Origin of the sequence: Chryseobacterium gambrini, from assembly GCF_027920505.1 — a bacterium.
GTDB lineage: Bacteria > Bacteroidota > Bacteroidia > Flavobacteriales > Weeksellaceae > Chryseobacterium > Chryseobacterium gambrini.
The window spans coordinates 1,211,099-1,326,441 of record NZ_CP115857.1; the positions used below are offsets into that span (position 1 = coordinate 1,211,099).

Annotated in this window: 106 protein-coding genes and 1 pseudogene (2 of these 107 running past the window's edge); 28 read left to right on the forward strand and 79 right to left on the reverse strand. The window is 35.4% G+C overall.

Annotated features, from left to right (window positions below):
• From PFY09_RS05315 to PFY09_RS05335, 5 genes are all read right to left on the reverse strand, one after another.
• A protein-coding gene (locus tag PFY09_RS05315; RefSeq protein ID WP_271161693.1) for a TonB-dependent receptor plug domain-containing protein crosses the window boundary here: on the reverse strand, nt 1-1,329 show its start. 3,018 nt of this gene lie to the left of the window's left edge; the window shows 1,329 of its 4,347 coding nt (coding positions 1-1,329); it begins with the start codon at nt 1,327-1,329; the stop codon falls past the left edge of the window.
• 50 nt (nt 1,330-1,379) lie between these two features.
• On the reverse strand, nt 1,380-1,550 hold the full coding sequence (locus PFY09_RS05320) for a hypothetical protein (protein WP_271161694.1): 171 nt from the start codon (nt 1,548-1,550) through the stop codon (nt 1,380-1,382).
• A 3-nt stretch (nt 1,551-1,553) separates the two neighbouring features.
• Entirely contained in the window at nt 1,554-4,325 is a 2,772-nt protein-coding gene (locus tag PFY09_RS05325) for a hypothetical protein (protein WP_271161695.1), read from the reverse strand.
• A 99-nt stretch (nt 4,326-4,424) separates the two neighbouring features.
• Entirely contained in the window at nt 4,425-5,549 is a 1,125-nt protein-coding gene (locus PFY09_RS05330; protein ID WP_271161696.1) for a TonB-dependent receptor plug domain-containing protein, read from the reverse strand.
• Between the two features lie 12 nt (nt 5,550-5,561).
• Nucleotides 5,562-6,080 (reverse strand): RNA polymerase sigma factor, encoded by a 519-nt coding sequence (locus tag PFY09_RS05335; protein WP_271161697.1) that lies wholly within the window; start codon nt 6,078-6,080, stop codon nt 5,562-5,564.
• Between the two features lie 516 nt (nt 6,081-6,596).
• Here PFY09_RS05335 and PFY09_RS05340 point away from each other — a divergent pair.
• Nucleotides 6,597-7,799 (forward strand): C1 family peptidase, encoded by a 1,203-nt coding sequence (locus tag PFY09_RS05340; RefSeq protein WP_271161698.1) that lies wholly within the window; start codon nt 6,597-6,599, stop codon nt 7,797-7,799.
• A 773-nt stretch (nt 7,800-8,572) separates the two neighbouring features.
• Here the strand turns inward: PFY09_RS05340 and PFY09_RS05345 are convergent.
• Nucleotides 8,573-9,634: an NADH:flavin oxidoreductase gene (locus PFY09_RS05345; RefSeq protein WP_271161699.1), complete on the reverse strand. Its 1,062-nt coding sequence runs from the start codon at nt 9,632-9,634 to the stop codon at nt 8,573-8,575.
• Nucleotides 9,635-10,015: 381 nt separating this feature from the next.
• On the opposite strand from PFY09_RS05345, the gene PFY09_RS05350 reads away from it, so the two are divergent.
• Nucleotides 10,016-10,405, forward strand: a complete 390-nt coding sequence (locus PFY09_RS05350) for a winged helix-turn-helix transcriptional regulator (RefSeq protein WP_116099935.1) — start codon at nt 10,016-10,018, stop codon at nt 10,403-10,405.
• A 9-nt stretch (nt 10,406-10,414) separates the two neighbouring features.
• Here the strand turns inward: PFY09_RS05350 and PFY09_RS05355 are convergent, their stop codons facing one another.
• The 3 genes from PFY09_RS05355 to PFY09_RS05365 all read right to left on the reverse strand — a co-directional run bounded on the left by PFY09_RS05355 (nt 10,415) and on the right by PFY09_RS05365 (nt 14,118).
• Nucleotides 10,415-10,693 (reverse strand): hypothetical protein, encoded by a 279-nt coding sequence (locus tag PFY09_RS05355; protein ID WP_271161700.1) that lies wholly within the window; start codon nt 10,691-10,693, stop codon nt 10,415-10,417.
• Between the two features lie 170 nt (nt 10,694-10,863).
• Entirely contained in the window at nt 10,864-11,598 is a 735-nt protein-coding gene (locus PFY09_RS05360; protein WP_271161701.1) for a class I SAM-dependent methyltransferase, read from the reverse strand.
• 87 nt (nt 11,599-11,685) lie between these two features.
• The gene (locus tag PFY09_RS05365) at nt 11,686-14,118 is read right to left on the reverse strand and encodes an alpha-ketoacid dehydrogenase subunit alpha/beta (RefSeq protein WP_271161702.1); all 2,433 of its coding nucleotides are present in this window, start codon (nt 14,116-14,118) and stop codon (nt 11,686-11,688) included.
• A gap of 134 nt (nt 14,119-14,252) precedes the next feature.
• On the opposite strand from PFY09_RS05365, the gene PFY09_RS05370 reads away from it, so the two are divergent.
• Nucleotides 14,253-14,549 carry a hypothetical protein gene (locus PFY09_RS05370; RefSeq protein ID WP_228427557.1) on the forward strand — a complete coding sequence of 99 codons (297 nt, stop codon included), beginning with the start codon at nt 14,253-14,255 and terminating at the stop codon, nt 14,547-14,549.
• 185 nt (nt 14,550-14,734) lie between these two features.
• Entirely contained in the window at nt 14,735-15,550 is an 816-nt protein-coding gene (locus PFY09_RS05375) for a hypothetical protein (RefSeq protein WP_271161703.1), read from the forward strand.
• A gap of 64 nt (nt 15,551-15,614) precedes the next feature.
• Here the strand turns inward: PFY09_RS05375 and PFY09_RS05380 are convergent, their stop codons facing one another.
• Entirely contained in the window at nt 15,615-16,592 is a 978-nt protein-coding gene (locus PFY09_RS05380) for a polyprenyl synthetase family protein (RefSeq protein WP_271161704.1), read from the reverse strand.
• Between the two features lie 69 nt (nt 16,593-16,661).
• On the reverse strand, nt 16,662-17,540 hold the full coding sequence (locus PFY09_RS05385) for a hypothetical protein (RefSeq protein ID WP_271161705.1): 879 nt from the start codon (nt 17,538-17,540) through the stop codon (nt 16,662-16,664).
• Between the two features lie 630 nt (nt 17,541-18,170).
• Here PFY09_RS05385 and PFY09_RS05390 point away from each other — a divergent pair.
• Complete coding sequence (locus PFY09_RS05390; RefSeq protein WP_271161706.1) at nt 18,171-19,112, forward strand: transposase; 942 nt, start codon at nt 18,171-18,173, stop codon at nt 19,110-19,112.
• A 71-nt stretch (nt 19,113-19,183) separates the two neighbouring features.
• Here the strand turns inward: PFY09_RS05390 and PFY09_RS05395 are convergent, their stop codons facing one another.
• The 4 genes from PFY09_RS05395 to queA form a co-directional block, all read right to left on the reverse strand.
• Entirely contained in the window at nt 19,184-20,122 is a 939-nt protein-coding gene (locus PFY09_RS05395; RefSeq protein WP_076394962.1) for a sterol desaturase family protein, read from the reverse strand.
• Nucleotides 20,123-20,199: 77 nt separating this feature from the next.
• Nucleotides 20,200-21,234, reverse strand: a complete 1,035-nt coding sequence (rlmN, locus tag PFY09_RS05400) for a 23S rRNA (adenine(2503)-C(2))-methyltransferase RlmN (RefSeq protein WP_076394960.1) — start codon at nt 21,232-21,234, stop codon at nt 20,200-20,202.
• Between the two features lie 42 nt (nt 21,235-21,276).
• Nucleotides 21,277-21,624, reverse strand: coding sequence for a four helix bundle protein (locus PFY09_RS05405; protein WP_271161707.1), 348 nt, complete (start codon nt 21,622-21,624; stop codon nt 21,277-21,279).
• Nucleotides 21,625-21,671: 47 nt separating this feature from the next.
• Nucleotides 21,672-22,721 (reverse strand): tRNA preQ1(34) S-adenosylmethionine ribosyltransferase-isomerase QueA, encoded by a 1,050-nt coding sequence (gene queA, locus PFY09_RS05410; RefSeq protein WP_214590255.1) that lies wholly within the window; start codon nt 22,719-22,721, stop codon nt 21,672-21,674.
• A gap of 407 nt (nt 22,722-23,128) precedes the next feature.
• Between queA and PFY09_RS05415 the strand changes: the two genes are divergently transcribed.
• Complete coding sequence (locus PFY09_RS05415) at nt 23,129-23,821, forward strand: AIM24 family protein (RefSeq protein WP_271161708.1); 693 nt, start codon at nt 23,129-23,131, stop codon at nt 23,819-23,821.
• Nucleotides 23,822-23,870: 49 nt separating this feature from the next.
• Here the strand turns inward: PFY09_RS05415 and PFY09_RS05420 are convergent, their stop codons facing one another.
• Nucleotides 23,871-24,362 carry a DNA-deoxyinosine glycosylase gene (locus tag PFY09_RS05420; protein ID WP_271161709.1) on the reverse strand — a complete coding sequence of 164 codons (492 nt, stop codon included), beginning with the start codon at nt 24,360-24,362 and terminating at the stop codon, nt 23,871-23,873.
• A gap of 465 nt (nt 24,363-24,827) precedes the next feature.
• Between PFY09_RS05420 and PFY09_RS05425 the strand changes: the two genes are divergently transcribed.
• Nucleotides 24,828-25,742, forward strand: coding sequence for an IS256 family transposase, variant Zn-binding type (locus PFY09_RS05425; RefSeq protein ID WP_271160071.1), 915 nt, complete (start codon nt 24,828-24,830; stop codon nt 25,740-25,742).
• A 344-nt stretch (nt 25,743-26,086) separates the two neighbouring features.
• Here PFY09_RS05425 and PFY09_RS05430 read toward each other — a convergent pair whose 3' ends face one another.
• From PFY09_RS05430 to PFY09_RS05445, 4 genes are all read right to left on the reverse strand, one after another.
• Nucleotides 26,087-28,081: a S9 family peptidase gene (locus tag PFY09_RS05430; protein WP_271161710.1), complete on the reverse strand. Its 1,995-nt coding sequence runs from the start codon at nt 28,079-28,081 to the stop codon at nt 26,087-26,089.
• 157 nt (nt 28,082-28,238) lie between these two features.
• A complete protein-coding gene (locus tag PFY09_RS05435) occupies nt 28,239-28,583 on the reverse strand; it encodes a phage holin family protein (RefSeq protein ID WP_076394950.1) in 345 nt (114 codons plus the stop codon).
• 65 nt (nt 28,584-28,648) lie between these two features.
• Nucleotides 28,649-29,071: a PaaI family thioesterase gene (locus PFY09_RS05440; RefSeq protein ID WP_271161711.1), complete on the reverse strand. Its 423-nt coding sequence runs from the start codon at nt 29,069-29,071 to the stop codon at nt 28,649-28,651.
• A 313-nt stretch (nt 29,072-29,384) separates the two neighbouring features.
• Nucleotides 29,385-31,511, reverse strand: a complete 2,127-nt coding sequence (locus PFY09_RS05445) for a type IA DNA topoisomerase (protein WP_271161712.1) — start codon at nt 31,509-31,511, stop codon at nt 29,385-29,387.
• Between the two features lie 143 nt (nt 31,512-31,654).
• Here PFY09_RS05445 and PFY09_RS05450 point away from each other — a divergent pair, with 143 nt between their 5' ends.
• A complete protein-coding gene (locus PFY09_RS05450) occupies nt 31,655-31,870 on the forward strand; it encodes a hypothetical protein (RefSeq protein ID WP_271161713.1) in 216 nt (71 codons plus the stop codon).
• Between the two features lie 470 nt (nt 31,871-32,340).
• Nucleotides 32,341-32,475: a hypothetical protein gene (locus tag PFY09_RS05455; protein ID WP_271161714.1), complete on the forward strand. Its 135-nt coding sequence runs from the start codon at nt 32,341-32,343 to the stop codon at nt 32,473-32,475.
• A 48-nt stretch (nt 32,476-32,523) separates the two neighbouring features.
• Here PFY09_RS05455 and PFY09_RS05460 read toward each other — a convergent pair whose 3' ends face one another.
• Nucleotides 32,524-33,552 carry a pirin family protein gene (locus PFY09_RS05460; RefSeq protein ID WP_333781138.1) on the reverse strand — a complete coding sequence of 343 codons (1,029 nt, stop codon included), beginning with the start codon at nt 33,550-33,552 and terminating at the stop codon, nt 32,524-32,526.
• Nucleotides 33,553-33,593: 41 nt separating this feature from the next.
• Nucleotides 33,594-33,890, reverse strand: coding sequence for a GNAT family N-acetyltransferase (locus PFY09_RS05465; protein WP_271161715.1), 297 nt, complete (start codon nt 33,888-33,890; stop codon nt 33,594-33,596).
• A gap of 591 nt (nt 33,891-34,481) precedes the next feature.
• Here PFY09_RS05465 and PFY09_RS05470 point away from each other — a divergent pair.
• The 5 genes from PFY09_RS05470 to PFY09_RS05490 all read left to right on the forward strand — a co-directional run bounded on the left by PFY09_RS05470 (nt 34,482) and on the right by PFY09_RS05490 (nt 40,783).
• A complete protein-coding gene (locus PFY09_RS05470) occupies nt 34,482-35,483 on the forward strand; it encodes an EamA family transporter (protein WP_271161716.1) in 1,002 nt (333 codons plus the stop codon).
• 14 nt (nt 35,484-35,497) lie between these two features.
• Entirely contained in the window at nt 35,498-36,526 is a 1,029-nt protein-coding gene (locus tag PFY09_RS05475; RefSeq protein WP_271161717.1) for a methionine ABC transporter ATP-binding protein, read from the forward strand.
• Nucleotides 36,519-37,175: a methionine ABC transporter permease MetI gene (metI, locus tag PFY09_RS05480; protein ID WP_271161718.1), complete on the forward strand. Its 657-nt coding sequence runs from the start codon at nt 36,519-36,521 to the stop codon at nt 37,173-37,175. Before PFY09_RS05475 ends, metI begins: the two co-directional genes overlap by 8 nt.
• Nucleotides 37,176-37,445: 270 nt before the next feature.
• On the forward strand, nt 37,446-38,258 hold the full coding sequence (gene metQ, locus PFY09_RS05485) for a methionine ABC transporter substrate-binding lipoprotein MetQ (protein WP_271161719.1): 813 nt from the start codon (nt 37,446-37,448) through the stop codon (nt 38,256-38,258).
• Between the two features lie 263 nt (nt 38,259-38,521).
• On the forward strand, nt 38,522-40,783 hold the full coding sequence (locus PFY09_RS05490; protein WP_271161720.1) for a glycoside hydrolase family 3 C-terminal domain-containing protein: 2,262 nt from the start codon (nt 38,522-38,524) through the stop codon (nt 40,781-40,783).
• A 60-nt stretch (nt 40,784-40,843) separates the two neighbouring features.
• On the opposite strand, the gene PFY09_RS05495 is transcribed toward PFY09_RS05490, so the two are convergent.
• The 5 genes from PFY09_RS05495 to PFY09_RS05515 form a co-directional block, all read right to left on the reverse strand.
• The gene (locus tag PFY09_RS05495; RefSeq protein WP_271161721.1) at nt 40,844-41,203 is read right to left on the reverse strand and encodes a hypothetical protein; all 360 of its coding nucleotides are present in this window, start codon (nt 41,201-41,203) and stop codon (nt 40,844-40,846) included.
• A gap of 1 nt (nt 41,204) precedes the next feature.
• Nucleotides 41,205-42,173 (reverse strand): Fic family protein, encoded by a 969-nt coding sequence (locus tag PFY09_RS05500; protein ID WP_271161722.1) that lies wholly within the window; start codon nt 42,171-42,173, stop codon nt 41,205-41,207.
• Nucleotides 42,174-42,227: 54 nt separating this feature from the next.
• Entirely contained in the window at nt 42,228-42,974 is a 747-nt protein-coding gene (locus PFY09_RS05505; protein ID WP_271161723.1) for a metallophosphoesterase, read from the reverse strand.
• Nucleotides 42,975-43,053: 79 nt separating this feature from the next.
• Nucleotides 43,054-43,494: a hypothetical protein gene (locus PFY09_RS05510; RefSeq protein WP_087708097.1), complete on the reverse strand. Its 441-nt coding sequence runs from the start codon at nt 43,492-43,494 to the stop codon at nt 43,054-43,056.
• Between the two features lie 118 nt (nt 43,495-43,612).
• Nucleotides 43,613-44,995: an MFS transporter gene (locus tag PFY09_RS05515; RefSeq protein WP_271161724.1), complete on the reverse strand. Its 1,383-nt coding sequence runs from the start codon at nt 44,993-44,995 to the stop codon at nt 43,613-43,615.
• Between the two features lie 143 nt (nt 44,996-45,138).
• On the opposite strand from PFY09_RS05515, the gene PFY09_RS05520 reads away from it, so the two are divergent.
• Both PFY09_RS05520 and PFY09_RS05525 read left to right on the forward strand, forming a co-directional pair.
• Nucleotides 45,139-45,609 (forward strand): Lrp/AsnC family transcriptional regulator, encoded by a 471-nt coding sequence (locus tag PFY09_RS05520; RefSeq protein WP_271161725.1) that lies wholly within the window; start codon nt 45,139-45,141, stop codon nt 45,607-45,609.
• Nucleotides 45,610-46,068: 459 nt separating this feature from the next.
• The gene (locus PFY09_RS05525; RefSeq protein ID WP_271161726.1) at nt 46,069-46,836 is read left to right on the forward strand and encodes a methyltransferase domain-containing protein; all 768 of its coding nucleotides are present in this window, start codon (nt 46,069-46,071) and stop codon (nt 46,834-46,836) included.
• A 373-nt stretch (nt 46,837-47,209) separates the two neighbouring features.
• Here the strand turns inward: PFY09_RS05525 and PFY09_RS05530 are convergent, their stop codons facing one another.
• From PFY09_RS05530 to PFY09_RS05620, 19 genes and pseudogenes are all read right to left on the reverse strand, one after another.
• Nucleotides 47,210-47,905: a VIT1/CCC1 transporter family protein gene (locus PFY09_RS05530; RefSeq protein WP_108409206.1), complete on the reverse strand. Its 696-nt coding sequence runs from the start codon at nt 47,903-47,905 to the stop codon at nt 47,210-47,212.
• A 70-nt stretch (nt 47,906-47,975) separates the two neighbouring features.
• Complete coding sequence (locus PFY09_RS05535) at nt 47,976-49,166, reverse strand: DUF3570 domain-containing protein (protein WP_271161727.1); 1,191 nt, start codon at nt 49,164-49,166, stop codon at nt 47,976-47,978.
• Between the two features lie 35 nt (nt 49,167-49,201).
• Nucleotides 49,202-49,558 carry a DUF4266 domain-containing protein gene (locus PFY09_RS20885; protein WP_456298857.1) on the reverse strand — a complete coding sequence of 119 codons (357 nt, stop codon included), beginning with the start codon at nt 49,556-49,558 and terminating at the stop codon, nt 49,202-49,204.
• Between the two features lie 84 nt (nt 49,559-49,642).
• Complete coding sequence (locus PFY09_RS05545) at nt 49,643-50,569, reverse strand: FAD:protein FMN transferase (RefSeq protein ID WP_271161728.1); 927 nt, start codon at nt 50,567-50,569, stop codon at nt 49,643-49,645.
• A gap of 11 nt (nt 50,570-50,580) precedes the next feature.
• Entirely contained in the window at nt 50,581-51,024 is a 444-nt protein-coding gene (locus PFY09_RS05550; RefSeq protein WP_271161729.1) for a thioredoxin family protein, read from the reverse strand.
• Nucleotides 51,025-51,099: 75 nt separating this feature from the next.
• The gene (locus PFY09_RS05555; protein WP_271161730.1) at nt 51,100-51,486 is read right to left on the reverse strand and encodes a hypothetical protein; all 387 of its coding nucleotides are present in this window, start codon (nt 51,484-51,486) and stop codon (nt 51,100-51,102) included.
• Between the two features lie 645 nt (nt 51,487-52,131).
• Nucleotides 52,132-53,271: an efflux RND transporter periplasmic adaptor subunit gene (locus PFY09_RS05560; RefSeq protein WP_271161731.1), complete on the reverse strand. Its 1,140-nt coding sequence runs from the start codon at nt 53,269-53,271 to the stop codon at nt 52,132-52,134.
• Between the two features lie 4 nt (nt 53,272-53,275).
• Nucleotides 53,276-57,702, reverse strand: a pseudogene (locus PFY09_RS05565) (CusA/CzcA family heavy metal efflux RND transporter).
• A 268-nt stretch (nt 57,703-57,970) separates the two neighbouring features.
• Nucleotides 57,971-58,354 carry a hypothetical protein gene (locus tag PFY09_RS05570; protein ID WP_235130177.1) on the reverse strand — a complete coding sequence of 128 codons (384 nt, stop codon included), beginning with the start codon at nt 58,352-58,354 and terminating at the stop codon, nt 57,971-57,973.
• Nucleotides 58,355-58,755: 401 nt separating this feature from the next.
• On the reverse strand, nt 58,756-59,340 hold the full coding sequence (locus PFY09_RS05575; protein ID WP_271161732.1) for a TlpA family protein disulfide reductase: 585 nt from the start codon (nt 59,338-59,340) through the stop codon (nt 58,756-58,758).
• A gap of 3 nt (nt 59,341-59,343) precedes the next feature.
• Nucleotides 59,344-60,045, reverse strand: coding sequence for a thioredoxin domain-containing protein (locus PFY09_RS05580; RefSeq protein ID WP_271161733.1), 702 nt, complete (start codon nt 60,043-60,045; stop codon nt 59,344-59,346).
• A 1-nt stretch (nt 60,046) separates the two neighbouring features.
• Entirely contained in the window at nt 60,047-60,343 is a 297-nt protein-coding gene (trxA, locus tag PFY09_RS05585; RefSeq protein WP_076394905.1) for a thioredoxin, read from the reverse strand.
• Nucleotides 60,344-60,418: 75 nt separating this feature from the next.
• Nucleotides 60,419-60,661, reverse strand: coding sequence for a hypothetical protein (locus PFY09_RS05590; protein WP_271161734.1), 243 nt, complete (start codon nt 60,659-60,661; stop codon nt 60,419-60,421).
• Between the two features lie 357 nt (nt 60,662-61,018).
• Complete coding sequence (locus PFY09_RS05595; protein ID WP_271161735.1) at nt 61,019-61,336, reverse strand: helix-turn-helix domain-containing protein; 318 nt, start codon at nt 61,334-61,336, stop codon at nt 61,019-61,021.
• 7 nt (nt 61,337-61,343) lie between these two features.
• Nucleotides 61,344-61,775 carry a transposase gene (locus tag PFY09_RS05600; protein WP_271161736.1) on the reverse strand — a complete coding sequence of 144 codons (432 nt, stop codon included), beginning with the start codon at nt 61,773-61,775 and terminating at the stop codon, nt 61,344-61,346.
• Nucleotides 61,763-61,978 carry a hypothetical protein gene (locus PFY09_RS05605; RefSeq protein WP_271161737.1) on the reverse strand — a complete coding sequence of 72 codons (216 nt, stop codon included), beginning with the start codon at nt 61,976-61,978 and terminating at the stop codon, nt 61,763-61,765. The genes PFY09_RS05600 and PFY09_RS05605 overlap by 13 nt, the downstream gene beginning before the upstream one ends.
• 19 nt (nt 61,979-61,997) lie before the next feature.
• On the reverse strand, nt 61,998-62,252 hold the full coding sequence (locus tag PFY09_RS05610) for a hypothetical protein (RefSeq protein WP_271161738.1): 255 nt from the start codon (nt 62,250-62,252) through the stop codon (nt 61,998-62,000).
• A 181-nt stretch (nt 62,253-62,433) separates the two neighbouring features.
• On the reverse strand, nt 62,434-63,213 hold the full coding sequence (locus tag PFY09_RS05615) for a GLPGLI family protein (protein ID WP_271161739.1): 780 nt from the start codon (nt 63,211-63,213) through the stop codon (nt 62,434-62,436).
• A 64-nt stretch (nt 63,214-63,277) separates the two neighbouring features.
• Entirely contained in the window at nt 63,278-63,472 is a 195-nt protein-coding gene (locus PFY09_RS05620) for a hypothetical protein (RefSeq protein ID WP_256040775.1), read from the reverse strand.
• A gap of 158 nt (nt 63,473-63,630) precedes the next feature.
• On the opposite strand from PFY09_RS05620, the gene PFY09_RS05625 reads away from it, so the two are divergent.
• Nucleotides 63,631-64,035 carry a helix-turn-helix domain-containing protein gene (locus PFY09_RS05625; RefSeq protein WP_271161740.1) on the forward strand — a complete coding sequence of 135 codons (405 nt, stop codon included), beginning with the start codon at nt 63,631-63,633 and terminating at the stop codon, nt 64,033-64,035.
• 110 nt (nt 64,036-64,145) lie between these two features.
• On the opposite strand, the gene PFY09_RS05630 is transcribed toward PFY09_RS05625, so the two are convergent.
• Nucleotides 64,146-64,901 carry a DUF6261 family protein gene (locus PFY09_RS05630; RefSeq protein WP_271161741.1) on the reverse strand — a complete coding sequence of 252 codons (756 nt, stop codon included), beginning with the start codon at nt 64,899-64,901 and terminating at the stop codon, nt 64,146-64,148.
• Nucleotides 64,902-65,151: 250 nt separating this feature from the next.
• On the opposite strand from PFY09_RS05630, the gene PFY09_RS05635 reads away from it, so the two are divergent.
• On the forward strand, nt 65,152-65,661 hold the full coding sequence (locus tag PFY09_RS05635) for a LytR/AlgR family response regulator transcription factor (protein ID WP_271161742.1): 510 nt from the start codon (nt 65,152-65,154) through the stop codon (nt 65,659-65,661).
• 20 nt (nt 65,662-65,681) lie between these two features.
• On the opposite strand, the gene PFY09_RS05640 is transcribed toward PFY09_RS05635, so the two are convergent.
• From PFY09_RS05640 to PFY09_RS05665, 6 genes are read right to left on the reverse strand one after another with little or no spacing between them, the layout of a single operon-like run.
• The gene (locus tag PFY09_RS05640) at nt 65,682-66,380 is read right to left on the reverse strand and encodes a lycopene cyclase domain-containing protein (RefSeq protein ID WP_271161743.1); all 699 of its coding nucleotides are present in this window, start codon (nt 66,378-66,380) and stop codon (nt 65,682-65,684) included.
• Between the two features lie 2 nt (nt 66,381-66,382).
• Nucleotides 66,383-66,841: a sterol desaturase family protein gene (locus tag PFY09_RS05645; protein WP_076394897.1), complete on the reverse strand. Its 459-nt coding sequence runs from the start codon at nt 66,839-66,841 to the stop codon at nt 66,383-66,385.
• On the reverse strand, nt 66,841-67,311 hold the full coding sequence (locus PFY09_RS05650) for an SRPBCC family protein (protein ID WP_271161744.1): 471 nt from the start codon (nt 67,309-67,311) through the stop codon (nt 66,841-66,843). Before PFY09_RS05650 ends, PFY09_RS05645 begins: the two co-directional genes overlap by 1 nt.
• Nucleotides 67,312-67,336: 25 nt before the next feature.
• Nucleotides 67,337-68,173 (reverse strand): phytoene/squalene synthase family protein, encoded by an 837-nt coding sequence (locus PFY09_RS05655; protein ID WP_271161745.1) that lies wholly within the window; start codon nt 68,171-68,173, stop codon nt 67,337-67,339.
• A 2-nt stretch (nt 68,174-68,175) separates the two neighbouring features.
• A complete protein-coding gene (locus PFY09_RS05660; protein ID WP_271161746.1) occupies nt 68,176-69,645 on the reverse strand; it encodes a phytoene desaturase family protein in 1,470 nt (489 codons plus the stop codon).
• A 4-nt stretch (nt 69,646-69,649) separates the two neighbouring features.
• Entirely contained in the window at nt 69,650-70,321 is a 672-nt protein-coding gene (locus tag PFY09_RS05665) for a MarR family winged helix-turn-helix transcriptional regulator (protein ID WP_271161747.1), read from the reverse strand.
• 101 nt (nt 70,322-70,422) lie between these two features.
• Here PFY09_RS05665 and PFY09_RS05670 point away from each other — a divergent pair, with 101 nt between their 5' ends.
• The 9 genes from PFY09_RS05670 (at nt 70,423) to PFY09_RS05710 (ending at nt 80,725) form a co-directional block, all read left to right on the forward strand.
• Nucleotides 70,423-70,692 (forward strand): hypothetical protein, encoded by a 270-nt coding sequence (locus tag PFY09_RS05670; protein ID WP_076394886.1) that lies wholly within the window; start codon nt 70,423-70,425, stop codon nt 70,690-70,692.
• Between the two features lie 364 nt (nt 70,693-71,056).
• Entirely contained in the window at nt 71,057-71,584 is a 528-nt protein-coding gene (locus tag PFY09_RS05675; protein WP_271161748.1) for a hypothetical protein, read from the forward strand.
• Nucleotides 71,585-71,647: 63 nt separating this feature from the next.
• Nucleotides 71,648-75,403, forward strand: coding sequence for a DUF11 domain-containing protein (locus tag PFY09_RS05680; RefSeq protein ID WP_271161749.1), 3,756 nt, complete (start codon nt 71,648-71,650; stop codon nt 75,401-75,403).
• 82 nt (nt 75,404-75,485) lie between these two features.
• The gene (locus PFY09_RS05685; RefSeq protein WP_271161750.1) at nt 75,486-76,058 is read left to right on the forward strand and encodes a hypothetical protein; all 573 of its coding nucleotides are present in this window, start codon (nt 75,486-75,488) and stop codon (nt 76,056-76,058) included.
• A 207-nt stretch (nt 76,059-76,265) separates the two neighbouring features.
• Nucleotides 76,266-76,724: a transposase gene (locus PFY09_RS05690; protein WP_271161751.1), complete on the forward strand. Its 459-nt coding sequence runs from the start codon at nt 76,266-76,268 to the stop codon at nt 76,722-76,724.
• Between the two features lie 101 nt (nt 76,725-76,825).
• The gene (locus PFY09_RS05695) at nt 76,826-77,197 is read left to right on the forward strand and encodes a hypothetical protein (protein WP_076394878.1); all 372 of its coding nucleotides are present in this window, start codon (nt 76,826-76,828) and stop codon (nt 77,195-77,197) included.
• A gap of 228 nt (nt 77,198-77,425) precedes the next feature.
• Nucleotides 77,426-78,295 carry a hypothetical protein gene (locus PFY09_RS05700; protein ID WP_271161752.1) on the forward strand — a complete coding sequence of 290 codons (870 nt, stop codon included), beginning with the start codon at nt 77,426-77,428 and terminating at the stop codon, nt 78,293-78,295.
• Nucleotides 78,296-78,309: 14 nt separating this feature from the next.
• Complete coding sequence (locus PFY09_RS05705; RefSeq protein ID WP_271161753.1) at nt 78,310-79,176, forward strand: hypothetical protein; 867 nt, start codon at nt 78,310-78,312, stop codon at nt 79,174-79,176.
• Nucleotides 79,177-79,297: 121 nt separating this feature from the next.
• Entirely contained in the window at nt 79,298-80,725 is a 1,428-nt protein-coding gene (locus PFY09_RS05710; protein ID WP_271161754.1) for a tetratricopeptide repeat protein, read from the forward strand.
• A gap of 100 nt (nt 80,726-80,825) precedes the next feature.
• On the opposite strand, the gene PFY09_RS05715 is transcribed toward PFY09_RS05710, so the two are convergent.
• The 22 genes from PFY09_RS05715 to PFY09_RS05820 all read right to left on the reverse strand — a co-directional run bounded on the left by PFY09_RS05715 (nt 80,826) and on the right by PFY09_RS05820 (nt 105,832).
• Nucleotides 80,826-81,431 carry a hypothetical protein gene (locus PFY09_RS05715; protein ID WP_271161755.1) on the reverse strand — a complete coding sequence of 202 codons (606 nt, stop codon included), beginning with the start codon at nt 81,429-81,431 and terminating at the stop codon, nt 80,826-80,828.
• Nucleotides 81,432-81,776: 345 nt separating this feature from the next.
• Nucleotides 81,777-82,394 carry a DUF4142 domain-containing protein gene (locus PFY09_RS05720; RefSeq protein ID WP_076394869.1) on the reverse strand — a complete coding sequence of 206 codons (618 nt, stop codon included), beginning with the start codon at nt 82,392-82,394 and terminating at the stop codon, nt 81,777-81,779.
• 310 nt (nt 82,395-82,704) lie between these two features.
• A complete protein-coding gene (locus tag PFY09_RS05725; RefSeq protein ID WP_076394867.1) occupies nt 82,705-83,094 on the reverse strand; it encodes an RNA polymerase sigma factor in 390 nt (129 codons plus the stop codon).
• Between the two features lie 403 nt (nt 83,095-83,497).
• Complete coding sequence (locus PFY09_RS05730; RefSeq protein WP_076394865.1) at nt 83,498-83,938, reverse strand: lysozyme; 441 nt, start codon at nt 83,936-83,938, stop codon at nt 83,498-83,500.
• Nucleotides 83,935-84,504 carry a hypothetical protein gene (locus tag PFY09_RS05735; protein WP_271161756.1) on the reverse strand — a complete coding sequence of 190 codons (570 nt, stop codon included), beginning with the start codon at nt 84,502-84,504 and terminating at the stop codon, nt 83,935-83,937. Before PFY09_RS05735 ends, PFY09_RS05730 begins: the two co-directional genes overlap by 4 nt.
• 26 nt (nt 84,505-84,530) lie before the next feature.
• On the reverse strand, nt 84,531-85,838 hold the full coding sequence (locus PFY09_RS05740) for an ATP-binding protein (protein ID WP_271161757.1): 1,308 nt from the start codon (nt 85,836-85,838) through the stop codon (nt 84,531-84,533).
• A 53-nt stretch (nt 85,839-85,891) separates the two neighbouring features.
• Entirely contained in the window at nt 85,892-88,147 is a 2,256-nt protein-coding gene (locus tag PFY09_RS05745) for a hypothetical protein (protein WP_271161758.1), read from the reverse strand.
• Nucleotides 88,148-88,542: 395 nt separating this feature from the next.
• The gene (locus tag PFY09_RS05750; protein WP_271161759.1) at nt 88,543-89,139 is read right to left on the reverse strand and encodes a hypothetical protein; all 597 of its coding nucleotides are present in this window, start codon (nt 89,137-89,139) and stop codon (nt 88,543-88,545) included.
• 10 nt (nt 89,140-89,149) lie between these two features.
• Complete coding sequence (locus PFY09_RS05755) at nt 89,150-90,031, reverse strand: hypothetical protein (protein ID WP_271161760.1); 882 nt, start codon at nt 90,029-90,031, stop codon at nt 89,150-89,152.
• A 71-nt stretch (nt 90,032-90,102) separates the two neighbouring features.
• The gene (locus PFY09_RS05760; RefSeq protein ID WP_271161761.1) at nt 90,103-91,974 is read right to left on the reverse strand and encodes a hypothetical protein; all 1,872 of its coding nucleotides are present in this window, start codon (nt 91,972-91,974) and stop codon (nt 90,103-90,105) included.
• 367 nt (nt 91,975-92,341) lie between these two features.
• Nucleotides 92,342-93,391 carry a leucine-rich repeat domain-containing protein gene (locus tag PFY09_RS05765; RefSeq protein ID WP_271161762.1) on the reverse strand — a complete coding sequence of 350 codons (1,050 nt, stop codon included), beginning with the start codon at nt 93,389-93,391 and terminating at the stop codon, nt 92,342-92,344.
• Between the two features lie 122 nt (nt 93,392-93,513).
• Nucleotides 93,514-94,593 (reverse strand): leucine-rich repeat domain-containing protein, encoded by a 1,080-nt coding sequence (locus PFY09_RS05770; protein ID WP_271161763.1) that lies wholly within the window; start codon nt 94,591-94,593, stop codon nt 93,514-93,516.
• 78 nt (nt 94,594-94,671) lie between these two features.
• On the reverse strand, nt 94,672-95,394 hold the full coding sequence (locus PFY09_RS05775) for a leucine-rich repeat domain-containing protein (protein WP_271161764.1): 723 nt from the start codon (nt 95,392-95,394) through the stop codon (nt 94,672-94,674).
• Between the two features lie 63 nt (nt 95,395-95,457).
• Entirely contained in the window at nt 95,458-95,721 is a 264-nt protein-coding gene (locus PFY09_RS05780) for a hypothetical protein (protein ID WP_271161765.1), read from the reverse strand.
• Nucleotides 95,722-95,853: 132 nt separating this feature from the next.
• Nucleotides 95,854-96,912 carry a leucine-rich repeat domain-containing protein gene (locus PFY09_RS05785; RefSeq protein ID WP_271161766.1) on the reverse strand — a complete coding sequence of 353 codons (1,059 nt, stop codon included), beginning with the start codon at nt 96,910-96,912 and terminating at the stop codon, nt 95,854-95,856.
• 108 nt (nt 96,913-97,020) lie between these two features.
• The gene (locus PFY09_RS05790) at nt 97,021-97,575 is read right to left on the reverse strand and encodes a hypothetical protein (protein ID WP_271161767.1); all 555 of its coding nucleotides are present in this window, start codon (nt 97,573-97,575) and stop codon (nt 97,021-97,023) included.
• 75 nt (nt 97,576-97,650) lie between these two features.
• Nucleotides 97,651-98,700: a leucine-rich repeat domain-containing protein gene (locus PFY09_RS05795; RefSeq protein ID WP_271161768.1), complete on the reverse strand. Its 1,050-nt coding sequence runs from the start codon at nt 98,698-98,700 to the stop codon at nt 97,651-97,653.
• 125 nt (nt 98,701-98,825) lie between these two features.
• A complete protein-coding gene (locus PFY09_RS05800; RefSeq protein WP_271161769.1) occupies nt 98,826-99,884 on the reverse strand; it encodes a leucine-rich repeat domain-containing protein in 1,059 nt (352 codons plus the stop codon).
• 4 nt (nt 99,885-99,888) lie between these two features.
• On the reverse strand, nt 99,889-103,599 hold the full coding sequence (locus tag PFY09_RS05805) for a phage tail protein (RefSeq protein WP_271161770.1): 3,711 nt from the start codon (nt 103,597-103,599) through the stop codon (nt 99,889-99,891).
• Between the two features lie 1,139 nt (nt 103,600-104,738).
• On the reverse strand, nt 104,739-105,104 hold the full coding sequence (locus PFY09_RS05810) for a hypothetical protein (RefSeq protein ID WP_076394835.1): 366 nt from the start codon (nt 105,102-105,104) through the stop codon (nt 104,739-104,741).
• A gap of 48 nt (nt 105,105-105,152) precedes the next feature.
• Nucleotides 105,153-105,323, reverse strand: coding sequence for a hypothetical protein (locus tag PFY09_RS05815; RefSeq protein ID WP_157967283.1), 171 nt, complete (start codon nt 105,321-105,323; stop codon nt 105,153-105,155).
• Nucleotides 105,324-105,676: 353 nt separating this feature from the next.
• Complete coding sequence (locus PFY09_RS05820; RefSeq protein ID WP_157967284.1) at nt 105,677-105,832, reverse strand: hypothetical protein; 156 nt, start codon at nt 105,830-105,832, stop codon at nt 105,677-105,679.
• A gap of 934 nt (nt 105,833-106,766) precedes the next feature.
• On the opposite strand from PFY09_RS05820, the gene PFY09_RS05825 reads away from it, so the two are divergent.
• Entirely contained in the window at nt 106,767-107,429 is a 663-nt protein-coding gene (locus tag PFY09_RS05825; protein ID WP_271161771.1) for a S24 family peptidase, read from the forward strand.
• A gap of 88 nt (nt 107,430-107,517) precedes the next feature.
• On the opposite strand, the gene PFY09_RS05830 is transcribed toward PFY09_RS05825, so the two are convergent.
• From PFY09_RS05830 to PFY09_RS05845, 4 genes are all read right to left on the reverse strand, one after another.
• Complete coding sequence (locus PFY09_RS05830) at nt 107,518-108,669, reverse strand: hypothetical protein (protein ID WP_271161772.1); 1,152 nt, start codon at nt 108,667-108,669, stop codon at nt 107,518-107,520.
• Between the two features lie 92 nt (nt 108,670-108,761).
• Nucleotides 108,762-111,137 (reverse strand): hypothetical protein, encoded by a 2,376-nt coding sequence (locus PFY09_RS05835; RefSeq protein WP_271161773.1) that lies wholly within the window; start codon nt 111,135-111,137, stop codon nt 108,762-108,764.
• 83 nt (nt 111,138-111,220) lie between these two features.
• Complete coding sequence (locus PFY09_RS05840; RefSeq protein WP_271161774.1) at nt 111,221-114,208, reverse strand: PKD domain-containing protein; 2,988 nt, start codon at nt 114,206-114,208, stop codon at nt 111,221-111,223.
• 12 nt (nt 114,209-114,220) lie between these two features.
• Nucleotides 114,221-115,343, reverse strand: partial view of a hypothetical protein gene (locus PFY09_RS05845; RefSeq protein ID WP_271161775.1) — the end only. Its footprint extends 1,727 nt past the window's final position; only the last 1,123 of its 2,850 coding nucleotides appear in the window; the start codon falls outside the window, past its right edge — the gene reads right to left on this strand; it ends in the stop codon at nt 114,221-114,223.

The window sequence follows — 115,343 nt, forward strand, 5'->3', positions numbered from 1 at the left end:
ATATCGGTAACCGTTGGTAAGCATTACCAAATCGAGGCTTTCGGTTCTTTTTTCTTCTTTTTTATCGAAATAAAACTGAGGCCTTTCAATTTTTCCTTTCAGCTCAGAATCCATCAGCAGCCACGAAAGAATATGATTCTGCTTATCGTCTGCATACGTCCAGAGTTTATCATCCACAACGCTCAGAGCCATATTTGCGGGAATTGGTTTGTTATTTTCATCGGTGGTTTCGATATTCACAATCACTTTTTCTCTCGGAAGATAATTTTGTTTTACCGGTTTTACTTTCACATTCATCTGTTTGTTTTCATTCGTAAAAACAATGCGTTCTGCCAAAGGAATATTTCCTTCAAACACCGTGAATCTGCAAATACCGATCGGAAGTTCATTTTCCGGAAGTTCTAATTCATTCAATCCTTTTTTTAATGAAATAGTTTTGCTGTAAACTTCTTTCTCACGGAAATTTCCTTTAAGAATAACATCTTTTTCATCTGTTGAACGGATTTTAAAAACAATCTTCAGATTTTCTTTATTGATATTGAAAACAATTCCTTCATCTTTTGCCATCGGAAGCGGATAAACGGCTGAAATATTTTCAGGTTTCAATACTTTTGCATAATAATTTTCGCCTTTTTTTGGGGTTAAAATAAAATTTCCCATCCCGAAATTATACGCTGAAGTCTCCGTAATTTTCTGATGATTTTGATTAAAAATTTCCAAAGTTGCATCGACTGGCTTTTCAAATTCATCTACAATTTTATAAGCAATATTCTGTTCAATTCCATTAATGAAAGTTCCTCCTTCCGGCATGAATTTCACGTCAAGCTTATTCAGTACAATCGGAATATTTCTTGAAATGGATTCTGTAAAACCATCGAAATTGATTTTAATGGTTAACAGCGCATCGGAAGATTTTAAAACAACCGGAAGTCTGAATTTCAGTTGATTTTTCCCTTCTTTGTCTGTTATCAGCTTTCCCTCTGAAATCTTTTCACCGTTATGCATTACCGTGTAATCTCCTTCGTAAAAAGGAATCGGAAGATTGCTGAGACTTCTCATCGAAAAATCGGCAAGAACCTCATCTCCAGCTCCGTATCCTTTTTTAGGGAATTCCAGTTTCATCAGAATTCTTGGCGAGACAATTTTCTGGAGGGTAATTTCCTTCTCAAAAGCATTTTTTCCGTCTTCATTCTGCATCCAGTTGGTGAAAGCGCGCAATTTGTATATTCCGCCCTTCATGTCGCTGTTAAAATAAAAATAGCCTTCCGAATAACCATTTGTAATTTCGTATTTGGCTTTTTTTACGACCGTTCCGCTTGGATCAATCAATTCGAAATTGACGGCTTTGCTCTGATCGGCGGGAAGATTATTTTCTGCCTTTACGTGTAAATTTTAAAGTACATTTCCTCACCGGGTTTATAAAAAACATGGTTGGTCTGGATGTACGTTTTTTCTTTTTCGAAATTTTTAAACGGTTCCTGAGCTTTTGATAGAGAAGCAAAAACCAGAAAAAATAACCCTAAAATAGATGTTGTAACCTTGAAATTCATACCTTAAAATTGAAATGAAACCATACAGCCAAAAGTTTTATACGACGGAAGATTGAAAAAATCCAGTCCTCTTCCGTTTTCCGAATCATAGAAATTCTGATTGGAATCTACGCCACGATTCGCCTGCCAAAGAAGAATATTATTCACATAGAATGTAATTCCCAAACCTTTTTTAAACTGTCCGACATCGAATTTTGCCGTTAGAGAAACCGCATTAATTCTCACATAATCTGCTTTCTGAACATAGTCTTCCGCAACGCCCAAATATCCGTATCTCGTCCATCGGTTTTTCGAAACGTACTGATTGGGATCGTAAAAATCAACAGGAATCTGATTTGGATTTCCGCCGGAATTTACTCCCTGAAAAACATAATTTTTAATATTTCTGTCATCTCCGGAAGTCTGGGAACGTCCGTGATAATCGAGAACAGCCTGAGTTCCGTTCCAGACCTGTCCGCCTTTTTTCCATTCCCAGTTGATGTCTAAAGTGAGCATTTTATACGTGAAATTATGATTGAATTTAACGACAAAATCCGGTGTGGGATCTGCAATTATTTTGGAACCATTCGCTTTTTTAGGATAACCGAATTCATCGATAATCAACTCTCCGTTGTTATTTCTTTCGAAATAACTTCCGACAACCGCTCCCAGAACGTCACCTTCCGACAATGTTTTATAAATGTCTTTAAAACCTGAAACCGCTGTATTATTATACCCCAAATTTACCCGATCCACAATATCTCTGTACTTAAAGAATGAAGCCTTCTGACTCATCCTGAAATCTGAACCCAGATAAACATTATCAAAAAAGAAATTCACTTCCAGTCCGCGGTACGTGTGATCTGCAAGGTTTTTCAGTTTTAAATTGCCATTTTCAAAAACCGGAAAAATATCATGGTTGATTTTCCGCTGAAAATATTCTGCTTCAATGCCTAAATTGTATCTTGAAGTCAGCCTGAAACCCGTTTTCCATTCTTTGGAATCAATATTCGACAGATTTTTAAAGGTTTCTACTTCCTGAATCGGAAAATACTGATTTGAATTCTGCGCATTCAGCAAAGTGGTTGCGTAAGAAGCATAGGATTTTGTGATTTCCGGCTCCGAGCTTAGCTGAGTGTAGGCTCCTAAAACTTTAAAATTGATGTTTCTCCAGTTGAATATTTCTTTAAAAGTAAAATATGCACCCACTTTAGGAAGGAAATAATTATTTTTAAGTGAAGTATTTGAAATGTAGAAAGAATTTCCTGCATTAAACCCCATTTCGAAATCACGATAGCCATCATAATTTAGCCTGTATTCGAAGATATAATCCTGCGAAGTTCTCTGGTAAATATAATTTTTACTGTTTAAAGTATTATCAATCTCCGATCTGTTGTTATTGACAATAAAATTGAGATTAAAACGATGTTTCCAATAATATTCATTTACCGAATAATCTCCTGAAATACTGGAATTATACAATTTATTGTTTTGCGTTCGCTCATTCTGCACACCATTGGGAAAACCGTAAACCGAAGGTTTATAACGATCCAGATTCAGGAAGAAATCGTTTTCGTAAAATTGTGTGATATTCAGCTTAAAACGATTCCAGTCCCGCGAAATTCCGAAATTAAACTGTCTTCTTTTATCTCTGGAATTGTATTGATTATCCTGATAAAATAAAAATTGCGGATTGTCTGCAAACTTGCTGTAGCTTCTCTGGGAACCGTCTGAAAGAAAAATATTCTGAGCATTCGAAAAAGAAACCGGCGTCAGTAAAGAATTTTGATAAACCCTGTTGAACAAGCCAATTCTGTTGGAGTTCGTTGCTTTGTTTTCATCGTAAACAAAAGCTGCATCCACCGCAAATTTTAAAATTTTCGAGCTTAGTTTTGTTTTAAAAGAATTAAGAATACTGTACTGATCCATGAAATACATCTGATCTTTCTGTTGTCCGAGATCCAGTGAAATCCGAAACTTTTCATCGTAGTAGTATTCATTATTTTTGAAAAACAGATTCAGCCTCAATTGATTATTGTACCCAACTGTCGTTTTAAAAATATTGTTATCATAAGCTTTCGCGGGAGAATTTCCGTTCATAAGAGGAATCAGCTTTCCATTTTGATCATATTCATAAGATTGATTATCAAACTGTAAAGTTGAAATATCCGATCCGAAACTGAACATTTCATTGGTTTCGGGACCTTTCCAAACCAATTCTCCGTTTTCAGACCTTCCCTGAACATATTGATTCTGGGTTTTAGGAACAGAATTTCTGCTTTTCACCTCCGCTGAAGTGGTAAAACTTCCGTTTAAAAACAAAAATTTCTGGGTTCGTCCTTTTAAACTGATATAATTTTTACCAATCTCTTTTATTTTTCTAACGGAATAATAATCAAACAAATTGGTTCTCAGACTTTGTCCGGAATTTTCTACGCTAAATTCATCTTTCCGCTCTTTTGAAATCAAACTGTCATACGTATTATTTTGAATATTTTGAACACTTCTTTTTTCTATCTGGCTTTCCAAAATAGTTTTCAGTTCACGGGTTCCGTATACAACCGCTTTGTTTTTACCGTTGTTCCAAACCAAAGTATCGTAATCTTTTGCTGCGATGATGGCAAAACCTTTTTCATCGGTAAGTTCATAAACTCCGCTGTTTTTGTTCAGAACCTTTAAAAAATTCTGTGGTTTTTCTTTTTCGTTTAAAAATATTCCGGAATAATACCGTTGAGAATTCTGCGCGAAGAGGCAGTTAACCGCAAGCAGCGGAAGCAGACAATACAAGTTCTTCATGGTATTTTTATTGATTAAAAGGCGAAAAAAGAAACCTCCGAAGAAATTTCTTTTTTCAGATTTATATTGAATGAATATTAGTTTTGGAGGTTTAGAAAACTACTTTTTCAGCAGTTTTTCTTTTTTCAGAAGTCTTTTCAGCATTCTTTTTTCTTTTCTGGAAATGTCTTTTGTTTCCACCAGAACAGCTCCATTCGCGGCTTGGGTTCCGAAAAGTGCGGTTGCTGTGTCTGCTTTAAAAACACGGATGGATTCTATTTTATTAGGATCAATTCTCTTGAAAAGTTCGGAGTCTGTTGCCTTTCCGTTGATAACGAACAGCGGACTGTTATTGGTTTTGGATGAACCTTCACAACTGATCGAGATATCCACTTTTCCGGAACCCTGTCTTCCCGAAATTGAATTGATATTCACGCCTGAAGCTGCTCCACGAATTGAATTTATGGCTTCTTTGTTCCCTATTCTGTTTGCCAAACCCAGATAATTTCCTGCAATTGGCTGTTTTGCTTTAAGATATCCTTTATTGTACGCCAGAATTTCGGGTTCCTGAAAAGATTCTTTCAGATCATACGGATTGGTAGAATAAACTGCTTCTGCCGTATCTGCAACTGCATTAAGATCGGTAAGTTTCTTTTTTACCGATGAAGATGAAGCCAGAGAATTCACCATCGAAGCTTTTTCTTTTTTAATCCCCATCGCGATTACCTCTTCAATATTTTGATTTTTTGGAGCGTCTTCAATTATTTTATTTTCTCTTTCAAGAACTACCGGTTCTTCATAACGTGCAGGAGAAGCTAACGGAGTAGATGAAACAACAGGAAACGGAGCCTGGATTGCAACTGGCGGAGCTTCAGCAGCTATCGTTACAGGAGGTAAAGTTTCTTTTTGGATATTCACTTTTATAATACTGTCAGCTTTCTGAACGTGTTCCGAAATAGCAGCAGAAGGTTTATTTTCAGAGATGATATTTTTTGCAATAACCTGTTGGGTAACTTCCGCGTTGTCTTTTTTACCGGAAAAGTAAAAGATTCCGGATCCGATTAATAAACTTGCTGCAATTCCGTAAGGAAGCCAGATCGGAACTATTTTACTCTTTTTTTGTTCTTTTTTGTCTAATTTTTCTTCCACTTTTGCCCAAACTCTATCAAACCCAGGAAAAGTCGCAGGTTCTTCCAGTGTTTTAGAAGCCTCGTTGAATGTTTTATCTATTGAATTGTTTTCCATTGTTGTAAAAGTTTAAATGTTTTGATTAACCAAAAGTTCCTGAAGTCTTTTTCTGGCAAAATTGAGTTGAGATTTTGAGGTTCCTTCACTAATGGAAAGCATGGTTGCAATTTCTTTGTGAGGATATCCTTCGATGGCAAAAAGGTTGAAAATGGCTCTGCAACCTTCGGGAAGAAAGTTCAGAAGGCTTAAAATATCTTTTTCAAAAGATACATTTTCCATCACAGAATCTGTAGAAACGGCATGATTGTCTTCTAAAGAAATATGCAGTTCTTTAGTGGATCTTAATTTCTGCAGACATTCATTCACTGCAATTTTTTTTGCCCACGCTTCGAAAATATCGGGATTCTGAAGCTGGCTCATTTTCGTAAAAATCTTATAGAAGCTGTCCGCCAGAACTTCTTCGATATCTTCATCGTTTTTCAGATACCGCTTGCAAACGGTGTACAGTTTTCCCGCCATCATTTCGTAGACTTTCCGCTGCGCATTGCGGTCGTTCCGTTGACATTCTAATAGTAACTCTCGTTCCATAATCAGGCTTTATATCTACATAGATGCATAAAATTTCAAAAAGGTTGGAAACATCATCAACTTTTTTGAAAAAATAATGAATTTCAGTGAAGTCGGCAAATGAATTTAAGAACGAAAACATCTGTAAATGAATTCCATACTTCATATTTTTGAAATATTTTCTTTTTTATTTTTTTAAAAAATTATTTTCACCAAGTTTATAATGCCGCAATTATCTGAATGTAGTGGAAAAACTATGGTCAGATGTTTTCAGGATGACAAATTTTAATGGTGTTTACAATTGTTGAAATGAAGGACTTCTGCCTTAGCCGCGATTGAGCGGTCTGTCTGAGCTCTTTTTGAGGTTTCGGCGGCGGCTTTGCCGCCGCCGAAACCTCAAAAAAGCGAGTAGCGAAAGCGCGAAACAGCTCCTGATAAAAAACTTTTTCATCGGAAAACCGAAGATTCGATTTAACCTTTGTCTTTGTAACAAATCTGTAATATGAACGACTATTCGTATAAATAATCTTTTTAGTAATGAAAAATTCAAAATTTGTGTCATTACTTTTTGTTTTGTCTGCAGGAAGTATGATGTTTGCACAGGATGACTTAATCAACAAGTTAAAAAACAACCAGTCCCAGAATGCCAATTTCCAGTTTACCACGCTGAAAGATATAGGTGCGACTTCGGTAAAAAACCAGGGTTCTTCGGGAACTTGCTGGAGCTATTCCGGAAATTCTTTCCTTGAGTCTGAAATGCAGAGAATGGGCAAAAAACCGGTTGATCTGGCGGAAATCTACACTGCAAGAAATTCTTACCACGATAAAGCCAAATTATATGTTCTGAATAACGGTGCCATTAGTTGGGGAGACGGCGGAGAACTGCACGACGTGATTAATATGTATAAAAAATACGGAGCGGTTCCACAGGATGTTTACACAGGGCTGAAACAGGGACAGAGTTTAAATAATTTCTCTGAAATGCAGGGAAAATTGAAGCCCGTTCTGGACAGTTTGGTTCAGGCTGGTTCCAAAGGAAAACTGACGGACAACTGGATGTCTTCCGTTGATGCTATTTTGGATGAATATCTTGGAAAAGTTCCTGCCAACTTTACGTATGAAGGGAAATCTTACACGCCACAAACTTTTGCGAAAGAGGTTGTAGGAATCAATCCGGAAGATTATGTAGAACTTTCTTCTTACAAGGATTATCCGTATTATCAGAAATTTGTAGTTCCGATTCCTGATAACTGGAGCCATGATTCTGACTGGAACATACCGATGAAAGATTTAACTTCAATTATTGATAATGCTGTAAATAAAGGATATTCTGTAGGTTGGGCAACGGATGTTTCTGAGCCTTATTTCTCTTACAAAAACGGAGTTGCTTATGTTCCGGACATGGATCTGGATCAAATCACAAAAGAAAACAAAGGAACTCTGTTCACAGAACCGAAAAAAGACAAAACGATTACTGAAGATATGCGTCAGAAGGCTCTGAATAATCTTTCTACGACGGACGACCACGGAATGCACATCGTAGGACTGGCAAAAGATCAGTCGGGGAAAGAATATTATATGGTGAAAAATTCATGGGGTGTTACCAATGATTTTGAAGGGTATATTTATGTAACAAGACCTTATGTAGAATACAAATCAACAGCAATTCTGGTTCATAAGGATGCGCTTCCGAAATCAATTAAAAAGCAACTGAAGCCAACAAAAAATATTGGGCTGTAAATCTGATCACTTTTGTCATTATTGATGACAATTTTAGATATTTAAATCTGTTAAAAAACCGTTCTCATTTTTTGGGAACGGTTTTATTTTGTTTATTCTTTACAATCTACAGTAGCATGAATGGCTCTGAAGCATTTGCGCTTAGATCTTTACAGGATGACAAACTGTATGATTATCATCTCCTGCAGATTTTGCAAATTTAGCAGACGATTAAATGGGAAAAATCTGCATAATCTGAACAATCTGCGAGAAACCAAAAAATAAAATAACTTTCTGAACAATTAAAGAGGTCATTTATTTACAGTATGTTTTGTCATGCTGAAAGCATCTAAACAAAGTTTTCAATATATTGTTGAGATCCTTTCAGGATGACAAACTGTATGATTATCATCTCCTGCAGATTTTGCAAATTTAGCAGACCATTAAATGGGAAAAATCTGCATAATCTGAACAATCTGCGAGAAACCAAAAAATAAAATAACTTTCTGAACAATTAAAGAGGTCATTTATTTACAGTATGTTTTGTCATGCTGTAAGCATCTAAACAAAGTTTTCAATGTATCGTTGAGATCCTTTCAGGATGACAATTTTTATGGAATTATTGATGATCTAAATTCATTAGAAAACCGCTTCAGGATCTCTCCTGAAGCGGTTTTGTTTAAAATAATTGATAGGTAAAATTATGTAGAAAGTGAATAGTTAATTCGCTTTGCTGGTTAATGAATGGTTCAATAAGAATTGACAGCAAAGCAATTCACCATTGACTTTTGACTTTAATAAAGTGTTGCCATGCTTTCGGCTTTGAAATCCTGAAGTTCGTCCATATTTCCTTCTTTCACTTTCTTCACCCATTCAGGATCCTGTAAAAGCGCACGACCAACCGCAACCAGATCAAAATCTCCTCTTTCCAGTCTTTTGGTGAGTTCAGTTAAATCTGCTTTTTCAGTTCCCTGTCCTCCGAAAGCCGCCATAAAATCTCCTTCAAGCCCTACAGAACCTACGGTAATGGTTGGCTGTCCCGTGATTTTTTTTGCCCATCCTGCAAAATTAAGATCAGAACCTTCGAATTCAGCCTCCCAGAAGCGTCTTTGCGAACAGTGGAAAATATCAACTCCTGCTTCTTTTAAAGGCAATAACCATTCTTCCATTTCTTCCGGTGTATTGGCTAATTTTACAGAATAATCCTGCTGTTTCCACTGAGAAAGACGAATAATAATCGTGAAATCTTCACCAACCGCCGCTCTGATTGCTTTCACCACATCTACCGCAAATCTGCTTCTTTCTTTCAGGGTTTTACCTCCGTACTCATCAGTTCTTGTATTGGTTACATCCCAGAAAAACTGGTCGATAAGATAACCGTGAGCTCCGTGAATTTCCACTACATCAAATCCTAAGTCTTTTGCAGATTTTGCAGAAGCAGCAAACTGAGCAATGGTATCCTGAATGTCTTCCAACGTCATGGTAGAAGCTTTTTCCATCTCAATAGAAGGATAATCCGCAGAACTTCTTGTGTCTCCAACGTGCCAGATTTGAGGTCCCATTTTCCCTCCGTTTTCATGAACTGCATCGATTACGTTTTTCCAGCCGTTCAGTGCTTCAGTTCCATAAAAATCAGGGATATTCTGCATATTTTTGGATGCAGGTCTGTTGATTACGGTTCCTTCCGAAAGAATCAATCCCACATCTGAAGCCGCTCTTCTTGCATAATAATCTGTGATTTGCTGCGTAGGAACTCCGTTATCGGATTGTGCTCTCGTCATCGGAGCCATTACGATTCTATTTTTAAGTTCTAAATTCTTGTATTTAAAAGGTTGAAATAATGATTCTGTGCTCATTTTTAACTTACTATTTTATAATTGTTACACAAAGTAACTAATAATAGTTCATATTTGTATCTTTTGAATTGAAAAAAGTAGTAACTTTGCAGTAACATACATTAGTAACTTTAAAGTAACAGATGAGCTCTTTACATACGGGTTGGGTTTTAATTTTTATTTAACCGCAAACCGAAGGTTCGACAGAGTAAAAAGGAACACAATATAAGCGTATGCTTTATTGTAAAGTTTATTCATAAAAATGCATAAGGTATATAAACTTAAATCCTTTGTAAACTCTTATAAGCAAAGCGCCTTTGTGAAGCTTAAGACAGTTAGAAGATAGAAATTCTTGTGAACTTCGTGTTCAACAATACGAGTAAAAATTAGAAATACACCTTTATGAAAAAGAACGAATTAATGCAATACAGTTGTCCTTTGGGAAAAGCAATGTCTGCTTTGGGAAGCAAATGGAAACCCATTATTGTATTGGTGATCAAAGACCGGAAATTGCGTTTCGGAGAATTGGCGGCGAGGATTAATGTGATCTCCAGAAAAGTTCTGACCGACCAGTTGAGAGAAATGGAATCGGACGGATTGGTAATTCGTGAAGAGTTTAAAGAAATTCCTCCAAGAGTTGAGTATTCACTCACAGAAAAAGGATTGGCTCTCCTTCCGATTTTGTATCAATTGGAAGAATGGGAAACGAAATATCATGTGTATGATCCGGAGAAAGAGAAGGACTGTAAAATGATTTTGGAAGGGAAGAAAGTGCAGAAGACGGTTGTTTGATGGTCTTTTTTATTTCTTTAGCTTAAATTTATTACGTTTTACTTTCAAACTTTCAGGATAACTTCCATTAATATAACTCACAAAATCATTATCAATTACTGCTTTTGAACCAGCTTTTGGAACTGAATCATTATATTTAAAGTAAAGAGTATCATTCTTAAACTCATAATTTCCTGTGTAGACATCTTTATCTCTCATCATTCCTTGAGAAATAAATTCAAAACTTTCATCATCATACATTTTCAGATAAACCCAACCTAAGGGATCTTCCCTGTCTGCTAAAAGCAATTCTTTCCTTTAATTTTTACAACTTGTAACTATTAATAAAAGATATATAAATGAAAATTTTAATTTCATAACTTTTAGTTTAATGGTTAAACAAATATAAATTAAAAACCACCCCCAAAAGAAAGCGGTTTCAAAATTTATTTAAAATATCGCAGGATATTTCTAAAGATTTACTTTTTTACAATCAACATATTAGCAAAAGGCGTAATTTTCTTATTTTCAATAATCTTCAAACCAGCTTCAGAAATAGCTCTCTTCCATTGCTTTTGACTTAAAAAATGAAAAGCTCCGATGTTAAAGAAAAGAAAATTTGTCAGATCTCTAAATTGTTCTGAGACAATGATTACGCAATCATCTTTTAAAATTCTCTTTGCTTCTTTGAAAAACAAAACTCTTTGGTCGTGATCTAAAATTTCGTGAAGTGCAGTTATAGCAAGAATTACATCCTGAGATTGATTTTCAAAAGGAAGATGATCCAGCTTGATTTTTATTTCCTTCGGATTGGGTGGAAATACTTTCTTTGAAGTTTCGATTCCTTTTTCCTGTTCGTGACGATTTCCAAAAATATCACAAACCGTTAAATTCAAATCCGGATATTTTTCCTCCAATCGTTTTGACAAAGGATCAAAGCTTGCGTGAACTAAAATTGCATTTTCTGTTTTATTCCAATCTACAATTCCTTTTAACTTCTTTAATTCGTACAAATCTGAATGATCATATAAAATGTAAGAAGCGAGAAGTGATGCAAAAATATTTATTATGATAAGTGCGCTTAAAATTCTTAATATTAAAATAACCGGAGTTGAATTAATCCAAAATGATAATGCACAAAGAAGAATCGAAACAATAAACCCAAGTACTATTTTTTGATAATTAAAGAGGACAACAAGTTTTGTAATTTTCATAAATAGGCTTTAAAATCTAATTTACAAATTCCTAACAAAAAACCGCTTCCAAAAAGAAAGCGGTTTCAAAATTATCTAAAATCCCAATTAAAATATTGCAGGATATTTCTGAGGATTTGTTTCATTAAATAATGCGTAAATTTTTTCAACCATATCATCCGCAGAAGGTTTGCTAAAATAATCTCCATCACTTGCATATGCAGGTCTGTGATCGTTTGCAGAAATTGTCAACGGATCAGAATCCAAGAATCTGAACGCTTTTTGTTTTTCTAAAATCTGCTGAAGAATAAACGCTGAAGTTCCGCCTTCCACATCTTCATCAATCACAACCAATCTGTTTGTTTTCTTTACAGATTCTGCAATCTCATGTGTTAAATCGAAAGGAATTAATGACTGAACATCAATCACTTCCGCAGAAATTCCTAATTTTTCAAGTTCTTCTGCCGCTTCCATTACAATTCTCCACGTAGAACCGTAAGTAACCAACGTAACATCTTTTCCTTCTTTTGTCACCTCGATTTTTCCGACAGGAACAGTGAATTCACCTAAATTATCCGGTTGTTTTTCTTTTAATCTGTACCCATTTAAACATTCAACGATTACAGCCGGATCGTCGCTCTGAAGCATTGTATTGTAGAATCCGGCAGCTTTGGTTAAGTTTCTCGGAACCAATACCAGAATCCCTTTTGAAAGATTCAGAATTCCCGCCATCGGAGAACCTGAATGCCAAACTCCTTCCAGTCTGTGACCTCTCGTTCTGATAATAACCGGCGATTTCTGACCTCCTTTTGTTCTGTACTGAACGGTTGCCAAATCGTCGCTCATTCCCTGTAAACAGTACAAAATATAATCAAGATACTGGATTTCGGCAATTGGCCTTAAACCTCTCATTGCCATTCCGATTCCCTGTCCTAAAATGGTTGCTTCACGGATTCCAGTATCGGCAACACGAACATCACCGTATTTTTCCTGCATTCCTTCAAGACCTTGGTTTACATCACCGATATTTCCGGCATCTTCACCAAAGACTAAAGTTTCAGGATATTTTTCGAATATTTTATCGAAATTGTTTCTTACCACTACTCTTCCGTCCACATCTTCAGAAGCATCGGAATAAATTGGCTTAATTTCTTTTACGTTTTCTGCTTTCCACTGAGACTGAGAATATAAGTGAGAAGAATAATTGTCTTTTTCAACTTCAAAGATCTCGTTGTATTTCTGCATCAGTTGGTTTCTTTCTGCAGAATGGGTTCCTCTCGTTGCCAGTAAAGATTTTCTTACCAAATGGAAAACATCTTTCTTCGCTTTTGAAACCAGTTTATTGAAGTGAGTAATATAATTCTCGATTTCAGCGTTTTGCTCTTTAAGATTTTCTACCAAAGGTAAAACGGAACCGATTAAATCTGTAATTGTTTTCTGGTAATTTTCCCAAGCCTGTTTCTGACCTGTTTTTACTGTTTTTTTAGCTTCATTATCAATAGCATCTAGCTCTTCTGCTGTTGCCAGAACTTCTTCTTTGCCTTCAATTTCGATGGAATAGTTTAAAATCCATTCTCTGAATTTCACCAATCCGTCAAACTGAGATTCCCAAGACAGACGCTCTTCATTTTTATATCTTTCGTGAGATCCTGAAGTGGAGTGACCTTGTGGCTGCGTAACTTCAATCACATGAACCACTACCGGAACACTTTCTACTCTCGCAAACTGTTCTGCTCTAGCATAAGCATCCAAAAGCGCAGGATAATCCCAAGCTTTTACCTGAATGATTTCACATCCCTGGTTTTCTCCTTCTTTTCTCTGGAAACCGCTCAGCATTTCAGCGATATCGGCTTTTGCTCTCTGATTTTTGGTAGGAACAGAAATTCCGTACCCGTCGTCCCAGATCGAAACTACCATTGGAACCTGAAGCGCACAAGCCGCATTCAGTGTTTCCCAGAAATGACCTTCTGCTGTAGAAGCATCCCCGATTGTTCCGAAAGCAATCTCATTTCCTTCTCTGGAAAATTTTTCAGAACCTTCGAATGTTACGGTTTTATAAATTTTAGAAGCCTGAGCCAATCCCAATAATCTCGGCATCTGTCCCGCAGTAGGAGAAATGTCGGAAGAAATATTTTTCTGAGCCGTTAGATCTTTCCAGCTTCCGTCTTCATTTAAACTTCTTGTCGCAAAGTGACCGTTCATCTGTCTTCCGGCTGAAGCAGGTTCTCTTTCCACGCTTGTATCTGCATACAATTGTGCAAAAAAACTTTCAACAGTCAACGCATTTACAGCCAATGCAAAGGTCTGATCTCTGTAATATCCCGAACGGAAGTCTCCATCTCTGAAAACTTTCGCCATTGCAAGCTGAGGAAGCTCTTTTCCGTCCCCAAAAATACCAAACTTAGCTTTTCCCGTAAGAACTTCTCTTCTTCCCAAATAGGACATTTCACGAGAAATCCTTCCTAATTTATAATCTTCAAGTATCTGATTTTTAAAATCTTGAAAGGAAATTTGCTGTGTTTCAATATAGGTTGTCTGCATAGCCAAATATTAAATATTTTTATTTTGAAGTATTTTGCTAATATACACTTTTTAAATTAATTTTAATTTTTAATAATCTTTTTTAAAAATTTGATAATAAAATAAATTGTGTTTATATTGGAATAAATTTGTAAATGATGGAGAAAAAATCGTCTCATATCCTTAATGCATCGAGTAATCTTCTGGGGTTTTCTCTGGTCATTATCACTTCATTAAAGATATCAAAAATCAGCCACAGTACGCATTTGGACGAGTTTGCCGGAGTTGCCTGTCTGTTTTTTGCCTTCAGTTGCTTTTTTTCTTTTCTTGCAATAAGATCGAAGCATGAAAGACGTTCTTTCAGATTTGAAACTATTGCGGATTATTTATTTTTAATCGCTTTATTTTGCATTGTTCTGGCTGTAATTATTGTCACAGTGAAAATAATTTAACTTTCATTTAAAAAACAAATATTCAATTATAAATAAATTTAAACCAATAATAAATAAATATTTTTATTAAAAATGATAAAAATAAATATTATATATAAAAAATAAACTATTTTAACTAAAATTTGATAAATAAATCGGCATGAATTTTGAGTTTATTGTGAAAAAAATTCACAAATTTTAAAATCATGAAAAACAAATTATCTCAGGTAATTAAAGTATTACTATTTGTTATAATTCCGCTATCAAATTACGCTCAGGTAGGTGTTAATACAAGCAATCCTCAAACTACTTTTCACGTAGACGGAAGTAAAGATAATGCTGCTTCAGGTGCGCCTACCGCCGCACAGCAGTCCAACGATTTTGCCGTAACCAGTTCAGGAAACGTAGGAATAGCGACGGTAAGTCCAAGTGAGAAACTGGATATAGCAACAGGAAATGTAAGAGTTCGTACCATTAATTCCAATGCAGGTGTTCCCGGAACAGATAAATATGTAGTTGCAGATGGGAACGGTATTTTAAAAACAATAAATTTTACCACTACAGATCTTTTTCATGCCCGTTTATCTGCCGATCAGACCGCTAACAGCGGCGTGATTGCAACTTTACTTTTTGCAGCTCCTTTAGTAACGTCAACGTATTATTCTTACAATTCAACTACCGGAACACTTACTTTTAACCAGGCAGGAAACTATATTGTTACGTTTCAGGCAAGTTTTGGGAATGTTACTGCCGGTACACAGCTTGTTTTGGGGGTAAGACCAGTTCCGGACAGCAATTATCTTGCAAGGGGAAGCCATTACGCGGGAGCGGATACCCCTACGCTCACTGCCACTGTCAGAATTGGGGAACTCATGAACTACACGACGATGCTTGTTGTACCGAGTGCAGGATATCAGGTGCGTTTTACGGCAGCTCCTAATCAAAACTGTACGGTTTTAGCTTCGGAAACGGGAAGTACAGGAAGTGGTAACGTCACCAATATTACGATTCAGAAGATTTAATAACAATAAGAAATCGGAATGCATGAGCGTTCCGATTTTTTTATTCTGAAAGATTTATATCTATTTAAAACTTTCTTTCAATGACATAATCCAGCATAATTCGCAATGATTTTTTTGCTTCAGAATCGGGAAATTCGTTCAGAATATCAATTGCTTTTTGCTGAAAGTCTTTCATTACGGTAATCGCATACTCCAAACCTCCGGAACTTTTAACAAAATTAATCAGCTCTTTTACGCGTTTCTGATCGTTATTGTAACGTTTAATGGTATTGAAATAGTATTTACGGTCTTTCTCGTTTGCTGTTTTCAAAGTATGGATCAGGGGCAGCGTCATTTTCTGCTCTTTGATATCAATTCCTACCGGTTTTCCGATGACGTTTGAAGTTAAATAATCAAAAAGGTCGTCTTTGATCTGGAAAGCCATTCCGGTATAGGTTCCGAAATCCATCATTTTTTTAGCCAGAACTTCATCTGCATTATTCGACAAGACGCCGATTTCGCAACACGCAGCAATTAAAGTCGCTGTTTTCTGACGGATAATTTCATAATATACATCTTCCGTAATATCCAGTTTTCTGGCTTTTTCCAACTGAAGAAGTTCACCTTCAGACATTTCGCGGATGGTTCTTGAAATAACACCTAATAAATCGTAGTCTTTATGATCTGTGGATAATAAAACAGATTTGGATAAAAGATAATCTCCCACCAAAACAGCAATTTTATTTTTCCACAACGCATTAATTGAAAAGAAATTGCGACGTTTAAAACTTTCATCCACCACATCATCATGAACCAGAGTTGCGGTGTGAATCAGCTCGATCATGGAGGCTCCGCGATATGTTTTTTCGTTGACATCGCCGACTAATTTTGCACAGAGAAAGACAAACATCGGACGCATCTGTTTTCCTTTTGTGGTAACAATAAAACGAGTGACTTTATCTAGTAAAGGTACTTTGCTCTGCATTGATTCATAAAACTTCTGCTCGAAAAGTTTCATTTCCTCATTGATCGGTCGCTTGATTTCTTCAACGGTGTTCGCCACAATCTTTGAATAATAGATAAATTATTAATTCCCACAAAGATAATTTTTTTCGGGCAATTTTAAGGGAAATTAATCTTTGAGTTTATCTATCGGAACAAAATACAGGCTTTGTTTTCCTCCGCCAATCGGAGAATGAAATTTTTCCCCCGAAATATAGATTCCTGTTTCATCAACGGCAATTCCTTCAATTTGTCCAATAGATAAAGCACTTCCCAGATAATAATGTCGTGGATTTTCTTTAAAAAAAACTCCGGATTCAGCTTCATTAAAAATATCTAAAAAGACTTCTGTCTTCTTGGTATAGCCTATTAAATAGAGTTTTTTATTAAAATAAGAAGCGTCTGTTACTATAAAACCAGTCTTGTAATTTTCGATTTTCTGAGCGTTCTGCTTTTCTGAAATTTCAGGATCGATAAGGTAATGTGTTGTTGATTTTGAACCCCACTCTTTCGTAAAAAGATGAATTTTACCATTCAGATAAATCATCGCTTCCGCATCGAAATCCGTTTCGGAATATTTAGGAATAAATTCCTGCTGTTCGGGATATTCAAAAGAAATTAATTTAACCGAATCATTTTTTGATGAATTATTTTCAAAAGAAACTTTATAAATTTCGAGATCTTTTCTTGTTCCGCCGTTGTTTCCGAAATCTCCGATGTAGAAGTTTTTACCGTCGTTTGCAAGCGCTTCCCAATCTTTATTTTTTCCGTTGATTTGTATCGTGCCGATGATTTGTCCTGTCGATTTATCCAACTCAAAAAGTTCGGGAGAATTTCCGCTGTCATTAAAAGTATACAGTTTTCCGTTCATTAAACTTAAACCGGAAGTTTCCTTCACCTTATCATCCAAATTACCAATTCTGTATTTTCTGATTTTGAAAAGTTCAGCCTGTTGGGAAAATGAGAAGGTAGAAATTGTAAGGGTAAGTATGAGGAAAAGCTTTTTCATGAGGTAAAAATATTTATTTAAACACAAATAACACTAGTTTTTTATACAAAATTAGAGGTTCCTCTGTCATTCTGACGAAAGAAGAATCTATTTTTAACAGATAGATTGCAAAAGTTTTGTTTAAATACTTTATGCTTTTAATTTCGCAAAGGCAACTTATTTAAACTAATTTCAGAATAAAACTGCAAAAGGGACAAAAGACAATGATAAAGCGAATTTCGAAAATGATCAAAGCGCTCAAAAGAATAAAAATCAAAGATTTTTAAAAACTACTGTGATCTTCTTATTTATAATCATCAAAATTTAAATAACCGTTTAGTTCTCCTTTATGGTAAAATAAAAAGTTTAAACAGACCTAAGATTATATTTAAATCTTTCCAGCCGTACACAAAATTTTCTTGCTTATTCAGTTTTTGTTGTGTAATGAAAAAGGAGTTCGTACCTTGTTAAAAAGCAAAATATAACAAAACGAACTCCTATGAGCCAAAGCCCGTACAAAAGTATTCTAAAATTTCTATCTAAGCATCATGAAGTAAAAAAAACGCTCAATTTCAAAAGCGTCTTTTGGTTTTATCGATGATGATTTCCTCATGTATCTTACAAAAATCCAGTCATTTAGAATCATTAACAATGGATTTTTCAGAAGCAACGAACAAGGAAAGCAAGATCAAAAAAGTAAAACGTTTTTTGGATAGTAAATGGAATGGTTATCACGATTATTACCTTCCTTTTATAGAAGTATTTTTGAAAAATCTTATTCCTCAAAAAGAACTGGTTTTCATTATCGATGATACCCAAAGCGCAGGAAACTGTATTACGTTGATGCTTTCCGTCCTTTGGAGAGGCTATGCAATTCCGGTAATTTGGCTGGTTAAAGAAGGGGAAAAAGGACATTTTTCAGAAGAAAAACATATGGAACTGTTAGAGGCGGTTAAAGAAATTATTCCTGAAAACACCCGAAATATTCTTTTGGGAGATGGAGAATTTGATGGCAAAAAATTACGGGAAAAATTAGAGAAAACAGGTTTTGAATATGTGCTGAGAACAAGCAAAGATAAACTGATAAAGAATGAATGCAATGAGATACATCGTTTTGAAAATCAAACCAATGGCTTTGAAAACGGACAGTACTGGTTTGAAAATGCAAGTGAAAATTCTCATGCGGTCTACTGGAAATCAAAACAATATCAAGATCCAATTTACCTTTTAACCAATTTAGATCTTGCAGGTTTGGCGTGTGCATACTATAAAAAACGCTTTAAAACAGAGCTTTTGTTTAAGCAGTTAAAATCAGCAGGATTTAATCTGCAACGTTCAAAGCTTCAGGGAGAAAAACGTTGTACAAACCTGATGATGATTCTTGCCTTTGCCTTTGTACTATGCTTTGGCTTGGGTATTCTTTTAAAAAATAAAAAGAAATTGGTCATCAATAAATTTTACCGGTTTGATAGGATTCAAACTATAAAACCGCTTACTTTGGCACAAAAATGTTTAAACTCATGCGTGGATTTAGCCCTACATTTTTTTCAAATAGCAACACAAAAATTTTATGAAATTTTTGTGTACGGTTAGAAAATTTAAATCCAAATAATTAAAATATTTGTGAAATCCGTGTAAAATTTGTGTTGTTTGTGTTTAGAAAACTAAGCAGATTTCTTCTGAATCTGATCTTTATTTTTATTTTTTCTTGCCCAGTAATCTTTTTGATATTGTCTCACGGTTTTTCCGGTTCCGTCGTGTCGCCATCCCGGAGAATTAAAAATATAATTGATACGATCTGAAAATTTCAGTCCCGGCTGTTTAATATCTTTCCATATTTTTCTCCATTCGTACAGAAGAACCGTATCGGGTTTATTATCCGGCATTTTTGGATAAATTCCATATTTCACAGGAACATTGGGGTCTTCTTTCTCAAAAGTTCCGAAAATTTTATCCCAGATAATGAGACACATTCCCATATTTCTGTCAAGATATTTGATGTTGCATGCATGATGAACACGGTGATGAGAAGGCGTTACCAAAATATACTCAAGGAAGCCCATACTTTTCACAGTCTGGGTGTGAACCCACGTTCCATATACCTGACCGATTGCATACACCACCATAATGTGCCATGGATTGAATCCTAAAAAAGCCAGTGGCGAAAAGTATAAATATCGGTAAAGCGGCTGTAAAACCGGACTTCTGAAACCTGTTGTCAAATTGAAATATTCTGAGTTGTGGTGCGTAATATGAACCGCCCAGAATGCTCTGGAATGATGATCTACATAATGGAGAACGTAATATGCAAAATCCGTTACCACAAAGCAAATCAGCCAGTACCAGATCGTAAAATCCCACGAGAAAAATCTAAGATTGTAAAAGAAGAACATGACTCCCATTGCAAAAGCCTTCATCAATAAATCCAGTCCGAAATTCATTAATGCCAGAAAAACGCTTGTTGCCACATCTTTTTTATCGTATAATTTAGCCTCCGAAACGTGACTGTAAATCATTTCGGCTAAAATAACGGTTGCATGAACAGGAATAGACCATGAATAGACACTTTCCAATCCATTTTCATCCATAAAGTAATCCATCATCACTTTTAAAATTTGTGGTACAAAGTTATGATTTTAGGAAAGCGTTAAGAAAATTTTTTGATTTTTTTAATAAAATTTTAATCCGCAGATTTATTGGCAAGCTGTCCGCAGGCTGCATCGATGTCTCCGCCACGGCTTTTTCTTACCACGCAGACAATTCCTGCATTTTCCAACTGACGGATATAATTTTCTTCTGCCTGTTTGTTGCACTGGTCATATTTTCCGTCACCAATAGGATTGTACTGAATTAAATTAACTTTAGAAGGAACCTGTTTGCAGTATTTAATCAGAGCTTTGATATCTTCATCACCGTCATTAATGTCCTTCCAGACACAATATTCGAAAGTGATGACAGAGCCAGTTTTTTTATACCAGTACTGAAGAGATTCCATGATTTCCGTTAGAGGAAATTTATCGGAAAAAGGCATGATCTCGTTACGCTTCGCTTCGATGGCAGAGTGAAGAGACAAAGCCAGTTTCACTTTCAGTTCTTCGTCAGCGAGCATTTTAATCATCTTCGGAATTCCTGAAGTGGAAACAGTAATTCTTCTCGGAGACATTCCCAAACCTTCCGGCTGGGTTATTTTGCGGATGGCTTCCACCACGTTTTTGTAATTCATCATCGGCTCTCCCATTCCCATAAAAACAATGTTGGAAAGCGGTCTGTCGAAATACATTTTACTCTGGCTGTCGATTAAAGCAACCTGATCCACGATTTCGGCAACTTCAAGATTTCTCATTCTTTTGAGTCTTGCGGTTGCGCAGAATTCGCAGTTTAATGAACATCCGACCTGTGAAGAAACACAAGCGGTGGTTCTGGTTTCTGTAGGAATAAGAACAGATTCCACCAATAAGCCATCGTGCAATTTCACTCCGTTTTTAATGGTGCCGTCTGTACTTTTCTGAAGCTGATCCACAGAAACAGGATTGATGGTATATTCTTCGGCGATTCTCTCACGAAGAGGTTTTGAAAGATTCGTCATTTCATCAATCGAGTGAAGATTTTTACTCCACAACCAGTCATAAACCTGCTTCGCACGAAACGGCTTTTCTCCCAAAGAAACAAAGTATTCTTTGAGCTGGTCCAGTGATAAAGTTCTGATGTCTTTCATATTTATTTAAAGAGCCAAGTTAAAAGTAAAAATTAAAAAGTTTTACAGCTTTGTATTATGAACTATTGCAGCTAAAATATTTTTCAATTCGGAACTTTCATTTAATAAAGTTTTAAATTCTTCAGAATCGTAGCCATCCAGCTTTTCTAAAACCCGAAGCCAAAAATTACTTTCTCTGGCTTCTCTTAAAGCAATTTTTACTTTGTTTTTAAAATCAGCTTTAGAAGATCCGGCCTGAGATTCTTCATAATTTGCTCCTATTGAAGTCGCTGACTTTCCCAGTTGAAATCTTATTAATTTACTTTCAGGATCATTCGGGAGTGATCTTAAAAACTTAAGACAATTAACTCCAAATATAAAAGTCCTTTCAAGTAGATCATTCTGTTTCACAGCTTTTATACCTTTTACTTTTAACCTGGTTCTTTTTACTTATTTTGTTACAAAATTAACATTGCGTCTCCGTAAGAGTAGAATTTGTATTTTTCTTTTACGGCTTCTTCGTAAGCGTGCATTACGAAATCTCTTCCTGCAAACGCTGCGATCATCATGATTAATGTAGATTTTGGCGTGTGGAAGTTCGTAATCATACAGTTTGCCACTCCGAAATCGTGTGGAGGATAAATAAATTTATTGGTCCATCCGTGGAAAGCAGAGATCTTTTTGTTTGAAGAAACAGAAGTTTCCAAAGTTCTCATGGTAGTTGTTCCGACGGCACAAACTCTTCTGTTTGCTTCCACAGCATTGTTGATGATCTGAGCATTTTTCTCATCGATGAAGATTTCTTCAGATTCCATTTTGTGCTTAGAAAGATCTTCTACTTCAATCGGGTTGAACGTTCCCAAACCAACGTGAAGTGTAACCTCAGCAAAGTCGATTCCTTTGATTTCCAGTCTCTTCATGAGATGTTTTGAAAAGTGAAGTCCTGCAGTTGGTGCTGCAACCGCTCCTTCTACTTTTGCATAGATGGTTTGGTATCTTTCCGCATCTTCCGGTTCAACGTCTCTTTTGATGTATTTTGGAAGCGGAGTTTCTCCCAATTCTTTTAATTTGGCTCTGAATTCTTCGTAAGAACCATCGAATAAGAATCTTAAAGTTCTTCCTCTTGAAGTCGTATTATCGATAACTTCTGCTACTAAAGATTCATCTTCTGTGAAGAATAATTTGTTACCTATTCTGATTTTTCTTGCAGGATCTACCAAAACGTCCCAAACGCGGGTTTCCTTATCCAGCTCTCTTAATAAGAAAACTTCAATTTTAGCTCCCGTTTTTTCTTTATTTCCGTATAAACGTGCAGGAAAAACTTTAGTATTGTTGAAGATAAAAAGATCTCCTTCGTCGAAATAATCTACCACATCTTTAAACAGTTTGTGCTGAATTGTTTCAGTTTTTCTGTCTAAAACCATTAATCTGGCTTCGTCTCTGTGTTCTGATGGGTGTTCTGCCAATAATTCCGCAGGAAGATCAAAATTAAAATCTGATGTTTTCATTTTTTAAATTACGGTTTAAAAATTTATAGAAATTACATGGTGTAATTTTCGGAGTGCAAATATACGACATGAAACACCCCTTTGTCAAGTATTATTTACACAGATGTTAAAGTAACTCTTTTTTAACTTTTTAAATAAACACAACTAACTAATAATCAACAATATAATCACTTTCTGTTTTGCATTTTTTAAATGAGATGCCTTTGTATTTCTTTAAATTAAAAAGTTTTATTTAAGAATTTTGTTTAAATTATTGAAACCAAGATAAACAAGGGCGTTTCACTTATTTTCGAAATACAAAGATTCAAAGTATTTAAATTAATTTTAATTGAAATAAAAAAACGTGATTTCCCGATATTTTTTATACCGTAAAAAAGCTATTTTTGAGAACATTAAAAATTTACACTATGAGCAAATATTCGATTGAATCTTTTGTGAACGAAACGAAAGAAAATCCAATGGAAAGAGATTATTTCGAGCTGGAAAAACCCTCTCTTCTGGAGATCAACCTCAACAATCAGTCTGTCTGGACTAAGGCAGGAAGTATGGTTGGCTACATCGGAAACGTTAATTTCGAAAGACAGGGAATGCTTTCCGGAGGAATTGGAAACTTATTGAAAAAAGCGATCAGCGGCGAAGGAGCAAAATTAATGAAAGCCGAAGGAACCGGAAAATTGTACGTTGCGGATTCCGGAAAAAAAGTTCGTATTCTTTATTTAAATAATGAATCAGTCTGCGTGAACGGAAACGACGTTTTGGCACATGAACAAAGCATAAAAAGCGATATTACGATGCTAAAAAGTATTGCAGGCGTAATGTCAGGCGGACTTTTTCAGGTGAAATTATCCGGAACGGGACACATCGCGATTACCACTCACGGAGAACCGTTGACATTATTGGTAACTCCCGATGCTCCGGTTTTCACAGATCCGAATGCCACCGTTGCATGGTCGGGAAATCTATCTCCTGAACTGAAAACCAATGTTTCTTTAAAAAGTCTGATCGGAAGAGGAAGCGGTGAGGAATTCCAGATGAAATTCTCAGGAAATGGCTGGGTTCTGATTCAGCCTTATGAGGAGGTTTATAGGATTGAGAAGTAAGTATTTTTTCAAATAAATCTTAGCAGGGATAGTTTTTATTCCTGCTATTTTAATTCAGAAATTCTACAATCTTCTTCCACTCCTCCAGTTTCTTTTCAAAAGAAACCGTATGAAGTGGGCTTGTAGAAGGCAGTAAAAATACAGGTATTTTATAACTCTTTCCTAAAATTTTCTGCAAATTTTTATAGGACTTTCCGCCGTTACAAAAGATTGCCTTAATATTCGGATGAACTTCCAGGAGCTCTTCAATCTGGTTGGCTTCTTCATTTTTTATTTCAGAATCCAGACTTCCTTTTCTTTCGCAGGAATCGATAACGTCCCAAAGTGCGATATTGTGTTTCTTTAAAAGGTTGATTTTTTCATCATAATCTTCTGTAAATTCTTCGTTGAGCAATTCAAAAATAATTTTCCAGAATTTGTTTTGGGGATGTCCGTAATATTGTTGTTTTTCTAACGATTTTATACCGGGAATTGATCCCAGAATGATGATTTTAGAATTGTTGTCGATGATTGGGGGGAAGGAAGATATTCTGTTTTGCATGATTCAAATTTATAGGTTTTTACTTTTTTTTAACGCAAGGAACGCTAAGATTTTCTTTTAAAACTTGTCTAAGTTTTTTACCGCAAAAATTGTAACACTTTAGTTGTTTAAGTTTAATCCTTAATGAAAAGAAAGAGCACATAAGTTTAAAAAATCAAAGATTTTTTCTCTTTGCAGACTTTTGAAATACTTTAAATAAATCCAATAAAATCTTTTGTCCCTTTTGCGGTTAAATTTAAAATGAGTTTAAATAAAACTGAATATTTTCGTTCACGATGGCGTTTCACTGAGCCAATGAGCATATTTTCGAAAAACAGGTTTAATAGTCAAAAATAGTTGGTAAAATTCTTTGCATTGTCGACTGTTACTGATGATACATAAAGTTTATTGAACTTTGTTTCAATAAACTTTTTTTATGGCTGGAAATTCAAAAAAAATCGTTGTTGGAGTTGCAAAAGTCTGGATGTGATTTCTTGGGGAAAGCAAAACGGAAAGCGTCGTTTTAAATGTAAAAACTGTGGCATTCATTTTACTTCGGAGAATAAATCTGTGGGCCTAAAAAACAAAGAAATTTGGTTCAAAAAATGGATTGTTGGGAAACAGACTTATGAGCAGATTTCAGCAGAATCTGGATATTCGGTAAGTACTCTTCAACGGTATTTTAACGTGATGCTTAGTAAAGCTCCAAAACTCAGTTACAACCAGAACAAGGAGGTTTATTTACTGATTGACGGCACTTATTTCTCCAATGAAATCTGTTTGGTGGTTTACAGAGATAATGTTTTTAAGCAAACCCAGCTTTACAGAATTACTGACGGTGAGCATTATGAAGAACTCAAAGAGGATTTGGAAAACATCTTGAATTTAGGAATAAAAATTGGCGGGATAACCTGTGATGGCGATAAATCTCTACTGAAAGCCATCCGAAAAGTTTGTCCTAAAGTTCCTGTTCAGAGATGTCTGGTTCATATTCAAAGGATGTGCAAAATATGGCTTTCCGCCTATCCGAAATCTGTAGCAGGTTTTGAGTTGCGTGAAATTGTCTGTAAAATTCATTTTATTGACAACGAAGTTAAAAAGCAGTATTGGATCAAAGAGTTTTTGGATTGGTCTGAAAAGCATAAAGAATTTTTGAATGAAAAATCATACAGCCAGGAAACCGGAAGATATTGGTACACGCACAAAATGGTGAGAAGATGTTTTTCGGTTATCAAAAAAGCTTTGCCAAATATGTTTTCGTTCCTGCAGGATCCTAAAATCCCGAAAACAACCAATGGAATAGAATCTTTTTTTTGGTCATTTAAAAGGTCATCTAAATATTCATCGGGGGCTTACAAAAAGTCGGAGGAAAAAGTTTATCCAGTGGTATCTTTTTTATAGAAATCTAAAACCATAAAGGTTTTTTTAGCCATAGAGCTGTTCCAATAATTTACAAAAAAAGGATGGTAAAAACCATCCTCTAAACTATTGTTTACAGCGTTGATTGTATTGCTGGTAAGTTGCTCCTCAGCATTGCTCACTTCCTCTTCCAATCAACCGCAAAATATTACGAATTATTTCTGACAAAAACACCAACTATTTTTGACCACATTACCGAAAAACAAAAAACGGACTAAAAGCCCGTTTTCTGTTGATTTTTGTATCTGTTTAAACCACCCCGTCAAAAATTCTATGAATTTTTGCCACCCCTCCAAAGGAGGGGAATTCGGAAGGGAAGATTATATTTATAAAGTTTCTTTTAGCCAGTCGAAGAATTCTCTTTGCCAAACCAATCCGTTTTGTGGATGCAGCACCCAGTGATTTTCATTCGGGAAATAAACCAGTTTAGATTTTAAACCTCTCAGTTTTGCAGCTTGGAAAGCTTCCTGTCCCTGTTCGTAAGGTACTCTGAAGTCGATTCCTCCCTGAACGATCATGATCGGCTTATTCCATTTATCAACAAAATTGCTGGGGTTAAATTCCGTATAAGCTTTTGGCTGTGGTTTTTCCCACGGTGAACCGAGATCCCAGTTCGCAAACCAAAGTTCTTCCGTTGTTAAATACCAAGATTTCATATCGAATAATCCATCGTGCGCGATGAACGTTTTGAATCTGTTCTCGTGAATTCCTGCTAACATAAATACGCTGTATCCTCCATAACTTGCTCCGACAGCAGCAACTCTGCTTCCGTCAACGTAAGGTAAAGTTTTTGCATAATCTGTTGCGGCAAGATAATCTCTCATTGGTTGTCCTCCCCAGTCTCTGGAGATTTCTTCATTCCACTTTGTTCCCCAACCCGGCATTCCTCGGCGGTTTGGTGCTACTACGATATAACCGTTGGCTGCCATTAAAGCAAAGTTCCATCGTGTGCTGAAAAACTGCGTTAAGGCAGATTGCGGACCTCCCTGACAATAAACAAGGGTTGGATATTTTTTGTTCGGATCAAAGTTTGGCGGATAATGGAACCACACTCCCATTTCTTTTCCGTCTGAAGTTTTCACCATTTTCAGTTCAGATTTTCCCTGAGCCAACTGGGAATACATTTCTTTATTGGCTTCCGTAACCTGCTTCATTTCTCCGTTTTTAAGGTTGACAGAAAAAATATCTGTGGCGTGATTGATATCGGTTCTTCCTACCAAAAGTGAAGTTTTCTGATCGGCAAAAATTTCGTTCACATCAAAATCACCTTTTGTAATCTGCTGAACTTTGGCATTTTTAGGATCTAAAGAAAATAACTGCTTCGTTCCTCTGAAAGCTGCCGTGAAATAGATCATTTTTGAATCTCCGCTCCAGAAAACATCTCCGGAAACACTTTCGTCCCAACTTTGCGTTAAGTTTGTTGTTTTTCCGGATTTCCAATCCATGATTTTTACATCATTTTTATCGGCTTCATAACCATCTCTTGCCATACTCTGCCACAAAAGTGATTTTCCGTCCGGACTGAATTTCGGATTAACGTCGTATCCTTTATTGGATTCGGTTAAATTTTTTGTTGTTCCTGAAGCAAGATCGTATGCAAAAATATCTGTGTTTGTGCTTGTAGAGTATTCTTTGCCGCTTTTCGGTTTGGTAACATATAAAAGTTGTGCAGAATCCGGGCTCCAGATGAAATCTTCCGCTCCGCCAAAAGGTCTTTGTGGAGAATCCCACATTTTCCCTTCCAGTAAATCTATTGCAGCATCTGCTTTATCCGAAACATTTACTACGAAAACATGATTGTATTTCCCTTCATTGAAATAATCCCAGTGTCTGTGATTCAGATCTGTATAAACTTGTGCCGTGGTTTTCGGAGTATCGGAATATTTGTCTTTTCCCATTACTTTTTCTACCAATACCTGCTTGCTGAAGGCTATTTTTTTACCGTCGGGAGAAATAACAATGTTGTCTGCTTCACCAATGGTGTAAAACTCCGTCCATGTCTTACCGTTGTCTTTTGAAAGGAAAATCTTATCGCCTTCCTGCGCGTACAATCCGTTTTTATCCCACTGAATCAGTGCTTTTTTGCCTAAATCAACTTTCACGGACTGATTGTTCAGAACATTCAGAAAATAGTTCTCGCTTTTTGTTTTTTCGGTTTTAAGATCGGTCTGTCCTATTTTGTAGATTAACGAGGACTGATCGGGAGAAACTGCCTGTACTCCAACTTTTTTCAAAGTCCATAAAATTTCAGGCGTCATTAGTTGTTGTGCATTCATTAAGAGCGGAGCTGCCAAAGCCAGCAGACTGTACTTAAGTTTCATATTAATTCATTTTTTATGACTTTATCATTCAATCCAATCATAAAGTCTTTATTTAATTCAAAGATTGCCAAAGTTAACTATTTTTAAAACACAAACGCGCACAAAAAAATCGCCTGTCGTTTTAACAGGCGATTTTTATATAATTTTAAATTTCAAATTAATCTCCGTCCGAAAACATTGAGTTTGCCAGTGAGCTGACAATGGAAAGCAGAATACTGAAAATAAGTGCCCACAAAAATCCGTCTACCATCATGCTGTCTATAAAATAATCGGCGATCAAGATGATAATTGCATTGATTACTAAAGTGAACAGCCCCAATGTAATGATCGTTAAAGGCAATCCCAAAATATTAAGAACAGGTTTTACAATTAAATTTAAAAGTCCTAAAACGATGGCAAAAATGATCGCTCCGCCAAATCCTGTAAAGTGTACTCCCGGTAAAATCCATGTTAAAAGATAAGCAACAATGGCCGTTACCAAAAGTCGAATAATTAAGTTCATAGTATGATTTTTTAATGTTGTTGATGCGTGTTCCTGTGCAAAAGCTATTCCACTTGTTTGAAAAATTATCTGATCTTCATCATCGTAACCAAAGACGTGGCAACGTGACTTTCGGAAGCTCCGTCTTCATCTACCACATAAATTTCGGTGCGGATCACACTGATCTTTGAACCTCCTTTTATCACGTAGGATTTTGAAACTAAAGCGTCTCCGATGGCTGGTCTTAAATAATTGACTTTCAATTCAACGGTTACGACATAACAGTCTTCTTCGTAATGACTTACTGCTGCATAACCGGAAGAAACATCCACCAAAGAAGCAATCATGGCTCCGTTGAACATTCCCGCTTTTCTTGTCATGAGTTCCATTTTCGGGATTTTCATGGAAATGAAGTCGGTTTCTACTTCCAGAAGTTTGGCTTTGTAGAATTTTAATGTTTCGGAGCGGTGGAAACTGTCGGTGATGAGCTGTTTTTTATGGGGTGTCATTTTTTGTTTATAATTTGAATACAAGTTGCACAATTTTTTTTACAAATGCGAAAATATTATGTTTGCTTTTGATTTAAACACGAATGGCACGGATAGATTTCACAAATTTTATTTTTAAACACGAATTGCACGAATAATTTGTTCACAAATGGCGCAAATATTTTAACCGTTAAGAATATTTTAGAGGTTAAGAATTAGTAAGTTTTGGCTGAAGCCGTTGTTTTGGGTAAAACTTGAAAGCGGACTAAAGTCCGCTCCTATTGATGTTTCGTTGTGGTATTCGTGAAAAATTTGTGGTATTTGTGTTTAATCTTTAGTTTAAAACAATCTGAAATTGCTCATCCATCGACAAAATACCTTCTGCCAAACTTTCGGGATGGGTGGTGAAGCCTTTTAATTTTGAAGTTTTGCATTTCAGAACCAGATCCATTAATTGCTTATCCGACAGTTTTTTTCCGAAGATCTCAAAGGAAACTTTAAAGCCGCAGTTTTTAAAATCGGAACATCCGACAGCGGTTTTTCCTTTCATTAAATGATGTTCTTTGCATTTCGGGCATTTGGTTTCTTCCCACGACTGAAGTTCTTTTTTAACGGCTGGTTCACGTTTTTTCTTTTCTTTTACCTCCTCCACTTTTTCTTCTTCCAAAGAAATCACTTTCCCTTTTCCGTCGACTACTTTTTTAGTAAGCTCCGTCACCATCTGGATGAGCTCTTCCTTAAAATGATTGGCTTCATATTCGCCTTTTTCAATTTTTCGGAGTTTCAGTTCCCATTCTCCGGTTAATTCGGGACTTTTCAGCAATTCATCTTCAATGGTGTCAATCAGTTGAATTCCGGTTTGGGTGGCGATGAGATTTTTTCTTTTCTTCTCAATATATTTCCGCTTGAAAAGGGTTTCGATAATATTGGCGCGGGTTGAAGGTCTTCCGATACCGTTGTTTTTCAGGAGTTCGCGCAGTTCATCATCTTCCACCTGTTTTCCTGCGGTTTCCATAGCTCTCAGCAAAGTTGCTTCCGTATAAGGTTTTGGCGGAGTCGTTTTTCCCTGATGGATCATCGGATCATGCGGTCCGGTTTCTCCAACGGTAAATTCGGGAATGGTCTGTTCTTCTTCCTTTTCTTTTTCTTTATCGTTGGGTTCTTCTTTCGGTTCTTTGGCGTAAACGGCTCTCCATCCCGGCTCCAGAACCTGTCTTCCGCTGGTTTTGAAAGGAATGGTTCCTACTTTTCCTTCTACTAAAGTATTGGAAATTTTACATTCGGGATAAAATACGGCAATGAAACGTTTCGCAACCAGATCATAAACTAACTTTTCTTCCCTGCTTAAATTCTGGGAAGGCGGAACTTCCGTCGGAATGATCGCGTGGTGATCTGTTACTTTGGTATCATCAAAAACCGCTTTCGATTTGGGAATCGGAGCTTCCAGTAAAGGGGCGATAAGTTCCTGATAGAAATACATTTTCTTCAGAATTCCTTCTATTTTCGGATATAAACTTTCAGACAGGTACGTTGTATCCACGCGCGGATACGTAACGTGTTTTTTCTCGTAAAGACTCTGAATATAATTAAGCGTATTCTCCGCAGAATAGCCGTATTTTTTGTTGGCTTCCACCTGAAGTGCCGTCAAATCAAACAGTCTTGGATTTTTTTCTTTTCCTTCTTTAATTTCAAAAGAAACGATTTCGAAAGGATTCTGTTTTAAATATTCCAGCCCTTTTTCTGCGCGTTCCAAAGTTTTGAGACGGTCGATGGCGGCGTTAAAAATAACTTCGCGGTATTTGGTTTTCAGTTCCCAATATTCTTCGGTAGTAAAAGCATCAATCTCTTTTTGACGCTGAACGAGCATTGCCAAAGTGGGAGTCTGCACTCTTCCGATGGAAAGAACAGCTTTATTTCCGCCAAATTTTTTGGTAAAAAGCCTCGTTGCATTAATTCCCAGCAACCAGTCTCCGATCGCTCTTGCGTTTCCTGCGAGATAGAGATTTTTGTAATCTTCGGCAGGTTTTAGATTGGCAAAACCTTCTTTAATCGCTTCTTCGGTAAGGGATGAAATCCACAAACGCTGAATGGGTTTATTGCATTTTGCTTTCTGTAAAACCCATCTCTGGATCAGTTCTCCTTCCTGACCGGCATCCCCGCAATTGATGACCTCATCACATTCTTCAACCAGTCTTTCAATAACTTTAAACTGATTTTCTACGCCTTTGTTGGGGATTAATTTGATCCCGAAATTATTGGGAATAATGGGCAGCAGAAACAGGTTCCACGATTTATACTGCGGACCGTAATCGTGTGGTTCTTTGAGGGTGCAAAGATGCCCGAAAGTCCATGTCACACAATAGCCGTTTCCTTCCATATAGCCCTGCTTCGGCGTGGTGGCGCCCAACACTTTGGCGATATCTCTGGCAACACTGGGTTTTTCGGCAATACAAAGTTTCATGAATGTCTCGGAATTTTTTGGAGAGGGCAAAAATCGGGAATTTTTTTGGAATTTGCTAATTTGCGGATTGTTGGTTGAAAATAAGCTTGTCTGAACTTTTTTAAAACGAAGGGTATTACTTAAATTTTGAAAATAGATACGTCATGATTGTATTTCCGGAGGAATCTATACTAGAATATTTTTGTGTGAATTTCTTAGATCCTTTCAGGATGACAAATATGGAAGAAAGCTGGGCATTTTCAAACGCAAAGTTTCTTTTTATGATGGTGACTATTTTGAGGAAGCAAAGTTATGCAGATTTCATCTGTGATGAAGCGTGTGTTTTAGCATCTGTCTTGCTTGGGTTCTTTTTCTTATAATTTCTTATACTTTGCTTAGATCGATGACAGATGTGGTGGAAAGTCGGGCATTTTCAAACGCAAAGTTTTTTTATAATGGGGATTATTTTGAGGAAGCAAAGTTATGCAGATTTTATCTGTGATGAAGCGTGCGTTTTAGCATCTGTCTTGCTTGAGTTCTTTTTCTTATAATTTCTAATACTTTGCTTAGATCCTTTCAGGCTGACAAATGTTTCGGAAAGTTGCGCATTTTCAAACGCAAAGTTTTTTTATGATGGTGTTTATTTTGAGGAAGCAAAGTTATGCAGATTTCATCTGTGATGAAGCGTGCGTTTAGTATACGTTTTTCTTTGTTTATTTTTATAGAACAATTTTACATTGTCTTTGGGGTGGAATTTCATATTTGATTTTTTCAGTATTTCTAATATTTTGCTTAGATTCTTTCAGGATGATAAATGTGGAGGAAAAGAATTCAGAGTTAAAAGACAAATTTGTCTGGAGAAATTCAAAACAGTCCTTTAACGGCTTTTCGGGTAACTGGGAAAGTATGTTTCACCCCTGCAAGAGACTTTCCGGGAACCTCGAAAGCTTCCTGCACCCCTGCAAGAAACTTTCCCGGAAATTAAAAAAGCTCCCTTAAAAAAGAGAGCTTCAAAACAATTCACACGATATCACTACACTTCCATCGGAACTTCCATGAGAAGAATCTCAGTGTTTTCTGATGTGGATTTTATGTTCAATTCGGAAATATCCCAAATTCCGAAGCCGTCTCTTTCTTCGAGTTGCTGTCCTTCAATTTCTGCGCTTCCTTTGATGATGAAAACGTAGACGCCGTTTCCTTTTTTCTTCATCTGATATTGGGTTTCAGCCGTATTTTCAAAATCTCCGAGATGAAACCATGCTTGCTGATGAATCCATATTCCGTCGTCTTGAGGATCGGGTGAAAGGATCTGCTGAAATCTGTTTTGGCTTTTCTTTCTGTCGAGTTTCATCTGGTCGTATCGCGGTGTGACATTTCTTTTATTGGGATAGACCCAGATTTGCAGAAATTTAACCAAATCGCCTTCATCTTTACTGAATTCACTGTGCATTAATCCTGTTCCGGCGCTCATCACCTGAATTTCGCCGCCTTTTATTTCGTTATGGTTTCCCAGATTGTCATGATGGATCAGGGTTCCTTCCAGTGCAATGCTGATGATTTCCATATTGTCGTGAGGATGCGTTCCAAAGCCTTTTCCGGCTTCAACGGTATCATCATTCAGCACTCTTAAGGCGCCGAACTGCATTTTTTCGGGGTCATAAAATTCTCCGAAGCTGAAGGTCTTTTTACTGACCAGCCACTGTTCGTTGGTTACCCCTCTTGAATCTGCGCGGTGCACTACTCTGTTTTCAGGCTTTTTTACTGCTGCAAAACTGTTTTCCACCTCGTTGAACAGCAATCCGCTTCCGCCGCCGTAATGTTCTATTACTTTTATATTTTCATCAAAATTTCTGCAAAAAACACTGATCTGTTTTTCGAACTGCTCTTCCAGACCGGAACTCAGCAAAACAATATCGACGGGATTATTTTTGATAAAATCCTCGCTCTTGCTTTCATCACTCAGAATTTCAGCCTTCCATCCATCATTTTTTTCGATAATTCTTTGTAAGGTTGCAAGAATTTCGACATTTTTTCCGATTACCAAAAAGTTCAGTGTTTTCATTTTGATTCAATTAAAAGTTAATGGTTTACAATTTTAAAATTTTACAGTTCTTCTTTGAACCATACATCGCTGTATTCGTCGGGACGGCGTTTGAACTGGGCATGAACATACGGACACAACGGAACAATTTTGAGCTGATGTTCTCTTGCATAGGACACCAGTTTTTCCAGCAGGATCTTTGCAAATCCTCTGCCTTCAAATTCTTCGTTTACTTCCGTATGGTATACCGTTAATTTATCTCCAATGATAGAGATGTCCATTTTTCCTGCTTTTTTATCGTCTGAGAAAAGCTGAATCTCTCCTCTTACATTTCCTAAAACAACTTCTGTTCTTTCCATAATTTTGATTTTTAATGATGATGTAAAATTAGGCAGCCTGAATTTGCCGGATCATGATGTATGATAATAAATCGGTTTTATTTTGATTAAACTGAAATAAGCCGTGAATTTTTTTTAACGTGATGAACATAAATTTTCTGTCTTTATCGTTGTAAATTTTTCGTTTGCGAAGGGGTTACACGCAGCGGAGGCTTGATTTTCGGAACATCAACAGGAAGTTTAAAGCTATTATTCGGCTTTTTTGAGCGAAATTAAAGGTGAATTGATAGTATTTTCAAAAATTAAATCATTAAAAATCAAAACATTAAAAACAAGAGATCAATTTATTTTCTAAAAAGTCTACTTTTTTAGTGGACTAATAAAAAAATATGTTTTATATTTGCAACCGTAATCAGGATATAATAATACAATGAAAGCAGAATTCAAGAACAGCAGCGTAAGAAAACATATTAATCATTTTATGATGATGTATTGCTGTATGCCTATGCTTCATTCCTGTTGTGGTTAACCTTACTTTTATATGACATATTTCTAAAGGCTTTACCACGTTGTAGAGCCTTTTTTATTTTAAAAACAACATTAAAAAATATCATGAATACTAATAAAAACAAATGGCTGATTCCTATAGCCTTCACCAATATTTATTTAATATGGGGAATTACTTTCCTCGCCATTTCTTTCGGGTTAAACGGATTTCCGCCTTTTATTCTTTCGGGGTTCAGATTTTTGGGCGCAGGAATAATAATGATCGGATATCTGCTCGTAAAAGGTGAAAAAGCCAATTCTGCCATCAACTGGAAAAAAAATGCCATCACCGGAATTCTCATCCTTACGGGAGGAACGGGATTGGTTGCGTGGGGAGAACAATATGTAACTGCTTCTGAAGCAGCCATCGCTATTGCAACCGGACCATTCTGGTTTATCGCCATTGATAAGAAAAACTGGAGTTATTATTTCTCGGATAAGTTTATTCCTTTAGGTTTGGTGATCGGGTTTGCAGGACTTATTTTATTTCTTAACGGAAGTGTAAGTGGTTCCGGTTCACATATACAAACGGCAGATGCTTCAATCAGGGTAATTGCATTTGTTGTTCTGGGCTTAAGTTCCGTAGCGTGGGTTTTAGGATCTCTTTATTCCAAAAAAAATCCGGCTGGCCATTCAACTTTTATGAATATTGCCCAACAGCTTATTACTGCCGGTATTGCTTCTTTTATTATTGCATTTTTCAGAAATGAATGGACTGGTTTTTCAATCATAAAAGTACCGTTAAACGCCTGGTTAGGATTGTTTTTCCTTATTGTATTCGGATCGATTATCGCTTATCTTTCGTATATCTGGCTTTTGTCTGTAAAACCTGCCGCTTTGGTAAGCACGCATACTTACATCAATCCTATTGTTACTGTAATTGCGGGTTGGATCGTTGCAAATCAGACCATTAACATCAACCAGTTTTACGGACTGATTGTTATTCTTGCCGGAGTTCTTTTAACGAATGTGACTAAATATTTTAAGCTTTCCAAGCGGTCTAAAGTGAAAATAAGAAGAGTGATAAGACACGTGAACAAAAACGCAAGACCTTATCAGCCAATATAAAATTTAAGTAAAAAATGATAGAGATAAAGAATGTTTCAAAAACATTTCATCAGAAAAAACAGTCGTTTAAGGCGCTGAATGATGTAAGCCTGACGATTGAACAGGGCGATATTGTGGGAATCATCGGATTTTCGGGAGCGGGAAAAAGCACCTTAATCCGAACGGTGAATCTTCTTGAAAAACCTGACAGCGGTGAAATTGTGATTAACGGAAAGGATTTTACGAAATTAAATTCGAGACAATTGGCACAGGAAAGGAAAAAGATCGGGATGATTTTTCAGCATTTTAACCTGCTTTCTTCGAGAACTGTTTTTGAAAATATTGCGCTTCCGTTAGAGCTGGATCATGTCAGCAAAACTGAAATTAATAAAAAAGTAAATGAACTGCTGAAAATCGTAGGACTGGAAGATAAAGCTCATGATTATCCTAAAAGTCTTTCGGGAGGACAAAAACAGAGGGTTGCCATTGCAAGGGCTTTAGCAAATGATCCTTATCTCCTGCTCTGTGATGAGGCGACGAGTGCGCTCGATCCTGCAACTACGCAATCGATTTTGCAGTTGTTGAGGGATATTAACCAGAGACTTGGAATTACGATTTTGCTGATTACGCACGAAATGGAAGTCATCAAAACGGTCTGCAACCATGTTGCCGTTATCGACAAAGGTCAACTATTAATTAAAGGAACTTTAAGCGAGATTGTCTCGAACAAAGAGAATCCTATCATCAAACAATTTTTAAACTCTAGTGTTATGACGATACCACAGGAACTGAATAAAAAAATACAGCAAGAGCCACAAGACGGATTATTTCCATTGGTGGAAGTAGAGCTTAATGAAAATATATCGGTGGAAGAACTGCTTTCCATTGTTTACGATAAATATAAAATTCCATACAAACTGCTGAAAGCGGATGTTGAATATTTAGGCGATTCCAATTTTGGAAAGCTATTGCTTCAGCTTCAGGGAGAAGAGGAGAAAAATCAGCAGGCAATTTATTATTTCAATCAGAATAAAATTCAAAATACGGTAAGAGGATATGCTTAGTGATACAGTGATTTCTCTTTTATCAAAGGGAATTTGGGAGACGGTTTTTATGACGTTTGTTTCGGGGTTTTTCGGATTTGTTCTGGGTTTGCCTGTCGGAATTCTATTGTTTTTAACACGGAAAGGACAGCTTTTGGAAAATGTAATGTATAACAGAATCTTATCTGTTCTGGTGAATATTTTCCGTTCTATTCCTTTTATTATTTTAATTGTGTGGATGATTCCTTTCACGAGATGTCTGGTGGGAACATCAATTGGAGTAAACGCAGCTTTGGTTCCATTAAGCATCGGAGCGGCTCCTTTTATTGCAAGACTGGTAGAAAACAGCTTACTGGAAGTTCCTTATGGTTTAATTGAAACCGCAAGAGCTTTGGGAGCAAGTCCGTTTCAGATCATCAGAAAAATATTGTTACCGGAAGCACTTCCTTCCTTAATTAATAATGCAACAATTACCTTAATTACGCTTGTGGGCTATTCTGCGATGGGAGGTGCTGTCGGAGCCGGAGGATTGGGACAGATTGGTTATCAGTACGGCTACATCGGTTATGATGCCGTGATTATGAATCTTGTGTTGGGATTGCTGGTTGCGATTGTTTTTATCATTCAGTTTTCAGGAGACCGATTGGCGAAGAGATTTGATCATCGTTGAGTTTTTTTAGTGTGAGTGTTTTTGAGTTGGAGGGTGTGAGTGTTTGAGAGTGTGTGAGTGAGAGAGTGTGTGAGTGAGAGAGTGTGTGAGTGTATTTTGAAAATAATGTGATGAGTGTGAATGTGAAATAGTGTGATGGTTTGAAAATTTCAGCCATCAATCGGGCGAAAATCAGCAAAAAGGAGTAAAAGCCATATTTTATTTATTAAAGAATTTAAAAAATCTAACCTTTTTGCTTTTCGCCCTTTTTTTAAAAGAAAATAATTTACAATGAAAAAAATAAAGATTTTAAGTTTTTTAGCTGCAGGTTTGTTAGCATTTACCGGCTGTAATTCATCCAAAAAAGAGGATCCGAACTTTATAAAAGTGGGAATAACTTCAGGACCGGAACAGGAAATTGCCGAAGTGGCGAAAAAAGTAGCGAAGGAAAAATACAATCTTGAAGTAGAACTGGTTTCCTTTAACGATTATGTGGTTCCCAACGAAGCTCTGAATAACGGCGATATTGATGCCAATGCTTTTCAGCACGTTCCTTATTTAAACGAACAGTCCAAACAGAGAGGATATAAACTGGCGGTTGTAGGAAATACTTTTGTCTACCCTATCGTTGCGTATTCAAAGAAAATTAAAAGTATTAATGAACTTCAGAACGGAAGTACCATCGTTATTCCGAATGATCCTACCAATGGCGGTCGTTCCTTACTTCTTTTACAGAAAAACGGGTTGCTGAAATTAAAAGACGGCATCGGATTATTACCCAAATTAACAGATATTGTTGCCAATCCTAAAAAGTTAAATATCCTTGAAATTGAAGCGCCGCAACTGCCGAGAGTGTTGGATGATAAAGAAGTGGTGATTGCCATTATCAACAATAATTTTGCGGCTCAGGCAGGACTGGATGCCGATAAACAGGGAATTTTTAAAGAAGATAAAGATTCTCCTTATGTAAATGTAATTGTTTCAAGAGAAGATAACAAGACGTCCGAAAAGGTAAAAAATTTCGTAAAAGCTTATGAGTCTGACGAAGTAGTGAAGAAGGCAGAAGAAATTTTCAAAGGCGGTGCTGTAAAAGGCTGGAACTGATTTGGGAATGGTGAATGGTTAATAGAGAATTCTTTCATAATGCCGCAGAATTCATCCTTGACAATTCACTATTGACAATTCACTATTGATATTTTAAAAAAGTCTATTATTATATATTTGGACATTGTTTCAGTTTTTTGAAATGATGTCTTTTTTATTTTCAAATCACGGGTTATTAAAAATTATTTATTTAAATTTTATTTTCTCAATTTGAGATAATAAAATTTTTTGCTATTTTTGTTTCCAATCAAAAAAGGCTTTTTATGTTTAAGAAAACCGCCATTGTAAGTTTATTCACATTTATTTCTGCTTCTTATATGGCTCAAAATACACCGCTTCCTGTTTATTTAGACGAATCCAAACCTGTGGAATTACGGGTAAAAGATGCACTTTCCAGAATGACTCTGGAAGAAAAAGTGGCGATGCTTCATGCACAGTCAAAATTCAGTTCACCGGGTGTTCCGAGATTGGGAATTCCTGAATTCTGGACGACGGACGGACCTCACGGAGTTCGCCCTGAAGTGATGTGGGACGAATGGAATCAGGCAGGCTGGACAAACGACTCTATTATCGCCTACCCTGCTTTAACCGCACTTTCCGCGACATGGAACAAAAAAATGTCCTGGAATTACGGTAAAGCACTGGGTGAAGAAGCCCGTTACCGAAAAAAAGATATTCTTCTGGGACCGGGAGTTAATATTTACAGAACTCCACTCAACGGAAGAAACTTCGAATATATGGGTGAAGATCCTTATCTGACTTCAAAAATGGTGGTTCCTTACATCAAAGGAGTACAATCCAACGGTGTGGCAACTTCTGTGAAGCATTTTGCCCTGAACAATCAGGAAATGTTCCGTCATACAAGCAATGTAAAAGTGGACGACAGAGCTTTATACGAAATTTATCTTCCGGCTTTTAAGGCGGCTGTAACAGAAGGTGATTCTTGGACGATCATGGGAGCTTATGATATGTACAAAGGTCAGTATGCGAGCCAGAACCAATATCTTCTGAATGATATTTTAAAAGGTGAATGGAAATATAAAGGGGTCGTGGTTTCCGACTGGGGTGCTGTTAACAATACCGAACAGGCCATCCACAACGGACTGGATCTGGAATTCGGAAGCTGGACAAACGGACTTTCGGCAGGCACAAAAAATGCTTACGACAATTATTATCTGGCAAAGCCTTATTTAGATTTAATTAAGTCAGGAAAAGTAGGAACAAAAGAGTTGGACGATAAGGTTTCAAGGCTTTTAAATCTTGCGTATAAAACAACAATGAACCGAAGCAAGCCTTTCGGAAATATTGCTTCTGAAGAGCATAAAGCTATTGCAAAAGAAATCGGGGAAGAAGGAATTGTATTGTTGAAAAATCAGGGAAATATTCTTCCGATTGATCTGAATAAAGCTAAAAAGATTGCTGTAATCGGGGAAAATGCTATTAAAATCATGACCGTTGGCGGTGGTTCTTCTTCATTAAAAGTGAAATACGAAACGCTTCCTTTAGACGGAATTAAAGCGAGATTCGGGAAACAGTCGGACGTACAATACGCAAGAGGTTATGTGGGAGACATTGGCGGAGAATACAATGGGGTAAAATCCGGACAGGATCTGAAAGACAGCCGTTCTGAAGCCGAATTATTAAACGAAGCTGTAGAACTGGCAAAAAAATCTGATTACGTTATTTTCGTCGGTGGATTAAACAAAGCTGATTTTCAGGACAGTGAAGGGAACGACAGAAAAAGTTACGGATTACCTTACAATCAGGACAATGTAATTGCTGCATTGGCAAAGGCGAATAAAAACCTTGCGGTTGTTCTGGTTTCCGGAAATGCGGTGGCAATGCCGTGGATTAAAGAAGTTCCGACTGTTGTTCAGGCTTGGTATTTGGGTTCTGAGGCTGGAAATTCTATTGCTTCGGTTTTAGCAGGTGATGCAAACCCATCAGGAAAACTGCCTTTCACTTTCCCTGTGAAACTGGAAGACAATTCGGCGCATCAGTTGGGAGAATATCCCGGAAATAAAGCGGAATTGGCAGCAGATAAAGGAAAAGATCAGAAAAACCCGATCAATATTGCATACAATGAAGGAATTTTTGTGGGCTACAGATGGCATGATACGAAAAAAATCAAGCCTTTATTCAGTTTCGGACATGGTTTAAGCTACACCACTTTCGAGTTTGGAAAAGCCAAAGCTGATAAAATAACGATGTCTCAGGATGATAAAATCACGTTTACGGTTTCTGTGAAAAATACAGGGAAAAGAGCAGGAGCGGAAGTTGCCCAACTGTATATTTCCGACCTTAAATCGTCCGTTGAAAGACCTGCTAAAGAATTAAAAGGTTTTGAAAAAGTGTATCTGAATCCGGGAGAAGAAAAAGAAGTAACGTTTACCATTGATCAATCTGCTTTAAGTTTCTTCGATCCCCAAAAACATGACTGGGTTGCAGAACCGGGAGATTTTGAAGCACAGATCGGTAATTCTTCCGATGCCATAAAAACGAAGGTGAAGTTTACGTTAAAGTAATCTTACTTATATATTTCTAAAACGGAGAGTCCTTTTGTAAGGGCTCTTTTTTATCAAAATCTATAAATCTGATGACTTTAAAAAAGTATATTTAAAAATCTTTCCATTTGATTTTTTAAGTATTAATGTATCATTAAATGCCTTTTTAATAATACTATCGCCCTTGTTGGCTGTGAATCCAAAGATATTATTGTTATTTAAATTACTTGTAACAGGAAAAAAATTAACCGTATCATTATCCAATTTTATTTCAGTATCTCTTCGATTTGTTGAGAAATCTAAAATAATTCCGTTCAAATCACACCGGTTAAAATCATTAAATCTATCAGAATGTATTTTATCCGTTCTATTTTCCATAAAATAATTAAATAAAAACAATATAAAAATTACTATTCCCAAAAAGAATATTTTCTTTGTCATATTATAATTTTAATTCAATGAAACGATATTCCGCCAATCTCTGTTCACCGGATTTCACCAAAATATTCTCATCAACAGCCCATTTCAGATCGCGGCTTGCCGTAGGTGCCGAAATATTTTTAAAATTTTGGAGATAATCTCTTCTGCTGAATTTTCTATTTCCAATTTTTTCTTTAAATAAAAATATTCTGTCTTTCGTGCTTAAATTAATATTTTGAGATTGCAGAACCTGTTCCAAAGACTGTAAAATTACAGATAACATAAACTCAATAAAAGGAGTAGACTGCCCCGCTTTATCAGATTCTGAAAGTGTATTATAATATTCCTGCTGATTTGCTTTAATAAGACTTTCTACCGGCAAATATTCAAAAACAGGATATTGCTGCATCAAAATCAATGTCTGCCAAAGTCTTCCCATTCTTCCGTTTCCGTCGACAAAAGGATGTATAAACTCAAATTCATAGTGAAAAACACAGCTTTTAATTAAGATTAAATCCTGATCGTTCTTTAAATACTTAAAAAGATCATTCATTAATCCTTTTACCATAGCTCCACCCGGCGCAAGATGTTCAACTTTTGAACCTTTTACAATTCCCACATTGGTTGTTCTGAATTTTCCTGCGTTTGCGACCAAATCCTTCATCAATATAGAATGAGCCAACTCTAAATCTTTAATTTTATTGGGGTTAAAAATTCTAAGATCATGATAGACTTTTATTGCATTCTGAACTTCAAGAATATCTTTCGCAGGAGCAATAATCCGTTTATTATCCAGCAGAGCAGTTATCTGCTCTTCCGTAAGCGTGTTGCCTTCAATTTCAAGAGAAGACTGAATCGTTTTAATCCTGTTCTTCTTTCTCAGTTCAGTATTCGGCTTATAAAGATGATTCGCATTAATTTCTCCTATTTTCTCTGAAATAGAAGCAACCAATTTTAATATTTTTTCGGTAATAATGTAAGGCGGTTTCAAAATATGATAGTATCATTTGATAGTATCAAAGATATAATTTTTTGTTGAACTATTTTAAATCTCCACAATCAACTCCCTCTCAAATCCATTATACTTTTCCGAAATATAACCATGCGGATTACAAATAATCTCCGTCTCTCCTATTTTGTATCTTTTCGGCGTGTGAATATGCCCGTGAATCCAATACAGCGGTTGATATTTCAGAATAAAATCTTCCAGATTGGAAACGTATGCGGAAGTCAGCGGATCATTTTTGAACTGTTCCGGGCTCGACTGTAAACTTGGCGCATGATGCGTCACTACAATATTTTTCATGCCCTTTGAATTTTCAAGACTTTCTTTTAGCCACAATCTCGAAAACTGATGAATTTTATAAATATCTATCGACCTCATCTTGGAATAAGAAGGATCTCTTTTAATTTTCTTATAATCGTTCATTCCTTGCTGACAGACGAATCCGTAATATCTCGGATCCCCGAAAATAGAAAAATCCGTCCACAACGTTGCACCATGAAAACGAATCCCATCAATATCTGCAAAACCGTCTTCCAGCACAAAAACATTGGAATTTTCTGCGGCAGCTTTTATTTTATTTAACGTTTTAGGATAAGAACCTTTATAATATTCATGATTTCCCAACACATAAATCACAGGTTTATTGGGAATTTTTGTTTTGATCCATTCAATTCCTTTCGTTCCCAAATTAACATCTCCCGCCAAAACAACGACATCGGCATGATCAAAAGATAATTCCGACATTCCGAATTCCTGATGCAGATCACTGATGATTTGTATTTTCATGGTGCTAAAAAGATGACATATATTAAAATTTACAAAAACTTTATTAACTAACTTTGAAATACTTATAAAGTTAAATGCTTTACTTTTCAAGTTTCTTTACTCCAGTTAACCAAGTTTTAAGCTCTTCCAAGATCTTACTATCTCTTATTTCTTGTTCCTCAATCATTTCCTTTCCTAACTTTTTCACAAAAATATTTTTCACCAACCATCCTTTTTCTTTGTTAAAATTTCCTTCAAGATATTTTCGCCCCGCCCCACGAGTTCTGCAAGCATTGATTACAATATCAATATTTTCATATTCTTTTAATAAATTATTAATTTTTTTTACTTGATTTATATCGTCTCCCGCGCTGACGAAAGCTATATACAAATTATCAACTTCGAAAACAGTACATATATCACCTTTCTTAAGATCAAATTCTTTATTGAGGTAATTATTAGAAATCCATTCAGCTATTAGCTTAACTTTTGTTGTTTTTCCTGTTTTACTTACTCCTCTTAAAGTGAACATTTTTTTCATTTATTATCTTTTATAAGCTAATATAAAAATAAACTTATTGTTAATTTAATTACGAACAAAAGAATCGACAAAATTTGCCGATTCTTTCAATATATAATTTAGTTTAAAGTAGGTCAGTTTACGAAACAGCGATTTCAGATTCCGCTATTTTTATATTTTTAAAGATAAAATAGCACAGCATTGTCAGTGCAAAAACGGCATAGCCGATCAGAATAATCAGACTTAAATTTCCAACAGCAAGTTCAGAAGGAAAAATCTGGCTCATCAACGTCATAAAAGACAACCCGATTCCTGCGCCTAAAAAATAGCTTGTAGAACTCAAACTCGAAGCCACTCCGTAAGAGGAAGGATTTACATCCTGAATTCCCAAGACAGACAAAGCGGTAAAACAAAACGTCATCCCTATTCCTGAAATGCATGCTGCACCTAGTAAAACCATTGACAAAGGATGCCCGAAATAAATGGAAACCAACAACGCCAAAGCTCCGCTTAACATGAAAATCCAGCCCAAAATTCCCATCTGGGAAGAATTTAATCTTTTGGCAACATGAGGAAGGATAAATTTAGCTACCAAAGCCGACATAATGCTGAAAGGAACCAACATCAGTCCCGCCGAAGCCGCACTGTGATTCATATCTTTTTGCAACATCAGCGAAATTAAAAACAAAAATCCGATGAAAAAAGCGCCTAAAGCCACAAAAGCCAGATTGGAAACTACCAGAGAAGAATGTTTCAACAATTTTAAATCAATCAATGGTTGGGAAACCGATTTTAAACGGAAAACGACAGAAGCCAGTAAAATAACCGCCAAAATTAACGAACCTGCAACCAATAAAGTCTGTTCCTTGATGTGAACCAGTTCATGCGTTCCGTATGTCAAGCTCAGTAAACCTAAAACCAATAAAATTCCCGACAGAAGATCTGTTTTGTGGGACATCCCTTTCTCATCTTTCGGAAGATACTGATAGGCGAAAATCAACGTGATGAAAAGAATCGGAACATTGATTAAGAAAACCCAATGCCAACTCAGATACGTACTGATGATTCCACCCAAAGAAAGTCCGCTTCCGGAACCAATCGCAGCAAAAGAACTGAAAATCCCTATCGCACGGTTTCTCTCCTGATCTTCTTTAAAAGTATTCGTCACAATCGACATTGCCGAAGGCATAATAAAAGCCGCTCCCAATCCCTGTAAAGCACGAAAAATAGCTAAAGTTCCGAAGCTTTCAGACAAACCCGCTCCCAGAGAAGTCAGCATAAAAAGGAATAATCCCAAAAGAAATATGTTCTTTCTTCCGAGCTGATCGGAGAGTTTTCCGCCTATAATCAGAAAACCGCCGAAAAATAACACATACAGTGTCTGAAGCCATTGTACGGTTTCTGCACCAATCCCGAATTGCTGTTGAATAGAAGGAATTGTGAGATTGATAATGGCAATATCCAAAGCCTCCACAAATGTTCCTACCGATGCTAAAATCAATATCAAATTCTTTCTCTCCATATAGTTCAATTATGCTGCAAAATTAAAATTAATAGAACGTATATGAAAATTTAAACTAAAATTAAGAACATATTTAATTTAATTCAATTTAAAAAAGAACAAATAGTCTTATATTTGAAATTAATTCTTCAAAAACAGAACAGATGGCAACAGAAAATTATACACCCGACGAAAAAGACCTTTCCATTCTCAGAATTTTACAGAAAGATGCGAAATTAAGCGTCCGCGATATTGCGGCAAGAATTAATCTGAGTCCCACTCCTACTCACGAAAGAATTAAACGGATGGAAAAACTGGGGATCATTAAAGAATATACCACCGTTGTCGACCGCAAAAAAGTGAATAAAGGTATGATGGTAATCTGTATGATTGCTCTGAATGTCCATAACAAAAAAACCGCAGGAAAATTCATTGAGGAAGTAGGAAAACTGAAAGAAGTGGTTGAGTTCTACAACATCAGCGGAGATTTCGATTTTATGCTGAAAATTCTCGCTCCGAATATGGATGAATTTCATGAATTTTTCGTGAACAAGCTCTCTGAGATTGAAGGAATCGGACAGACGAAAAGTATTTTTGTGATGAACAGCATTAAGGAAAGTTTCCAGATTTTGTAGTGATTTTTCTTGCAAATTATTTTTAACGGAAAGACAACAAAGATATTTTTAAAATTGTTGTGAATATTTTTCGTTCACAAGGGTGTTTCACTCAGCAATTGAGTAATTTTGCCATGATTATTTTGCTTAGTATTTGTCGTCCTGAAAGGATCTAAGCGAAGTATTAGAAATTAAAAAAATAAGCAAAGCAAGACGGAAGCTAAACCGCACGCTTCATCACAGATGAAATCTGCATAACTTTGCTTCCTTAAATAATCACCATCATAAAAAAAACTTTGTGTTTGAAAACGCCCAACTTTCCTCCACATTGGTCATCCTGAAAGGATCTAAGCACGCATTTTTCGATTTTTTTCTCGCTACTTTTAGATCCTTCATTCATCTGAATACAAACTAAGAGGCTATTTTATGTGCTGTCAATGTATAATTTCGTAAATTTAGTTACATTAAATCAACAAAATCATGCGTTGGAATCCTGAAATTTACAATCAGTTTAAAAACATTCGCTATAAACCTTTTTTTGATCTTTCAGATTTAATCAAAGATGAAAAACCAATGAAGGCAATCGATTTGGGATGCGGAACGGGTGAACAGACTGCAATATTAGCTGAAAAATTTCCCGAAGCTGTATTTATCGGAATAGATTCTTCTGCCGAAATGCTTGAGCAATCAAAAAGTCTTAAAAATGCTCGTCTCCATTTCAGACAGGCGACAACAGAAGAAATTTTGGAAAGTGATGAAAACTGGGACCTGATCTTCAGCAATGCGGCTCTGCAGTGGTCTGATAATCATCATGAATTATTCCCAAAACTGATTTCAAAACTGAACTGTAACGGACAACTTGCAATCCAAATGCCTTATCAGCCGGGAAATATTCTCAATCAGATTTTGTCTGAAATGTCGAATGAGGAACCTTTCCGAACACAATTAAACGGATGGAACCGTCCTTCTTCTGTTTTATCCATCGACGAATATGCACAAATTCTATTCGAAAACGGAATTGATGATTTAAACATATTTCAAAAGGTGTATCCCATCATCGCGGAAGATCATGAAACGCTATTTAATTTCATTTCGGGATCTGCACTCATTCCCTATCTGGAAAGACTTTCGGAGGATGAGCAGGAAACTTTTAATACAGAATTTAAACAAAGAATTCAGAAAAATTTCCCTAAACTTCCGGCAATTTATTCTTTCAAAAGAATTTTAATGTATGGAAGGAAAAATTAATTTCTGTAAAAAATAAAAGGCTGTCTCAAAAATGTTATTCTGAAAGAAATAAAACTCAGTAAAGAATATTAACCATCTGGTTTTTAGATATTTTTAACTGTTCTCAGAATGACAAATGTCAAATAATTTAATTTTTGAGACAGCCTTTCAATTCATTAACTATAGATCTGTTTAAACTTTTTATTTAACCGCAAAAGTCAAAAAAGATCAACTAAACTTTCATTTAAAGTTGGTGATTAAAAATAAAAAAGATCACACTAGTTTTTAAAAATCTTTGATTTTTATTCTTTTGAGAACTTTAAAAATTGTAATAATCGCTGTATGAATATCTTTTGCAACTTTTGCGGTTAATTCTGAATTTATTTAAACAAATTTAAGCTACCGTAACACCGAAAAGATGCCCTATTAAAGCCGTAATTCCCATCGCAACAGTTCCCCAGAAACAAATTCTGAGAACAGCGATTCCTATTTTTGAGCCTCCTGTTTTTGCTGAAATGGCACCCAAAATCATCAGAAATACAATGGAAAAACCATACTGAAAATAAACCATTTCTTTTAAAGGAGCCAAAAGCGATACAAAAAACGGCAGTAAAGCCCCCAAAGCAAAAGAACCGAATGAAGCCAATGCAGCCTGTAACGGTTTTGCCTGAGTAATTTCATTAATTCCCAGTTCGTCATGAGCGTGAGCTGCCAAAGCATCGTGTTCCGTAAGTTCTGTAGCCACTTTCAAAGCAGTTTCTTTGCTTACGCCTCTTTTTTCGTAGATTTTAGCCAGCTCCAGAAGTTCAACTTCGGGCATTTCTTCAAGTTCCCGCTTTTCGCGAAGGAGATCTGCTTTTTCGGTATCTTCCTGCGAACTTACCGATACATATTCTCCTGCAGCCATAGACATGGCTCCTGCAATCATTCCGGCAAGTGCGGCAAGGACAATTGTATTTCTGTCCGGTGAAGCAGCGGCAACACCAATAACGATACTTGTAGTTGATAACAATCCGTCATTCGCACCCAAAACCGCTGCACGAAGCCAGCCTACTCTGTTTACATAATGTTTTTCCAACTGATGATGCATATGCTTTAGTTTTTAAGTTAAAAAAAATGACTTGCTAAATGTGTTAACAAGTCAAAATTAAACTGATTTTTTATTTAAACCTTAAATTTAACGAAATAATATCAGACTTCATTCCGATGGATTTCGTGTAATGTCCGTACCGTATTTCCAGCATATTCAGTCGTTCTACGCCGAATAAACCGTTCTTCGGACTGATTCTGATTCCTGCTCCGTAAAAATGGCTGTCGAATTTTGACAGATCGTAATTACTGGTGTAGAAATCGTCAAAAGCGGTATGCTGCTGATAAGGCGCAAAATATTTAGCTGCAGTCTGAGAATAGTAACGATAGAAAGGACTTATCGAAACAAACGGAGAAATCTTTACAGGCGTTTCCAGACTGAAAGTATTGGATTTCAAGCCCCAATCGTCGGTATAATAACGGTAATACGCTCTCAGAATCACTTTGTCTCCCAAGAAATAATTGGCTCTTACTCCCAAAGGAATTTTAAATCTTTTATCCGGCAAAGCTTCCTGATGAACCGATTTATCATTAAAGTAAACTCTGTGGAAAGGTAAACTTAAATATCCGGTCTGCTGAACTCCGTCCGCAAGAAATTCAACCTGAAAATTCTGATTGATGATCTGTGAGTACGCCAAAGATAAAGCAAAGGTATTTCTTCCGCTGGTTCCGTAATCATCATGTTCTTTTCCCGTATTGCTGCCCGTTCTCAGTTCGATTGGAGTGACCAATTTTACCTGATCCAGATAGGTCTGAAATTTAGCCGTAAACTCTCCCATTCTGTTTTTCGTTTTTTGTGAAAACCCGATGTTTGCCCCGTAAGAGGTATAATCGAATTCGAAAGAGGTAGAAATACCCGCCATTAAAGTGGTACCTTTTTCGGTATTCTCTCGACTCCAGCTTAATGCAGGATAAATTCTGTTGTCTGCGTGCGAAGCCGATGAATTGGCTTTCAGATCAATCATATCCGAAGATGCGGAAGTATAATGATCGATCCCGACACTTACATTGAATTTATTTTTGCGGTCTTTTTTATCGTATTTCACCATCGTTACATCAATCGTGTTGGAAACATCGGTCAGTTTTTCTGAACCGATTCCTCCTGTAACGGCAGAATTGTTTCCGTCCTGTTTGTAGTAACTTGAAACTAAATTAGCTTCATCAAAAGTCAGCTTTTTGGGCTGTTCGCTATTTGTGTTTTCCTGTGCTTTTGCATTAAATATTCCGAAAAGAGCAACAACACTTATGATTATTTTTTTCATTGTAGATCACATTAAATTTTTACCATTCTCTTTTCTTAATTGCATCCGCAACCACCGCCCACTTTTCCGGCATTGGCTCCTGAAGAACCCTCTCTGTAAGACTGAAAGCTCAGTTCGGTCTTTTCAATGGTTCGGTTTCCGAGAACCATTTCGGCATCGTTGAGTTTATTTTTTTCGTATTCTTTTACGGTGGTACAGGAATTCAGCAAAGGAATTGTTACTATCGAAAGAACTGCAATGGTTTTGTAATTTAAACTGTTGAATCTTCGCAGCCCGGCTTGAACGGAGCTCTTTTTGTGAGGAACGAGCAAAAAAGCGGGAGTGGAAGACGGTGAAAGCTGCCCAAATAAATATCCGAAAAGCTTCTGACTGTTTTTTATAAGGTCTGCCATTTGTATTGATTTGTTTTTAAAGTTGATTTAATTGCTTTAGTATGAATCAGATACTGAGGATTTTGTTCTGATAAACAAAGTATTTTATTTTAAATTAATGTTTTGAGATGAATAAATTCTGTCCTCATCGTCGATGATGATACACTCCAGATGATTGATCTGGTTAATCATACCGAGTGCGGCATCAATTCCCATAATACTGACGGGAGTCGCCATTGCGTCAGCAATTTCTGCATTGGGACAAAATACGGTAACACTTTTTACACCGGAAATAAGCATTCCTGTTTTGGGATTGATGGTATGAGAATATTTTTTACCGTTGATGACCACGAATTTCTCATAATTTCCTGAAGTTGCGACCGCCATATCGGTGATATTCATATAAGAAAAAGGCTGTTTTGCATTGTCGGGATCAGCGATTCCTACGGTCCAGGGTTTTCCGTCAGCCTGATTTCCCCAGGTCGTTAAATCGCCCGAAGCATTTACAATTCCGGATTTTACGCCTCTTTCCATGAGAATTCTTTTTGCCATTTCTGCGGCATATCCTTTCCCGATTCCGCCAAAACCGATGCGCATTCCTTTTTCTCTGAGAAAAACCGTCTGATTGTCGCCATCGAGAATAATATTCTGATAATTAACTAGTTTCAGATGATCTTTTATTTTTTCAGGATTAGGAAGCTCTTTCATTTCACGGTCGAAATTCCAGAAACTTTTATCGATTCCGCCGTAAGAAATATCGAAGTAACCGTCTGTAATTTTGCTGATTCGTAAGCTTCTTTCAATGAGGTTAAAAATCTCACGGTCTACTTTTACAGGCTTTATTCCCGCATTTTGATTAATGAGATTAGTCTGACTGTCATCGCTGAAGGTTGTCAGCAGTTTTTCGATTCTCCGGATTTCATCAATAGCGGCGTCAATATGATCGTAAGCGGATTTTTCATCATTACTTACAACGGTAATTTCAAAAGCGTTCCCCATTAGTTTTTGAGGTCTTTTGAATTCTCTAAGCATCTCTTTTTCTGTTATTTTTGTTTTTCTCTGATTTCCCTGATTTCTTTACTGAAAGCCAATGCATTTTCTGAAGGCAGTCCTTCCCAGCTTTTCAGGATTTTCCCTTCTGAATTTAATAGAAGCGTATACGGAAACAAGCCTTTTTTATTGTATGCATCGGCAAGAGAAGCGTTTTCTTTTTTCAGATCGGCAGAAAGCTGATTTTTCTTATTTCTCGGGAAATCGGCATTGATGTAAACGATCACTTTATCGGATTCCAGTTTTTTGAAATCTTCTGTTTCGATGATATTTTTATGAAGCTTGATGCAGGGAATACACCAGTCTGAACCGGAAAAGTTAAGCAGAATGAATTCTTTGTTTTCTGCAGCCGTTTTTTTTGCGCTTTCCAGTCTGTTTTGTGCGTGGAAACCAACGGATAATACAACCATAAGAATGGCTGATAATATTGTTTTCATTATTTTAAATTTTATAATGATTTTGATAATAAATGATGGATTTTGATTAAATAAAATCAAAAAAAGGTAAATGAATTAAGCAATCGGTTTTGGTGGTTCCCAGACAGATCCCGCGAATCCTTTGTAGCAGAAATCTTCGTCTTTTGAAGGAATTTTATGCGATTTCAGTGATCCGAAATTTTCCGTTTTTGTTTCAAAATAAAAGCCCGGATTGATAGTGAAAACCAAAGTAAGCGGTGCAGAATGAATTACAAACGGCAGTTTTCTGTCTTTACCGTAATCTCCGTCTTTTGCAGGATGATCGTAATGTGCTCTGAAAAACGCAATCAGCGGCATTTCCGGATTAAGTTGTTTGTGCTCCCAGTAATGTTCTACCAGAGTAGGAATCTTCAAAAGCTGATACAGCTCGGTTGTAGAAACCAAGAATAAGGATAGTAACAATATGGAAACCAACTTTTTCACCTAATCAAAGGTATAAAATCTTCTGTTAAGAATGATTTTAAATTAATCCTGATTATAACGCTAAAATGTTCAATAAATTGTTCAGCTTTAGTATATTGTTTAAATTATAAATTTGTTTAGAGGCTGCTTAGATTTTATTTTTACCATTAAGAGAATTAAGTTTTTTAAGCTTAATAAAAATCAATTTATTGATTAATTCATTACAATCAACTTAACTAACTGAAATTCTTAACATTAAATTTAAAAATAAACAAGTTTATTTAATTTAGAAAATTAAGAAAAGCTATAAAACTTTTATTTAGCAATATTAAATAAGCTCTTAAATTAAAGTTCTTTAAAGCAAAATGTTAGAAAACTCTATGGAGTTTTATCTGTGTAGAAATCATACTATGAGTACGTTCGGCGTTCCGTAGGAACGCTATCTTTAGAACATTTATCGTATTACAGATATCAATCCTACGGATTGATTGATACACTCATTCTTTTCTACACAGATTCTGCTCCTAAAGGAGCAAAGCTATTTTACCCTAAGCTACTTCAAAAGTTTACTCCATCTTTTTTCTTTTGCGGTTAAATAAAAAATTTAAACAGACTTACATTTTTAACTGACGAATAATGATATCAGATTACTTTAAACTTAATATTTTACTCCTCTTCCTCCGTATTTTTAAGCTTCATCAAAAGCGTATAGGCATTTTTGGTCACGATCTTTTTATTCTTAAAATCATCAGAATTAAGGATCTGGATAAAACCGTTTTCCGTTTCGCCTAAAGTCACCGGAGTCAATCGGTACGTTTGTTTTTTTACCTCAACAAACACAAAGTCTTTGCCTTCAAAATTCACGATGCTTTCTTCCGGAACCGCGTTGGAAAAAGAGGTGCTGGTTTCAATTTCGGCATTCATGTACATTCCCGGAACCAACGTGTGATCGTATTTATCGAAATGGCAGTGAACTTCCGCCAAACCGCCCTGACTGATATCTTTACTGATGAGAAGAATTTCCCCATAATATTTTTTGCCCGGATCGGCATTGGTATATGCTGCGAAACGCTGCCCTTTTTTCAGGTTTTCCAAATCTTTTTCGTACACTTTAAGATTCAGGTGAATGTCATCGGGATTAATAAGCTCAAAAAGCACATCCGAAGGATTTACATATTTCCCGATATTCACATTCACTTTACTTACAAAACCATTGATAGAGCTGTACACCGGAACACTTTTCGTAATGCTTCCCGATTTTAAAGATTCCGGATTGATATTGATGAGTCTGAGCTGCTGCGCCAATGAATTCATCAGAATTCTCTGGCTGTTCATTTCAGACTGAGCGAGCTGCATGGCTTTATCACTGCTTGCCTGACTTTGGTTCAGGGTTTTCTGACGGTTGTAATCCAGTTCTGCAAAATGTGCTTTGGATCTTGCCATTAAATAATCCTGCTGAAGCTGAATAAACTGCGGATTTTCGATCACGGCAATCACCTGACCTCTGGAAACCGGCATTCCCGGAAGAAGATTGCTGGATTTCAGATAACCACCAAGCGGAATGCTTACAGAAACAAGATTTTGAGGCGGAACATCGATCATCCCGTTTAATTTCAGGGTGGAAGCGATATTCTGTAACGAAAGTGTGGTTGTTTCTATCGGTGCATTTCTTAACTGAGCATCGGTTAAAGTCACTACATTTTCGTCTTTCGGGAGGCTTTTTTCCTGTTTGGGAGCTTCTTCTTTTTTACATTGAATGAATACAAAAAAGCTGATTAATAGGGTATATATTGAAATTGATTTCATTTTTTTACGGATTTAAAGTAAGGTATTCCAGTTCAATGGCACTTTGGTTAAGTTTCCAGACTGCATCGGTGTAATTGTTTTTAAGCTGTACCGCCTGATTTACGAGGATCACAAATTCGAGGTAATTGATTTCTCCGCCGATAAACTGTCTTTTTGCCGTTTCGGTAATCACATCTGCATTTTTAAGATAGGAACTTTCATATTTTGAAACAATTTCCAGATTAGACTCATAGATTTCTCTGGCTTTTTTAAGCTGATTCTGAAGGTTGAATTCCGCGTTTTTCAGCTCACTTTCAGCAACAGACTGCGCAACTTTTGCAGCTTCAATTCTCGCTTTCTGACCTCCTGAAAATATCGGAAGCGAAACACCGACCTGCACAGAATGAAACTGTGGCGTTGCATTGTAGAGTTTATCATCCGGTCCTAATCCTTTAAAGCTGTTCAGGTTGTACGCCAATTGCAGACCGGGAAGCATTTTCGCTTTTTCCAGTGCGATCTGTTCTGTGGAAATATTTTTCTGCTGTTCCCAGATTTTCAACAAAGGATGATCCGCCAGTTTTTCGTTTAAAGAATTGGCAAACGATTTTGAATCTTCGGGAATGAAATCCGTTTCAGTATTCAGAAGCCACTGAAACTGGATCTTTAAAACAGCTAATTCCTGCTGCAATTGTTTTAACTGAATTTCTATTGCCGATTTCTGACTGGAGGCGGTTGTTTTTTCCAGAATATTGCTCTCTCCTGCTTTCAGTCTGAGGTTCGCTTTGTCTGAAAAGTCAGTGTACAGTTTCAGGATTTCATTCAGCAGTTTTTCTTTTTCTTTCCAGTACAGAATGTTGTAAAAGGTAAGGCTGACTGCTTTTTTAAGTTCATATTCTTTCAGGGAAATATTCAGCAAAGATTTTTTCCATTCTTCGGTGTATACATTTTTCTGTTTTTTATAGACCGTCGGAAAAGCAATATTCTGGGAAACGCCAAATTTCATATCGTTGTACGCACTGTTGATCTGTCCGTAATCGAACGTTGCACCAGTCTGCGGAATATCATTTGCCGATTTTATTAAAGCTTTGGAATATTCCGATTTCAGCTTTTCGTTTTTAAGATTACTGTTGTTTTCCAATGCAGTATTGATCGCCGTCTGAAGATTGATTGGCGTTTGCGCTTTCAGCCCAAATCCTGCAAAGCTGAATAGCAAAATGAATACAGCCGTTATATTTTTGTGATTATTTTTCATATGTAGATATTTATTGTTTTTAAAGGTCATATGTAATCGCGTTTTCTTCATAGGCGTTTGCGTTTTCCAAATGATGGCGATTTCATTTTAAATCCTTTTTCAATGGTTACATAAAGAAGCGGCAGTACAAAAAGCGTAAGGAAGGTTGCAACAAGCAGACCTCCGATCACCACAGTTGCCAACGGGCGCTGAACTTCCGCTCCGGCTCCGTTGCTGAGCGCCATCGGAATAAATCCTAATGATGCCACGAAAGCCGTCATCAGAACCGGACGAAGTCTGGATTCTCCGCCATCAATTACAATTCTTACGATATTCCGGATTCCGCTTTTGTATAATCTGTTGAATTCTGAGATGAGAACGATTCCGTTGAGAACTGCCACTCCGAAAAGGGCGATGAATCCAACACCTGCACTGATGCTGAAAGGCATTCCTCTCAAAGCCAGAAGAAATACGCCGCCAATGATTGACAGTGGAATTGCGGTGTAAATCAGCAGACTTTCTTTCACCGAGCCGAATGCTAAAAATAACATCACAAAAATAAGCGCTAAAGCAACCGGAACGGCAATCATCAGACGTTGTTTTGCATTGTTCAGGTTTTCAAAAGAACCTCCGTAAGTCATATAATAACCTGTCGGAAGTTTTATCTCTTTGTTTACTTTAGTCTGAAGTTCCTCCACGATGCTCTGAACATCTCTTCCTTTGATGTTGAATCCAACGACAATTCTGCGTTGTGCATTTTCTCTCTGGATTTGGTTAAGTCCTTTTTTTACTTCAACTTTTGCAAGCTGGGAAAGCGGAATCTGGTTTCCGAAAGGAGTCGGAACGAGCAGATTTTTAATATCATCCACATTTTTACGGACTTTGGAATCGAGACGAACGACCATATCGAAACGTTTTTCACCTTCGAAAACGAGACCTGTACTCTGCCCTGCGAATGCAGCATTCACAATCCGGTTGATGTCGGAAATCGATAAATGATATTGTGCAATAACAGGACGGTTGTATTCTATGGTTACCTGCGGCATTCCTGCAATCGGCTCGATGTAAAGATTTTGCGCTCCGTCTACAGTTTCAATAATTTTACCTAGTTTTTGAGCATTTTGGGAAAGAACGTCCAGATCATCTCCGAAAATCTTCACCACGACATCCTGTCTTGCTCCTGTCATCAGTTCATTGAAACGCATCTGCACCGGAAACTGGAAACTTACGGTTACTCCGGGAACATCCTGCAGTTCTTTGCTCATTTTATCTGCCAGTTCCGGAAATGTAGATGCAGAAGTCCATTCTTTTTTGTCTTTCAGAATCACCATTAAATCGGCGGCATCCATCGGCATCGGATCTGTAGGAACTTCCCCGCTTCCGATTTTTGTCACGACTTTTTGTACTTCCGGAAATCTCGATTTCAGGATATGAGCTGCCTTCTGTGTACTTTCAATGGTTGTATTCAGATTGCTTCCCGGCAAAACTCTGGTTTCCACCGCAAAATCTCCTTCTTCAAGGGAAGGAATAAATTCTCCTCCCATTCTGCTGAGAATGAAAATTGCCAATACGAAAAGTACAGCCACGATGGAGAATACCATTTTCGGAACTCTTAAAATTTTAAGTAATGTTTTCAGATAGATTTTCTCTACTTTTTTCATCATCCGGTCGGATAAACTCGGTTTTGAGCTTCTTTTTCTCAAAAGCAAAGAACTCATCATCGGAATGTAGGTTAACGACAATAAAAATGCGCCTAATAAAGCGAAAGCGACAGTTTGTGCCATCGGTTTGAACATTTTCCCTTCAATTCCCTGTAAGGTAAGTATCGGAAGATAGACAATCAGGATGATGATCTGACCGAAGACTGCACTGTTCATCATTTTTCCGGCAGAATCAGTAACAATGGTGTCCATTTCTTCTTTTCCAACGTAGAATATTTTTTTGAATTTTGAATTATGACTGAACTGATGCAGGACGGATTCTACAATAATCACCGCACCATCGATTATCAGACCAAAATCCAGTGCACCGAGACTCATCAGGTTTCCGCTGACTCCGAAAAGATTCATCATACAGATGGCAAAAAGCATTGCGAGCGGAATTACGGAAGCCACGAGCAATCCTGCGCGCACATTTCCAAGGAACAAAACCAGTACAAAAACAACAATTAATGCGCCTTCTGTAAGGTTTTTCTCTACGGTTCCGATGGCGTTGTTTACCATTTTGGTACGGTCGAGGAACGGTTCTATCACTACTCCTTTCGGAAGGGTTTTCTGGATTTGTGCGATTTTTTCTTTTACATTTTTAATGACCTGATTGCTGTTTTCGCCTTTCAGCATCATCACCACTGCCCCGGAAACTTCTCCCTGATCGTTGAACGTCATTGCGCCATAGCGTGTTGCAAAGCTGGTTTTCACCTCTGCAACATCTCTTATAAACAGTGGGATTTCATTGGTTTTGGAAGCAATCGCTATATTTTTTATGTCTTCAATATTTCCGATCAGACCTTCGCTCCGGATGTATAAAACGGTGGGACCTTTTTCAATATAAGCTCCTCCTGTGTTCTGGTTATTGGTGTTTAATGCATCGAAAACATCGTTAATGGTGATTCCGTAAGCATTTAATCTGTCGGGATTGACGGCAATTTCGTACTGTTTCAGTTTTCCTCCGAAACTGCTGACTTCAGCAACACCTTTTACACCGAGAAGCTGTCTTCTCACAATCCAGTCCTGAATGGTGCGGAGTTCTGTGATGTCGTATTTTTTCTCGTAGCCTTTTTCGGGGCGGATCACGTACTGGAAAATTTCGCCTAAACCTGTGGAAATAGGACCTAATTCCGGGGTTCCGATTCCCTGCGGAATCTGGGTCTGAACCTGCTGCAGCCTTTCTGCAACCTGTTGTCTTGCCCAGTAAATATCGACATCATCCTCGAAAACAATGGTAACGAGCGATAAACCGAACCGTGAAAAACTGCGGATTTCTTTTAATCCTGAAATATTATTGTTCGCCTGTTCTATGGGAAATGTCACGAGTCTTTCGATGTCAGTTGCTCCGAATGAAGGGGCAATGGTGATGACCTGAACCTGATTGTTGGTGATATCGGGAACGGCGTCTATCGGAAGTTTGGTGACCTGATAGGAACCCACGCCTATCAATCCCAAAATCAACAGCGCAATGATGAGTTTGTTCTTTACAGAAAACTCAATGATTTTTGTAAGCATAATGTTTTGTTGAGCTTATTATGAATAAATAAGGTAATGGTCTGATACCAATTAATGCCTGTTTTAAGCACTGGAATTTATACTGATTTGCAGCCCGACCTGAGTGGAGCTCTTTTGTAATTTTTCCGTTGGAAAAGCTTTGGCAAAATTACAAAAAGCGGGAACGGAGGGCGGATCAAGCTGCCCAAATAAAAAAAACTGTATAAAAATTTACCAATAAGTATCAGAAATCTCCCAAAGTGATATTTTGAGAAGAATTCAAAAAAAATCAACAAAATTTCGGCGGCTGCCAGATGGAATTGAGAATATCTTTATTGTAAAAGATGCTTTTGTAAAAAGTCTGTTTGGATTTAATAATCGGATTGGATTCTTTGTCAGACAACTGAAACGTAAAGGGTGTCGCAGGTGTACATACGATGATAAGATGCGCTGCGTGCGAAACAAACGGTAACTGCTGATCTTTGGTGTAATCTGAATCTTTTACCGGATTATCATAATGGATTTTGAAGAACGAACCAATGGTGAGTTTCGGATTCTGCTCTTTGTGTTCCAGATAATGTTCAATAAGAACCGGAATTTTCAAAAACTGATACAGCTCGGTTGTAGAAACCAAGTATAAACTAAGCAATAGTATCGAGATCAGTTTTTTCACTTCTGCAAAATTATAAAATGTTTCGTTAAGAATGGTTTTAAATTATGAGATTATTCGTTATTAATGATCATGCTAATTTTGACGCAAAGGCTCGCAAAGGTTTTGTTAAATACTAACTGTTTTTAAGTTCGCAAAGGTGCTTCGACAAGCTCAGCATAAACTATTCACTCAGCAAAGAACTCAAAGCTTTTTTAATTATGGCAAATTACGGACAATCATTAAGATTTTGATTTTTTATAAAAGTTAATAAGCGTAATAAGAAAAGAATATAACAGTTTAAAAAAATCTTCGATTTTTATTCTTTTGAAAGCTTTGATTATTTTATTAATAGATTTATGATTGTCTTTTGCGGCTTTTGCGGCTAATTCCGAAATAGTTAACCGGTATTATATTTTTAAGGATTATTCTTTTAAAAGCTGTTCAATTTCCTGATAGAAAGAGTCTTTGCTGTAATCTGCCATTCCGGAATGATGCATTCTTATTTTCCCTGTCTTATCTAAAATAACGGTTGTAGGAAGAGAGCCACTGTATAATTCTTTGGGAATACTGCTGTCTGGAACCACAAAAGGAATGGTGAATTTTTCTTTCTGAAGGTAATTTTTTCCTAAGATCATTTCGTCATCAAGATTTACCGTAAGAAACACCAGATTTTGATTTGTTTTATAAGCATCATAAAATTTCTGAACGGAGGGAAATTCTGCGCGGCAGGGAGGACACCACGAAGCCCAGAAATTGATGAAGACTACTTTTCCTCTGAGCTGAGAAGTTTCAGTTATTTCTCCGTTTTCATTTTTCACACTGAAATTTGGCGGTACAAGTGAAGATTCTTTTGTTTTTTCTTCTATTTTTGAATTGAATAATCCGGTAGAAATCATCTGTCTCATCACCCATGCTTTTGCGTCGGGATTTACCCATAAAAGGATGAGTACAGCAATCATAATCACTGTACTCCAGTTTTTTCTGATCCACAGAGGAAATTTATTCATGATTTATTGGACAATCTGTTTTCTTACCTCATCTTCGGTCACTAATCCCAGATTATCCCAAACAATTTTATCGTTTTTGTAGAGTTTGAGCACCGGAAGCGCAGAAACGTTGAGTTGTTTACAGAGTTCTGTGTTTTCATCAACATTGATTCTTACGATCTTTACTTTGTCCGGCATTTCGGCAGCCATTTTTTTGAGGAAAGGTTCCATTTTTTTGCACGGAGCGCACCATTCTGCATAGAAGTCTACCAAAACGGGCGTTTTGCTTTTCAACAAATCATTGTATTGTGTAAGAGTGATTCCTTTTGCGGTTGAAGTTTTGATTTCGGGAAGATCTGCGTTTCTCCATTTCATCATTCCGCCCTGCAATTCGTAGACGTTTTTATAGCCTAATTCTCTGAGTTTTGCGGCTGCAGCGGTACTTCTCGGTCCACTCATACAGTAGACGAAGACGGGCTTATTTTTATCTAGAGCGGCGGCTTTTTCTGTGAAATCTCCTCCGTTCCAGTCGATATTCATTGCGTTTTTCAGATGTCCGTTTTTAAATTCTCCGGAGGTTCTTACGTCCACTAACTGTGCGTCTTTGGTTTTATCGAGTTTCTGGGAAAATTCGGTTGCGGGAAGTACGTTATCTGTTATACTTTGTGCTTTTCCGCATCCTGTAATGACTACTAAGAAGAATGCAATGATGATGTTTCTGTACATTTTAGATGTTTTGTTTTATTAATTTTTCCAATTCATCTGCCTGAAAGACTCCGGACTGTTTCCACTTCACTTCTCCGTTTTTAAAGATCATTAAAGTAGGAACGCTTCTGATACCGAACTGTGCGGCAACTGCCTGATTTTTATCGACATCTATTTTGATGATATTTGCCGAATCTCCGATTGCTTTTTTAAGATCCTGAAGAATGGGAGCCTGCATTTTGCACGGACCGCACCATTCTGCGAAAAAGTCTACCAAAACGGGTTTGTCCTGACTGATGATTTCCTGAAATTTGTTCATATTCTATTTTGTTTATTAGTGGTTTTATTTGAAAGCTGCTTAAACATTTACTATGATCACATAAATCATATTCGTTTAAGAAGATTTAATTTCTTCATAATCTACCTCATCATGGGTTTGTTCTGTATTTTTTACGGAAACCGAACAGCTTGTTCCTGAACAGCATCCGATATTCAGCAATGGCATCACTGTAAAGAGCACTCCTGTAATAATCAGAAACCACATTCCTGATTTTACCGCTTCAACGGTGATAAATATCCCCATTGCCAACCGCAGAACTCTTACAAAGTTCCAGTTTTTAAATATATTTTGAAACATTTTTTTTGATTTTTTATTTTAAACCTGTTCAAATTAATTTCGGAAAAGGATTGTTGTTCAATGCATTTTCCGGTGCAGAATTATCTTTTTTAAGGAATAATTTTGATAGAAGGTGCATTTTTAAAATATTTTTTCTGAACAAATTTCAGGATTTAAAAATGGCTTTACTGCTACTTTTGTTACATAAGTTATTAAGATCTGAACAATTTTTAAACTGTTTCCGAATGTTTAAGACAAAAAAAGATTCTGACATTGCTATCAGAATCTCCAACTAATTTAAATTTAAACTTTAGGCTGAATGATCTAAAATTTAATTCTATCAAAAATTATTTCATTAATCTTTCCCTATTAAAACTATTATACGAAATGTTTTCTCCATTTTGCAATGGTACTCCTACTGAGTTTAAAATGTAATGCTAACTGAGAATTATTCAGTTTATTTTTTTTCTGATAATCGAGGATTTCAAAAATAGTAGCTCTGTCATAAGATCTGTGTTTCTGATTTTCCTGAAAAAAGCCAAAAATAATGGTATTCAGTTTTATCACATCTAAAACCGAAATGGTTTTTTTAGACAAAATAGTTTGACATTCTGATATCTTGTGTGGAAATTTCGCCACCAAAATGTCACTGTAAATTCTTTTGTAATCGGGATTGCTATATTCGTAATTTTCCATGGTGTTTTTATTTACTGTATTTGCTGATCCATTTATATAAAGTTGTTTTAGGAATTTTATATTCTTCCATAATCTGTATTTTTGTTTTGGTCTCTGTTTTTATAAGATCCAGAATAAATTCTATAACTTCTATTGTGTAAATATTCTTTCTGAATTTTAATAAATCCTGCCCTTTTTTAACATGATCTGCCACAATTTTTTCTGGCGGAGAGTACAAAATAAGATGCTGTGAATAAAACCGGAAAAAATCATATCTCAAAAGTTTACTCCATCTTAAAAGTTCTTTTGTATCAATACTTTCCATCTTGTATATTTCCTTAATTTCATTTACAGAATATCCAAAATGACTGCATACTTTTTGAAGATTAACATCAGAATCTCCTATTCTTTCTTTGATAATCTTGCCGATGTGTATAGATTTAAAATTTAAGGTTTCCATATTGCTTGCCAAAATTTTTTTATTCTTACACTTATCCTTACCACAATATTATCTTCAAAGAATATATACAGACATTTTTTCTTTCCAAGACTTTGTTTTTCAAGCAAGACAATTAATAAATCATTCGTTTTTTGAATAATACTACCCTTAAATATTCCCGAAATTTCCTGATGATTTTTCTTGAATAAATAATTATAATTCATACGTGTTTTTTTGTAAAATTTATTTGCTTAAGCATGGAGACCATGCATTATTTTCATAGGACTTAAAGCAATTGACGGACTTATCATATAAAATCATTCCGTTCACAGGTGTAGTAATGACGGATGTATTTGCCACTCTGGTTAGCAGGATTGCCTGATTGGACGATTTTAACTCCAGCAAAGCGCTGGTTTCGGGAGCATTATTATTTATTCCTATATCTCCGTTATTCAAAGCCGTTATAAGTTCTACAGGTGTAGTTGCAGAATTATTCACTTCCAGTACCTTCGCATTAGGTGCGGAATCCCGGCAGATAATATCTAAGGTTGCACTGGTAGACGTTGTTCATACTCCAACTTGTGCATTGCAGAATAATGCAAAAAAAGAAGACAAAAACTCTCACATTTGTGAGAGTTTTGAATAGCTTAATTGCTAAGAACTTTATTTATTATTGAAATTAGTTTGGAGCCAGTTCAATAGGATTAAATTGTTTAGCTCTTTCAGCAGACTTTTTTCTTAACATATTCAATGTTTCTTTATCTTCTATGTAATCATTAAATTGATTTTGATCGGCTATTTCTTTCCGTTGATAATCAAATATTTTAGATTTATCAACCAGTTTTACGCCTTCTGTGTTCATGTTTGCAGATTTACATAGATATTTTCTTTTTCCAAACTTATATAATGTATAATGATAATCATTTTTATCATCATAAACCTCCAATATAAGTCCAGGAAGTTTATTAAATTTATAGGGACCGAATGGAAAAGGAATTTCTTTAGCAAACCAAGCTGTCCAAGTTCTGCCGTATTTTTTTGTAGTCGCTTTTTGGCAAGTATATCTACCTATTTTTTTCTTTTCATTTTCGAGTTTCCAAACTATATCATTAGTTTCTTCGTATCTGAAGTTTTTATTGGAAATAGGTGCAGTAACATATATTTTGCCATCTGTAGTTCCTATATTTTCACGAAAAAAAGTAAAATATTTTCCATTGCTTTTATTGTCATCAAGCTTCTTTTCAAAACGTAAAGAATCTCCTATGTATTTGTTCATATTTTTAAAATAAGATTCATTTTCGTTTATTAATAAAGCAAATGCAGCTTCTTCAATTTTTGCATCCGTAGTATTAAGTAATCTATACTGCAACTTATAATCAGCTTCATAAACAACATTAAAGCTAATTTGTGATAGCAACTTTACGGATAATAAGATAAAAAATATTGGAAGTTTTTTCATATCGTAAAAATAAAAGATAAATCCATAAATTAATTATGGATTCATTTTTTGAATTAATTATTGATTAATGATAGTATATAGTAATTTCTGCAAATTCCCCGCAAACAACAAAGTTGATTGATTCGCAAATATTTTCAATATGTGCTAAAGAACCTGTTGCCCCATTTACCATTACAATCTTTCCACAAGATGTTCGGAAAGGAAATGCTGAAACGAGGCTCCCTATTGTTACAGCACCGACGATAAATAATTTTTTCATAGTGTAAATTTTTAAAATTGTTTTGTATTACAAATATAAAGAGATAGGGATTGAGATTACCAATCAAAACTGAACAAATCTCAATCAGTTTTGAAGATATATTAAAAGGCTAATGTTTTTTTGATTGTTTAAAAAACTATATTTGTAATAAAAAAATAATGAAAATTTCAGATAAATTATTTAGTGTACGTACAGCAAAAAAGCTTTCAAAACAGGAAGTTGCTGATTTGTTGGGAATGGATGTAACTACTTATGGAAGAGTGGAGGCTGGAAAAAGAAATCTTGAAATAGATAAACTTAAACTTTTACCAGATGCTCTGGGAATAAAGGTGGAGGAGATATTAGATTTATTGGAAATTGATAGAGGAAATACTTTTAATATAACTAATGGAGAAAATTCTACAGGTAACGGGATTGGAAGTATAGAAAATTTTTATACTGGAAATTCAGAAGCTTTAACAGAAATAAAAAATCTATACACAGAACTCCTGCAAGAGAAAGACATTATGATAGAATATCTTAAACAAGAAAATAATGAATTGAAGAATCTTCTCAAAAAATAATTGTAAGATTTCGCCAGAATGAAATTTTTAAATAAAGGGGCTGCATCAAATTAATGATGCAGCCCCCTTTATATTTAAAGAAGAACAAATAATTATATCTGGTCTTTTAGTTACTGTTCATCAGCTGGTTTTTCTTTTGTGGCTTTATTTTGTGCTATTCCTTTTCTTGTTGCTATAATGTTTGCAAAATAAGCTCTGCCGTTATTAATAGAAGTAAGCACCGTGCCAAAGAAAGGAATTGTGTTTCTACGTTTCGCCATTGCCCATACGTAATTGCAAAGCTCATTATAGGTGGCAAAAATATTTTTGCGCAACATCTTGGTATCATAGGTTTCGGTGCTTATGCTATTAGAAGATCTTGCGCTGAATTTGGCTTCAAAAAGCGCATTGGCATTTTGTAATACAGTCAGATGTTCTTCCATATTAAGAAGCTGTACAGCCGCAAAATTTTCGGGTAATTGTAGGGTGGCAAGTAGGTTATTAATACCTAAAGTTTCGGCTTCGTAGTTTTCGGATGCAAGACTTTTATAAGCATTCATAATAACCGTTAGTTTTTCATAAGCTGCCATTTTTGAGGGGTTATCGGTATTTTGAAAAACCTTCCAAGCCATACGTAATGCTCCTATTTTTCTATCTCTAATAGCATCTAAGGACAGCAGTTGTTCGCTTTCTTCTTTTGCGGAAATTTGCGCCAATGCGGCAAGATATGTTGGGAGCTGGTTTTGTAAGTCTGTATAGATGGCTTCAAACTCAATATCTGTATTGGCTTGAAGTCCTGTACTTTCAAAATCAGTGAAAAAACGGGTAAGGAATTGTCCGGATTCTAAATTGTGCAATCTTGCAGTGTTTAATTTTTCTAGTATCATGCTGTATTTGTTTTTTTAATTTTTCAAATGTAAAGAAAAAAAGAATATTAATAAACGGTAGCTCAGGCAGATTTCTTATCAAGAACATAAAAATAATAGTATCTATTCTTTTGGAGTTGCCAAGAACATAAAAATTGTAGTTTTTATACCATTTTATTTGCAAGTAATTAAACACTGAGGCTTTTATATTCTTGGTATTACCAAGAAAGAAGATATTGACGTTTAAAATTTCGGTTCTGATATTATTTTAATGGACATTAATATTGATGGCATAGATAAAGGAATTGAACTTGCGGAGAAAAGAAATAAAAACGCAAAAATAATATTTATAACAGCTCAAAATGACGAAAAAACCATTGAGAAAGCGATAAAAGTAAAGCCTGAAACTTACCTCACAAAACCTGTGAAGAAAGTTGATATTCTCGCTGCCATAAGAATCGTTCTGCTGAAAAAATCTTCAGACTATATCATATTAAAAGATGGTTATGAAAATATAAAAATACTAAAAAGTGATATTATTTTCATAAAAAGCGACAAAAACTATATAGATATTCACACAGTTTCTAAGAAATATACTTTCCGGATATCTTTAGAAAATTTTGCAGAAATTCTCAATGACACAAATTTTCAGAGGGTTCATCGCTGCTACATCATCAATATAAAGAAAGCCATAAAAAAAACAAGACTAAGTGTTTTCGTTGAAAATTATGAAATCCCTCTGTCCAGAAACATTATTTTTGACCTTGACATTGAAGAATGAAAAACTGACTAAACAAAAAATCAGGACAATTCTGTTTCCTTTCTTTTAAACTTCTGAAACAGAAAAATATTCCATAGAATCATTTCATAACCGTAAACTGTATCTTCAATCGGGATGGTTAAAATTCTGATTCCCAGAAAATGTTCCGGATTATAATTTACGATCGGAGAATCCAGTCCTGTTCCGGTAAGAATTCCGTTTACCCCTAAAAAACCGGGCATCAGAATCAGATAAATAAAAGAAGCTTTGCCGATCCATCTTGCGTTTAATATGAAATACAGTACAAAAAGACTGATTGCCGTTGTTAAAAACGTCATAAAAGGATAAATTCTGTCGTTGCAGTACAATGCAAGAATAACCAAAGTAAGGATGGAAAAAATAACAAATATTTTCTCCATTTCCGGTTTCCAATCGAGCCTGAAGAATTTATCCAGACAGAAATAGGTAAAAATACACGAAAACGGAATGCAGATGAAGAATAAGATTTCTTCAATCGGCAGATTTACAATTCTGAGTCCCAGAAGATATTTATCATTAAACCACCACACTCCTATTTTGGTAAACCAGATGTCCCAAACGATAAAAAACAGGGCTACAATAGAGGAAGCAAGGATAAATGCCTTAAAATGCCTGTTGAATTTTATCTTATGATGGAAGGAAAAAATAAAACAGACGATAACCGTAAAAAAATTGATTAACAGATACGTATATTGAAGCATTTTCAGGTAGTTTGTTTTTTAAAATACATTTTGAAGTACTTTACCGGAACCCAAAGAAATCCGAAACACTCCCCTCTTTCTTTTCCTGTATGCTTATGATGCTGCTTGTGCGCTCTTCTGATCGCCAAAAGGTATGGATTCTGGGTATTTCGCAGAATTTTAAAACGCTGATGAATGAAAATATCATGAACGAAAAAGTAAGCCATTCCGTACAATGCAATTCCAACCCCGATGTAAAACCAGTGATTGAAATTCTGCATGGTTCCGTAATACATCAGAATAATCGTAGGAACAGCGAAAATAACGAAGAAATAATCGTTTTTTTCCAATGGTCCGTCGTTGCTGTGATCATGATGATCTTTGTGAAGTGACCACAAAAAACCATGCATTACATATTTATGAATGATCCACGTCATTCCTTCCATAATGAAGAAAGTGGCTGCTACAATCAGAAAATTCATTATTTCGTGGTATTTTTGTTAAACATATCTTCCAAAATTCGGTATCGGTACGTGAAAATATCTTCCACTTTCTTCTTTACCAGAATGCGGTGTGCAATTTCTCCCAAAAATCCCAAAGGCAATTCGTAATCCACCGTATCTTTCATAAAAATACCATTTTCATTGGGAATAAACTCGTGATGATGGTGCCACAGCTTATAAGGTCCCTGTTCCTGAAAATCCGTAAAACTTTTCTGATAATCTACCTGAATAATTTTCGTTCTCCAGTTCATTTTTATTCCGAACAAAGGAGAAACGTAATAATCGATGTTCATTCCTTCGTAGATTTCGTCGTTTTCCATTTTGGTGCGGACAACAAAGTTCATCTCTTTAGGAGTAATTTTGGAAAGATTGTTTGCCGAAGAAAAAAATTTCCATGCGGTTTCGATATCACAATTCAACTGCTGCTCTCTGTATAATCTATGTCTCATTATTAAGGGTATAAAGTAAATGTATCTACAAAAAAGATGTTTTATATTGTACATAGCTGCTCATCATCAGAGAAAGTTTTCTTCCGTTGGATATTCTTATTCTCTGGTTGATAATTTTGGTAGCGGATGTTTTCTTAATCTTTCTGAAAAGCGAAATATAATATCTGTACGCCAGATAAACGCCGAATCTTGAGGATGGAGGAAGCTTTCTGATTCCTTCCAGCGCAATTTTGAACTCTTCTTCAATTTCTTTTTCAATCTGGGCTTTTACGGCATTATCAAAGTATGAAATATCAACATTCGGGAAGTAAGAACGGCCTAAAATCTGATAATCGTCTTTCATGTCGCGAAGGAAATTCACTTTCTGAAAAGCCGATCCTAAAGTCATGGCATATGGTTTCAGCCTTTCAAATTCATCAATATTTCCTTCTGTAAAAATATGAAGACACATTAATCCCACAACTTCCGCAGAACCCAGAATATATTCTTTGTACAAATCTGAATTATAATCAATTTTCTGAAGATCCATTTCCATACTTTTCAGAAACTGATGAATCAGCGCATGATCGATTTTATATTGACGAACGGTTTCCTGAAAAGAATGAAGCACCGGATTCAGGGAAATTTTATCTTCCAAAGCACAGAATGTTTCTTCTTTATATTTTGAAAGAAGTTTCTGCTTATCGTGATCGTGAAAACTGTCTACGATTTCATCGGCTAAACGCACATAACCATAGATGGCATAGATCGGATTTCGGATTTTCGGAGAAAGCGCCATAATTCCTAAAGAAAAGCTGGTGCTGTACTGTCTGGTCGTTTCCCTGCTGATTTTGTAAGACAGGTCATCAAAAAGTTTTTTCATAGTTAATTCAATTTAATTGCTTCTCTGGCGACTATTTTACCTGATATAATAGACGGCGGAACACCGGGTCCCGGAACCGTTAGCTGACCTGTGTAAAGAAGGTTTTTAACTTTTCTGTTTTTTACAGATGGTTTTAAAACTGCAGTTTGTGATAAGGTGTTGGCAAGGCCATACGCATTGCCTTTGTATGCATTATAATCTTTCTTGAAATCTTCTACGCAATAGCTTCTTTTATACTCTAATTTAGCAATAAGATCCGAAGTTCCGGTATGCTTTTCCAGTCTTGAGATCATTTCAAGGAAATATTTTTCTCTCATTTCTTCAGAATCTTCAATTCCCGGCGCAACAGGCATCAGAAGAAATACGTTTTCTCCATTTTCCGGTGCGGTATCTTTATCGGTTTTAGAAGGGCAGCAAGCGTAGAACAATGGTTTGGTAGGCCATTTTTTATCTTCATAAATTTCGTTTGTATGAAGTTCAAGATCGTTTTCAAAAAATAAAGTGTGATGCGTAAGATTAGGTATTTTTTCGTTAAATCCTAAATAATAAATAAGGCATGAAGGAGCAAAAACTCTCTTTTCCCAGTATTTTTCATCGTAATTTCTGTGAGATTCAGGAAGTAAGGTTTCAGTATGCTGATAATCTGATGAAGCTATGACTGTGTCGAATCTTAATTCTTCACCATTTATTTTCAGACCAACCGCTTTGTTATTTTCAAGAATAATTCTTTCTACATTTGAGTTGAAATGGAAGTGCACTCCGTTTTCGGTAGCTATCTGCATCATTGCCTGAGTAACTTTCGCAAATCCGCCCATCGGATACCATGTTCCCAGCTTATAACCGCCGTAATTCATCAGACTATACAAAGCGGGAATATCTTTTGGTGCTGCTCCCAAGAATATTACGGGAAATTCCATGAGCATAATAAGCTTAGGATTTTTGAAATATTTTCTTACAAAACGCTGAAAATTGGTCAATAAATCTAATTTTAAAGCGCTTTTTGCAATTTTTGGAGAAACAAATTCAAACCATGAATGGCAGGGTTTGTTTACGAAATCTTTCATGCCGACTTCATATTTATACTGTGCGTCGTTCATGAATTCATCAAGCTTCTCTCCTGCCCCTTTTTCAATACTTTCGAAAAGGCTTTTCATTTCTTCATAATTCTCAGGAATTCCCATCACTCCGTCTGAAAAAACCATTTCAAACTGAGGATTTAAAGGAATAAGATCATAAAAATCTGAAGATTTCCTTCCGAAGTCATTAAAAAAAGCTTCTATAATATCAGGCATCCAATACCAGCTTGGTCCCATATCGAAAACGTAACCATTATCTGTAGTAAACTGTCTGGCTCTTCCTCCCACATCACCGTTTTTCTCATAAATATGTACTTCGTATCCATCTTTAGATAAATAAGAAGCTGCCGACAAGCCGGAAAATCCTGAACCGATAATTGCTACTTTTTTGCTCATAGTTTTAGTTTTTAAAAGTGTATTCCTTAAACACCGTATTAATCAGATCTTTGCTGTCGATATTTCTGGAAAATATCGGGTGGTGAAAACGATCAAGCTTGTTCAGAATACGTATAAGTTCCATTTTTTCTGTATGATTTAGGTTTCCTGCAACAATATTTGTGGCATTGCGGATCTTCTTCATCTGCTTTTCCAAAGCAATTATTCCTTTTTCTGAAATGCTGATGTACTTACTCCGTTTATCGTCATCAGATTCGGTCTGTTCGATCCAACCCTGTTTTAATAATCTGGTAATAATAAGCATTCCCGCAGGTTTTTCCTGAATATTTTTTTTAATAAGCTCTGTTTTGGTCATTCTTCCGTAAGCTCTTAAATTAATCAGGTATATAAATTCTTCCTGTGTAGAAAATTCGGAATCGGCTATTGCAGATTTAGAATAAGTTTTTGCATATCTGTTGAGATGAACTAAAAGTGTATTAATAGCACTTTCAGGAGTTCTCCCGTTTTCTTTTCCTTCCCAATAGGGTTCATTCTGCTTATCCTTATTTTTAGAAGACTCTTTATCAAATATCCAGGATTTAAATCCATGAAGATCTTTAGAATATAAATTTCCGGAATTTTCTGCTTCAAATTCTTCTAATAATCCTATTATGTCTTTAATCAAAGAATATTCCATTTTGTAAAAATTAGTATACAAATATACTATTTAATTTAAAGTAATAAATATTTATACACTTAAATATTTTTCATTACCTTTAAAAATTATTAGATCTGGGTATGAAAAATAATTCTGATGCGGAAAAAGCAGTTTCTGTTGATTCTAAAAAGTATATTGATGATTATCTGCATTCCTGTGTAAAAAAAGAATTCGGATTGGATATCTTTTTTGGTGAAGAATATGAAATAATGCGGAATATTGTTTCCAATAAATCTATGATTGTCCCTACATTTTCCGATTCCATTATAGAAAATACCAAACTTCATGCTTTTCTGAAAGCTCATATTGCACACCTCAACAAGAAAATGTTTGCTTCTGAGATTTTCTAGAAACAACAATTGAAAACACTAAACTTATGAAAGGCGTTCTGAAAATTTCAGAATGCCTTATTTATTTCCAACCCCAAAATTCCCGATGTAAAACATCTCAATTCTGCATTGTTTATCTCCTGAAACAGTTCAGAAAAATCCCAATTCAATTTTTCAAAAAGATAAAACAAAACAGAAAGACAAAAGCTCAATTATGTTAAGTTTAATAAATAACTGAAATTCAATATCTTAAAATAAAATAGATACACAATAGATAGGCTGTTTTTGTCTTTGAACAGGTTTGTTTGCGTTCCTTTGAACCAGAAAACATAATCAGTTCCAATTGTCCCGTTTTATTTATCCATCTGCAAAAAACTTTTTTAAAATGAAAAAAGTTTTTACTGTTTTTATATTACTGCTTGTTCAGTTCTGTCCTTCTCAGATTTTCGTATCAGAAGGAACATATATTTATGCAGAAAAAGAATCATTATTCGACTCAGTTATAACAAAAGTTCCGATAGATCATAAATTATCTGTTAAAATTTCGTCTGAAAAAAACAGCAAAAAAAGTCTCAGGGAAAGAAGAACAAAACATAAAAGTATTTCCGGTAAACTTGATTCGGTAAATAAAAGTACAGCAGGAAAAAAAATAGAAAAGAAAGAATTTCCCGAGGTAAATTTTAAAGATTTCCCCAATACAAACAATCACTTTCAAACAACTAAGAGAAACAATTACGCTGTAACATCTACGCCGGTTTTTAAAGTTATAGACATAGCTGTAACAAAATATCTTGTAAACCAAGATTATGATTACAGTGAAGTAAAAATTTTAAACTCAAAAATTTTTCATTTTTTCTCTCAACCAGCGAACGTATGCTTTTCTGTAAGACCGCCTCCTGCTCTTTCAGTTTAAATGAAAAAACAATCTGATGAAATATTTTGGTCATCATAACCAATAAATAAAATTTTTAAAATAATGAAATTATTTACCATTTTTTATAGAAAATATCAAAAATTCAGCTTTGCTCTATTTTTGATGTTATTGCTTTTAAGCACCGTTAACAGCCTGAAAGCAGCGACTATACCTGTTACGAATACAAATGATTCTGGTACAGGATCACTAAGACAGGCAATTATTAACGCTAATGCGACGGCTGCATCAGACGATATTACATTTAATATCCCGGGAGCTGGTGTAAAAACAATTGTTCTTGCCAGTTTTTTGCCCAATATTACAAATCCCGTGAATATTCGTGGGTATTCTCAGCCCGGTGCGGGTACAGGAGCAATAGGCAGCAGAACTATTTTAATTGAAATAAATGCCGGAAACCTCTCTCTCGTAACACTGGGAGTATTGGAATTTGAATCCTCTGCCGGAAATTCATCTGTAAGTGGTTTGGCAATATACAATACGAGAAACTCCAGTCAGCCTTGTATTGGTATATACAGCGGAACCTCCAATTTTCATATTTGGGGAAATTATTTCGGATTATTCGCCAATGGAACGGCAACATCAGGAACAACGTTAAGGAGCACCGCTATCCATTTAGGCTTTAATGGTACACGCGCAACCATGTCAAATATTGTCTTTGGCACAAATGGAGACGGCGTTGATGACAATATTGAAGGGAATGTTATTGCAAATGTTACTACTGGTGATGCTATTACATTAAATAACAACCCCGGTTCAGTTTCGGTTACCTATAACAATTTAAGAATTTCCGGAAATTATATTGGTTTACTGCCAGATGGTACTACATCATCCCGTATAGGTTCTGCTCTTGGGAGTAACGGAGCCGGTATATTTGCTCAAAGAATCATTGGGAATAACTTTATTATCGGTACCGATGGTAATGGTATATCAGATGCTTTAGAGCGAAATATTATTTCCAACTGTAGTTTATATGGCATCAACTTAGAAGGTGTTTCCAATGTTGCTATAGCAGGTAATTATATTGGTACAGATAAATCGGGAACACTAGCCAGACCCAATGGTCTAAATGGAGACGATACCGTTAGCTGGCCCGGAGTATATATCCAACAGAATGCCTCTAATTTTATATCCGAAAACATCGTGATTGGTTTCGATGATACGAAACACACTGCTGCTGTAGCCGCAGATGTAAGAAATATAATTTCTGGCAACTATGGCAGAGGATTCGGAACCACTTCGAACAATACTACAGATGCTGCTTTGCGAACCAGAAATATTGTGGTTGCCGGAAACTACATCGGTGTAGATGTCACAGGAAATATAGCTTTGCCCAATGGACAATTTGGTGGTACAATTACAGCTAATGCTGCTGCCGGTGGTAATTTTTCAAGAACAATCAATTCCAGAATAGGTACAGACAGCGATAATGTTTTTGATGATTTAGAAAGAAATGTTATTTCCGGGAATATCGGAAATGGGGTTTATATTCTTTCGGCTTCTTTAGTGGCTGATAACAATACCATTATGGGTAATTATATTGGTGTAGGTGCCGATGGAGTAACTCCATTGGGTAACGGCGGTTCGGGTGTTCTTTTAAGTGCAAGCGGAACAGGCTCTGTTGCAAATACAGTCATTGGTTCTAATGATGATGGGATAAGAGACAATATTGAAGCAAATATCATTGCAAATAACGGACGCTCCGCTACCTTAGCTACGAGAGGAGGAGTTAATGTTTCTGGAAACGCAACCCAAAACAGAATTTCCAGAAATATATTTTATAACAATGGCGGTTTACCAATTGATTTAAATAACGATGGTGTTTCTCCGAATGACGGGGCAACTACAGCCAATCAGCCTAACTTATTATTAGATTATCCGGTAATTACAAGCTACAGCATTACTTCTTCAACCACACTAAGTGTTTCAGGATATGTAAGCATCTGTAATGGGAACGAATCAACGGCAGGAGGAGATATTGCAGGTAATAAAACCATTCAGTTCTATAAAGTTGCAGATGACGGAGACCAAAACGGAGCAATTACAGGCGGTGCATGTTCCAGAGTAGCCAATCACGGTGAAGGCATCCAATATTTAGGAAGTATCAGCGGAGTGATTAATGCTTTTAGCAATCAGACATTGACACTTGTATCTGGTGCTACATTTTCTTCGGGAGATAAATTGGTTGCTATTGCCATAGATACAAACGGAAATACATCTGAATTTGGAGCAACGGCAATAATTGCAGATTTAGCGGTAACAAAAACGGTAAATAATCCAACAGCAGGAGTAGGAAGTAATGTCACCTTCACTATTACCGCAAGCAATGTGGGTCCGGATTCCGCAAGTAATGTTGTTGTAAATGATATTTTACCTTCCGGTTATACTTTCGTAAGTGCCACACCTTCTGTAGGAACATGGACTGCTCCGAACTGGACGATCGGCAATCTGGCAAACGGAGCCAGTGCTACACTTACAATAGCTGCTACTGTAAAAGCAGATGGAATATATTCAAATACAGCAGCTATCAGCGGAACAGCCACACAGGCAGATCCAGTTTTGGCTAACAATTCTTCTACTGTTGCAGTAACCCCCGACAGCGATGGAGATTCTATTCCTGACAGTACAGATTTGGATGATGATAATGACGGTATTCCGGATATTAATGAAGATTGTCTGGGTTTCCGCGCCCAGAATACTTCTGGAGCATGGTTGGGTTTTACAACCTCTAATCTAACGGTAAATATGCCCGGAGCAACTACACAATCCACGGTTCAGAATCTGAATGACGGACAGGTAAATTTCTGGATCAATCAGCAAGGCGGACAAACAAGAAGAGCTAAATTTGGTGATGCTGGTTTTACTTATACCTTCTCTACACCAGTAAGAGCCTCAGAAATAGGATTTTATTTCTTTGATTTAGACCCCGACAATCTGAGTCCCAATGTTGTTTATACTTTTCAGATTAACGGAAATCAGCCTAATGGAATCCTAGTTCCTGCAACTGGTTCTAACGTGGATAATTATAATACAGCTACAGGTATTTATAATGCAACCTCCGGTCCTAATGATCAGTTTATGGTGCTCAAGGGGATTGGTGACACTTTAGTAAGCTCTTTTACAGTAACCAGTACCGGTATGGATAGTGCAGAACTTGTTGCTTATTCTTTATTTGCGTATAGGGTTTGTGATACTGATAGTGACGGAATTCCCAATAGACTAGACTTAGATTCCGATGCAGACGGCTGTTCTGATGCAGGCGAAGGAGGAGCTGATATTGCCAATTCTGAACTGGTTACAGCAGGAGGATCACTCAGCGGAGGCAGCACAACCATAAACCAAAATCTCTGTGCTTCTGCAACATGTGTAAGCACGACAGGAATTAATATTGGCCTTCCGCAATTTTCATCATTACCTACAGGATATAGCAATTCAACGGGACAAAGCATAGGAAGTTCTCAGAATACAATGGTAAAAGGATGTATTTGCTATGAAGATCCGACTTTAGTAGCGGGACAAACTTATCCTGTAAAGCAGGGAATTACAGTTTTGGGCAGAGCCGGAGGAAGCAATGCAAGCTGGCCGATGATCAGAAATTCAGCGTATACTGCACTAGAAGCCAAAACAAAAGGTTTCGTCATTACAAGAAACTCCAGTCCGGAAACTACGATTGCCATTCCGGTTGTCGGAATGATGGTTTTCGATACCGATGAAAATGCAGGTGCAGGATGCATGAAAATTTATATGGGAGCCGGAGTAAGCGAAGGCTGGAAATGTTTCAGCACACAAGGTTGTCCTTAATTCACTCATTTTTTGCAACCGTTTAAATGATGATTTATCCGGTTGCTTTTATTATCGTTTTTATTAATTTAAATTTTAAACAATGAAAAAGACCGCAATTATATTATTCGTTTTCATATTTGGAAAAGTTTTTTCGCAGGTAAGAATAGGATCTGCAAATTCTGTAGGAAATGTCAGCAGCACTTCCGTTCTTTTAGAATTCGGGACAGATAACGACAAAGGTATTATTCTTCCTTATACAGAAACCGTACCTTCAGGAACCAATAATTCTAAAGGAGGGACTTTTATTTTTGATGTTTCTTCAAATGCAGAATATAAAGTAAAAGTAAAAAATGAAAATACGGGCTGGACAGATTTAAGCATCCGTTCCGGCTACTCCACTACCATAGAAAATACGGTAAAAACACCACAGGCATTACCTTTAAATGACTTCAACGGAGCAAGGGCAATTATCGGAAATTCAGGCACATCTACGGACGGTGTTCTGGTATTGGATTCTCCCAACAAAGCGTTGGTTTTGCCAATAGTAACTAATTTTAACAATATTAAGAATCCGTCTCCGGGAATGATGGCATTTCTTAAACATCCCACTGATGCATCGAAACATCGCCTTATTATTTTCAACGGGCAGAAATGGACGTTCTGGAAACCCTGAGAAGAAATACCGTATTTTTTATCATAAATGTAAGTCCGTTTTAAAAATTCTTAAAGCGGACTTTTTGCAAGTAACGGGGTAATGAAATATTTAAAATACTGAATATAAAAAACTTATAAAAAAGTAGTATCATGATAGATCGCTGTTTTTTTTCTTATCTAAAAATGTTGCTCTTATTTTGATCATTAAATTAAAAATTAACACAACTTGAACTTTAAAAATATTCATATCGGCTCGCTCATCAATCAGAGGATTATCGAGACGAATACAGATCTTACAAGAATTTGCAATTTCATGAATACGACAGAAAATGAAATTGAAAAGATGCTGATTTCCGAAAGCATAGATTCCGGAAATCTTTTGAAATGGTCTAAACTTCTGGAATATGATTTTTTCAGGATTTACAGCCAGCATCTGATCCTGTACTCCCCTCCTACGTCCTCCGGATCCGATTTAATAAAAAAAAGAACGCTGAAGTCTCATCTTCCTTCTTTTCGTAAAAATATCTATACCAAAGAAATCATAGATTTTATACTGGAACAGATTAATTCCGGCGAGTACACAAAATCGGAGGTTATCGAAAAATACGGCATCCCAAAGACCACACTCTATAAATGGTTTAATAAGTATGAAAACCAGAAAACGAAAGATGACTTATCTAAATAAATTATAAAAAATTGTGATCATGTATTGTTTAGATCTGTACAAGAATTTGTTTACAATTTTAAATAAAAAAGCTAAGGAAAATCGTTAAAAACAGTTTACTTATGAAAAAAGAATTAAAACCTAATTATAAACTCATTTTTTCCGACATTCTCGATAAAAAATATCCGGAAAAAAGAAAAGACTGCAGCGAAATACTCAATAAAAAATCTCTTACGACTTTTGATATCATTCATCTTAACCATATAATTTTCGGTAAAAATGAACAGAACAAAGACTTTAACCAGAAACATCGGTCATATAAAAAATCGGATATCAGGAAGATTGTTGAGCATCAAAAAAAATACAATATGAGCAATATAGAAACCTCCCTGAAGTTTAAAATAAGCCGAAACACCATCTACAAATGGAAGAAACTTTACAAAATAAAAAATGCTTATCCGCAGACATTATTATCAGAAAGTAAAGACGTTTAAAAATTAAATTATTAAAAATCAACACATTAATAAAAATAGATACAAGATAGGCAACTGTATTTTTTGACATTACCACCCTCATCCGCTTTCTTTGCGCATCCAAATGAAAGGAGGTAAAAACACACATGAACACTAAGACGGCATAAAACTTTTTTCAGTTTTGAAAAAAGTTTTTGCTGTTTATCCTTCAGATTTCTGATCAAAAAAAATTACACAAAAACAGTTTGTATGAAAAAATTATGTATTTCTTTTTTAGCTTTAATTTATTCCCATGCATCTTCTCAGGTAGGAATTAATACCGTTAATCCACTGGCAAATTTCCATATTGATGCAGGGAAAGACAATCCTTCATCGGGAAGCGCTTTAAGTACCTCGCAACAGAAAAATGATGTTGCTATTCTTACCAACGGTAATCTGGGAATCGGAACCACAAAGCCTTTAACAAAACTGGATATCAGCAGCGGAACCCTGCTTTCCCCCGAAGACGGTTTTATGCTTAAAGACGGTACAGAAGGAAGAGGAAAAGTGCTGGTTTCGGATGACAATGGCTCTGCACACTGGCTTTTGTACCCTGCACAAAAAATTTATCGCGGAGTGATGGGAGCGGGAGTTGATATTGATATCAGCAGTACAAGCTTTTCATTCAATCCATCCAATTACAATGCAGGATTTTATCAGACCGGTTCGTACATTGATCTTCCCCCCGGAAAATGGCGGGTGAAAATGGATCTCGTTATTCCTTATACTGCAGATGCGAATTCCACGATGAATCAGGATGAATGGTTCTGGCTAAGAACTACCCTTTCGGACAACGGCACAAGTAATCCGGCAAGTCCGTCCGTTGATCTGGTAGACAACAGCCGATGGGCAAGTGAAGTTTTTCAGGGTCCTGGTTCTGCTGTTTCCGGAGGAAATAAATTTGCTATGATTAACGGAAACCTCATCATCAACAATCCTTCCGCAAACATGAAAAGGTATTATCTTTTAGCAGGAGGTTTTACCCGTTCTAATCTTCATATTCCGGGAATTCTGCAAAATATGGGCGGAGCAATATGGAAGGATAACAAAATCACAGCTTACGCTATAGAACAAGATTAACAAACAAATAACCTATGAAAAAAATAGTTGTCATTATTTCGATGATCATCTTAAACTCTGCCTATTCTCAGGTAGGAATCAATACTCAAAATCCGCGTGGTATTTTCCACATCGACGGAAATAAAAATAATCCTTCAACCGGAGATCCGTCTGCTTCGCAGCAAAAAGATGACTTTATTGTTTTATCTTCCGGAAACGTAGGAATAGGGACTGCCACACCCAGCAGAAAATTAGAAATAAACTCCGGAGGAACGGCTGGTAATCCGATAGACGGCTTCAGACTTACAGACGGGCGACAAGCTAAAAACAAAGCACTGATATCGGATGAAAACGGTTCCGCGCACTGGGAATATATTGCTCTGAAATCATATAAAGGAAATATTGCAGACGGTTTTGATCTGTCTTTGAATAATTCTTCCTATAATTTTAATTCTTCTGATCTTTCCACAGGGTTCTATGCGACAACTTCATACATAGATCTGGCTCCCGGAAACTGGCAGGTAAATATATCTTTATTGCTTGCTTATGATAATATTTCCGGAACAAGCACTCTTACAAGAGACGACTGGTTCTGGACCAGAGTAACATTAACGGACGCACCAGTTTCTGCAAAAGGTTCGGGTCCTTATGCTCCAACCGCAGATCTTGACGAAACAAAATTTTTAGGAAATATTTTTAACGGTCCGGCTCCAACGGGTGGAGTTCCCAAATATGCGATGATAAACGGAGCCTTAATGCTTAATAATTCCAGCAGCAACACCAAAAGGTACTACATCATTATAGGTGGTGTTACCAGGTCTTCGGCGGGACTTCCGGGAAGGCTGAAAAATGTCGGCGGAATGTGGGGAGAAAATGTAATCAGTGCCTTCGCAGTTCAATAGAAATCAAATCGTTCCCCAAAGGAATATCTTATAGGCAGATTATTAAATCTGTCTATTTTTTAAATTATTATTGATCATATTTTAAAATTTTAATTAATTTTAGTAACGCGATTGTACCTTTATGAATCTGAAGAAAGCACTATTTATTTTTTTTATTTTATTTTTTTCGAATATTGCTTTTGGACAAAAATCTAAGGAGCAACTGGATTCTCTTTATCTCCAATTAAATGTTCTCCGTGCAGAAGGGAAATTTAAAGAGGCAATCGTTCTTTGCAAGGAATTAATCTCCGGTTATGAATCTATTAAGGATGATAAAGCTTCCGTGAAAGGATATATTTTCATCGCAAACACTTACAGCAACCTTTATAACACAAAAGAAAGTCTGCGCTATCTGGATATTGCCGCAGCCAAAAGTGAAAACCTTAATGACGATGAAATCCAGATACGGATAAACGGAGAATACGGAAGATGTTATCACAATTTAGGATTTTATACACTGGCACTGAACCATTATAAAAAAGCAATACATCTGGCGCAAAAGAATAAAAGGAAAAAGGATCTGGAATATCTGTATGGATTAAGATCTGTAATCTATGAACATCAGAAAGATTACAAAAATATGTATGCCGATCTTCTTAAAGCTCATCTTGCATCACCTACAACGTATACATCGTCCCGACTGGCAAAATATTATATTTCTCTGGATAAAAATATGGATTCGGCGAGGTATTATCTGGAAGCAGGCGAGAAATACAGTTCATCTAAAATGCTGCCCATATTTCAGAGGTCTGTACTGGATAGAAACTGGGGAAGATATTATCTGGAAAAAGGAGATTACAAAACAGCGGTTTCCTATCTTGAAAAATCTATTTCCATTTCAGAAAAGCTGAACAAGCCACAGGACATGATGGAAACGCAAAAAATATTAGCTCAGGCTTACAAGCTGATGAACGAATATAAAAAAGCATCCGAAAATTTTGAGAACTACTCTGCAATCCATGACAGCCTTTCTGTAGAAAAACAAAAAATCTACGATCTTCCCGTAAAGAAAATTATCCGGGAAAAGGATCTTAAAAATCAAAAATCATACACTACACTGTATGTCATTGTAATGATTACCATTGTATTATTTATAATCATATACATTTATACGCTTAAAAAATATAATTCTAAAAAACGAGAAAGCAGTGCATTGCTTACCATAAAGGAAGAGGAAAATTTGCAGCTTCAGCAAAAAGTAAATGAATCGTTCGAAAATATTGTTCAGTTGGCAAAAAGCAACAGTCCTGAGTTTTTCACCCGCTTTCAGGAAGTGTATCCCGAAGTAATTAATGAGCTTCTGAAAATAGATCCGAAATTAAGAGTTTCAGAACTTACGCTTTGTGCCTATATTTATCTGGGATTCAATGCAAAAGATATTTCAACCTACACTTTCAGAACAATAAGTACAGTACGGAACAGAAAGCATAATCTGAGAACTAAACTGAATATTCCTACCGAAGAAACTACGGAATTATGGTTTAAAAATCTTGGAAAGAGGCTATACTAACCCATAGATTTTATGCATTATCAAAAACTAAAAATTCCCCAGACTTCTGAGGAGCTAAACACAAAAATAAATGGTTTGAAAAACAAGGGTATAAATAATGTTATTCGAAATCCAGTAATCCATCAGCAAGAATCTTCCACTGCATTTTTCCAAAGCCGAAAATTCCGCCAAAGGCTATTAAAAAATTTCTTATTTTATCCCAGAACGGCACTTTAAAATTCGGACTTTCATTTCTTCCGTATATTCCTGATTTTAAGAAATTTCCTTCTTTGGAAATCACCATATTGGATGTTGCCGAAGCGGTATAAAAATGTTCAATATAACCTTTCGGCTTGTTGGGCTCTTTAGACGGTCTGCACATCATCATATAAGATTCGCTTCGTTCTGTATCTGTATGCGTGAGGTGTAGTATTTCAACCCAGTCATACCCTTCAGCCTGAAGCATTCCGGGACCTGGAATATCAATTCTAATAAAATCTCCTTTCTGGGGAAAGCGGTCTACAAAATCTCCGGAAGCATCAAAATGTTTAAAATCTGTGGAAGCATTACCACAGTATTCTTTCCATCTGTTGATGGCAAAAAACCGTTCTTTCAGAATTGCAAATTTTGAATCTATTTCTACAATTCCAAACTGTTTTGTACTTTCTGTGTCGTGGAATCCGCCTTTTTTCTGTATCGGAACTCCCAGAATCTGTTTCGGCTTCATCTCTATTTATTGTTTGGTGGTTTGTTACAAATTTACCATTGAATCCTGCCTATGATTATGAGTAGGATCATACTGCAAGTACTGTTCATTGATAAAAATTTTGTTTATCCGTTATTAATCATGATGCTTAATTTTAACGAAAAGTTTAAAAGAGTTCTTGACTACAAACTGTTTTTTAATTTCGCAACTGCTTTTGATTCAGCAAAGAACACAAAGATTTTTTAATAATGAAAAATTGCAGACAACTACAATGAGTTTATAAGCTTAAAATAAAAAACTATTCTCAGAGATTAATCAATAGGGATTCTGAGAATAGTCTTTATGAATTTTTGTATCAGAAATTATTTACTTAACGGCTGATTTTGCTTTTTCAGCTTCCATTAAATGATGTTCTAAAGTAGGAAGCGTATTGCTTGCAAAAGATTTCAGTGATGCTTCCGAGCCGGCTGAAGCTTCTTTTTTAAACACCGCAATGTCTTCTTTATGATCGCTTACCATAAGATCGGTGTAAGCTTTATCGAAATCTTTTCCTTTTTTGGCTTTCAGATCGTCATACATTTTCTGTTGGTCTGCATCCATGGCTGTCGGTAAAGTATATTCTACCGTCATTGCCCATTTTTTTAGCTCGTCATTGGCTTTACTGTGGTCTTTTACCATCATTTCTCCCAATGATTTTACAACAGTGCTTTCAGCATTCATTGCAGCAAGCTTTCCTACCATTACTTCCATCATTCCTCCTTTTGCTGCGGCATCGGCAAACATTTTATCCTGATCGCTCAGAGATGTTTTTGTAGTTGCATCGGATGGTGCTGCAGCAGTAGCAGAATCGTTGCTCATCATTCCGGAATCTGCAGGAGCCGTCATTGCTGTGCTGTCTGCAGAACTGTTAACATTCGTAGTTTCATTTTTTTTACAGGCTACCATTGCAGCGATGGCAAGAATACCTAAAATTGAATTTTTCATAATATTAATATGTTTAGTGGTTTAATTTGTATTTGATTTAATTATCCGTTATTAATTATACTGCTCTTACCAAGCAAATTCCGCAGAGTTTTTGTTACTACTAAATGTTTTTAAGTTCACAAAGGCGTTTCACTTATCAAAAGAACTCAAGGTTTTTCAGTTACGATAAATTACGGACAATCATCTCTGACTTTTAAGCTGTAACAATTTGTCTGCCAAAATTTTAAAGTATTTCAAGATATTAAAAAACAGATACCACAATGATAAGTCAGCAAAAAGGCTTTTATAAATGTGGTTAAATAATAAACGATCAGAAACTGTTGATTTCAGTCTGCGAAGGATACGTTGGAATCTGCTGTTTCAGTTCAAACTTAAATTCCGGAAAATTCTTTAGGGTAAAGTTATAATCGATGTGTTTTTCGGAAAGAAACTCTTTGATGGTTATGATAAGATTCTGGATCATCCAAACCTGAAAAGAATATTTTTGATCTGAAAAATGATCTATTTTTTTTAAAACATTAACGAAAGTCTGCTGTACGATTTCTTCTGCAAGGTCTTTTGAAGAAACAGATTGTAGAGCGAGACCATACAGAATGCATCCGTAAGTTCTATAGAGCTTTTCAAATCCCTTTTGCCTGTTTTTCCTTATCAAAGTACACAAGGCAACATCTGAGCAGATTTTGGTATTCAATTTTGTCATTGGTGGTTGATCTATTGTATTGAATAAAAATATTCTTCACATCATCCGTCATCAGAAACTTAAAAATAATAGGAACAGAACATCACCTCAACTGACAAATTTCTTCAACTCTATAAATAAAATTTTACAATTCCTTTCTAAATGATCAGATAAATTGTACTATACAAATGCTATGCTAGAAATTATATGTTTGGGAAATTAATGAGATTAAAATTTGAAATTTTTTAAAAATATTACTTGAAAACATAATACAAATATGATAAATCATTGATTAAATTTTATCGATTTTGCTAAAATATTTATATTATTTATTGATAAAAGTTAAAAAAGAAAAGGCTGCCTGAAAAGACAGCCTGACTATTTAAGATTAAGACTAAAAATCTTTATCATTATTGTCTAAACCTTACTTTGCAAAAAACAAATCTGCCTCAGCGTTTCTTCTTCTCACTAAACCTGCAAGAACTTTTCCGCCCGCTGTAGTATATTTTGTGGTAAACCAGTTTCTGATGGATTCCGCGTCTGATTTTTTATTAATTAACGAAAACAATGTATCGGAACCTCCTGTATTGTAGGTGTGCGAAACAAGCGCATCGAACTGGTTTTGTGTAAGCTGAATTTTTATTTTTCCGAGAACAATTTTCTCATAGGTCGGCAAGACTGATGCAAACAGTTCGGCTCCTTTTTCCTTTGTGATCGGCAAATCTTTCATCGTCACTTTTTTACCTCCCGGATAATAGGTGTTTCCGTAACCGATTGTCGGAATTCCGGCAGAATCCAGATAAGGTTTTGCACTGAAACCTTCGAATGATAAAATGAGCTGTATTCCTTTTGGTGATGTTTTCATTTTTTAAAATATTTGTAAGTGAAAAATGCCAGTATTAAAATTCCTGTAGCAATTGCGATCACAATCCACGCTCCCGCCTGAAGTCCATTCACTTTAATCTTTTTTGTTTCTTCAGAAGTTTTAAGTTCAGACTCTTTGTTTACTTCTTTGGAGAAAGTTTTCTGATCTGTATTCTGAATAAGCTGTACAGATTCTTTCTTCATTACCTCCAATTTTTTACTGTCGGATTTCACATAATGATTATCGATTAAATATTCTGCGTTTCCCACGATCGAAATACTCTGAATGGTGTCTTTGCCGACAATATTATGGTAAACAAAAGGACTGGACGGATCAGATTTACCTTTGATTAATATTTCTCCGGACTGTTCGTTCTTTCGGTCGTTTGAAAGCGTTTCTGAAGAACTATTCTGTGCTGACTGCTGACTTTGTGAATTCAGAGAATCTATTTTTACTTTTTCCGATTCCTGTTTTTTTTCTTCGTAATTAGTGATCACTTTATTTTTAGTTCTACACCCAAAATCAATGCTGATTAAAGCAATCAACAGTAAAGTTTTTGCATTCATGATTTTGGTATTTAAAGTTCAAATTTTTAAGAGAATATTTTATCCTCTTTTAAATATTCTTTCCTGATACTTTCCAGCAGCATTTCTGAATTTGCTCTGTAACCGGGCTCTTCCGATGAAATTACTTTTAAGCAAACATCCTGAATGATGTTCATGATATTGGATCCTGTAAGTTCATATCTTCTGGAAATCTGCTCCAGATTAATATCTCCAAGATCTAATTGCTGCGGCAGATTGTGCTGCCAGATGCGCAGACGTTCTTCATATCCGGGATTATTGAATTTTATACAGCTATGGAAACGTCTCGTAAAGGCTTTATCCATATTGTTTTTGAAGTTGGATGCCAGAATGATAAGTCCCGAAAAAGTTTCTATTCTCTGTAACAGATAAGAAACTTCCTGATTGGCATATTTGTCATGCGCATCACGAACACTGGTTCTTTTCCCGAAAATAGCATCTGCCTCATCAAAAAACAGGATCCAGTTTTTGTTTTCCGCCTTATCGAATAATTTAGCCAGATGTTTCTCTGTTTCCCCGATATATTTTGAAACCAGCATGGAAACATCCACTCTGAAAACGGGACGTCCGGTGTATTTTCCCAGAAGACTTGCTGCAAGTGTTTTTCCGGTTCCGGGATCTCCGTAAAACAGTACCCTGAAACCTGGTTTAAGCTTTTTCTGCATTCCCCAGTCTTCCATAAGAATCCTGCTGCTGCTGTACCAAGCTTCAATCCCCTGAAGCTCATCCAAAGTATCTTGAGGAAGGATTAAATCTTCCCATGTTCTGCTTGTATGAAGCTGCTCTGCCGGGAAATCGTTACTCATTTTAGGAAGCAGTTCTGTTCCGAACATTAAAGCCTCAAAAGCATCCTGATGAATGCTTAGCTGGCTGTTTATGGACGTGCTCTCCTGTCCTGAAAAAACAATAAGTTCCTCTCTTACAAGTGTTGAATTCTGACTAAAATTATCTAATGCCTTCAGTCTCTGCTGAATATTTTCTCCACCTAAAATATACTGTAATGACTGAATCGTGGGATTAAAAAGTCTGCCATTTTCATTAACCGAACAAAAATCGAATAATGAACCGGCAGGAAATTCCAGATAAATCTTTTTCAGCAAGGAAGGTTCCAGTCTTGGCAGCAAAGCCATTAAAAGGATAATAATTTCCTCATGCGTGAGCTTTTTTTCCAGAATATAATTTCCCAAATGAAAGTTTTTGTAATCGTATGGATTAAATTCGGGAGCAGTAGTGAAATCATCTTCCGGATGATTGAGACGCCAAGTAATAACGCTTTCTAAATGGGTGAATAAATGTTGTAGTTGTGTTGACTCCATCAGTTTTTAATTCTTTTTTTGTTCATAATTTAAATTTTAGATTTTCTGTTTGCTTAATCGTAAACATAGATCTCAATAAATCCGTACTGCTCTTCAAAATCAACAGGAGATTTATCGGTTACATCAAATACATTGAGGCTTACATGGTCTTCTGATCCTCTGAAAGAATAACAATCCACATGATTTTTTGTATATAGCGCATTTATCTTGGCATTAATCCAGACTTTATTTTCCGTAAAGGCTCCGGACATTTTTCCTATAAATTTACCCGAGTCTACACGATCCCACTCTATGTTTCCTATTGTGTTTTCAAGTACTATGAAATTTGGATCAAAAGTTCCCCTGTTATTGTTTAATAATGCCCTGTAGATTTTATAACCATTTCCCGTAATATTTTTTACTTTTTCTTCTACCCACTTTTTCTGTACAAAAGAATTTTCTGTATAATGATCCCCATAATAGTTCTGACCGACAATACCGGGACCTTCACTTGGAGCCCCCACATCTATTCTGTCCAGCCATTGGGTAAGATTGATATATTTATCTGATCCCTGAGATAATGAAATCTGCATTGGACTTGATAATATCTGAGTTCTGTCGCCCATCAGATCGCCTGAAAAAATGGTAGTGAATCCGTCTGAAACAGAAATATTGGCAACTCCACTTTTAATAACCCCTCCTCCATCTGTTGAAAATTCAATTTCTCCCGTTACAGGTTTTCCCGGTAAAGTTCCCGACAGGGGAATAGAATCCACCTTATCGATCCATCCGAACTGCCCGGAAGAGTTCCCAACGAATATTTTCTTATAAGATGCATCTCCTGCAGGAATATAGGACGGATTAATAGAAAACGTACCATTGAACTTCACCCATCTCTGGAGAAAATCTCCTGTAATTAAAGCCATACCGAGGGTTCCCTGCTGAAAGCTTCCAAACACACCTTCTGAAGTGTTGTTGTATCCAGTCATGGTATTATTGGAGTGGATAATAAGCTTATTGGATAAAGCTCCGTCATTATGACCTGCCCCAACTCCGATCAGAATATTATTCTGTCCTGTAACTCCCTGTCCTGATGATGCCCCAATAATAATATTACGATCTCCTAAAGTAGTGGTATTAGATGCTTTGTAGCCGATAAGTGTATTAAGGTTTCCGGTAGTCACATTATATCCGGATGCCGTTCCTACTAAAGTATTCTTAAATCCTGAAGTTACTTTAAATCCGGTTTCTTCTCCTATCATTACATTATAGTTTCCTGACACTGCATTCTGACCTGCAACAACTCCCACAAAAGTATTAAACGAGCTTATTGTAAGCTCTTGCCCCGCTGCAGCACCAAAAGCAATATTGTTATTTCCTGTGGTTACTTTTGATAGACAATTGTATCCGAATGTATGATTGTAAAATCCAGTATGATTAGGATTAATATTGCCCCAGAAAAAGGAATAAGTTGCTGGATTCACTCCAATATTGGCATAAGTACGTTCGGAACCGTCCAGAAAAGTAATAGGTTTCGGGGAGTATGCATCTCTGCTCACAACAGAAGCAAGTGTTTCATCTGCTAAGGTTTCTGTTGTTGTAACTCCTGATGTTCTCTTAATATAAAATTTCCCATCCGTAAGAGGTTTGTCTATTTTTTTATTTAGTTCACCCTGAAGTCCTTCCACCATTCCGATGGTGACATTCGAGATTCCTGTAGGCAGATAATTATATTTATTGTTTTTTACACCGCCTTTAAAAAGATAAAGTGAAAAGTTTCCGGCTGAATCCGGAATTGCAATAAAATCGTTATCCTGAAATTCATAAGATGCAGAATGATCTGCAAATAAAGAAATATCAGTTTCAACAGCTTCGATCAGCGAGGTTAAACCTAAAGCTTCGATTTTTTCTGCCAGAATTTTTTGATCTTTATCTACAAAATCACTCAAAAGCATATATTTTGTATCGCTTTGCTGTTTTGTATAAACATTTCCCGCATTATTTGCGTCATCAATAGTTGCTGTATTTTCAGGCTGTTCTCCAACCCCTAATGCTATTTTCCAAGCCTGAAGATTATTGCTGTCTAAATTTGCAGCATCTTTTGCAGCTAAATAACTGATATGGGAATCCTGATTTGAGAGGTGTGTTTCAAAAGCACTTTTATCGGCTTTATTTTGTAACTGATGATCGAGTCCTTCAATTTTGCTTGTCGGTACAGAATCATTTTTATGCCAAAATGAAGACCAGGATGCCTTAAATTCCTCCTGGGTAGGAATATCTCCTGTCTGGAAATAAGTTAATATGGTATCTAATGGTGTTGGTGTAAACATGGAAGTTATTATTTTTATTTTGTGTTTCGATGTAAATAATTTGAATAAATCGGTAAAACTTTTAAAAAGTTTTGCCGATTTACCCTTTATGATGATTAGTTAAAAGACTCGGCTGAATAGAAAAGAAGGTATTCTCCAATCCTTACAGATCTATTGTATCTTAATAATTTTGGGAACAAACCCATTCATCTCCATTAGAGTAATGAAGAGTTTTTAGTGATAAAATGGTAAGGATTGAATAGGTTAAAATTTGCCGCTGATGTTTAGGCTAATTTATTTTTCTGATTTTCACGATAATTCTTTTCAGAGCTAGCTGATGGTTTAAAGCTAAAACTTTTCCCATAAGTATATAAAGTGTTACCTTGATTTCTGAAAATAATTTATGTAAGAATTTTTTATGAGATCTGATCGAGTAATGAATCTTTAACGGTAGTTCCGTTTGGTAAAATATGGTTAAGAATACCTGCTATTTCCTGATTATTTTCCTTGGTAACAGCTTGTTGTAATTCATCCGATCCATTCTCAATAAAGCTATTCAAAAGATTTCTTGTAATTCCCGATTGCTGATAATTTGAATAATAATTAAACAGAGAATCGATATATTCTTTTACTCCTAATCTTACTCCGGATTCCTTCAGATAATCAATCATTCGTTTACGTCTTTTAATAATGATTTCCGCACTTTCCGAGACAGAGAGAGGAACATAAACTCGTTTGACAAGCACCGGGTTTCCGTAGATATCAAACCATTTAATCAGAATATTTAGTCCTTTTAAAAATCCATTTTCATCCAGTTCATCAGAAAAGGTTTTCTCAATTGCCAGATTCGTCTGTTCTTTGTCTAAATAGTAACCGGTACTGGTTTTTCTTCCTTTTTCATAAGTGGGTTCCCCTTTAACGATTCCATTAAGAATGGTGATATCTTTTGCCATTAGCTCAAAAGGTGTAAGATCCTTAAGATGCTGATTTTGTTCAAATATTTTTAGTTTCATTAGGATACGGTTATTTGAAATTAATTTGATTATTTTGATTGTCTTGATAACTACATTCGATTCTTATATTTCTGATTCCTGTTGCCACATCACCTCCCCAAGCATATTCATTATTTTGCCCCGCATACAAGTACCCCGTCATTATAAGTTGCTTATTGTCTGCATTATAAATCTTACATTCAATATGCTGATTAATTTCTTTAAGATCAGCATTATAATAGAAATAAAGATTATCCCATAAGTTATAGTGATTAGTAACACTGTCTTCATTTGAAAACAAACTTCCCCAATAATTTGCCTGTGCTCTATACATAATATTTACGTTAGTATTATTAATAAATTTGATATTGGTACTAACATTGTTTATTCGCTGACCAAAATTTAATTTAGATAAAGACAAATAAAATCTTTGTTCTGTAAAAGTTCCTAAATCCAATCCTTCAGAAAGGACCGGCAAATTATTTCCTATAACTCTTTCCACAGTAAGACTATCTTTAAGCTGATAGCTGAAATAATAATATTCTGTTTCTGAAAGTTCATCTAACCGAAACTCTTTTATTTTAATTGAGTAAGGAGCAGTACCAAAAAAGTACTTTTTTTGTTCTTGATAATGATTCGTTTTACTAACATCAATTAATTGCTCTCCATCATCTTGAGAATTAATTGTTAGCAAAATTTTTTCTTTTCCGAAATTGTATCCATAATACGCTAAATATGCGTTGTCAATTGATGCTAGGCTATTAGCTAAAATTACTGCTTCTTTATTAGTCGGGATATCTTCTCTATGCTTAAATGCATCAATTAATTCTGCAAACTGACTTTGAGTAGGATATTTATTTTTTTCAAAATATTTTTTTAGCTGATCTCTGGTAGCTAATTTATTCTTTTCCATAATTTTATATTTTTTGTCTGGATTTCTAATATGATGTTTTTTAGTTTTGTGAAAGCTTATTTTCTATATTTTTAAGATTCGATCCAGTATTTACCAAAATCAGTACTACAAACATTAAGATTAGAGTATGAACCCTTTTTAATAGAACACAAAGGTTTCATTGCACCTACTCCTGTGATATCTGTATTCATTGTTTTTACATCATTTCCATTTCTAACAGTAATATTTAGTATACTTCCTACTTTTGTAAAAATGATGGTGTTACTTATCCCTCTTAAAATTGTATTATAATTATGGTTATATGCTAAGGGAGTGAAATTTATTGAATTATAGTAACCATTCCAATTAACACCTGTGGTGAAATAGGAAATGAAACTGTCAATAATACCTATATTGGAAGTCGCATCGGAAGAAGCTATACCTATTGTTCCTCTATTCCCCTCATATGTTTCATATCCAACGCTACCACCAATAATAAAAATCCAATTTTTATTAGATGGTAAAATCAAATTAGGATAAGCACAAGCCATTATTTCATCTGTCGAAAATGTATTATAATTGTTATTGTTGGTTTTTAGAACTATTCCACCATTCGCAGATAGACTTGATGCTGTATTATTAGAAGCATTAATTAAATTCCAATCGTCTACCGTTAAATGTGTAAATTTTAAATTCCCTATATTCATAATAAATTCATTTAAATCCTTTACATTGGTATCTAATGCGGTAGGACTATTTGTATAAGTGTGAACTATATTTAAAGTTTGTGATGTTGGTGTAACAGGGTTAGGTAAAGTATCCGGTATGTTTACAACCAGAGCATCACCTTCTACAACCTGTTTTGTATTTGAGTCTATTCTTAAAACTTTGGGATGGTCTTTGTAATCACTGCCTACATCCTTCAGTCCTTTCAAAAAATAAGCATTTCCTAAAGTATTCCATGTAAAATCTGCATTCTGAGTGAAAGTTCTTGCCTGAGTATTGGTAAGATCTGCAGTAGCAATATTACTTCCCAAAGTTCCCCATGAACTTCCGTTCCAGAGATAATATCCGGCTGTGCCATCAGTCTGATAAACAATAGCTCCCGCCTGAATGGTTCCTAAAGAAATAGCAAGCCTTTGAGCCTGAGTCATTCTTGGAGCGATAAGCGCTGCTTTAGAAGAAGAATCAACAGACCAGATAATATTGTTGTAGTTATTGCTTCCAATTCCCGAACTGGTTCCGTTATCCTGTAATAGGCTGTTAATAAATGTTGAGCCGTTCCATCTTCCGAGATAATTCGTTCCCATGGAAGGTTTATCGAATTTATTATTAAATGTATTCCAGTCTGTATTACTCAGATAACCTGAAGTATTCGTATTAGACTGAGATATGCTTAATGTTCTGTCAGACGATAAATTGCCTCCTCCCTGTAACGGAGAAACAGTATTGATAGCTACTGTTTTTTCTGCTTTAGCATCTAATGCGGTTTGCAATCCTCCAATGTTAGAAACTGCAAACATCACATTAGACAATACGTTTCCTTTGCTGTCTTTTAACTGTAAAATATTTGAATTTAAAGCCAGTTGCGTACCTACATTATTCACAAAATCGGCGACAGGAATACTGTCTAAGAGCTCATTGTCCGCATTATAAAGTTCCAATGACGCTGTAGCAGTATTATACCTTAAATCTGTCCCCTCATTGTCCAGAGACTGCAAAGAAATTTCCGACAATACATTTCCCTGAGCATCTGTTAATGACAATTTTTTGTTGGTAGGTGACCACAGAAGATCAAAGTCTAATGACAGATTTTCTAACCCTTCGATTTTTTCTTTAGGAATGCTTTCCTTTTTATGCCAGTAAGAATCTAAAAATTCTGAGAACTGGGCTTCGGTAGGTTTCTTTCCTGTCTCAAAATAGAATTTTAGAATTTCTTTTGTAGTTGATTCATTTTTTTCCATACTTAATTTTTTAACTTTTTTAAGTTTTTAGCACAGCTGATTTGGATCCAATAGTATCTGTACTTGAGGGTTCAAAATTCCTTATTTTTTTCTTCTTATTAAAGTTTTTAGCCTCCTGCATTCTGTAGTTGCAGTAAGTCATAAATTTTGTATAGCTTAAGAAGCTTTTATTTGACTGTGGGAAATTTTACTGTTTTTTCAAAAGAAAAAATAAGACGCTCATATTAATAGATGAAAAAGTATCCGAAAGGAAAACGAACATGAAAACTTTTATCGAGCTATCAAAAATTAAAAAGAAGAAAAATTAGAAATGAAAAACTCGGGTGTAAAAAAAGAAACTGCTTCATTTTTGAGACAGTTTCTTTTATTATCGAAACAAATCATTTGACATAGGAAATACTCTTGGTACAAAATGATCCGCCTCAAATTTAATGGTAACATTCTTTGGAACATCTTTAATCTCTTTGATATAATTCCCTGTAAAACACAAAGAAATAAAACATTCGGAAACCAAATTAGATAAAAAAGAAACATCAAACTCTTTAATTTTATTGATCTCGAAAGTTAAAAACTCCAGATTAATAAGATGATCTAAATTCTCCACTTTGCTGATCTTATTTTCACTTAAATTTAATCTTTTTAAATTTTTCAGATTATCCAATCCTTTGATTTTTGAAATCTCATTACGGCTTAAGTCTAATACTTCTAAATTTTTCAAGCTTTCCAAACCTTCAATTTCTTCTACATGAGTAGACGAAATAAGAAGTTGTTTGAGATTTTGTAAGGTATCCAAACCCTCAATTTTGTCTACCCGACTTCCATTTACTCTCAATTCTTCCAAATAGGGAAAGCGCTCCAGATCGGTTATTTTTTCAATTTTAGTTTCTCCAATATTTAAAGAACGGATATTTTCATTAACATTTATCTTTTTTATATGATCAATTTTAGTCAGAGTGACATCTAACCGCTGTAGGAACTTTAAATGTTCTAAACCATTTACTTCGAGATACGGATTGCAACTGATATATAATATTTCCAAATTAATTAAATCGCCCAACAAAGAAGTGTCTTTAAGTTCAGTTGCTCCCAAATCCAGATTTCTCAGACTTTTTAAATCTCTCAAATATCCAAATGATTTTTCCGGTAATTTATTGCCGGTTAAATCTAATGTTTCTAGCCGTGAAAAAGCATTTAATGGACGTAACATTTCCACATTACAATATGGAATGGCTAATTTAACAAGACTGTCTGCTATTGGTAATAATACATCGATATCCTTTAAATCAACCTTATTCAGGTATAATGTCATAATATTCCCATCTTTATCCAAATCATAATAATTTTCCCAGATGTGTTCTTTGGAACGATTAATTTGAATATCAAACTCTTTTTCCAGTTTTTTTATAAAATCTGTCATGGTTATTTTGAAATTTCTCTGCTTAAAAGTTTAAAGATAAAATAAAAAAGGAAAATTTCTAATTGAAATTTTCCTTTAAAAGTTTTAAGGGAGTGATCTTTCAAATGGTATTATAGACAAAATTATTTAAAAATACCTTTGGGTTTTCTGTACAGAGATACAGGATAAGGATAATTATTATCAACATTAATTTTAACATTTTTAGGTGCTGTAGCCTGAATTTTATCAAGATCTTTAATATCACGCATATAAATGTGACATTCTGAAACTAAATTATGAAAAAAAGAAGTATCAAAATATGTGACAGTATTATTAGGCTCTAGCAATAAAAGCTCAAGATTTACAAGATTATCCAAATTTTCAACTCTTTTTATTTGATTTTCATTAAGGTTCAATCGTTTCAAATTGATTAGATTATCCAATCCTTCTATTTTTGATATTTTATTAAAATTTAAATCTAAAACTTCCAATCCAGTTAAATTTTCCAAACCCTCAATACGCTTTATCCTGTATGTAGATATAAAGAACTCTTTTAGATTTTTTAATGTATCCAATCCTTCAATTTTTTCGACTAAAGTACTTTCCATATTAAGGCTTTGCAAATTAGAAAACCTTTCCAAATGCATTATCTTTTTTATTTTAGTCCCTTTTATATTCAGTGAAGGGATATTTTCATTTATTCTAACTTTTTCAATGCTATCAATTCTACTGTAAGATGTATCTAAATGCTGTAAAGATTTTAAACCTTCTAAACCATTCACTTCGTAAAGGCGGCTACTACTACCAATATACAATTCCTGCAAATGAGTAACGCTGCCAAGTGGCGATGTATCCTGAATGTTTGTTCCACATAAATCCAATCGTTTAAGTTTTTTCAGATGGCTTAAATGACTTAATGTGGATCCGTGCAAACTATTAAGTCTTAAGCTTAATGATTCTAAACGGCTAAACGATTTTAAAGCTCCTATAGTTTTGATATTACATTTAACAACAGCAAGATTAATCAAACTGTCTGCTATGGGTAGAAGTACTTCAAGTTTATTTAAATCAACCTCATCTAAATAAAGTGTTGTAATATTTCCATCATCATCTGTATCAAAATAATTTTCCCAAATATGTTTCTTAGAATGAATAATTTGAATATCAAACTCTTTTTCTAGTTTTTTTATAAAATCTGTCATGGTTTTATCTTCTTTTTCCAAACAACCTTCTTAATTGTTGATATTTTATTAAATTTCCAATATTAACTTAAAAGCCTTGTAAAAACAAGGCTCTTATTATTATCGAAACAAATCCTTTGACCTATATAATGTTCTCGGTACAAAATGATCATCTTCAAACTTAATTGTTACATTCTTTGGAACATCTTTAATCTCTTTGATATAATCTCCTGTAAAACATAGAGAAATAAAACATTCGGAAACCAAATTAGATAAAAAAGACGTATCAAACTCTTTAATTTCATTCGCCTCAAAAATTAAATACTCAAGATTTATGAGATGATCTAAATTCTCAACTTTGGTGATCTTATTTTCATTTAAATTTAGTTCTCTTAAGTTTTTCAGATTATCCAATCCTTTGATTTTTGAAATTTCATTATGGCTTAAGTCTAATACTTCTAAATTTGTTAAACCTTCTAAACCTTCAATTTCTTCTACATGAGTACACGAAATAAAAAGTTGTTTGAGATTGTGTAAGGTATCCAAACCCTCAATTTTGTCTACCCGGCTTCCATTTACTCTCAATTCTTCCAAATAGGGAAAACGCTCCAAATCAGTTATTTTTTCAATTTTAGTTTCTCCAATATTTAAAGAGCGGATATTTTCATTAACATTTATCTTTTTTATATGATCAATTTTAGTCAGAGTGACATCTAACCGCTGTAGGAACTTTAAATGTTCCAAACCATTTACTTCTAGATACGGATTGCAACTGATATATAATATTTCCAAATTAATTAAATCACCCAACAAAGAAGTGTCTTTAAGTCCAGTTGCTCCCAAATCCAGATTTCTCAGACTTTTTAAATCTCCTAAATACCTAAAGGATTTTTCCGGTAATTTATTTTAGGTTAAATCTAATGTTTCTAGCCGTGAAAAAGCATTTAATGGACGTAACATATCCACATTGCAGTATGGAAGGGCTAATTTAACAAGACTGTCTGCTATTGGTAATAATATACCGATATCCTTTAAATCAACCTCATATAAATATAATGTTTTAATATTTCCATCTTTATCTATCTCATAATAATTTTCCCAGATATGTTCGTTGGAATGTATAATTTGAGTATCGAAATCTTTTTCTAGTTTTTTTATAAAATCTGTCATGGTTATTTTGAAATTTTTCAGTTTAATAGCTTAAAGATAAACTCTTTAATAAAAAAAACTAAACTTTTAATTAAAGTTTAGTTTTAAAATCCTTTTAATTATTTATCTTTCGAATATTATTGTAAACAAAGCTTATTTAAAAATATCTCTAGGACCACGATACAATGACGTAGGCCACCGATGTTTATCGTCATAATTAATCTTTACATTTTCAGTTGCTGCAGCTTGAATTCTTGCAATATCTTTCTCACCACGCATGTATATATAACAGTCTGAAACTAAATTATTGAAAAACATTGTATCAAAATAAATAATTGGTTTATTTGCTTCTAGTAACAAAAGTTCAAGATTTATCAGATTGTCCAAGTTCTCCACTTTAGTTATCTGATTTTCATTAAGGCTCAACCATTTTAAATTGGTTAAGTTTTCCAATCCTTCTATTTTTAAAATTTCGTTCAAATTTAAATCCAAAACCTCCAATTTGGATAAATTTTCCAAGCCTTCAATACGCTTTATCCGCCATGTAGAAAGAAAAAGTTTTTTTAGATTTTTCGAAGTTTTGAGCCCCTCCATTGTTTCCACAAAAGTACTATTCAGATTAAGATTTTCCAAATTAGGAAAACGCTCTAGATGAGTTATTTTTTCTATATCAGTTCCTTCCAAATTTAATATGCGAATATTTTCATTTGCACAGATACTCTCAATACTATTAATACAGCTGTTCGAAGCATCTAAATGAAATAATGATTTTAAACCTTCCAAGCCATTTATTTCGTAAAGACTGTCACTACCACCAATAAACAGCATCTCCAAATTATCAAGACCACCAATACATGAAGTATCTTTAAGATTTGTTCCGCTTAAGTCTAATTTTTTTAGTTTTTTCATATGACTCAAATGTTCAAGTGTAGAACCATGTAATCTATTAAGAGAGAGATCCAAAACTTCCAAATTTATAAAAGATTTTAACGATTTTAAAGTTCCGATGTTACATTTTGCAAGACCTAGGCAAACCAGATTGTCTGCGATAGGTAATGATATATCAAGATCTTTTAAATCAATCTCATCTAAATAAAGTGTTATAACATTTCCATCATTATCCACATCATAATAATTTCTTCGGATATGTTCTTTGGAATAGATAATTTGAGTGTTAAATTCTTTTTCTAATTTTTTTATGAAATCTGTCATGGTTATTTTGAAATTTCTCAGTTTGAGAGGTTAAAGATAAACTCTTTAATAAAAAAAACTAAACTTTTAATTAAAGTTTAGTTTTAAAAGCTTTTTCTCAGAAATTATTTAAAGAAACTTATACTCGTATTTAGTATGAATATTTCCAGACATAATCTCTTCTATTATATCAAATTCATCATAGTCATCAGTATAATAGTCTGTTTTTTGTGTGGCTGCTATTACTTTAGTTCTCCTGTTTATTTCTGCAAATACTCTTTTAAGTTCTTTTTCGTGTGCTATTTCAAAAATATTTTCTCTAACATAAAAAATTACAGCTTCTATATTTTTGTTATCAAACGATCGAAAATGTACCGATATATTATAACCAAGTTCTTGTCCGTATTCATTATAACCCCAAAACATATTGTATTCATAACTACCTCCAGTAGGATTTTTCTTAAATTCCTCTAAAGTTTTTAAGGCATCTTCCATAGTTTCCGCCTCTACTGTTTTTGAATCATCAAGGTTACTATCTGGGTTAGTATCTTCAAAATAAAAACGGCTATAACCATAAGCAATAGTGAAATTATTTTTTAGCATAATTTCATCTACTATATTTACAATATCTTTTGTAGGTGTCTTTTCTATTACAATAACAGTGTCGGTTGTAAAATTTCCCATAATTATTTAAACTCGATTATTAATTAGATTTTCAACATTAATTTAAGAGCCCTGTAAAAACAAGGCTCTTATGTATTATCGAAACAATTTTTTTGACTTATATAATGTTCTCGGTACAAAATGATCATCTTCAAACTTAATTGTTACATTCTTTGGAACATCTTTAATCTCTTTAATATAATCTCCTGTAAAACATAGAGAAATAAAACATTCGGACACTAAATTAGATAAAAAAGACGTATCAAACTCTTTAATTTCATTCGCCTCAAAAATTAAATACTCAAGATTTATGAGATGATCTAAATTCTCAACTTTGGTGATCTTATTTTCATTTAAATTTAGTTCTCTTAAGTTTTTCAGATTATCCAATCCTTTGATTTTTGAAATTTCATTATAACTTAGGTCTAATACTTCTAAATTTGTTAAACTGTCTAAGCCTTCAATTTCTTCAACCTGAGTAGCCGAGATAAAAAGTTGTTTGAGATTGTGTAAGGTATCCAAACCCTCAATTTTTTCTACTAAGGTTCCATTTACTCTCAATTCTTCCAAATAGGGAAAACGCTCCAAATCGGTTATTTTTTCAATTTTAGTTTCCCCAATATTTAAAGAAAGTATATTTTTATTAACATTTATCTTTTTTATATGATCAATTTCAGCCAGGCTGACATCTAACCGCTGTAAGAACTTTAAATGTTCCAAACCCTTTACTTCGAGATACGGATTGCAACTGATGTATAATATTTCCAAATTAATTAAATCACCCAACAAAGAAGTGTCTTTAAGTCCAGTTGCTCCCAAATCCAGATTTCTCAGACTTTTTAAATCTCCTAAATACCTAAATGATTTTTCCGGTAATTTATTTCCGGTTAAATCTAATGTTTCTAGCCGTGAAAAAGCATTTAATGGACGTAACATTTTCACATTGCAGTATGGAAGGGCTAATTTAACAAGACTGTCTGCAATTGGTAATAATACATCAATATCCTTTAAATCCACCTCATTTAAATATAATGTTTTAATATTCCCATCTTTATCCATCTCATAATAATTTTCCCAGATATGTTCGTTGGAACGAATAATTTGAGTATCAAAATCTTTTTCTAGTTTTTTTATAAAATCTGTCATGGTTATTTTTGAAATTTCTTCGCTTAAAAGTTTAAAGATAAAATAAAAAAGGAAAATTTCTAATTGAAATTTTCCTTTAAAAGTTTTCCAGTTATTGATATTTTGAAAACTATTATAAATGAGGTTTATTTAAATATATTACTCGGAGCACGATACAATGATGTTGGCCAAGGATAATCGGAGTCATAATTAATCTTCACATTTTCAGGTGCTGCATCTCGAATTTTTGCAATGTTTTTCTCGCCACGCATGTATATATAACAGTCTGAAACTAAATTATTGAAAAACATTGTATCGAAATAAATAAATGGTTTATTGGCTTCCAGCAATAAAAGTTCAAGGTTTATCAGATTACCCAAATTTTCAACTTTGGTTATATGATTTTCATTAAGGTTCAACCTCCTTAAACCAGTTAAATTGTCTAACCCTTCTATTTGTGAGATATGGTTCATACTCAAATCTAAAATTTCCAATTTGGTTAAGTTTTCCAAGCCCTCAATGCACTTTAACCGCCATGTAGAAATGAAAAGTTCTTTAAGATTTTTCAAAGTTTCTAATCCTTCAATCTTTTCCACTAAAGTAGCGGTTAAATTAAGACTTTCCAAATTAGTAAAACGCTCCAGATGAGTTATTTTTTCTATCTCGGTTCCTTCCAAATTTAATAAACGGATATTATTATTTGTACAAATACTTTCAATACTCTTCATACAGCTGTTAGAAATATCCAAATAATTTAGAGATTTCAAACTTTCCAAGCCTTTTACCTCATTAATCTCATCATTTCCACCAACAAATAACATCTCCAAATTATTAAGAGTACCAAGTGATGATGTATCCTTCACATTTGTTCCTCCTAAATCTAGTTTTTTTAGCTTTTTTAAGTAACTCAAATGTTCAAGTGTAGAACTATGTAATCTATTAAGAGATAGATCCAAAGCTTCTAAATTTATAAAATATTTTAATGATTCTAAAGTTCTGATATTACATTTTACAAGTCCAAGACAAACCAGATTATCTGCGATAGGTAATAACACGTCAATTTTTTTTAAATCAATCTCATTTAAATATAATGTTTTAATATTTCCATCTTCATCAATATCATAATAATTTTTCCAGATATGTTTCTTAGAATGAATAATTTGAATATCAAACTCTTTTTCTAGTTTTTTTATAAAATCTGTCATAATTTTATCTTCTTTTTTTTGTATTTCTATATCGGTTTTCTTGTTCTTTTTCCTCCTGCTCTAATAATAAATCTGAAAATCTTTCCTCATTATTTTCTCCTTCAGGTTCACTTTTCATATCTCCATGTAATTCTTTCTTTAAAATAAACATTGCAAATGAAAAACAATCTACATCTCCTACTTTATAATTCTTTTTGTTCCATTTATTCTGATAGTCCTTAATTTTTGAACTATTAATATCTCCAACTAACTTTTCATTTACATTTATTATAATATATTGCCTTTCTAGATATTCTTTAGTATCAAAACCTCTTATTGTTGCTCCATAAGGATTTTTTTTGGGACTTTGTACATTAACTACTGTTACTTTATGCTTATGTATAGTTATGATAATATCACGATTACCTGTTGCTTCAAGATCCAGCATTAATCCTGTTGGTAAAATAGCTCTAAAATGTTGTATTTTTTTTCCATCACTTTTTAGCTCTTCTCTAATAATAGCTGCCTGATCGGATCTTAGCGGAATTTCTTTACCGTCTGACATTTTTAATATTGTTCCTTTTTCATCTGGATTAACTTTACCAAATATATAAGCCCAAGTCCCAGCTGAATCTACTTTTTCCGTAACAATCTCTAATTCTTTTAGTTCATAGGTTTGTTTTATATTTTTTAAACGTTTTTCTCTTTCTTCTGGGGTTAAGCTCTTATCTTTTAACAATTCTGTACCTTCTTCCACTGCTGCATGTAAATCCCTCTTCTTTTCTTCAGTAGTACGAAGGTCTTCCCCTTTTTTCTCCTTCTTCTCTTTCTTATCACCAAAGCCAATCTTCCCAAGCAGTCCTTTTGTTTTCCCTTTAATAAAGTTCCAGAACTTCACAATGGCCTTTTCAACCCGTTGTCGGATCTTTTTTACTACACCGATAACTTTATCTACCAATCCGCCAAGACCTGCCAAGGAAGCCAGGAAGCCTATCACGACTGGGATTGCTCTTCCCAATGCATTTTCTATCGCTTTCGCTACCGCTGCTACATTTCCGCTGGCAATCGCTTTAATACCTTCCGTAATGGCTTTTACCAGCTCCATGATCTGTGCAGCCTTCTGGATAAAGAATTTCACCAGATCGATAATCATCATTGCCGCTTTTACAAACGCTCCTGCCGGAGTAAGCAAGCCCAAAATAAACTTAATTCCTGCCTGTATTGCCTCCGTTTTAATGATATCGATAATGGTATCCATTACCGTAGCTTTAATATCCGCAAACTGGTCTTTCACATGTTCCCAAAGTCCGGCAAAGCCATCTTTATGAACAATCTGTACCATTTTGAAACTTCCTTCAAGTACCTTCATTGCAGGCTCTCCAACTACTGAAGCTCCAATTCCTCTGATATTATCCCATGTTAATCCCATCATCTGGGTACTGATGGAGAAAATACCTTTTAACGAGAATATATCTTCCGGCAAAGTGAAAGAAATATTTTTCATTGCTCCGGTCAGCCATCCGAAGAAACCGGTCTTAAGATGCGTCCAGATGTTGGTTCCGAAATTAGTAAATCCTTGCGAAACTCCGGCAATAAGATTGGATAAAAATCCTATCGGGTCTGCAACAATTGCCATTACTGCACTTACCGCTCCGGAAAGCAGCTCTGTAAGTGTTTTTCGGATTTCCATAATCGTTTTTGCCACTCCCACCGTTGCATCTTCTGCAGCTGCGATGAAACCTCGGTTACGGTTCTTAATATCAACAATCAGTTCGTCCACTTCTTTCAGTGCATCATTGTACTTCGTTGCCAAAGAATCGATTAACGAAGATTCTTTTTCACTGATCGAATTTTCAAGTTCTTTAAACTGTCCCTGAATTGCATCAATATCTCCTTTAATGGCTTTTTTTACATCCGCAGGAAGATTTTTAATAAAGGTAACTACTTTCTGTCGTCCGGAAGCAATGGACGCTTTTGCGGCATTCAATCGTGAGGTTACTAAATTGGCTATAGTATCAATAATACCGTCTAACCTTTGAAGAAATATCTTTCGTCCTTCAACGAAAAATATATTTACCTCATCTGGTAATTTTCTATTCCAGGCGTCTTCCAAACGGTTTCCATATTTATCCGCTCTATACCAACTGCCATATCTTTCATCTTTATAGTTATCTATTTTTTTAGTAACATACCTTTCAAATGCAGATTTGGCATCTTTAGCTCCTGCATCGAACAACTGTGTAACTTTACTTTCCAGATCATCCAACTGTCCGTCAACCGATTTTTTGGTCTCTGCATAAATAGCATTCAGCTTATCCACAACATCCTGATGTTTGGCGGTATTTTTCTCATAAGCTTTATGCTGCTTATTGGTTACACTATCCAGCAGTCCTTTTCTGCTTTGGTGCATTCCCTCCATTGTGCTGTTGGTTTTGCCCTGAGCTTCGCGTTTAGAAGCTTCCAGCTTTTTGCTTTCTTCATTTTTAAATTCCTTTGGAGCCTTTTCCGCGTTGTCTTTAGCTGCTTTTTTAGCATTAAGGGCATTGATGAAATCCGGTTCGTTGGATTTTGCCAACTGCTCATCTGTGATCTGTTGCTTAGCAAACTGCTGTTCAACAGACCTGTAACTTTTAGCAATCGGCTGGCTGAGTTCGGAGTCTCCTCTCTTAGCAGGCATTGCTTCAGATGCTTTTATATTTACTTTAGAACCTATTTTCGGATCTGGCAGTGCCGTTGCTTTACGCTGTGCAAGTTTGGTTTCATCCGGTTCTTTCTTCGCAACTTCAGCAATCTTGCCTGTTACATTATTTTTAGCAGCAATAACGTCTGCTCCCGCCGATTTGTTTACTTGCGCAATATTATTATTTTTTTCAAAATTATCTGCCTCTTTTTCATTACTTGGCAATTTCATTTTGGTGATTTTGCTTTCTAACTTTCTCTTGAAATCTGAAGCTTTAAAAGGTTCTGATCTTTGCTGACTCAGCTGTTCTACCTGTTGACCCCTTGCTTTCGATTTTCGCTCTCCGGCAGGTACGGCAGCAGCAGCGTTGGCATGGCTTTCTGCCTTTTCTTTGGAACTGTGTGTGCTTTTCACTTTTGCCGTATTTTTAACCAAACCTATAGTCTGGTTAAATTTCGGATCACTGTTCGCGCTGGTTGGCGTTGTTCTAGCGGCTTCTTCCGGTTCGCCTGCTAAAGTAAACTCTGAACTGAGATCCATTGCAGCAACGGAATCCTGCACTTCAGATATGTTAACAGAATCTGCTAAGGCTGGAACTGCTGTTTCAGAATTACTATTGCCGTTGCTTTGAGCCATTGCAGCCTGTTCCTCCAACGTTTTCGGCACATACGTTCCGGATTTCAGATCATGATAATCTTTAACCTGACTAATGTTCAGCGTAGAAGTGTAATTTTTTTCTGCTTTTTTGGTATCCGGATGATTGATATCTCCGGTTTCTGCCAGACTTTCCTGATGCTTTTTAAACATGATCCCGGAACCCTGATCGTAAATGGTCTGTGAACCGTGAACCGGAGCGATAATTCCGTTTGCATTTGTCTTATTGATATTCGGGATTGCGAATCCTGCGAGAGCTGCAGATTCTTCCGGTTTTTGGGTTTGTAAAGGAGCAACTTCCGCCACGGGCAGAGGTACCACCACCGGCTTTTTAGCCTTCTGCTTTTTGCTCTGGCTATGATGGTTTTTATTGTCTTTTTCTACAGGTTTTGCTGCTTTCATTGACTTGGTGTTTTTTAATTATATTTTGTTTAAAAGGCACGTAAAGCACAACAATGGAGCTGCGCTTTACCGTACCTGATGGAACTGAAAAATCAGACCCGGTAACGTAGTTTTTTAAGATTTTACTGCCTGTAAGGTGTACACAGCGTTATGATGAGAAATCGGAAGTGCTGTGCTTTTTTCTTTTGATCCGGCTGAAATTCCAGATTCAAAATTCAGAATTTTTAAGGAGAATAAGTCTTTTTTGGAGCAGGTGATTCTGTAGTTGCAGTAAGTGGTTTCCCGAAACTATTTCTGATGACGGTAATACGGAAATTTATTTTAAACTTTTACCACAAAGATGCAAAAGATTTAAACACTTTAGTTTTTTTTAGTTTAATTCTTTAATGGAAAAAAAAGAGCACATAAGTTAAAAAATCCAAGGTTTTTTAATGTCCTGATTATTTAAATGGGACGTTTACTGTTATGCAATTTTATTGCAGTATTCTTCCTCTACGCTCCACTGTCCTGTACCGAAAGCTTACTGTGATGTATTTTTATTCCAGTATTCTATATTTATATTCCACTGTTATAGATTGAAAGCTTACTGTACAGCAATTTTAACAAAATGTTTTCCATTTACATTACACTGTCTTAGATTGAAGGCTTACTGTTCTGCATTTTTATTACTGCTCACCTTTTCTACTGTTTACCACAGTACATTTTAGGCTTACTACAGTACATTTTTACTACTGCTCACCTTTTCTATTGCTTACTGCTTAACATTTTAGGCTTACTACAGTACATTTTTATTACTGCTCACCTTTTCTACTGCTTACTGCTTAACATTTTAAGCTTACTACAGTACATTTTTATTACTGCTCACCTTTTCTACTGCTTACTGCTTAACATTTTAAGCTTACTACAGTACATTTTTATTACTGCTCACTCGTTCCATACTCCAATACACTATATTTTAGCCTTACTGCACTACAATTTTATTCCAACACACTTTTCCTAAAGCTTAGTACACAAGATTAAAATAGTATTTTAAAGGAGTTTAGCCTGCTTCATGTAATGACGTTTTCAGATGTTGGTTTTTAACAACAATAATTAATTGTTTTTGATATTTGTCCTGCTTCGGAGGATTTCTTTGTTCTTTATTTTATCTCTTCTTTCTTCTCTTTTTCTTCTTCAGGCTGTCTGTTTGGCTGGTTTCCGATGTAAAGATTCATGGTAGTATCAATCCAGTTAGGAAGATTGGTGGTAATCATTTTCAGGAACTTGTCGTAGCCATAACCGAGTACAAACAATATTCCTGTAGAATACCATTTGTTGTGGAGTTCGGCACTTTTCATGACATAGCTCATGGTGAAACCGACAATAATCACGATAATTAAGGTGATGATATGTTCCCAAGGCCTCTTTTTTTCTTTGTTCTGTATGGAGATCAATACTCTTAACAGTCCTCCCGAAAATGCAATGGCAGTTCCGATGAGGAGGGCTTTTATACTATCTAAATTCATTCTTCATATTATTATTCATTAAAATTGATTTTTCACAACGCTAAGTTGTTAATCGTCCTGATCGAGCATATACATATCATCCAGAAATTTTCTGCTCGTTTCGATGTTTTCGTTTTCGCTGAGGTAAGCCAGCTCGTCTATAAGATCACTGATGTCTCTATCGGGATCCTGAAATTTTTCTAAGTTTTCTTTAATTTTTTTGTTCTCTTCTTTTTCCATGACTACCAAAATTTATTAATGCTGATTTTTAATTTTCAATTTCTTCCTGTTACTTTCGAAACTACTGTATTGCAGGCTCGTCTTTAGCCTTAAAAGCATCGTTCCGGAAAGTAAAACAGTTTTTACCTTGCTGTAATTCTCTATAAATTAAATGGATAACGAAAAGACAATCTTTTATTGATCTGATGGAACAGATTGAATTAGAAGCACTGAACTGTGCGGTTGCTTGGTCTTAAGCTTTTTAGAATATAATTTTCCGGCTCTAATTTTTTGTGATGATGGATCAGTTTTAAAAGATTGTCCTGAGGAAGCCGCACGAAATGCGGATCTTTAATGACTTTTGTTTTTCCGTTTTACTCCTGAATGATGTTGTAAATGGTTCTTTCCGACAAAAACAGCATCTCCGTAAGTTCGGTTACAATAACTTTCATTTGCTTGTCCTGATTGCGTTTTACATAATCGTTGACAAAGTCTTTTCTTTTCTCTACAAGTTCTTTACTACGTTTCATTTTTAAAAAGGTTAAAAGTTGTTTTAATAAAATAATTTTTCGTGTCTTTTTTGATCAATTGAGTCAATAAAATCCTGCAAAGGCTTAAATTCTGCCTCTGAAAAAGATGTTTAATGATGTTGTTTGATTTTAATTCTCAGAAGTCGGCTTCTTGTGTTTTCCGGCGCAGTTTCATCGGCCTGTCTTCCTGAATTTTATTTTCCTTCGTATGCGAAAAGTATCTTCATATACAATTTGTTTAAACTTAATAGTAAAGGCGCAAGAATTTTATCTGCAATAAAATTAAGCATCAATCCTTATTGAAAATCTTGGATTTTCCTGCGCCTCAAAAGATTTGAGAACAATAAAATCTTGAGTCTTTGCTTCTTCCAACAAGAATCTCTTTATTTAAAAAAGTTTAAACAAATTCATATTAAAAAATGAATTTCTTTCTGCAAACTCAGATTCTCCGCTTTGGAATGTCTTTAAATTACTACTGACAGTTATAATGAATCGATATTTTATAATCTGAACAGCAGCTTTGTCTTACATTTTCAACGGTCTGTGTTTATGGTCGTTAAAACAAAACAGCAAATGTTCGCATTACCAGTTTAAAAAATGCACATTTTTCGGAAAAAAGAATTTAAAATCAATAATAAAAATATTCACATCAATATAAAAACGCACTTTTTACATTGTTTTGTATTACTGAACGTTTATCTTCTGTCTGTAAACAAAATGTACATAAACAATTTTAAATATTTGATTAACAACCTATATTAAACCAAAAAAATTAAAAAGCATCAAATATGTATTAAATTGTTGTGATAATTTTTGTACATTTGCCGTATTCTGTTTTAACAACGAGACAAATATACGAACATTGTTCGTATTTCAAAATAAAAAAGAAAAATATTTTGCGTATTTTTTCATAAATAACGATAAACATATCAAAATGACCAACTTAGAATTCAAAGAGATCAGAAAGAAACTAAAAATGAAGCAGGCTGAGATCGCCGAGGCGATAGGAGTTGGTACGAGAGCCGTTCAGTACTGGGAAAAAGGCGAAAGAAAAATACCGGAAACCACTGCTTATTTTGTAAAAAACATGCTGCAGGAACAGCAACAGAAACCTAATAACAGCGCATCGCTTATTGCTTATTCGGATCTAAAGATCATGTACGTTCCGCTGGCGAACCAATACGCACAAGCCGGATATCTGAGTAGGTTTGCGGACGAAGAATATATAGAAAGTTTACCCACAATTCCTTTCAGTGATGATGTGGAACACCGCGGCGAATATATGTGCTTCGAAGTTCGGGGAGACAGTATGGACGACGGCTCCTACGAAAGTTATCTTGAAGGCGATATTATTTTATGCAGAAATATCCGCCAGGATTACTGGATGAGCAAGCTGCATTATGATAAGTGGGATTTTGTCATCGTACACAAAGAAAAAGGGATTCTCGTGAAAAGAATTATTAATCATGATGTGGAACGAGGCATTATCACTCTTCATTCTCTGAATGAATATTACGAAGATTTTGAAATCCATCTTGAAGATGTAGCCAAACTTTTCAATATCATCAGTACAAGGCGTAAAAATAACAGAAGGTGATAGAAACCATTATCATAGAATAAAAAGTCCGTTTCACAACGAGTGAAAACGGACTTATTTTATAATTTCACTTGATATCTATTGTTTTTTAATCTATTAAACAACTAATATCGGTTTGTAAGATACCTGTTGCACCAGTAATAGAAAATATTTTATCTCCAACTTGCTGACCATAATTGTAAATTTTTATATATGAATAGCTTCCACCCGTTACAGGAGTTCCGTTACTATTATATAATTGTGAACCAATATGGGGTGTTAAAGTATCAAATCCTAAAAGATGAGTATCTTTTGTTGTCCTGCAGGCAGAAGCGGTATCATCATGAAAGCTTACTCCGAAAGAGTATAATTGTGAAATTTTATAATCTCTGCTAATAACATTACTATATAAAATTTTCCCGTTAGAATAAGTAACCTTTAAACGCATCGAATAATTATGATTAACAGGATCAAATCCAAAAGCGTGAGAGGTTGTTCCACTTCCGTTATTTTCTAAAACCCAAGCCGAGCCTAAAGTAACATCAGTCAATTCCCATTCTGTCGCTTTAATTGCACCTTCATAAGTGGAAATTCTTACCGAATAAAGATATGCACTTGAAGAATTATCATAATGAGTACTTAAATCTGTTCCCGCATTATCCCAAGCTATTAACACTGGATAATAAGTACCAGATGTAAATTGTATAACATTTGACCAATCTGAAACCGTACCTGCTGGTGTACAATATTTTCTTGCCCTTATATACAGAACAGTATCATTGGGAATATCTCCGCTATCCATTTGAATATTTTCAATTTGATTATACTGAAATCCCACTCTAGAGTGAACGATTTTTGCAAAACTACTATCTGTTGCTATTTGATATTCTGGTGACCAGGAACCTAAATTAAGGACTGTATAATCCATCACGATTTGTCCATTAGAAAGTACATCTACTTTATTAATAACTGGTGTTTCACAAGCTGAAGGATTACAATTTCCAATTTTAAATAAGCTTTTTTCTTTAGCTATAACTCCATCTTCATCCATTAATTCTACAATGAGCTCATAGTCACCTTCATCCTGAATAAAAGGAAGCTTTACGGTGTCTGAAGAACTTGGAATAGGATTTATATTGTATTCGGAATATGGATTAGACGGACTTCCGTTTTTATTTTTATAATAAGCAATTGCGCTTTTTATTGGCTTAGAAGATGTGTAATCTATCTTAAACGAAATATTGCATGTTTCTGCTGCCATTGTTTTGTTTTTATATTATTAAATTTAATAAACAAAGGGTGATTTTTTGATTTTTCAATTGAATAAAGCCCCCCCCTTCGTTATTGTGATATTTATTTAGGAACACGGCCTTCACAACAATCTCCTCCTTTCTCGAAGACGATACCTTTTATAATGATGGGAGTTTCTACGTACCAATTTTCAAGAGATACATTCTGTTCACATCCGCCTCCAATAACTTTTACTTTTATGTTCGGAATTTTTCTCGGAGAAAGATTATTAAACGTATGAGTTACAAAACCTTTTGAATCCGGATTTTGAATTACCTGACTTCCGTTATCAAGGAAATCCCAGCTGTACTGATAATCTATGAAATGTTCTCCTGTTATTTTGAATTTCACAACAGTTGCTGTTGAATCAGACTCAGGAATATCAACTTTCTCCACAACAATTCTCACCTGCGGTTCGGTAATCAATGTAATGTTACAATCAGTAGATTTTCCATTAACGCTAAAGCTAATTGGCTGGTTGTGTAATTCCTGACTTACTGATGCAGGATCAAAGAAATACAATCCATCAATTAATTGTACTCCGCCATTCAGATCAGAATCTACATTTGCCGTTACGATGCCATTGAAAGGAAATACAGTAAACGGAATTTTCTCCGCTTTGGCACAGATAGTTGTATTAGGTAAACTCAGATTAATCTTTACTTTCGGTGTACAGCAGATGTACGGAAGCGAGAAATCTGCCACAATAACTTCATCTCTCCCAATATGATCATACACCATGATAAAAGTACCTCTTTTTTCAACTCCGTGTTTGTGTTCTAAACCCGAATATTTATCGATATATTCATTAAAATACGCCTTTGAAAGATCTTTATTTTTCAATAATTCTTTGAAAGACAAAAGCATGATATCAAATCCGAGCTGTTGCTCATCTCTGATTTTTTTTATCTGATCAAATGCATCCTGATAATGCATTCCCTGATGTCCCTCAATATTATAAAATGGAGCTCTGTCAATGTTAAAACCTAAAGGTTTTCTCACATAAGATTCTTGTGAGAAAAGACCAGAATTATAGCCTACATTATTTCGGAAAGCCGGAGTTCTTACTTTATTAAAATCCCAGACTTTCAGGAAATTATCTGTAATCCTGTAATAAAAAGGGATTGCTTTATTCCCTAAGAATTCTGACTTTTGAGAAGGGGTGATTTTAATGGCGGATTCCGCTTCTATTGGTATATCATTCCCAATGACTTCTACATTGCGGTTTGGATATTTAAAATTTTGTACCTGCAGATTAAAACGGCTAATTAATGTTTTAACTCTCTGCATCGCATTTTCATCATCCAAGACCGGAGAATTGTAAAACTGATGTCTTGAAGAATCCAGCTGAGTTTCTGAATTTAATTTCCCTAACATCATATGCTTAGGAAAAGAAGCAAAATCGGGAAGGCACTTCGTAAAAGTCTTAGGAAGCAGTTTGATGATTTCGGAATACGTAGCCGTTAAATCTTTTACCACATCATAAGCATACTGAAAACCAAACGGCAGGTTAAGACATTCTTCCAAAACACTTTTAAAAGTAAGATGATCCGCAACAGGAAGTCCAAACATTTTAGAAATTTCGTAGATTTTTCTAAAAACCAGCTCACCATAGCCGTTTCTTTCTAAAACATCGGCATACATATTTTTTAAATCTGCATAGGAAAATCTTGTTTCAATTCCTTTTTCCTGAATAAGCCTTTCCAGAATAACGCGTTCCTGCTTTACCGAGCCTAATATATCCTCTATAAATAACGGATGCGGCTGAATACGGTCTTTTTGAAGAATATAATTAACACCCTGTTCGTTTGTAACCAACACTTTAAGATTTCGGATCTGCTGAATTCCGTGGTTGTCACAGTCGACGCCTCTACAAGGCTTTACTTCTTTCTCATAGCTTTCCAGATAGAGCATTAAATATTGATCTTCCAGATTTGAGAAATTAGCAACAGGCTGAAAATCCGAAGTTGCTTCCTGAACTGTCGCCAGTTCCCAAAGTTCAATCTGTCCTCCGTTTTCGTCATAAAATGCAGGATAGTTTACCTTGAAATTGTCGTATTTTTTAAAGTGAGTATATTCTTTACTATCAATGCTGATTGTCTTTAAATCACTTACATATAACTCTTCACTTACCTTACTCGTATTATTCAGGGTTAGCAAATCTCCGTCTGTTGTAACTGCGACTCCCTGCGAAAGTTTTATGCTGTTGAGTTTTTTATTGGAATAGGTAAGCTCAGGTTTAAAACCACATACTATACCTACTCCCTGAAGCATTACTCTGGATAAACGATCCTGATCCTCAAAAAAGTCTAAAAACTCATTGAGCTGAGTATACTCAATGTATTGTCCTTTGCTGAATTTGCGGTACTGGGTCGATATATCACTTAATTGAATAAAGCTCCGGTATTTCTCCGGTATATTATTTAATTGATTATTCATTATTGTTCATTTTTAATGATTTGTTAAGATTTTTAAATATGCTTCACAGACAATCACATTATCCATGAAGCTATATTTAATTGTTATCTTGTCACTCCTGTACAAGGATTGATCTCTAAGAAATTTCCATCAGGATAACCAGAATAAATAGGTGTAGAATCGTTTGCTAAAAATAACTGAGTAAAAGCAACCCCTGTATGACATCCAATGCTAGGAGGCATTGCACAATCCAGTGAAAATTGTACAAATCCTTCATTCGCTCCTGCTGCTAATGCTTCCGCTTCTTCTTGCGTTATAATAATTTCATTATATCTACTTGATGGATGACCGCCCGGAATAATATTACCCGCGTCTTGATTTCCTTTCGTATTACTTAAATGAATATTCCCTTTTATCACAGGATCTGAATATGGTTTTGTACCCTCTATCAATACTCCGTTTCCTAATAGATTAAAACTAGCTCGATTACAAGTATGGGTACCGTCTGGACCATATCTAAACTGAACGACAATCCTCATTCCACTTAAACAAGCAATGGTTGATTGTCCTTTTAATTTTAGAGGGCTCAATTCATATACATTACTACATCCATTTTTGTTTGTTACCGTAAGTGTTGGATGAAAAGTTTCCTCCTGTCCGGAAACAAGATTATAAGTGTGAGTCTTTTTGTTAGTTGGTAATTCGTTATAATGTATCTGGCTACCATCACCAAAATTCCAAGTAAAATCAAGATCTGTAAAATCTCCAGTGACATTAAATTCTACTGTTGCATCCGGGTCTGTGGTGTTAGGATCTGTAGTAGGAGTGCTATATGTTATAGAACCTGAAGCTACAGATACGATTTCTGGTTTTTTGTAAACAACCATTTGAGTATCCACAGGATCATCATTAACTGTGAAAGTAATGGTTTGTCCGAGATAAGCTGCGCCAACCAATGCCGGATCAAAATAACTTTGTCCTCCGGTCTGGGTAATGGCGGATATTTCTGTTCCGTTTACAAATGCTTTTACCTGACCATCCAAAGGAACGATTGTCATAAGAACCGGTTTTTCATTTTGGCAAAGTTTACCTGAAGGTAATGATAAGAATACAGGATCTTTTTTAGAACAACATAAATAAGACAATGAGAAATCTGCAATAACCTGATTGTTTGCCTTCGACTCTGCGATCAAAACAAATGTTCCGCCAGGTTCTACACCGGAAAGATGCTCCAAGCCTGATTTTCTTTCTAAAAAATCACTTAAAAGTTCTGTAGAAATTTCTTCTTTTTTGGGATCTTCTTTTACAATCGTAACGTCGTCTGATGATCCGGAAGGGGTTTCAAATTTAGCTTTATTCAATAACTTAAGATCGCTGTCTAATTTGGATAAATTAAGGAGAGCATTTTTAGGATCGCCAGTTTCTTTGCTGATATCATTGGAAATAGACAATAATTTATTTCTGAGTTCTTCAATGGAAACTTTTCTTGGTTCTTCAGGCTCATCGTCTGTTTTTTTACCGTCATTTAAAAGTAAAACGCTAACGTCAAAAGCCAGTCCGTACTTCACTTTAAGATCATTAATATTCTGTACCGCTGTTTCATAAGGCAATCCAAGATGTCCTTCAATTCTGTAGAAATCATTGTTATCAATATTATAATTCAGAGGATTCTGAACATAATCTTCTGATGATAAGTTCGCAGTATGATAACTTAAATTATATGTTTCTCTGTCTGTTTTTGTCTTTTCAAAATTCCACTTATCCAGTAATGGTTTATCTACGTTATAATAATATGGGATCGCTTTTTCCCCTAACCTTACATAAAGATTGGACGGTGTAATTTTAACCGGTCCGATATAAGATTGAAATCCATTGATTTTCTGCACAAAACGATTGGCTAATAACATCAATCTTTCATAATTTTCATCATCCTGGGTTGTGATGGACGAATGATAGAATCCGTGACGGAAAGCTGCATATTCACCCAATTCCATAGTACCTACGACATATCCCAACATCAAATGTTTAGGGAATGAAGCAATAGTCGGGCAACATTCAACATTCAGATGTAAGATCAGTCCTTTTATTTCATTGTAAGTATCAATGAGATCTTTCAGGAGATCATATCTGTACTGAAAATCATCCAGTCTTGGGGAAGATGCAGACAATAAAGTATTGAGTTTATTAAAAAGCGATAAACCACTGAAGTTGAGATCTATTTTAAAAGTATCTGCAATAGCGCCAAAACCGTCGGACAATTTCGAAACAGAATCCATGGCGTTACGAAATTTTCTTTTTAACTGATCTGCTGTTTCAACTTTAGGATCAAGGATCACTCTTTTAGCTTCAATATTCGGTAAACGGTCAAAAAGTTCTTCGTAAGAATTATGAATTTTATACAGCGTATCTTTTGCATTTCCGCTCGTCATAAGATCGGAAACAGACTGAAAATCTGCCAAAAGCACTTTAAGATCAGAAACCTGCTCTGCTCCGGTGTTATCACAATCGGCATCTTCACAAGGAGTCTCGTCATTAGAATAGCTTTCCAGATAAAGGATGATGATTTTTTCATTCAGTTTTTCCAGAGTTTTAATATCTTTAAAACTTCCTGTGTCTAATCCTTTAACTTCCATTTGCTTCAGTTCGTCTTCGGTTGCCAGTTCCAATAAAGGAATCTGCTCTTCTCCGATTCGGAAATGGTCATACCTCACTTTGTCTTTATACTCTCTGAAGTATCTGTAATTTTTGGTATCGAAATCTATCGTAACGTCTGAAGATTTCTCTTTTCCTGTACGAAGGGTAATTAAATCTCCGTCTGTGGTAACGCCTGCTCCTTGGGTAATCACAATGGTATCCAAAGCATTTTCAGCCTTTCGCGGAGCGATTTTTTCCATAACGTCCGGAACCAGACTAGAACTGGTAATTGTGGATTTAAATCCGCATACAATTCCTACGCCGCTGAGAAGTGTTCTCGAGAGCCTGTCCTGATCTTCGAAATAGTCTATGAATTCATTTAACTGCCCGTCTGTAAGTACCTGATTTTCGTTAAACTTTCTATATTGGGTTGTTACATTATCTAATTTAGCATTCATTGTTTTTCAATTTTATATGTTTGATTGTCCTAATATTATTTTCCCGTCCAGGCTGTCGTTATCTTCTATAGCACAGTCTAAAAGTCTTCCCGGTCTGTAAATATTATTTAAGTTTGTAAGAGCCGTCAGTAAATTCTGAATGCTGTTTCCTAAATTGTTAAGGTTATTTTTTGCCTTATCCGAAAGATATTTTTTAAATGCCGTTTCAAATGCAGACAAATCGTTCTGAGCGGTTTGTTTTTCACTTAAACGATCTCCCACCCAACAGATTTTAGCCAGAATATGAGCCGGAATCTCCTGTCGGATCACAGTTTCTGCATAACGTCTGAAGTCAGGATCCTGAAAACGGTAGGCAAAGCCCGGAAGAACCACACTTACACGGTAAGAATAAGGATCAAAAACATCATATTCGCAGTCTTCTTCGCAGGAAGACATTAAAGCATCGGCATAATCTACCGGATTTGCAGGAAGAACATCTCCTTCCTCATTTGGAAATACTTCAAAAGATTTTCCTACGATCATGCTGCCGATTCCTTCAAGATCCTGAAACACTTTGAAAGTATCTTCCACAGACATACATCCGATTCCTCCCACAAGCTTGTAATCTTTAAATGCAGGTTTCAGCAGTAAATGCTCTACAAGGAAAATTCCTTCTTCGGTAAAATCATATTTGAAATATCTTACCAACTCCTCGATTCCCTTTTTTAATTCGGTTAAAGAAGGGTATGGATTTGTCTTTTTATGGGTAGCCATTACATTTTGCGGCTGGCTGTCATCCATAATTTCAAGATAATAGTTCCCTCCGGCAGACATTCGGATCTGAATATTCCCAATCAAATCATAATGAGTCTGATTTTCCTGTAAAAGCTCTAATGCATTTTTAAGATCTTCTTCGTCTATCTGAATGGTCTGGTAAATGGCTTCATGCAGATTTTTAGTTGCCGCATATTCGATATGGAATGAATTTACGGATGATAAAGTGATATTACTTTTTGCATCTTTTATTTTCCAGGAATAGCTTACCGTTCCGTCGTCACTTACCAATTTAATAATCGAAACAGGTGTTTGAGAAAGATTTCTCTGCTGATAATTTTTAATTCCCAGTAATCGGGCAATTCTTTTCTGTACCCCTGAA

What these genes read in the sequence shown, in the direction of transcription:
- PFY09_RS05320 (WP_271161694.1), bottom strand. Translation starts at nt 1,550, where the DNA reads ATGAATTTCAAGGTTACAACATCTATTTTAGGGTTATTTTTTCTGGTT.
- PFY09_RS05325 (WP_271161695.1), bottom strand. Translation starts at nt 4,325, where the DNA reads ATGAAGAACTTGTATTGTCTGCTTCCGCTGCTTGCGGTTAACTGCCTC.
- PFY09_RS05330 (WP_271161696.1), bottom strand. Translation starts at nt 5,549, where the DNA reads ATGGAAAACAATTCAATAGATAAAACATTCAACGAGGCTTCTAAAACA.
- PFY09_RS05335 (WP_271161697.1), bottom strand. Translation starts at nt 6,080, where the DNA reads ATGGAACGAGAGTTACTATTAGAATGTCAACGGAACGACCGCAATGCG.
- PFY09_RS05340 (WP_271161698.1), top strand. Translation starts at nt 6,597, where the DNA reads ATGAAAAATTCAAAATTTGTGTCATTACTTTTTGTTTTGTCTGCAGGA.
- PFY09_RS05345 (WP_271161699.1), bottom strand. Translation starts at nt 9,634, where the DNA reads ATGAGCACAGAATCATTATTTCAACCTTTTAAATACAAGAATTTAGAA.
- PFY09_RS05350 (WP_116099935.1), top strand. Translation starts at nt 10,016, where the DNA reads ATGAAAAAGAACGAATTAATGCAATACAGTTGTCCTTTGGGAAAAGCA.
- PFY09_RS05360 (WP_271161701.1), bottom strand. Translation starts at nt 11,598, where the DNA reads ATGAAAATTACAAAACTTGTTGTCCTCTTTAATTATCAAAAAATAGTA.
- PFY09_RS05365 (WP_271161702.1), bottom strand. Translation starts at nt 14,118, where the DNA reads ATGCAGACAACCTATATTGAAACACAGCAAATTTCCTTTCAAGATTTT.
- PFY09_RS05370 (WP_228427557.1), top strand. Translation starts at nt 14,253, where the DNA reads ATGATGGAGAAAAAATCGTCTCATATCCTTAATGCATCGAGTAATCTT.
- PFY09_RS05375 (WP_271161703.1), top strand. Translation starts at nt 14,735, where the DNA reads ATGAAAAACAAATTATCTCAGGTAATTAAAGTATTACTATTTGTTATA.
- PFY09_RS05385 (WP_271161705.1), bottom strand. Translation starts at nt 17,540, where the DNA reads ATGAAAAAGCTTTTCCTCATACTTACCCTTACAATTTCTACCTTCTCA.
- PFY09_RS05390 (WP_271161706.1), top strand. Translation starts at nt 18,171, where the DNA reads ATGGATTTTTCAGAAGCAACGAACAAGGAAAGCAAGATCAAAAAAGTA.
- PFY09_RS05395 (WP_076394962.1), bottom strand. Translation starts at nt 20,122, where the DNA reads ATGATGGATTACTTTATGGATGAAAATGGATTGGAAAGTGTCTATTCA.
- rlmN (WP_076394960.1), bottom strand. Translation starts at nt 21,234, where the DNA reads ATGAAAGACATCAGAACTTTATCACTGGACCAGCTCAAAGAATACTTT.
- queA (WP_214590255.1), bottom strand. Translation starts at nt 22,721, where the DNA reads ATGAAAACATCAGATTTTAATTTTGATCTTCCTGCGGAATTATTGGCA.
- PFY09_RS05415 (WP_271161708.1), top strand. Translation starts at nt 23,129, where the DNA reads ATGAGCAAATATTCGATTGAATCTTTTGTGAACGAAACGAAAGAAAAT.
- PFY09_RS05420 (WP_271161709.1), bottom strand. Translation starts at nt 24,362, where the DNA reads ATGCAAAACAGAATATCTTCCTTCCCCCCAATCATCGACAACAATTCT.
- PFY09_RS05430 (WP_271161710.1), bottom strand. Translation starts at nt 28,081, where the DNA reads ATGAAACTTAAGTACAGTCTGCTGGCTTTGGCAGCTCCGCTCTTAATG.
- PFY09_RS05435 (WP_076394950.1), bottom strand. Translation starts at nt 28,583, where the DNA reads ATGAACTTAATTATTCGACTTTTGGTAACGGCCATTGTTGCTTATCTT.
- PFY09_RS05440 (WP_271161711.1), bottom strand. Translation starts at nt 29,071, where the DNA reads ATGACACCCCATAAAAAACAGCTCATCACCGACAGTTTCCACCGCTCC.
- PFY09_RS05445 (WP_271161712.1), bottom strand. Translation starts at nt 31,511, where the DNA reads ATGAAACTTTGTATTGCCGAAAAACCCAGTGTTGCCAGAGATATCGCC.
- PFY09_RS05450 (WP_271161713.1), top strand. Translation starts at nt 31,655, where the DNA reads ATGATTGTATTTCCGGAGGAATCTATACTAGAATATTTTTGTGTGAAT.
- PFY09_RS05460 (WP_333781138.1), bottom strand. Translation starts at nt 33,552, where the DNA reads ATGAAAACACTGAACTTTTTGGTAATCGGAAAAAATGTCGAAATTCTT.
- PFY09_RS05465 (WP_271161715.1), bottom strand. Translation starts at nt 33,890, where the DNA reads ATGGAAAGAACAGAAGTTGTTTTAGGAAATGTAAGAGGAGAGATTCAG.
- PFY09_RS05470 (WP_271161716.1), top strand. Translation starts at nt 34,482, where the DNA reads ATGAATACTAATAAAAACAAATGGCTGATTCCTATAGCCTTCACCAAT.
- PFY09_RS05475 (WP_271161717.1), top strand. Translation starts at nt 35,498, where the DNA reads ATGATAGAGATAAAGAATGTTTCAAAAACATTTCATCAGAAAAAACAG.
- metI (WP_271161718.1), top strand. Translation starts at nt 36,519, where the DNA reads ATGCTTAGTGATACAGTGATTTCTCTTTTATCAAAGGGAATTTGGGAG.
- metQ (WP_271161719.1), top strand. Translation starts at nt 37,446, where the DNA reads ATGAAAAAAATAAAGATTTTAAGTTTTTTAGCTGCAGGTTTGTTAGCA.
- PFY09_RS05490 (WP_271161720.1), top strand. Translation starts at nt 38,522, where the DNA reads ATGTTTAAGAAAACCGCCATTGTAAGTTTATTCACATTTATTTCTGCT.
- PFY09_RS05495 (WP_271161721.1), bottom strand. Translation starts at nt 41,203, where the DNA reads ATGACAAAGAAAATATTCTTTTTGGGAATAGTAATTTTTATATTGTTT.
- PFY09_RS05505 (WP_271161723.1), bottom strand. Translation starts at nt 42,974, where the DNA reads ATGAAAATACAAATCATCAGTGATCTGCATCAGGAATTCGGAATGTCG.
- PFY09_RS05510 (WP_087708097.1), bottom strand. Translation starts at nt 43,494, where the DNA reads ATGAAAAAAATGTTCACTTTAAGAGGAGTAAGTAAAACAGGAAAAACA.
- PFY09_RS05515 (WP_271161724.1), bottom strand. Translation starts at nt 44,995, where the DNA reads ATGGAGAGAAAGAATTTGATATTGATTTTAGCATCGGTAGGAACATTT.
- PFY09_RS05520 (WP_271161725.1), top strand. Translation starts at nt 45,139, where the DNA reads ATGGCAACAGAAAATTATACACCCGACGAAAAAGACCTTTCCATTCTC.
- PFY09_RS05525 (WP_271161726.1), top strand. Translation starts at nt 46,069, where the DNA reads ATGCGTTGGAATCCTGAAATTTACAATCAGTTTAAAAACATTCGCTAT.
- PFY09_RS05530 (WP_108409206.1), bottom strand. Translation starts at nt 47,905, where the DNA reads ATGCATCATCAGTTGGAAAAACATTATGTAAACAGAGTAGGCTGGCTT.
- PFY09_RS05535 (WP_271161727.1), bottom strand. Translation starts at nt 49,166, where the DNA reads ATGAAAAAAATAATCATAAGTGTTGTTGCTCTTTTCGGAATATTTAAT.
- PFY09_RS20885 (WP_456298857.1), bottom strand. Translation starts at nt 49,558, where the DNA reads ATGGCAGACCTTATAAAAAACAGTCAGAAGCTTTTCGGATATTTATTT.
- PFY09_RS05545 (WP_271161728.1), bottom strand. Translation starts at nt 50,569, where the DNA reads ATGCTTAGAGAATTCAAAAGACCTCAAAAACTAATGGGGAACGCTTTT.
- PFY09_RS05550 (WP_271161729.1), bottom strand. Translation starts at nt 51,024, where the DNA reads ATGAAAACAATATTATCAGCCATTCTTATGGTTGTATTATCCGTTGGT.
- PFY09_RS05560 (WP_271161731.1), bottom strand. Translation starts at nt 53,271, where the DNA reads ATGAAATCAATTTCAATATATACCCTATTAATCAGCTTTTTTGTATTC.
- PFY09_RS05575 (WP_271161732.1), bottom strand. Translation starts at nt 59,340, where the DNA reads ATGAATAAATTTCCTCTGTGGATCAGAAAAAACTGGAGTACAGTGATT.
- PFY09_RS05580 (WP_271161733.1), bottom strand. Translation starts at nt 60,045, where the DNA reads ATGTACAGAAACATCATCATTGCATTCTTCTTAGTAGTCATTACAGGA.
- trxA (WP_076394905.1), bottom strand. Translation starts at nt 60,343, where the DNA reads ATGAACAAATTTCAGGAAATCATCAGTCAGGACAAACCCGTTTTGGTA.
- PFY09_RS05590 (WP_271161734.1), bottom strand. Translation starts at nt 60,661, where the DNA reads ATGTTTCAAAATATATTTAAAAACTGGAACTTTGTAAGAGTTCTGCGG.
- PFY09_RS05595 (WP_271161735.1), bottom strand. Translation starts at nt 61,336, where the DNA reads ATGGAAAATTACGAATATAGCAATCCCGATTACAAAAGAATTTACAGT.
- PFY09_RS05600 (WP_271161736.1), bottom strand. Translation starts at nt 61,775, where the DNA reads ATGGAAACCTTAAATTTTAAATCTATACACATCGGCAAGATTATCAAA.
- PFY09_RS05605 (WP_271161737.1), bottom strand. Translation starts at nt 61,978, where the DNA reads ATGAATTATAATTATTTATTCAAGAAAAATCATCAGGAAATTTCGGGA.
- PFY09_RS05615 (WP_271161739.1), bottom strand. Translation starts at nt 63,213, where the DNA reads ATGAAAAAACTTCCAATATTTTTTATCTTATTATCCGTAAAGTTGCTA.
- PFY09_RS05620 (WP_256040775.1), bottom strand. Translation starts at nt 63,472, where the DNA reads ATGAAAAAATTATTTATCGTCGGTGCTGTAACAATAGGGAGCCTCGTT.
- PFY09_RS05625 (WP_271161740.1), top strand. Translation starts at nt 63,631, where the DNA reads ATGAAAATTTCAGATAAATTATTTAGTGTACGTACAGCAAAAAAGCTT.
- PFY09_RS05630 (WP_271161741.1), bottom strand. Translation starts at nt 64,901, where the DNA reads ATGATACTAGAAAAATTAAACACTGCAAGATTGCACAATTTAGAATCC.
- PFY09_RS05635 (WP_271161742.1), top strand. Translation starts at nt 65,152, where the DNA reads ATGGACATTAATATTGATGGCATAGATAAAGGAATTGAACTTGCGGAG.
- PFY09_RS05640 (WP_271161743.1), bottom strand. Translation starts at nt 66,380, where the DNA reads ATGCTTCAATATACGTATCTGTTAATCAATTTTTTTACGGTTATCGTC.
- PFY09_RS05645 (WP_076394897.1), bottom strand. Translation starts at nt 66,841, where the DNA reads ATGAATTTTCTGATTGTAGCAGCCACTTTCTTCATTATGGAAGGAATG.
- PFY09_RS05650 (WP_271161744.1), bottom strand. Translation starts at nt 67,311, where the DNA reads ATGAGACATAGATTATACAGAGAGCAGCAGTTGAATTGTGATATCGAA.
- PFY09_RS05655 (WP_271161745.1), bottom strand. Translation starts at nt 68,173, where the DNA reads ATGAAAAAACTTTTTGATGACCTGTCTTACAAAATCAGCAGGGAAACG.
- PFY09_RS05660 (WP_271161746.1), bottom strand. Translation starts at nt 69,645, where the DNA reads ATGAGCAAAAAAGTAGCAATTATCGGTTCAGGATTTTCCGGCTTGTCG.
- PFY09_RS05665 (WP_271161747.1), bottom strand. Translation starts at nt 70,321, where the DNA reads ATGGAATATTCTTTGATTAAAGACATAATAGGATTATTAGAAGAATTT.
- PFY09_RS05670 (WP_076394886.1), top strand. Translation starts at nt 70,423, where the DNA reads ATGAAAAATAATTCTGATGCGGAAAAAGCAGTTTCTGTTGATTCTAAA.
- PFY09_RS05675 (WP_271161748.1), top strand. Translation starts at nt 71,057, where the DNA reads ATGAAAAAAGTTTTTACTGTTTTTATATTACTGCTTGTTCAGTTCTGT.
- PFY09_RS05680 (WP_271161749.1), top strand. Translation starts at nt 71,648, where the DNA reads ATGAAATTATTTACCATTTTTTATAGAAAATATCAAAAATTCAGCTTT.
- PFY09_RS05685 (WP_271161750.1), top strand. Translation starts at nt 75,486, where the DNA reads ATGAAAAAGACCGCAATTATATTATTCGTTTTCATATTTGGAAAAGTT.
- PFY09_RS05695 (WP_076394878.1), top strand. Translation starts at nt 76,826, where the DNA reads ATGAAAAAAGAATTAAAACCTAATTATAAACTCATTTTTTCCGACATT.
- PFY09_RS05700 (WP_271161752.1), top strand. Translation starts at nt 77,426, where the DNA reads ATGAAAAAATTATGTATTTCTTTTTTAGCTTTAATTTATTCCCATGCA.
- PFY09_RS05705 (WP_271161753.1), top strand. Translation starts at nt 78,310, where the DNA reads ATGAAAAAAATAGTTGTCATTATTTCGATGATCATCTTAAACTCTGCC.
- PFY09_RS05710 (WP_271161754.1), top strand. Translation starts at nt 79,298, where the DNA reads ATGAATCTGAAGAAAGCACTATTTATTTTTTTTATTTTATTTTTTTCG.
- PFY09_RS05715 (WP_271161755.1), bottom strand. Translation starts at nt 81,431, where the DNA reads ATGAAGCCGAAACAGATTCTGGGAGTTCCGATACAGAAAAAAGGCGGA.
- PFY09_RS05720 (WP_076394869.1), bottom strand. Translation starts at nt 82,394, where the DNA reads ATGAAAAATTCAATTTTAGGTATTCTTGCCATCGCTGCAATGGTAGCC.
- PFY09_RS05725 (WP_076394867.1), bottom strand. Translation starts at nt 83,094, where the DNA reads ATGACAAAATTGAATACCAAAATCTGCTCAGATGTTGCCTTGTGTACT.
- PFY09_RS05730 (WP_076394865.1), bottom strand. Translation starts at nt 83,938, where the DNA reads ATGAAAACATCACCAAAAGGAATACAGCTCATTTTATCATTCGAAGGT.
- PFY09_RS05735 (WP_271161756.1), bottom strand. Translation starts at nt 84,504, where the DNA reads ATGAATGCAAAAACTTTACTGTTGATTGCTTTAATCAGCATTGATTTT.
- PFY09_RS05740 (WP_271161757.1), bottom strand. Translation starts at nt 85,838, where the DNA reads ATGGAGTCAACACAACTACAACATTTATTCACCCATTTAGAAAGCGTT.
- PFY09_RS05745 (WP_271161758.1), bottom strand. Translation starts at nt 88,147, where the DNA reads ATGTTTACACCAACACCATTAGATACCATATTAACTTATTTCCAGACA.
- PFY09_RS05750 (WP_271161759.1), bottom strand. Translation starts at nt 89,139, where the DNA reads ATGAAACTAAAAATATTTGAACAAAATCAGCATCTTAAGGATCTTACA.
- PFY09_RS05755 (WP_271161760.1), bottom strand. Translation starts at nt 90,031, where the DNA reads ATGGAAAAGAATAAATTAGCTACCAGAGATCAGCTAAAAAAATATTTT.
- PFY09_RS05760 (WP_271161761.1), bottom strand. Translation starts at nt 91,974, where the DNA reads ATGGAAAAAAATGAATCAACTACAAAAGAAATTCTAAAATTCTATTTT.
- PFY09_RS05765 (WP_271161762.1), bottom strand. Translation starts at nt 93,391, where the DNA reads ATGACAGATTTTATAAAAAAACTGGAAAAAGAGTTTGATATTCAAATT.
- PFY09_RS05780 (WP_271161765.1), bottom strand. Translation starts at nt 95,721, where the DNA reads ATGACAGATTTTATAAAAAAACTAGAAAAAGATTTCGATACTCAAATT.
- PFY09_RS05785 (WP_271161766.1), bottom strand. Translation starts at nt 96,912, where the DNA reads ATGACAGATTTCATAAAAAAATTAGAAAAAGAATTTAACACTCAAATT.
- PFY09_RS05790 (WP_271161767.1), bottom strand. Translation starts at nt 97,575, where the DNA reads ATGGGAAATTTTACAACCGACACTGTTATTGTAATAGAAAAGACACCT.
- PFY09_RS05795 (WP_271161768.1), bottom strand. Translation starts at nt 98,700, where the DNA reads ATGACAGATTTTATAAAAAAACTAGAAAAAGATTTTGATACTCAAATT.
- PFY09_RS05800 (WP_271161769.1), bottom strand. Translation starts at nt 99,884, where the DNA reads ATGACAGATTTTATAAAAAAACTAGAAAAAGAGTTTGATATTCAAATT.
- PFY09_RS05805 (WP_271161770.1), bottom strand. Translation starts at nt 103,599, where the DNA reads ATGAAAGCAGCAAAACCTGTAGAAAAAGACAATAAAAACCATCATAGC.
- PFY09_RS05810 (WP_076394835.1), bottom strand. Translation starts at nt 105,104, where the DNA reads ATGAATTTAGATAGTATAAAAGCCCTCCTCATCGGAACTGCCATTGCA.
- PFY09_RS05815 (WP_157967283.1), bottom strand. Translation starts at nt 105,323, where the DNA reads ATGGAAAAAGAAGAGAACAAAAAAATTAAAGAAAACTTAGAAAAATTT.
- PFY09_RS05820 (WP_157967284.1), bottom strand. Translation starts at nt 105,832, where the DNA reads ATGAAACGTAGTAAAGAACTTGTAGAGAAAAGAAAAGACTTTGTCAAC.
- PFY09_RS05825 (WP_271161771.1), top strand. Translation starts at nt 106,767, where the DNA reads ATGACCAACTTAGAATTCAAAGAGATCAGAAAGAAACTAAAAATGAAG.
- PFY09_RS05830 (WP_271161772.1), bottom strand. Translation starts at nt 108,669, where the DNA reads ATGGCAGCAGAAACATGCAATATTTCGTTTAAGATAGATTACACATCT.
- PFY09_RS05835 (WP_271161773.1), bottom strand. Translation starts at nt 111,137, where the DNA reads ATGAATAATCAATTAAATAATATACCGGAGAAATACCGGAGCTTTATT.
- PFY09_RS05840 (WP_271161774.1), bottom strand. Translation starts at nt 114,208, where the DNA reads ATGAATGCTAAATTAGATAATGTAACAACCCAATATAGAAAGTTTAAC.